The organism is Inquilinus sp. Marseille-Q2685, assembly GCF_916619195.1.
In the GTDB taxonomy this organism is placed as follows: domain Bacteria; phylum Pseudomonadota; class Alphaproteobacteria; order DSM-16000; family Inquilinaceae; genus Inquilinus.
The window spans coordinates 1-110729 of record NZ_CAKAKL010000011.1; the positions used below are offsets into that span (position 1 = coordinate 1).

Annotated in this window: 107 protein-coding genes (1 of these 107 running past the window's edge); 63 read left to right on the plus strand and 44 right to left on the minus strand. The window is 71.0% G+C overall.

Features of this window, described 5'->3' with window-relative positions; all coding sequences use genetic code 11:
- Positions 1–404: 404 nt before the first annotated feature.
- Positions 405–2447, minus strand: coding sequence for a calcium-binding protein (locus tag LG391_RS30870; protein ID WP_225772337.1), 2043 nt, complete (start codon positions 2445–2447; stop codon positions 405–407).
- A 604-nt stretch (positions 2448–3051) separates the two neighbouring features.
- A complete protein-coding gene (locus LG391_RS30875; protein WP_304608581.1) occupies positions 3052–4050 on the minus strand; it encodes a GDP-L-fucose synthase in 999 nt (332 codons plus the stop codon).
- A gap of 475 nt (positions 4051–4525) precedes the next feature.
- Between LG391_RS30875 and LG391_RS30880 the strand changes: the two genes are divergently transcribed.
- The 7 genes from LG391_RS30880 (at position 4526) to LG391_RS30910 (ending at position 13554) form a co-directional block, all read left to right on the plus strand.
- Positions 4526–5944, plus strand: coding sequence for a PAS domain S-box protein (locus LG391_RS30880; RefSeq protein ID WP_225772338.1), 1419 nt, complete (start codon positions 4526–4528; stop codon positions 5942–5944).
- 260 nt (positions 5945–6204) lie between these two features.
- Positions 6205–7623 carry a PBSX family phage terminase large subunit gene (locus LG391_RS30885; protein WP_225772340.1) on the plus strand — a complete coding sequence of 473 codons (1419 nt, stop codon included), beginning with the start codon at positions 6205–6207 and terminating at the stop codon, positions 7621–7623.
- 491 nt (positions 7624–8114) lie between these two features.
- Positions 8115–8831, plus strand: a complete 717-nt coding sequence (gene msrA / locus LG391_RS30890) for a peptide-methionine (S)-S-oxide reductase MsrA (RefSeq protein ID WP_225772342.1) — start codon at positions 8115–8117, stop codon at positions 8829–8831.
- Positions 8832–8957: 126 nt separating this feature from the next.
- Positions 8958–10334, plus strand: a complete 1377-nt coding sequence (locus LG391_RS30895; protein WP_225772344.1) for a cytochrome c — start codon at positions 8958–8960, stop codon at positions 10332–10334.
- A 9-nt stretch (positions 10335–10343) separates the two neighbouring features.
- A complete protein-coding gene (locus LG391_RS30900) occupies positions 10344–10850 on the plus strand; it encodes a (2Fe-2S)-binding protein (protein WP_225772346.1) in 507 nt (168 codons plus the stop codon).
- Positions 10847–13084 carry a molybdopterin cofactor-binding domain-containing protein gene (locus tag LG391_RS30905; RefSeq protein ID WP_225772348.1) on the plus strand — a complete coding sequence of 746 codons (2238 nt, stop codon included), beginning with the start codon at positions 10847–10849 and terminating at the stop codon, positions 13082–13084. Before LG391_RS30900 ends, LG391_RS30905 begins: the two co-directional genes overlap by 4 nt.
- Before the next feature lie 245 nt (positions 13085–13329).
- On the plus strand, positions 13330–13554 hold the full coding sequence (locus LG391_RS30910; protein WP_026870849.1) for a hypothetical protein: 225 nt from the start codon (positions 13330–13332) through the stop codon (positions 13552–13554).
- Between the two features lie 84 nt (positions 13555–13638).
- On the opposite strand, the gene LG391_RS30915 is transcribed toward LG391_RS30910, so the two are convergent.
- From LG391_RS30915 to msrB, 4 genes are all read right to left on the minus strand, one after another.
- Positions 13639–13836, minus strand: coding sequence for a hypothetical protein (locus LG391_RS30915; protein ID WP_225772350.1), 198 nt, complete (start codon positions 13834–13836; stop codon positions 13639–13641).
- A 248-nt stretch (positions 13837–14084) separates the two neighbouring features.
- Positions 14085–14267, minus strand: coding sequence for a hypothetical protein (locus LG391_RS30920; protein ID WP_225772352.1), 183 nt, complete (start codon positions 14265–14267; stop codon positions 14085–14087).
- A 25-nt stretch (positions 14268–14292) separates the two neighbouring features.
- Positions 14293–14670 carry a PRC-barrel domain-containing protein gene (locus LG391_RS30925; RefSeq protein WP_225772354.1) on the minus strand — a complete coding sequence of 126 codons (378 nt, stop codon included), beginning with the start codon at positions 14668–14670 and terminating at the stop codon, positions 14293–14295.
- Positions 14671–14791: 121 nt separating this feature from the next.
- Positions 14792–15190 (minus strand): peptide-methionine (R)-S-oxide reductase MsrB, encoded by a 399-nt coding sequence (msrB, locus tag LG391_RS30930; protein WP_225772356.1) that lies wholly within the window; start codon positions 15188–15190, stop codon positions 14792–14794.
- A 90-nt stretch (positions 15191–15280) separates the two neighbouring features.
- On the opposite strand from msrB, the gene LG391_RS30935 reads away from it, so the two are divergent.
- Entirely contained in the window at positions 15281–16015 is a 735-nt protein-coding gene (locus tag LG391_RS30935; RefSeq protein ID WP_225772358.1) for an SDR family oxidoreductase, read from the plus strand.
- A 4-nt stretch (positions 16016–16019) separates the two neighbouring features.
- On the opposite strand, the gene LG391_RS30940 is transcribed toward LG391_RS30935, so the two are convergent.
- Together LG391_RS30940 and LG391_RS30945 are read right to left on the minus strand one after the other, a co-directional pair.
- Positions 16020–16388 carry a VOC family protein gene (locus tag LG391_RS30940; RefSeq protein WP_225772360.1) on the minus strand — a complete coding sequence of 123 codons (369 nt, stop codon included), beginning with the start codon at positions 16386–16388 and terminating at the stop codon, positions 16020–16022.
- A gap of 59 nt (positions 16389–16447) precedes the next feature.
- On the minus strand, positions 16448–17200 hold the full coding sequence (locus LG391_RS30945; RefSeq protein WP_225772362.1) for a 3-oxoacyl-ACP reductase family protein: 753 nt from the start codon (positions 17198–17200) through the stop codon (positions 16448–16450).
- 108 nt (positions 17201–17308) lie between these two features.
- Here LG391_RS30945 and LG391_RS30950 point away from each other — a divergent pair, with 108 nt between their 5' ends.
- Positions 17309–18238: a LysR family transcriptional regulator gene (locus LG391_RS30950; RefSeq protein WP_225772364.1), complete on the plus strand. Its 930-nt coding sequence runs from the start codon at positions 17309–17311 to the stop codon at positions 18236–18238.
- Positions 18239–18244: 6 nt separating this feature from the next.
- Here LG391_RS30950 and LG391_RS30955 read toward each other — a convergent pair whose 3' ends face one another.
- From LG391_RS30955 to deoC, 3 genes are all read right to left on the minus strand, one after another.
- Positions 18245–18973 carry a 4'-phosphopantetheinyl transferase superfamily protein gene (locus LG391_RS30955; protein ID WP_225772366.1) on the minus strand — a complete coding sequence of 243 codons (729 nt, stop codon included), beginning with the start codon at positions 18971–18973 and terminating at the stop codon, positions 18245–18247.
- 122 nt (positions 18974–19095) lie between these two features.
- Positions 19096–21489: an aldehyde dehydrogenase family protein gene (locus LG391_RS30960; protein WP_225772368.1), complete on the minus strand. Its 2394-nt coding sequence runs from the start codon at positions 21487–21489 to the stop codon at positions 19096–19098.
- A gap of 12 nt (positions 21490–21501) precedes the next feature.
- Entirely contained in the window at positions 21502–22512 is a 1011-nt protein-coding gene (gene deoC, locus LG391_RS30965; RefSeq protein WP_225772369.1) for a deoxyribose-phosphate aldolase, read from the minus strand.
- 105 nt (positions 22513–22617) lie between these two features.
- Here deoC and LG391_RS30970 point away from each other — a divergent pair, with 105 nt between their 5' ends.
- Positions 22618–23040: a GFA family protein gene (locus LG391_RS30970; RefSeq protein ID WP_225772371.1), complete on the plus strand. Its 423-nt coding sequence runs from the start codon at positions 22618–22620 to the stop codon at positions 23038–23040.
- 118 nt (positions 23041–23158) lie between these two features.
- Here the strand turns inward: LG391_RS30970 and LG391_RS30975 are convergent, their stop codons facing one another.
- Both LG391_RS30975 and LG391_RS30980 read right to left on the minus strand, forming a co-directional pair.
- The gene (locus LG391_RS30975; RefSeq protein ID WP_225772373.1) at positions 23159–24049 is read right to left on the minus strand and encodes an NAD(P)H-binding protein; all 891 of its coding nucleotides are present in this window, start codon (positions 24047–24049) and stop codon (positions 23159–23161) included.
- Positions 24050–24310: 261 nt separating this feature from the next.
- The gene (locus tag LG391_RS30980; protein WP_225772375.1) at positions 24311–25171 is read right to left on the minus strand and encodes a helix-turn-helix transcriptional regulator; all 861 of its coding nucleotides are present in this window, start codon (positions 25169–25171) and stop codon (positions 24311–24313) included.
- Between the two features lie 237 nt (positions 25172–25408).
- On the opposite strand from LG391_RS30980, the gene LG391_RS30985 reads away from it, so the two are divergent.
- On the plus strand, positions 25409–26053 hold the full coding sequence (locus LG391_RS30985; protein WP_225772377.1) for a TerC family protein: 645 nt from the start codon (positions 25409–25411) through the stop codon (positions 26051–26053).
- Between the two features lie 221 nt (positions 26054–26274).
- Here the strand turns inward: LG391_RS30985 and LG391_RS30990 are convergent, their stop codons facing one another.
- The 4 genes from LG391_RS30990 to puuE all read right to left on the minus strand — a co-directional run bounded on the left by LG391_RS30990 (position 26275) and on the right by puuE (position 30393).
- Positions 26275–27504: an ArgE/DapE family deacylase gene (locus LG391_RS30990; protein WP_225772379.1), complete on the minus strand. Its 1230-nt coding sequence runs from the start codon at positions 27502–27504 to the stop codon at positions 26275–26277.
- 16 nt (positions 27505–27520) lie between these two features.
- Entirely contained in the window at positions 27521–28756 is a 1236-nt protein-coding gene (locus LG391_RS30995) for an allantoate amidohydrolase (protein ID WP_225772381.1), read from the minus strand.
- A 17-nt stretch (positions 28757–28773) separates the two neighbouring features.
- Entirely contained in the window at positions 28774–29286 is a 513-nt protein-coding gene (gene uraD / locus LG391_RS31000; protein ID WP_225772383.1) for a 2-oxo-4-hydroxy-4-carboxy-5-ureidoimidazoline decarboxylase, read from the minus strand.
- Between the two features lie 198 nt (positions 29287–29484).
- A complete protein-coding gene (gene puuE, locus LG391_RS31005) occupies positions 29485–30393 on the minus strand; it encodes an allantoinase PuuE (protein ID WP_225772385.1) in 909 nt (302 codons plus the stop codon).
- Positions 30394–30624: 231 nt separating this feature from the next.
- Between puuE and uraH the strand changes: the two genes are divergently transcribed.
- The 9 genes from uraH (at position 30625) to LG391_RS31050 (ending at position 41729) form a co-directional block, all read left to right on the plus strand.
- Positions 30625–31002: a hydroxyisourate hydrolase gene (uraH, locus tag LG391_RS31010; RefSeq protein ID WP_225772387.1), complete on the plus strand. Its 378-nt coding sequence runs from the start codon at positions 30625–30627 to the stop codon at positions 31000–31002.
- A 3-nt stretch (positions 31003–31005) separates the two neighbouring features.
- Entirely contained in the window at positions 31006–32478 is a 1473-nt protein-coding gene (gene xdhA, locus LG391_RS31015; RefSeq protein WP_225772389.1) for a xanthine dehydrogenase small subunit, read from the plus strand.
- Positions 32471–34816: a xanthine dehydrogenase molybdopterin binding subunit gene (gene xdhB / locus LG391_RS31020; protein WP_225772390.1), complete on the plus strand. Its 2346-nt coding sequence runs from the start codon at positions 32471–32473 to the stop codon at positions 34814–34816. Before xdhA ends, xdhB begins: the two co-directional genes overlap by 8 nt.
- Entirely contained in the window at positions 34813–35772 is a 960-nt protein-coding gene (xdhC, locus tag LG391_RS31025; protein WP_225772392.1) for a xanthine dehydrogenase accessory protein XdhC, read from the plus strand. Before xdhB ends, xdhC begins: the two co-directional genes overlap by 4 nt.
- The gene (locus LG391_RS31030; protein WP_225772394.1) at positions 35682–37253 is read left to right on the plus strand and encodes an ABC transporter ATP-binding protein; all 1572 of its coding nucleotides are present in this window, start codon (positions 35682–35684) and stop codon (positions 37251–37253) included. The genes xdhC and LG391_RS31030 overlap by 91 nt, the downstream gene beginning before the upstream one ends.
- Positions 37243–38334 (plus strand): ABC transporter permease, encoded by a 1092-nt coding sequence (locus LG391_RS31035; protein WP_225772396.1) that lies wholly within the window; start codon positions 37243–37245, stop codon positions 38332–38334. Before LG391_RS31030 ends, LG391_RS31035 begins: the two co-directional genes overlap by 11 nt.
- Positions 38334–39257 carry an ABC transporter permease gene (locus LG391_RS31040; RefSeq protein WP_225772397.1) on the plus strand — a complete coding sequence of 308 codons (924 nt, stop codon included), beginning with the start codon at positions 38334–38336 and terminating at the stop codon, positions 39255–39257. Before LG391_RS31035 ends, LG391_RS31040 begins: the two co-directional genes overlap by 1 nt.
- Positions 39258–39308: 51 nt before the next feature.
- Positions 39309–40382, plus strand: coding sequence for a BMP family ABC transporter substrate-binding protein (locus LG391_RS31045; protein ID WP_225772639.1), 1074 nt, complete (start codon positions 39309–39311; stop codon positions 40380–40382).
- A gap of 213 nt (positions 40383–40595) precedes the next feature.
- The gene (locus LG391_RS31050; protein WP_225772399.1) at positions 40596–41729 is read left to right on the plus strand and encodes a cysteine desulfurase family protein; all 1134 of its coding nucleotides are present in this window, start codon (positions 40596–40598) and stop codon (positions 41727–41729) included.
- Here the strand turns inward: LG391_RS31050 and LG391_RS31055 are convergent.
- The gene (locus tag LG391_RS31055) at positions 41707–42618 is read right to left on the minus strand and encodes a LysR family transcriptional regulator (protein ID WP_225772401.1); all 912 of its coding nucleotides are present in this window, start codon (positions 42616–42618) and stop codon (positions 41707–41709) included. The genes LG391_RS31050 and LG391_RS31055 overlap by 23 nt on opposite strands.
- Positions 42619–42780: 162 nt before the next feature.
- Between LG391_RS31055 and LG391_RS31060 the strand changes: the two genes are divergently transcribed.
- The 11 genes from LG391_RS31060 to LG391_RS31110 all read left to right on the plus strand — a co-directional run bounded on the left by LG391_RS31060 (position 42781) and on the right by LG391_RS31110 (position 55095).
- Complete coding sequence (locus LG391_RS31060) at positions 42781–44058, plus strand: urate hydroxylase PuuD (protein ID WP_225772403.1); 1278 nt, start codon at positions 42781–42783, stop codon at positions 44056–44058.
- A gap of 14 nt (positions 44059–44072) precedes the next feature.
- Complete coding sequence (gene guaD, locus LG391_RS31065) at positions 44073–45416, plus strand: guanine deaminase (protein ID WP_225772406.1); 1344 nt, start codon at positions 44073–44075, stop codon at positions 45414–45416.
- Between the two features lie 19 nt (positions 45417–45435).
- Positions 45436–46233: an IclR family transcriptional regulator gene (locus tag LG391_RS31070; RefSeq protein ID WP_225772408.1), complete on the plus strand. Its 798-nt coding sequence runs from the start codon at positions 45436–45438 to the stop codon at positions 46231–46233.
- Between the two features lie 261 nt (positions 46234–46494).
- Positions 46495–48255, plus strand: coding sequence for a glyoxylate carboligase (gene gcl, locus LG391_RS31075; protein WP_225772409.1), 1761 nt, complete (start codon positions 46495–46497; stop codon positions 48253–48255).
- A 208-nt stretch (positions 48256–48463) separates the two neighbouring features.
- Positions 48464–49261: a hydroxypyruvate isomerase gene (gene hyi, locus LG391_RS31080; protein ID WP_225772411.1), complete on the plus strand. Its 798-nt coding sequence runs from the start codon at positions 48464–48466 to the stop codon at positions 49259–49261.
- A gap of 171 nt (positions 49262–49432) precedes the next feature.
- The gene (locus LG391_RS31085) at positions 49433–50335 is read left to right on the plus strand and encodes a 2-hydroxy-3-oxopropionate reductase (RefSeq protein ID WP_225772413.1); all 903 of its coding nucleotides are present in this window, start codon (positions 49433–49435) and stop codon (positions 50333–50335) included.
- A gap of 268 nt (positions 50336–50603) precedes the next feature.
- Positions 50604–51944, plus strand: coding sequence for an 8-oxoguanine deaminase (locus tag LG391_RS31090; RefSeq protein ID WP_225772415.1), 1341 nt, complete (start codon positions 50604–50606; stop codon positions 51942–51944).
- Positions 51945–52025: 81 nt separating this feature from the next.
- On the plus strand, positions 52026–53801 hold the full coding sequence (locus tag LG391_RS31095; protein ID WP_225772417.1) for an SRPBCC family protein: 1776 nt from the start codon (positions 52026–52028) through the stop codon (positions 53799–53801).
- Positions 53802–53877: 76 nt separating this feature from the next.
- Positions 53878–54228 carry a helix-turn-helix transcriptional regulator gene (locus LG391_RS31100; RefSeq protein ID WP_225772419.1) on the plus strand — a complete coding sequence of 117 codons (351 nt, stop codon included), beginning with the start codon at positions 53878–53880 and terminating at the stop codon, positions 54226–54228.
- The gene (locus LG391_RS31105) at positions 54209–54661 is read left to right on the plus strand and encodes an SRPBCC domain-containing protein (RefSeq protein WP_225772421.1); all 453 of its coding nucleotides are present in this window, start codon (positions 54209–54211) and stop codon (positions 54659–54661) included. The genes LG391_RS31100 and LG391_RS31105 overlap by 20 nt, the downstream gene beginning before the upstream one ends.
- Positions 54662–54681: 20 nt before the next feature.
- Positions 54682–55095: a GFA family protein gene (locus tag LG391_RS31110; RefSeq protein WP_225772423.1), complete on the plus strand. Its 414-nt coding sequence runs from the start codon at positions 54682–54684 to the stop codon at positions 55093–55095.
- Between the two features lie 172 nt (positions 55096–55267).
- Here the strand turns inward: LG391_RS31110 and LG391_RS31115 are convergent, their stop codons facing one another.
- The 8 genes from LG391_RS31115 to betI form a co-directional block, all read right to left on the minus strand.
- Positions 55268–55438: a hypothetical protein gene (locus LG391_RS31115; RefSeq protein WP_225772425.1), complete on the minus strand. Its 171-nt coding sequence runs from the start codon at positions 55436–55438 to the stop codon at positions 55268–55270.
- Positions 55439–55644: 206 nt separating this feature from the next.
- Entirely contained in the window at positions 55645–55860 is a 216-nt protein-coding gene (locus tag LG391_RS31120; RefSeq protein WP_225772427.1) for a hypothetical protein, read from the minus strand.
- A gap of 117 nt (positions 55861–55977) precedes the next feature.
- Positions 55978–56823: an ABC transporter permease subunit gene (locus LG391_RS31125; RefSeq protein WP_225772428.1), complete on the minus strand. Its 846-nt coding sequence runs from the start codon at positions 56821–56823 to the stop codon at positions 55978–55980.
- A 154-nt stretch (positions 56824–56977) separates the two neighbouring features.
- On the minus strand, positions 56978–57895 hold the full coding sequence (locus LG391_RS31130) for an ABC transporter permease subunit (RefSeq protein ID WP_225772430.1): 918 nt from the start codon (positions 57893–57895) through the stop codon (positions 56978–56980).
- On the minus strand, positions 57892–59040 hold the full coding sequence (locus LG391_RS31135; protein ID WP_225772433.1) for an ABC transporter ATP-binding protein: 1149 nt from the start codon (positions 59038–59040) through the stop codon (positions 57892–57894). The genes LG391_RS31130 and LG391_RS31135 overlap by 4 nt, the downstream gene beginning before the upstream one ends.
- A gap of 16 nt (positions 59041–59056) precedes the next feature.
- Complete coding sequence (locus LG391_RS31140; protein ID WP_225772435.1) at positions 59057–60160, minus strand: polyamine ABC transporter substrate-binding protein; 1104 nt, start codon at positions 60158–60160, stop codon at positions 59057–59059.
- A 120-nt stretch (positions 60161–60280) separates the two neighbouring features.
- A complete protein-coding gene (locus tag LG391_RS31145; protein ID WP_225772437.1) occupies positions 60281–61444 on the minus strand; it encodes an acyl-CoA dehydrogenase family protein in 1164 nt (387 codons plus the stop codon).
- A gap of 145 nt (positions 61445–61589) precedes the next feature.
- Positions 61590–62258: a transcriptional regulator BetI gene (betI, locus tag LG391_RS31150; protein ID WP_225772439.1), complete on the minus strand. Its 669-nt coding sequence runs from the start codon at positions 62256–62258 to the stop codon at positions 61590–61592.
- Between the two features lie 193 nt (positions 62259–62451).
- Here betI and LG391_RS31155 point away from each other — a divergent pair, with 193 nt between their 5' ends.
- The 5 genes from LG391_RS31155 (at position 62452) to LG391_RS31175 (ending at position 70490) form a co-directional block, all read left to right on the plus strand.
- Positions 62452–63795, plus strand: a complete 1344-nt coding sequence (locus LG391_RS31155; RefSeq protein ID WP_225772441.1) for an aspartate aminotransferase family protein — start codon at positions 62452–62454, stop codon at positions 63793–63795.
- A gap of 253 nt (positions 63796–64048) precedes the next feature.
- Entirely contained in the window at positions 64049–65668 is a 1620-nt protein-coding gene (locus LG391_RS31160; RefSeq protein WP_225772442.1) for an NAD(P)/FAD-dependent oxidoreductase, read from the plus strand.
- On the plus strand, positions 65655–67214 hold the full coding sequence (locus LG391_RS31165; protein ID WP_225772444.1) for an NAD(P)/FAD-dependent oxidoreductase: 1560 nt from the start codon (positions 65655–65657) through the stop codon (positions 67212–67214). Before LG391_RS31160 ends, LG391_RS31165 begins: the two co-directional genes overlap by 14 nt.
- Position 67215: 1 nt before the next feature.
- Positions 67216–68424 (plus strand): aminomethyltransferase family protein, encoded by a 1209-nt coding sequence (locus LG391_RS31170; RefSeq protein WP_225772446.1) that lies wholly within the window; start codon positions 67216–67218, stop codon positions 68422–68424.
- A gap of 2 nt (positions 68425–68426) precedes the next feature.
- The gene (locus tag LG391_RS31175) at positions 68427–70490 is read left to right on the plus strand and encodes an acetate--CoA ligase family protein (protein ID WP_225772448.1); all 2064 of its coding nucleotides are present in this window, start codon (positions 68427–68429) and stop codon (positions 70488–70490) included.
- Positions 70491–70511: 21 nt separating this feature from the next.
- On the opposite strand, the gene LG391_RS31180 is transcribed toward LG391_RS31175, so the two are convergent.
- Entirely contained in the window at positions 70512–70892 is a 381-nt protein-coding gene (locus LG391_RS31180) for a hypothetical protein (RefSeq protein ID WP_225772449.1), read from the minus strand.
- Positions 70893–71115: 223 nt separating this feature from the next.
- Here LG391_RS31180 and LG391_RS31185 point away from each other — a divergent pair, with 223 nt between their 5' ends.
- The 7 genes from LG391_RS31185 to LG391_RS31215 all read left to right on the plus strand — a co-directional run bounded on the left by LG391_RS31185 (position 71116) and on the right by LG391_RS31215 (position 78517).
- Complete coding sequence (locus LG391_RS31185; protein ID WP_225772451.1) at positions 71116–72375, plus strand: sarcosine oxidase subunit beta family protein; 1260 nt, start codon at positions 71116–71118, stop codon at positions 72373–72375.
- A 12-nt stretch (positions 72376–72387) separates the two neighbouring features.
- The gene (locus tag LG391_RS31190) at positions 72388–72663 is read left to right on the plus strand and encodes a sarcosine oxidase subunit delta (RefSeq protein ID WP_225772452.1); all 276 of its coding nucleotides are present in this window, start codon (positions 72388–72390) and stop codon (positions 72661–72663) included.
- Positions 72660–75671, plus strand: coding sequence for a sarcosine oxidase subunit alpha family protein (locus LG391_RS31195; protein ID WP_225772454.1), 3012 nt, complete (start codon positions 72660–72662; stop codon positions 75669–75671). Before LG391_RS31190 ends, LG391_RS31195 begins: the two co-directional genes overlap by 4 nt.
- The gene (locus tag LG391_RS31200; RefSeq protein WP_225772456.1) at positions 75664–76278 is read left to right on the plus strand and encodes a sarcosine oxidase subunit gamma family protein; all 615 of its coding nucleotides are present in this window, start codon (positions 75664–75666) and stop codon (positions 76276–76278) included. The genes LG391_RS31195 and LG391_RS31200 overlap by 8 nt, the downstream gene beginning before the upstream one ends.
- Before the next feature lie 136 nt (positions 76279–76414).
- Positions 76415–76906, plus strand: coding sequence for a hypothetical protein (locus LG391_RS31205; protein ID WP_225772458.1), 492 nt, complete (start codon positions 76415–76417; stop codon positions 76904–76906).
- 62 nt (positions 76907–76968) lie between these two features.
- Entirely contained in the window at positions 76969–77355 is a 387-nt protein-coding gene (locus LG391_RS31210) for an SgcJ/EcaC family oxidoreductase (protein ID WP_225772460.1), read from the plus strand.
- 94 nt (positions 77356–77449) lie between these two features.
- Positions 77450–78517, plus strand: a complete 1068-nt coding sequence (locus LG391_RS31215; protein WP_225772462.1) for an alpha/beta fold hydrolase — start codon at positions 77450–77452, stop codon at positions 78515–78517.
- Here LG391_RS31215 and LG391_RS31220 read toward each other — a convergent pair.
- From LG391_RS31220 to LG391_RS31230, 3 genes are read right to left on the minus strand one after another with little or no spacing between them, the layout of a single operon-like run.
- A complete protein-coding gene (locus LG391_RS31220; RefSeq protein ID WP_225772464.1) occupies positions 78514–79023 on the minus strand; it encodes a DUF1697 domain-containing protein in 510 nt (169 codons plus the stop codon). The two genes, LG391_RS31215 and LG391_RS31220, sit on opposite strands and share 4 nt — an antisense overlap.
- Before the next feature lie 13 nt (positions 79024–79036).
- Positions 79037–79675, minus strand: a complete 639-nt coding sequence (locus tag LG391_RS31225) for a glutathione S-transferase family protein (RefSeq protein ID WP_225772466.1) — start codon at positions 79673–79675, stop codon at positions 79037–79039.
- Positions 79669–80289 carry a TetR/AcrR family transcriptional regulator gene (locus tag LG391_RS31230; RefSeq protein WP_225772468.1) on the minus strand — a complete coding sequence of 207 codons (621 nt, stop codon included), beginning with the start codon at positions 80287–80289 and terminating at the stop codon, positions 79669–79671. The genes LG391_RS31225 and LG391_RS31230 overlap by 7 nt, the downstream gene beginning before the upstream one ends.
- 132 nt (positions 80290–80421) lie before the next feature.
- Here LG391_RS31230 and LG391_RS31235 point away from each other — a divergent pair, with 132 nt between their 5' ends.
- From LG391_RS31235 to LG391_RS31245, 3 genes are all read left to right on the plus strand, one after another.
- Positions 80422–82029, plus strand: coding sequence for an FAD-dependent oxidoreductase (locus LG391_RS31235; RefSeq protein WP_225772469.1), 1608 nt, complete (start codon positions 80422–80424; stop codon positions 82027–82029).
- A 15-nt stretch (positions 82030–82044) separates the two neighbouring features.
- On the plus strand, positions 82045–83202 hold the full coding sequence (locus tag LG391_RS31240) for an FAD-binding oxidoreductase (RefSeq protein ID WP_225772471.1): 1158 nt from the start codon (positions 82045–82047) through the stop codon (positions 83200–83202).
- 174 nt (positions 83203–83376) lie between these two features.
- The gene (locus tag LG391_RS31245) at positions 83377–83757 is read left to right on the plus strand and encodes a DUF427 domain-containing protein (RefSeq protein ID WP_225772473.1); all 381 of its coding nucleotides are present in this window, start codon (positions 83377–83379) and stop codon (positions 83755–83757) included.
- 109 nt (positions 83758–83866) lie between these two features.
- On the opposite strand, the gene LG391_RS31250 is transcribed toward LG391_RS31245, so the two are convergent.
- Positions 83867–84277 (minus strand): VOC family protein, encoded by a 411-nt coding sequence (locus LG391_RS31250; RefSeq protein ID WP_225772475.1) that lies wholly within the window; start codon positions 84275–84277, stop codon positions 83867–83869.
- Between the two features lie 233 nt (positions 84278–84510).
- On the opposite strand from LG391_RS31250, the gene LG391_RS31255 reads away from it, so the two are divergent.
- Positions 84511–84795 carry a hypothetical protein gene (locus LG391_RS31255; protein ID WP_225772477.1) on the plus strand — a complete coding sequence of 95 codons (285 nt, stop codon included), beginning with the start codon at positions 84511–84513 and terminating at the stop codon, positions 84793–84795.
- A 173-nt stretch (positions 84796–84968) separates the two neighbouring features.
- Here the strand turns inward: LG391_RS31255 and LG391_RS31260 are convergent, their stop codons facing one another.
- The 3 genes from LG391_RS31260 to LG391_RS31270 are packed head-to-tail and all read right to left on the minus strand — an operon-like array spanning position 84969 to position 87524.
- A complete protein-coding gene (locus LG391_RS31260) occupies positions 84969–85754 on the minus strand; it encodes an ABC transporter ATP-binding protein (RefSeq protein ID WP_225772478.1) in 786 nt (261 codons plus the stop codon).
- On the minus strand, positions 85751–86554 hold the full coding sequence (locus LG391_RS31265) for an ABC transporter permease (protein WP_225772480.1): 804 nt from the start codon (positions 86552–86554) through the stop codon (positions 85751–85753). The genes LG391_RS31260 and LG391_RS31265 overlap by 4 nt, the downstream gene beginning before the upstream one ends.
- 10 nt (positions 86555–86564) lie before the next feature.
- A complete protein-coding gene (locus LG391_RS31270) occupies positions 86565–87524 on the minus strand; it encodes an ABC transporter substrate-binding protein (RefSeq protein ID WP_225772483.1) in 960 nt (319 codons plus the stop codon).
- Positions 87525–87710: 186 nt separating this feature from the next.
- On the opposite strand from LG391_RS31270, the gene hisD reads away from it, so the two are divergent.
- Positions 87711–89039 (plus strand): histidinol dehydrogenase, encoded by a 1329-nt coding sequence (gene hisD, locus LG391_RS31275; RefSeq protein WP_225772485.1) that lies wholly within the window; start codon positions 87711–87713, stop codon positions 89037–89039.
- A 2-nt stretch (positions 89040–89041) separates the two neighbouring features.
- The gene (locus LG391_RS31280) at positions 89042–89398 is read left to right on the plus strand and encodes a hypothetical protein (protein ID WP_225772487.1); all 357 of its coding nucleotides are present in this window, start codon (positions 89042–89044) and stop codon (positions 89396–89398) included.
- 220 nt (positions 89399–89618) lie between these two features.
- Here LG391_RS31280 and LG391_RS31285 read toward each other — a convergent pair whose 3' ends face one another.
- From LG391_RS31285 to LG391_RS31300, 4 genes are all read right to left on the minus strand, one after another.
- Positions 89619–90107 carry a GNAT family N-acetyltransferase gene (locus LG391_RS31285; RefSeq protein WP_308013079.1) on the minus strand — a complete coding sequence of 163 codons (489 nt, stop codon included), beginning with the start codon at positions 90105–90107 and terminating at the stop codon, positions 89619–89621.
- Entirely contained in the window at positions 90107–90397 is a 291-nt protein-coding gene (locus tag LG391_RS31290) for a DUF1778 domain-containing protein (RefSeq protein WP_225772491.1), read from the minus strand. Before LG391_RS31290 ends, LG391_RS31285 begins: the two co-directional genes overlap by 1 nt.
- Positions 90398–90515: 118 nt before the next feature.
- Positions 90516–90761, minus strand: coding sequence for a type II toxin-antitoxin system VapB family antitoxin (gene vapB, locus LG391_RS31295; protein ID WP_225772493.1), 246 nt, complete (start codon positions 90759–90761; stop codon positions 90516–90518).
- 121 nt (positions 90762–90882) lie between these two features.
- Positions 90883–91653 (minus strand): SDR family NAD(P)-dependent oxidoreductase, encoded by a 771-nt coding sequence (locus LG391_RS31300; RefSeq protein WP_225772496.1) that lies wholly within the window; start codon positions 91651–91653, stop codon positions 90883–90885.
- A gap of 208 nt (positions 91654–91861) precedes the next feature.
- On the opposite strand from LG391_RS31300, the gene LG391_RS31305 reads away from it, so the two are divergent.
- Together LG391_RS31305 and LG391_RS31310 are read left to right on the plus strand one after the other, a co-directional pair.
- Complete coding sequence (locus LG391_RS31305) at positions 91862–92146, plus strand: hypothetical protein (protein ID WP_225772498.1); 285 nt, start codon at positions 91862–91864, stop codon at positions 92144–92146.
- Positions 92147–92294: 148 nt separating this feature from the next.
- Entirely contained in the window at positions 92295–93047 is a 753-nt protein-coding gene (locus tag LG391_RS31310) for an SDR family oxidoreductase (RefSeq protein WP_225772499.1), read from the plus strand.
- A gap of 214 nt (positions 93048–93261) precedes the next feature.
- Here LG391_RS31310 and LG391_RS31315 read toward each other — a convergent pair whose 3' ends face one another.
- Positions 93262–94050 (minus strand): GNAT family N-acetyltransferase, encoded by a 789-nt coding sequence (locus LG391_RS31315; protein ID WP_225772501.1) that lies wholly within the window; start codon positions 94048–94050, stop codon positions 93262–93264.
- Between the two features lie 98 nt (positions 94051–94148).
- Between LG391_RS31315 and LG391_RS31320 the strand changes: the two genes are divergently transcribed.
- Positions 94149–94787: a LysE family translocator gene (locus LG391_RS31320; protein ID WP_225772502.1), complete on the plus strand. Its 639-nt coding sequence runs from the start codon at positions 94149–94151 to the stop codon at positions 94785–94787.
- An 8-nt stretch (positions 94788–94795) separates the two neighbouring features.
- Positions 94796–95515, plus strand: a complete 720-nt coding sequence (locus LG391_RS31325) for an HAD family hydrolase (protein ID WP_225772504.1) — start codon at positions 94796–94798, stop codon at positions 95513–95515.
- 142 nt (positions 95516–95657) lie between these two features.
- On the opposite strand, the gene LG391_RS31330 is transcribed toward LG391_RS31325, so the two are convergent.
- Positions 95658–96137 (minus strand): MaoC family dehydratase, encoded by a 480-nt coding sequence (locus LG391_RS31330; protein WP_225772506.1) that lies wholly within the window; start codon positions 96135–96137, stop codon positions 95658–95660.
- A gap of 60 nt (positions 96138–96197) precedes the next feature.
- On the opposite strand from LG391_RS31330, the gene LG391_RS31335 reads away from it, so the two are divergent.
- From LG391_RS31335 to purH, 8 genes are all read left to right on the plus strand, one after another.
- Positions 96198–97535 (plus strand): transcription antitermination factor NusB, encoded by a 1338-nt coding sequence (locus LG391_RS31335; protein WP_308013080.1) that lies wholly within the window; start codon positions 96198–96200, stop codon positions 97533–97535.
- Between the two features lie 117 nt (positions 97536–97652).
- Positions 97653–98393 carry an ATP-binding cassette domain-containing protein gene (locus LG391_RS31340; RefSeq protein ID WP_225772508.1) on the plus strand — a complete coding sequence of 247 codons (741 nt, stop codon included), beginning with the start codon at positions 97653–97655 and terminating at the stop codon, positions 98391–98393.
- Positions 98393–99433: an ABC transporter permease gene (locus tag LG391_RS31345; protein WP_225772510.1), complete on the plus strand. Its 1041-nt coding sequence runs from the start codon at positions 98393–98395 to the stop codon at positions 99431–99433. The genes LG391_RS31340 and LG391_RS31345 overlap by 1 nt, the downstream gene beginning before the upstream one ends.
- 35 nt (positions 99434–99468) lie before the next feature.
- A complete protein-coding gene (locus LG391_RS31350) occupies positions 99469–100416 on the plus strand; it encodes a sugar-binding protein (RefSeq protein WP_225772512.1) in 948 nt (315 codons plus the stop codon).
- A gap of 108 nt (positions 100417–100524) precedes the next feature.
- Entirely contained in the window at positions 100525–101190 is a 666-nt protein-coding gene (rpe, locus tag LG391_RS31355) for a ribulose-phosphate 3-epimerase (protein WP_225772514.1), read from the plus strand.
- 3 nt (positions 101191–101193) lie between these two features.
- Positions 101194–102858: a heparinase II/III family protein gene (locus LG391_RS31360; protein ID WP_225772516.1), complete on the plus strand. Its 1665-nt coding sequence runs from the start codon at positions 101194–101196 to the stop codon at positions 102856–102858.
- A complete protein-coding gene (gene aac(3) / locus LG391_RS31365; RefSeq protein ID WP_225772518.1) occupies positions 102858–103673 on the plus strand; it encodes an aminoglycoside 3-N-acetyltransferase in 816 nt (271 codons plus the stop codon). Before LG391_RS31360 ends, aac(3) begins: the two co-directional genes overlap by 1 nt.
- Before the next feature lie 83 nt (positions 103674–103756).
- Positions 103757–105340 carry a bifunctional phosphoribosylaminoimidazolecarboxamide formyltransferase/IMP cyclohydrolase gene (gene purH, locus LG391_RS31370; RefSeq protein WP_374200820.1) on the plus strand — a complete coding sequence of 528 codons (1584 nt, stop codon included), beginning with the start codon at positions 103757–103759 and terminating at the stop codon, positions 105338–105340.
- A gap of 140 nt (positions 105341–105480) precedes the next feature.
- Here purH and LG391_RS31375 read toward each other — a convergent pair whose 3' ends face one another.
- The 4 genes from LG391_RS31375 to htpX all read right to left on the minus strand — a co-directional run bounded on the left by LG391_RS31375 (position 105481) and on the right by htpX (position 109958).
- A complete protein-coding gene (locus LG391_RS31375) occupies positions 105481–106437 on the minus strand; it encodes a M48 family metallopeptidase (RefSeq protein WP_225772520.1) in 957 nt (318 codons plus the stop codon).
- Between the two features lie 86 nt (positions 106438–106523).
- Positions 106524–107570 (minus strand): DUF898 family protein, encoded by a 1047-nt coding sequence (locus tag LG391_RS31380; protein ID WP_255646953.1) that lies wholly within the window; start codon positions 107568–107570, stop codon positions 106524–106526.
- Positions 107571–107675: 105 nt separating this feature from the next.
- Positions 107676–108965, minus strand: coding sequence for an MFS transporter (locus LG391_RS31385; RefSeq protein WP_225772523.1), 1290 nt, complete (start codon positions 108963–108965; stop codon positions 107676–107678).
- Positions 108966–109088: 123 nt separating this feature from the next.
- The gene (gene htpX / locus LG391_RS31390) at positions 109089–109958 is read right to left on the minus strand and encodes a zinc metalloprotease HtpX (RefSeq protein ID WP_225772524.1); all 870 of its coding nucleotides are present in this window, start codon (positions 109956–109958) and stop codon (positions 109089–109091) included.
- Between the two features lie 93 nt (positions 109959–110051).
- On the opposite strand from htpX, the gene LG391_RS31395 reads away from it, so the two are divergent.
- Positions 110052–110240, plus strand: coding sequence for a DUF1674 domain-containing protein (locus LG391_RS31395; RefSeq protein ID WP_225772526.1), 189 nt, complete (start codon positions 110052–110054; stop codon positions 110238–110240).
- Between the two features lie 149 nt (positions 110241–110389).
- Positions 110390–110729: the beginning of a glucan biosynthesis protein gene (locus tag LG391_RS31400; RefSeq protein ID WP_225772528.1), read on the plus strand. Its footprint extends 1253 nt past the window's final position; 340 of the gene's 1593 nt are visible here — the first part of the coding sequence; its start codon is at positions 110390–110392; the stop codon falls past the right edge of the window.

A 110729-nucleotide genomic window follows, 5' to 3' on the forward strand; every position in this document is an offset into this window, starting at 1 on the left:
GCCTCGGTGCGGGTGGCTTCGGCGATCTCCATGCCCATCTCGACCAGCCGGTCGAGCACGCGCAGATCCGCCGTCCGCTCCCCTGCGGGAGCGGCCGCCGGGTCCAGGTCCTGGTCGGTCTGCGTCGTGTCCATGGAACATAGCATGAACACAGACGGCCGATAATACTACTGCGATCATACTCCTGCCGCGACGGCGGGATGGGCGGTCCCCGCGGCGGCCGGATCAGGGCTGGATCATCGCAGCCGGGCGCCGCCTCTTGGATATTGGGACACCGGTTCCGGACAGCGCATCAGCATCAGCGGTTGGCATTTCGCCCAAACTCGTGCCGCTGGTGTTCGAATGCCACAGAGCATCGCGGAGCGAAGAGGCTCGGGCGCACGAGGCACCCGAGCCGGTAACCGTCACAGCACGAAATCGCCCGCGACCAGCGAGACCGAGCCGACCAGGCGGATCTGCCCATCGGCATATCCGTCGCCGTTCGCGTCGATGTAGACGTTGGTCTCCGAGGCTCCCGCCACGAAGCGGACCTCGCCGGCGGTGCCGCTGAACGCCGCCGAGCCGATGAAGCTGCCGGAGCCGCCGGTGATCCCCGACACATCGATCCGGTCGCCCCCGTCATGCGAGAAGTCGGTGATCAGGTCGAACGCGCCCTTGGCCCGGGAGTCGCTGACAGCGGCGAAGACGAAGGTGTCCGCGCCGGCGCCGCCGACCAGGCGGTCCGCACCGCCCCCGCCGCGGAGCGTGTCGTCGCCGCCCCAGCCCATCAGGTAGTTGGCGGCGGCGTCGCCGGTCAGGCTGTCGTCGAAGGCGCTGCCGAAGAGGCTCTCGATGCCGCTATAGGTGTCCCCGGCGGCGTCCCCGGTGTTGACGGGAGCGTCGGCCAGGCTCGCGGTCACGCCGGCGGCCGCATTGTCGTACTGGGCGGTATCGGAGCCGGCACCGCCGGTCAGGACGTCGGCCCCTGCCCCCCCGATCAGCACATCATTGCCGGCGCCGCCGTTGAGCGTGTCGGTACCGGCCAGGCCGGAGAGACGATTGGCGCCGTCGTCGCCGGTCAGGATGTCGTTGAAGGCCGCCCCGCGCAGATTCTCTATGCCGATCAGAGTGTCGCCCGTGGCGTAGCCGCCATTGGCCGTGCCGGCACCGAGGTTGACCACCACCCTGGCGATCGAGGTGATGTAGTCCGCCATGTCCACGCCGTCGCCGCCGACCAGGGTGTCGACTCCCGCCGAGCCGCCCAGACCGTCGTCGCCCGCCCCGCCGTCCAGGACGTTGGCCCCCGCAGCGCCGGCGAGATAGTCGTTGAACGCCGAGCCGCTGACATTCTCGATGCCGCTGAGGGTGTCCCCCTCGGCGTCGCCGCTGCTGCCGGTGCCGGCCAGGAGATCCACGACCACACGGGCGGTCGAGGCCGTATAGGTCGCCCGATCGATTCCGTCCCCGCCGACGAGCCGGTCCGCACCGCCGAAGCCGCCGAGGATGTCGTTTCCGGCGCCGCCCTCCAGCACGTTGTCGGTACCGTCGCCGATCACAGTGTCGTTGCCGGCCCCCATGCGGACGTTCTCGATCCCGGAGATGGCCTCGAACTGCCCCGAGCTGTCGAACGTCGCCTGGCCGGTGGAGAGGTTCACGCCGACATCGGCGCCATAGAAGGTGTAGTCGGCGGTGTCGACGCCGTCGCCGCCGTTCAAGGTGTCCCAGCCGTAGCCGCCGCTCAGGACGTCATTGCCGGCGCCGCCACTGAGCGAGTCGTCGCCGTCCCCGCCGTCAAGCACATCATTGCCGTCGCGGCCTTCCAGCACGTTCGCGAGCGAGTCGCCGATGAGGGTGTCGTCGAAGGCAGAGCCGCCGACGAACTCGATGCCTTCCATGGTGTCGCCTTCGGCATCACCGCCGCTGCCGGTCCCGGTCGCGAGGTTGACGGACACGCCGGCGGACGAGGCGGAATACCCCAGGCGGTCATATCCGGCGCCGCCGATGATGTGGTCCGCGCCGAGGCCGCTTTGGAGACCGTCGTCACCGTCCCCGCCGTCCAGGGTGTCGTTGCCTTCGCCGCCGATCAGCTCGTCGTTGCCGTTTCCACCGGCGAGAGCGTCGTTGCCCCCATGGCCGTAGATGACGTCATTGCCGTCCAGGCCCTGGAGGTAATTATCCGCAGCATTGCCGGCAAGAACGTCATTAAAGAAAGATCCGGTTAAATTCTCAACGTTGATCAATACATCTCCGGCAGCGTCGCCTCCGTTTCCAACGCCGGAAGAAAGATCAACATTGATCGCATCTGGCGAGCTCCAATAATTGACCAAATCAGAACCGTCCCCGCCATCGATCACATCGGCGCCCCCAAGGCCATCCAGGACATCGTCGCCAGCCAGGCCATTGATTGTGTCAGCATCGTCTGTGCCGACGAGATTATCAGCGCCTTCAGTTCCGTTGATAACGGCCATCGTCTTTTCCCCTTCTCATCTTGATGGCACCGCCAGTGCCGGTGCGTTGATCACAAAACGGATCACAGCCGCCGCAATAGGGCTGGCTTCATATTTAGATACTAATATTGCTATGCCAGGATCACACAGCGTCCTACGAGGACGGCGCCACGATCCGTCGCGCTCGACGTGTCCACGGGAGACAGCCGCTCGGCGTCAATGACCCAACTGTCTGTATTGTGACCGACATGCGAGTGGCCCCAATTCTCGTCAGCGCCGGCTCTCTATGAACGAAGTCCTGTCAGCTGGCAATAGGGAACCGCAGCAATTTACGTAATTTTCAATAAACGATCCGGGTATTTTGATGCGGCCGAAGGCGCCCGGCATAGACTGTTATGAACGACGGTTTCAATGTCGGCCCCATTCGGCACCCGCGGGCCGCCCCCACCCGGCTGGAGAAGCGGCGCCCCGCGGCGAATCCCGCTGCGGTCCAGCCCCGGCAGGCGCCCAACAGCCCCCGCCAGAATGGAAGCATCAAATCCCGTCAGGCCGGATCTGGTCCGGACCTGTCCGCTACCGCCTGGACCTGGCGCCGCGGCGCGATTCGGGGCGCATCGATATGCGGTCAGACCGCATCGCGAACGACGCCGGGCGCGACCGGCGGCGAACCGCCGCCCGTCGCGAGCCAATGCTGGTAAGTCGCCCGGATGCCTTCGGGCAGGCCGATTTCCGGCGCCCAGCCCAGCGACGCGATCTTGCTGACGTCGAGGAGCTTCCGGGGCGTGCCGTCGGGCCGGCTGGTGTCGAAGCTGAAGCTCCCCCGGTAACCGACGACCGCCGCAACCAAGGCGGCCAGATCGGCGATCGCAATGTCGGACCCGGCGCCGATATTGATCGGGGTCGGCTGATCATAGCGCCGCATCACCACCACGCACGCATCGGCGAGGTCATCGACATGCAGGAACTCGCGCCGGGGCCGGCCCGAGCCCCACAGCACGACCGTGGGCTGGCCCCGGACCTTCGCCTCGTGGATCCGCCGGATGAGCCCCGGCAGCACGTGGGATGTCTCCGGATCGAACTTGTCGTTCGGGCCGTAGAGATTGGTCGGCATCGCCGAGACGAAGCGGCAGCCATATTGGCGGGCATAGGTCTCGACCAGCTTCACCCCGGCAATCTTCGCGATCGCATAGGCCTCGTTGGTCTTCTCCAGCGGGCCGGTCAGCAGCTGGTCCTCGCGCATCGGCTGGGCGGCGTCGCGCGGATAGATGCTGCTCGACCCGAGATACAGCAGCTTCTCGACCCCGGTGCGGTACGCGCCGTGAAGCACGTTCGCCGTGATCATCAGGTTCTGATACAGGAAGTCGGCGGGATAGGTCGTGTTCGCGACGATGCCGCCGACCCGTGCCGCCGCGGCGAACACGATCTCCGGCCGTTCCCGCTCCATCCAGGCTTCGGTGGCGGCCTGGCAGGTCAGGTCGACCGCGGACCGGTCGGCCACCAGCAAGGTGCAGTTCTCCCGGGCGAGCCGCCGCACAAGCGCCGAACCGACCATGCCGTTGTGGCCGGTCACCCAGACCCGTTTGCCTTGCAGTTCCAGCGGCCGGCCGGCAGATCCGTTCGACATTCCTGGCCTCTCCGTCCAAGCCTTTTCATTCCGATGTCTCATTGACTTATATTTCTTTTGTCTGATTTAATTTAAGTTCTACTTAGGCGCCCTTAATCGACCTGAGCACTTCGACAACAGAGATAGCGCGAATACGGCCGGCGACCAGCATCGTCTTCTGCCGAGGGCGCAGCCCCCTTGCGCCGGCATCGCCGCTCCTGCCGCTTTCGCCCGCCATCCCAGGACGTCCCGGATGCGGCCCCTATTCCGCCGGGACGCCGAGAGCGGCGCCCGCATCGTTGCCGCCGCGGCACTTCGATGCCCCGGACAGACGCGGGAGTCCGGGCCACCCTGCCATGGCGGCCTGCGCGGAGTCGCCGAAGGTGCCGACGCCGGCCCGCCTCGTTGCTTTCCGTCATCCCGGGGATACGCTTGAGACCAGCGCTGCCTCCCTGGGAATTGCAGGGTGCGGCGCTCTCCGATCGAGGAAGGCCGGATGACAGGTCCGCATGGGTCGACCGATCCCGTGTCTCGGGCGACACCGTTCAAGCTCGGCCGGCTCGCGACCGAGCTGCAGTGGCAGTCTCTGCTGCGGACCCTTCCCGTCGCCGTCTACATGACCGACCCGGAGGGCTGGATCACCTTCCACAACGACGCCGCGGTCCGGCTCTGGGGCGTCCGGCCCGAGATCGGCAAGGCCAGATACAACGGCGCCTGGAAGCTGTTCCGGCCGGACGGGACGCCCCTGCCGCACAGCCAGACGGCCTTGGCGCAGACGCTTCGCGCGAAACGTCCGGTGCTCGGCCTCGACACCATCGCCGAGCGCCCGGACGGCAGCCGGGTGCATTTCATCCCCTACCCGGCGCCGCTGTTCAGCGCCGCCGGCGAGCTGACCGGGGCCGTCAACATCCTGATCGACATCACCGAGCGGCACCGGGCGGAGCTGACGGCGCAGCGCCTCGCGGCCATCGTGGAATCCTCCGACGACGCCATCCTGGCGAAGGACCTCGAAGGCACGATCACGAGCTGGAACGGCGGCGCGCAGCGCCTTTTCGGCTATGCCGCCGAGGAGATGATCGGCAAGCCGATCCTGATCCTGGTTCCCCTCGACCGCCGCGACGAGGAAGCCCTCATCCTCGCGCGCCTGAGGGCGGGCGAACGCATCGACCATCTCGAGACGGTGCGGCGTCGCCGGGACGGCAGCCTGGTCGAGGTCTCGCTGTCGGTGTCGCCCGTGAGGGATGCCAATGGCCGCATCGTCGGGGCCTCGACGATCGTGCGGGACATCACCGAGCAGCGCCGGGCGCAGGAGCGGCAGGAGATGCTGCTCCGCGAGATGAACCACCGGGTGAAGAACCTGTTCGCGCTGACCGGCGCCGTGGTCAATCTGAGTGGGCGGTCCAGCAGCACCGTCGAGCAGCTGGTCGAGGCCGTCCAGGGGCGCCTCGGCGCCCTGTCCCGGGCGCATGAGCTCACCCTCGCAGACCTCGATCGCAGGAAAGCCTCCACGCCGACCACGCTGCATGCGCTGATCCGGACGATCGTATCGCCCTATGAGGATCTTGCGGGGCAGCGGGTTTCGGTCTCAGGACCGGATGTCCCGATCGAGGGTCATGCCGTCACCGGCCTTGCGCTGGTCTTCCACGAGCTGGCGACCAACGCCGCGAAATACGGCGCCCTGTCGGTTCCGGGCGGACAGGTCGAGATCAACTCGGCCACGAATGCGGACCGGCTCGATCTCAGCTGGGTCGAGCGCGGCGGCCCGCCGGTCGCGTCGGCGCCAAAGACGGCCGGCTTCGGAACGCGGCTCCTGGACAGCACGATCAAGGGGCAACTGCAAGGCAGCCTCACGCGGCGCTGGCGCCGCAGCGGGCTGGGCATTCGTATCACGCTCCCCCTCTCAGCCCCGAGATAGGCCACCTGGATCGCGCACCCGCCCAACTTGTGTTCCCCATTTGTTCTTGACATGATGCCGCATCGCGCGGCATAGTTCTGGCACAGTCAGACAGTTGCGCCCGCCCGGCCCCGCCGCGGCGGGCTTTTTCATGCGAGGCCGACATGCGGAAGGGTATGACGAGGCGCAATCCGGGCTGGGCCGGCTTCGCCGGGCAGCTTCGGGGCAGCGCCACGGCGGGCTTCGCCCGCCGGCGCCGCGGCAGCGCCGGGAGACGGGCCATGCCGACAAGGCCGCGGGTCCTGATCCTGTGCCTGGCGGCGGTGGCCGGGCGGCGGCGACGGGGCGAGCGCCTGCCGGAGCGGATCCGCCGGCTGACCGGCGCGGCCGAGGCCCGGCTGGCCCCCGGCGCCGGCCAGGACGCGGCCGAGCTGCGGCGGCTGGAGCAGGCTTATCAGCACTTCCGCCGGGAGCTGGACAAAGACGGAGAAGAAGACGCGCCCCCCGCCCTGCCCCTGCTCGAGCTGGCGCCCGCGTTCCGGCCGCTGCAGCGCCGGTGCCGCTACAAGGGCGCCTATGGCGGGCGTGGCTCCGGCAAGTCGCATGTCTTCGCCGAGCTGCTGGTGCGGCGCTGCGTCGAGGGGGCGCCGGTGCGGGCGGTGTGCATCCGCGGGGTGCAGCGGTCGCTCGACCAGTCGGTCAAGCGGCTGATCGAGGACAAGATCCAGGCGCTCGGCCTGGGGTCCGCCTTCCGGGTGCAGGCCGACCGCATCCTCGGGCCCGGCGGCGGCCGGATCATCTTCCAGGGCATGCAGAACCACACGGCCGAGAGCATCAAGTCGCTGGAGGGCTACGACATCGCCTGGGTGGAGGAGGCGCAGGCCCTGTCGATCCGCAGCCTGGACCTGTTGCGCCCGACGATCCGCAAGCCGGGGTCGGAGCTGTGGTTCTCCTGGAACCCGGTGCGGCCGGACGACCCGGTCGACGCGCTGTTCCGCGGCGGCCCGCTGCCGCCCGATTGCGAACTGGTGCCGGTGAACTGGTCCGACAACCCGCATTTCCCGGAGGTGCTGAAGGCCGAGATGGAATGGGACCGGCAGCGCGACCCGGAGAAGCACCAGCATGTCTGGCTGGGCGGGTATCGCCGGGTCAGCGAGGCGCGGGTGTTCACCAACTGGAAGGTGGAGGCGTTCGAGACGCCGGCCGGCGCCCGCTTCCTGTTCGGCGCCGACTGGGGCTTCGCCCGCGACCCGACCGTGCTGGTGCGCTGCTTCGTGCAGGGGCGGACGCTGTTCGTCGACCACGAGGCGTACCAGGTCGGCTGCGAGATCGACCGCACCCCGGCCCTGTTCGACACCGTGCCGGGGGCGCGGCGCGGCCCGATCATCGCCGACAGCGCCCGGCCGGAGACGATCAGCTACATGCAGCGCCAGGGCTTCGGCGCCATCAAGGGATCGGCCAAGGGGCCGGGGTCGGTCGAGGAGGGCGTCGAGTTCCTGAAGGCGCACGACATCCTGGTGCATCCGCGCTGCCGCCACCTGATCGATGAGCTGGCGCTGTACAGCTACCGCACCGACCCGAAGACCGGCGTGATCCTGTCCGAGCTGGAGGACCGCGGGAACCACGCCGTCGACGCCCTGCGCTATGCCGTCGAAGGGCAGAGGCGCAGCACCTACGACACCTCGATGAAATGGGTGTGACAGGCATCGCCACCGACATCGGCACGTTCGGAAAATCCGGGTGGAACTGGCTTGTTGGGCATTCAGCCTCCGATCGGCCATGTCATCCTATTCTCGTATCTCACCAGCGGGGTCCACTCCAACCTATCTGGCCACCAGCCAATTTGTGCACTGTCACCGAAATTCCGTTGTCGCACTAGCCGAGCCGGCGCGATCGAGTTCCATGATGACTATCATGCCCGGGCTTGACCCACGGCTGTCCGGTTGAGGTTCAGCAGCAACCAAAGGCAGAACTTCAGATCATGATCTTCAATTTATAGCTGTCATGCCCAGGCTTGACCCGGGCATCCAGGAATGTCGATGCCGCTCTGGGCGGCCCCTGGATCGCCGGGTCAAGCCCGGCGATGACAATAAAGTTGAGATTCACCCCTCTTCCGCCTCCGTAACCCGGCGGCCGGCTTCGGCGAACCGGGTGTCGAGGCCCCTGCGGGCCCGAACGGGAGATCCGGATCGTGACGTCCAAGCGCTTCCCTTCCCTGCCTGCCCTCGCCGGCGCCCTGTCGCTGCTCGCGGTCGCCGCCGGGCTGTCGGTGACCGGATCCTCCGCCGAGGAGGCGCGGCTGGTGCCGCCGCCGGCGGTCGACGAAGCCCCCGGCGCCGAATCGGAGACCGCGGTGCTGGCCGGCGGCTGCTTCTGGGGCGTGCAGGGCGTGTTCCAGCACGTCAGGGGCGTGACCAGCGCCGTGTCCGGCTATGCCGGCGGCGACGCGGCGACGGCGCGGTACGAGACGGTCGGCGGCGGCGGCACCGGCCATGCGGAATCGGTGAAGATCACCTACGATCCGCGCCGGATCAGCTATGGCCGCATCCTGCAGATCTATTTCTCGGTGGCGCACGACCCGACCCAGCGGAACCGCCAGGGGCCGGATGTCGGCCCCCAGTACCGCTCGGCGATCTTCCCGACGGATGCGGAGCAGGCGCGAATCGCCAAGGCCTATATCGAGCAGCTGGGCCGGGCCGGGGTGTTCGACGCGGAGATCGCCACCAGGATCGAGGCCGGCCATGCCTTCTATCCGGCCGAGGAGTATCACCAGGACTACCTGACCCTGCACCCGACCAGCCCCTATATCGCGATCAACGACCTGCCGAAGGTCGAGGCCCTGCAGCGCCTGTTCCCGGAGGACTACCGGGCCGACCCGGTTCTGGTGGCGGGCCAGCCGACCAACTGAGGGCAGCGGAGCGGCGACAAATCGCCCCTGGCCAGGACGGCCGTCTTGTCCGACCCTCGCATAACCAGGAATGCACCGGCCGAAATCCCGCGAGAGGACCGGCCGGCGGGCAAGGGACGGGTCGCCATGGGGCTGCTGAAGGCTGGCGGCATAGCGCTTGGGGTCGGGCTGCTGCTGATCGTGGGCGGCGCGGCGGGGCTTGCCGCCTATGCCTGGCGGCCGCCGATCGACCCGGTCGACCCGCCGGCGGCGGCCGGCTTCGACCCGGCGCTGGTCGAGAAGGGCGCCGAGCTGGCCTCGATCGGCAATTGCGGCACCTGCCACACCGCGCCGGGCGGCAGGCCCTTCGCCGGCGGACTGAGGCTGCCGACGCCGTTCGGCACCATCGTCAGCACCAACATCACCCCCGACCCCGGGACCGGCATCGGCCGCTGGTCGGAGGCGGCGTTCGGCCGGGCGATGCGCGAGGGCGTCGACCGCGAGGGCCGGCACCTGTACCCGGCCTTCCCCTACGACCACTTCACCCTGGTGAGCGACGAGGACAACCGGGCGCTCTACGCCTTCCTGATGACGCGCCGGCCGGTCGAGGCGCGGGCGCCGGCCAACGACCTGCCCTTCCCGCTGAACCAGCGCTTCGTGCTGGCCGGCTGGAAGCTGCTGTTCCTGCAGCCCGGCCCCTACAGGCCCGACCCGGCAAGGAACGCCCAGTGGAACCGCGGCGCCTATCTGGCCGAGGGGCTGGCGCATTGCGGCGCCTGCCACACGCCGCGCAACCTGTTCGGCGCGGAGGAGACCGACCGGCGCTTCGCCGGCGGCGACGCCGAGGGCTGGCACGCCGTGCCGATCGGCCGCGGGTCGCCGGCGCCGGTGCCCTGGACCGAGGAGTCGCTGTTCCAGTATCTGCGCGCCGGCTGGCACGGGCTGCACGGCACGGCGCAGGGGCCGATGGCGCCGGTGGCCGACAGCCTGGCCACGGTGCCGGAGGACGACGTGCGGGCGATCGCCGCCTATGTCGCCTCGGTGATCGGCTCCCCGGATGCGGAGGCCCGGAAGCGCGGCGACACCCTGGCGGAAGCCGCCGCGGTCCCGGCCGGCCCCGGCACCCGCCCGCAATCGGCGGGCAGCCAGACCGTCGCCGCGATTCCCGAGACGGAGAACATCGGGGTCAAGATCTATGCCAGCGCCTGCGCCGCATGCCACGAGAGCGGCCGCCCCGCCCCCTTCGGCGGCATCGACCTGCGGCTCAGCTCCGCCATCACGGCCGACAGCCCGGCCAACCTGATCCGCATCATCCGCGGCGGCGTCCCGCCGAGGAACGGCGCCCCCGCCCCGATCATGCCGGGCTTCGCCGCCGCCCTGTCGGACCGGCAGCTCGTGGCCCTGGCCGACCACCTGCGCGCCCGTTTCGGCGGCGGCCGGCCGGGCTGGGCCCGGTCGGAGCTGGAGGCCACGGTCCGGGCCGCCGGGGACGGCGAGGCCGCCGCCGCAGCCGCAAGCCATTAGGGAGAGGTCATGATCGAGCTCAAGGTCAACGGCCGCCGGCAGACCATCGCCGCCGATCCCGACACGCCGCTGCTGTACGTCCTGCGCGGGGAGCTGCAGCTGAACGCCGCCAAATACGGCTGCGGCCTGGGGCAGTGCGGCTCCTGCGCCGTGCTGGTCGACGGCGAGGTGGCGTTCTCCTGCGTCGTCCCGGTGCTGCTGGCGGAGAACAAGGAGGTGACGACGCTGGAGGGGCTGGGCACCGAGGACGAGCCCGGCCCGCTGCAGCGCGCCTTCATCGCCGAGCAGGCGGCGCAGTGCGGCTACTGCATCCCCGGCATGATGATGCGGGCCCATGCCCTGCTGCGGAAGACCCTGACCCCTTCGGACGCCGAGATCCGCCGCCAGCTGCAGGGGCATCTGTGCCGCTGCGGCACCCATATGCGGATCCTGCGCGCGATCCGCCGCGCCGCGGAGGAGATGCGGAGCGCCGACGTCACGCCGCGACGATCGGCGCCGCGGGAGACGGCGCTGTGAGCGCCGGCCCCGCGCTGTCCCGCCGCGGCGTGCTGCAGGGCGCCGGGAGCCTCGTCGTCAGCTTCGCCCTGGCCCCCGCCGGCCTGGCGCAGCAGGCGGCCGAGACGCCGGAGCTGAGCGGCGCCCTGCCCGGCAGCCTGGAGGACGCCCCCTTCCTGGATTCCTGGATCCGGGTCGATGCCAAGGGCGCGGTCACCGTCTTCACCGGCAAGGCCGAGCTGGGCCAGGGTATCGCCACCGCCCTGCAGCAGATCGCGGCGGAGGAGCTGGGCCTGTCCTTCGCGACGCCGACCGTCATCACCGCCGACACCGGGCGGACCGCCAATGAAGGCTACACCGCCGGCAGCCATTCGATGCAGGACAGCGGCACCGCCATCCGCCACGCCGCGGCCCAGGTCCGGGAGATCCTGCTGGGCGGGGCCGCGCGGCAGATGGGGGCCCCTGTCGACCGGCTGCGGATCGGGGGCGGCAACGTGGTGGCGCCGAACGGCAACCGCCGCTCCTACGGCACCCTGGCCGCCGCCCTGTCGCTGCACGTCCAGGCCAGGCCGGACTCGAAGCTGACCGACCCCGCCGCCTTCCGGGTCATGGGCCGGCCGCTGCCGCGGATCGACATCCCGGCCAAGGTGGCCGGCGGCGAGGCCTATGTGCAGGATCTGCGCCTGCCCGGGATGCTGCACGGCCGGATCGTGCGGCCGCCCGGCACCGGCGCCCGGCTGGCGGCGCTGGACAGCGGCGCGGTCGAAGCCCTGCCCGGCGTGGTCAAGGTGGTGCGCGACGGCAATTTCCTGGCGGTGGTGGCGGAGCAGGAGTTCCAGGCGATCAAGGCGATGCGGCTGCTGGCCGCCGCGGCGCAATGGGAAGAGGACGCCAAGCTGCCGGACCAGGCCCGGCTGACGGAGGCGCTGCTGGCGCTGCCGGCGCAGGACTTCCCGATCCTGGACCGGCGCGCCGCCGTCGTGCCGTCCGGCCGGACGCTGGAGGCCCGCTATTCCCGGCCCTATCTGCTGCACGGGTCGATCGGCCCGTCCTGCGCCGTGGCGCGGCAGGATCCGGACGGGCTGCTGACCGTCTGGACCCACACCCAGGGCGTCTATCCCGACCGCAAGGCGATCGCCGAGATGCTGGGACGGCCGCCCGAGCAGGTGCGCTGCATCCATGTCCAGGGGTCCGGCTGCTACGGCCATAACGGCGCCGACGACGCTGCGGCCGACGCCGCCCTGCTGGCCGCGGCCCTGCCCGGCCGCCCGGTGCGGGTGCAGTGGATGCGCGAGCAGGAGCATGCCTGGGAGCCCTACGGCCCGGCGATGGTGGCCCAGGCCCGGGCGACGCTGGACGAGACCGGCCGCATCGCCGACTGGGACTACGGGGTGTGGAGCAACACCCATTCGATGCGTCCCGGCCCGGCCGGCAGCCTGCTGGCCGCCCGGCACCTGGCCAGGCCCTTCCCGGTGCCCGCCCCCCGCCCGCTGCCGCAGCCGGAGGGCGGCGGCGACCGCAACGCCATCCCGCTCTACACCCTGGAGAGCGCCCGGGTGGTGCACCACTTCCTGCCGGACATGCCGCTGCGCATCTCGGCCCTGCGCTCGCTCGGCGCGCAGATGAACGTGTTCGCGATCGAGAGCTTCATGGACGAGCTGGCGCTGGCCGCCGGCGCCGATCCGGTCGAGTTCCGCCTGAAGCACCTGGACGATCCGCGCGCCCGGGACGTGATTGCCGCCGCGGCCGAGACCTTCGGCTGGAGCCGGGGCAAGCCGGCCGCGCCGGGGCACGGCCGCGGCTTCGCCTTCGCCCGCTACAAGAACCTGGCCGCCTATTGCGCCGTGGCGGTCGAGGTCGCGGTCGAGCGCGAGACCGGAGAGGTGCGCGTGCCGCGCGTGGTCGCCGCGGTCGACACCGGCCAGGTGGTCAACCCGGACGGCGTGCGCAACCAGATCGAGGGCGCGGTGCTGCAGTCGATGAGCTGGACGCTGTACGAAAGCGTCGGCTTCGACCGGGGCCGGATCACCTCGGTCGACTGGTCGACCTATCCGATCCTGCGCTTCGACGCGGTGCCGGACAGCGTCGAGGTCCGCATCATCGACCGGCCGGGCGCGCCCTTCCTGGGCTGCGGCGAGACCGGCCAGGGCCCGGCCAGCGCCGCCCTGGCCAACGGCATCGCCGACGCCGCCGGCCAAAGGCTGCGCGACCTGCCGCTGACCGCGGCCAGGATCAAGGCCGTGATCGGGGTGTGAGAGACCGTTTGGAATGCACCTGGCGAGGCCGTCTGACGGCGGACTCGAAGCTTCCGGTGCTCACGCACCCAATGTGCGCTGCGCTCCGGTTCTCGAAACCACCGCCAGCCGACTCACGCCAGCGCATTCCAAACGGTCTCTGAGGCATTCATGCCACACTTCTTCCCGTCGCCGCCGCGGATGGGAACGATCTCGCGACCCGCATCGTTTCCAAGTCTGAAATGGTTACAGGCACGGAGATGAGGATGCTGAAGCCCGCTATGCTTATCCTGGCGGCGGCGCTGTCCCTGGCGGCGTGCGGCCGCGACCCCGGCACCCGGGCGCTTTCGGGTGGCGCGATCGGCGCGGGGCTTGGCGCCGGCACCGCCGCGGTCACCGGCGGCAATGTCGGGACCGGCGCGATCATCGGCGGTGTCGGCGGCGCTGCCGTCGGCGGCCTGACGAACTGCCACGCCGTCGGACGCTGCTGATCCGGAGATCGGCGCATGAACGGATCGGGCCTGCGGAGAGCCATCTCCGCAGGCCCGATCCTGTTTTGACCATAGGGCAGTCCGTCAGCGCGTGCCGAGCAGCTGGCGCGCGGCCTCGACCTTCGCCATGCAGCCGGCCTCGTCGCCGTTCTGCGCCAGCTGGCGGGCGTCCTGCAGATGGGCGGCGAACTGTTCCTGCGGGGACTGCTGACCGGCGCCTTTGAGCGCCTCCCGCTGATGCTCGCTGGACGCGGCATCGGGCGCGCTTCCGGTGCTGGGCATGGCGCCGGCGGCCCCCTCCTGGCTGCCCTGCATCGTCTGGCTTTGATGAGGGGTGGCCGCGGGCTGCCCGCTCTGCGCCTCCGCCTACTTGAACTGCATCTCGACATGGTCGATGTCCTGGCGGCAATCGGCCAGGGCCGCGGGGCTCAGCGCCAGGGCCCCCGCCGCCGAGACGATCAAGGCCCACTTCATGGTGGTTCCTCCTGTCACATTCATGATTGCCGGATCGACGGGGCCCGGCCGCGACGCTAGGACCGGACCTTCGCCGTCAATTCGGCGAGCCGATCAGCGGGAACCGCGGCGTCGAACGCCGCCATCCGCAGGGCTTCGGACTCATACGCCTCATCCGGCGCATCGCCGGCCAGGATGACGGTGTAGCTCGTCACCACGACGCCGTTCCCGTCGCAGAGATCGACGACCCGCTCCGGCATGGCGGCCTCCCGGCGCCGGCTTCCGTCAGCGCGGCAACGGTCCCGTCCAGTACGGGCTGATGCCGTAATAGTCGTGGATGTCCTGCTCGTATTCGCGGTTCCAGCGCGGCGGGGCATCGTCGGCATAGACCGGCGCCCCTTCCAGCTGCTCGCGCGACAGGTTCACGACATAGCCGCCCTGATTGGTGTCGTACTCCAGCGCCGACCACGGCAGCGGATGATACTTCTCGCCGATGCCGAGGAAGCCGCCGAAGGACATCACGGCATAGGCGACGCGCCCGGACACCTTGTCGAGCATCACATCGTGGATCTCGCCCAGATGGTCGCCCGCGGTGTTGTAGACCGCCGTCCCGGCCACCTTGTCGCCGGAGATCAGCGTGGTCGTCTCCTCACGATGCTCCATGACCGTCTCCTCTCGTCCCGAATACACGTATAACGGGAGGAGACGGCTGCCTGGTTCCTTTCCAGATTGTGCGATTCCGGGGGCCTGCGGGGCTGTTTTCGAATGTAGCCCCGGCCCCGGCTCACTCCGGCTTGAAGTCCAGCGCCACGCCGTTGATGCAATAGCGCAGCCCGCTGGGCGGCGGCCCGTCCTCGAAGACATGGCCGAGATGGCTGCCGCAGGTGGCGCAATGGACCTCGATCCGGGTCATGCCGAAGCTGCGGTCGACCGTGGTCTCGACCGAATCCGGCACCGGGTCGTTGAAGCTGGGCCAGCCGGTGCCGCTCTCGAACTTCCACTTCGATTCGAACAGTTTGCTGCCGCAGCCGGCGCAGCAGAAGGCGCCGGGCCGGTGCTCGCTCAGCAGGCCGCAGCTGCCCGGCCGCTCGGTGCCGTGCTGCCGCATCACCCGGTACTGGTCCGGCGTCAGGATGCGGCGCCATTCCTCGTCGCTGCGGGTCACGGGATAGGGTTCGGGCATCATCGATCTCCTGGGCCGGCCCCGGGGGAGGCGGCGGCGTCCCGACCCTGATATAGGGTGGCGACGGCACAGATGGATAGGGAGGACGATGTGGACAGGCAGGATTTCGCCGGGCGGCGGGTGCTGGTGACCGGCGCCGGCAAGGGCATCGGCCGGGCCACGGCGGTGCTGCTGCACCGGCGCGGCGCCGAGGTGATCGCCGCCACCCGCAGCCCCGAGGACCTGGCGAGCCTGGAACAGGAGACCGGCTGCCGCGGCATCGCGGTCGATCTGGCCGATGCCGAGGCGACGTGCCGGGCGGCGACCGAGGCGCTGCCGGTCGATGCCCTGGTCAACTGCGCCGGCACGACGACGCTGGAATCCTTCCTCGACACCTCGGTCGAGACTTTCGACCGGATCATGGCGGTGAACGCCCGGGCGCCGATGATCGCGGCCCCGGTGGTGGCGCGCGACCTGATCCGGCGCGGGCAGAAAGGCGCCATCGTCAACGTGTCGAGCGTGTCCTCGATGATCGGCCTGCCGGACCACACCGCCTATTGCGCGTCGAAGGGGGCGCTGGACGAGATCACCCGGGTGATGGCGGTGGAGCTGGGGCCGCACGGCATCCGCACCAACAGCGTCAACCCGGTGGTGACGCTGACGCCGATGGCGGTGAAGGCGTGGAGCGACCCGGCCAAGTCCGGCCCGATGCTGGGCCGCATCCCGCTGGGCCGCTTCGCCCAGCCGGAGGAGGTGGCGGAGGTGATCCTCTACCTGCTCGGCGACGCCTCGGCGATGATGAACGGCGCCATCGTGCCGGTCGACGGCGGCTTCCTCGCCACCTGACCGGTCAGGACGCCTCGCGGCACACCGCCTCGACATTGTGGCCGTCGGGGTCGAGCAGGAAGGCGCCGTAATAGTCCGGATGGTAGTGCGGCCGCAGCCCGGGCGCGCCGTGGTCGCAGCCGCCGGCCACGAGGCCCGCCGCATGGAAGCGGTCGACGGTCGCCCGGTCCGGCGCGGCGAAGGCGACATGGGTGCCGGTGACGGGACCGTCGTGCAGGCCGATCCAGAAGAAGGCCCGGCGGCCCACGCCATAGCCGGCGAAGGTCTCGCCGTCAGCATAGAGGCGGGCGATGCCGAGCGGCGCCAGCAGCGCGTCGTAGAAGGCCTTCGACCGCTCGAGATCGCCGACCCGGATGGTGACATGGTCCAGCATTCGCCCCTCCCCTGCCGTCGCCCGATCATCGCCGATCAGGCGTCCGGCGAGTAGCCCGCTCAGGAGGTGAAGCCGCCGTCGACGATCAGCTCGGCGCCGGTGACGAAGGCGGCCTCCGGGCCGGCGAGATAGGCGACGGCGCCGGCGATCTCCTCGGCCCGGCCGTAGCGGCCGACGGCGATGCCGGGGCCGACGACCTTCGACACCGGGCCGCCATCCGGATTCATGTCCGTGTCGGTCGGGCCCGGAAGCACGGTGTTGACGGTGATGCCGCGCGGCCCCAGGTCGCGCACCAGGCTGCGGTTGAAACCGGCCACCGCCGCCTTGGTCAGGCTGTAGACGGAGGCGCCGCCGAATCCCGCATAGCGCGACATCGAGCTGCCGATATGGATGACGCGGCCGCCCGCCGTCATGTGCCGCACCGCCTCCTGCGTCGCCACGAACACGCCGGTGACGTTGACCGCGATCATGCGCTGGTAGTCGGCGAAGGACACCTCGTCGATCGGGCCGACCAGCGCGATGCCGGCGTTGTTGACCAGGATGTCGAGGCCGCCGAGGGCTTCGGCGGTGCGGGCCACGGCGGCGCGCACCGCCTCGGGGTCGCCGGCATCGGCCTGGATCGCCACCGCCCGCCCCCCGGCCGCCTGGATGGCGCGGACGACGCCCTCGGCCTTGTCCGGCGAGGCGCTGTAGGTGATGGCGACGGCGGCGCCGTCCGCCGCCAGCCGCCTGGCGATGGCGGCGCCGATCGAGCGCGAGCCGCCGGTGACAAGGGCGACCTTGCCGGAGAGCGGGGAATGGGTGGCAGGCATCTGAGGACACTCCAATGATTGATGGAGTGGATGTCGCATCGGCATTGCCGCATGATTAGCGAGGAATGACTGGAATCAGTCACAAGCATCCATTGAAGATGTGACGCCATGGAGACCCTCGCCAACCTGGAATCCTTCGCCCGCAGCGCCGAGACCGGCAGCTTCTCCGCCGCGGCGCGCCGGCTGGCGCTGACCCCGGCCGCAGTCAGCCGCAATGTGGCGATGCTGGAGCGGAACCTGGGCGTCCGGCTGTTCCACCGCAGCACCCGGAAGCTCACCCTGACCGAAGCCGGCGAGGGCTTCCTGGCGGCGATCGGGAGCAGCCTGGACAGCCTGCAGGCGGCGATCGCCGCGGTGTCGGCCGACCGCGGCGAGCCCGCGGGCGTGCTGAAGGTCAGCATGGCCGTGACCGTCGGCGTCGACCACATCCTGCCGCTGCTGCCCGCCTTCCTGGAGCGGTATCCCCGCATCCGCCCGGACTGGCGGTTCGAGAACCGGCAGGTCGACCTTGTGGCCGAGGGCTTCGACGCGGCGATCGGCGCCGGCTTCGAGCTGACGCCGGGCATGGTGTCCCGCATCCTGGCCCCGGCGCATGTGGTCGCGGTGGCGGCGCCGTCCTGGCTGCAGGGCCGGACGCCGCCGGCCGATCCCGCGGGGCTGGTCAGGCTGGACGGCATCGTCATGCGCTCGCCCCTCACCGGGCGGGTGAGGCACTGGATGATGCGCAACGCCGCCGGGCTGGAGATGGCGGCGACGCCGGCCGAGACCGTGGTGCTGAACGATCCCGCGGCGATGTGCCGGGCAGCGGTTCTGGGCCTCGGCGTCGCCCTGGTGACGGTGATGGACGCGTCAGCGCATCTGGACCGCGGCGCCCTGGTCCGCCTGCTGCCCGATTGGCACGCCGATGCCGGGCCGATCTCGATCTACTACGCCAGCCGCACCCTGCTGCCGGCCAAGACCCGCGCCTTCGTCGACTTCGTCACCGAGGCCTTCCGCCGCGAGCGCCTGGCCGAGCGCTTCGCCGGCGACCGGGGATAGCGCCGGCTACAGCCCCCACAGCCCCGGCTCGAAGCGCCAGGCGGCGATGCCGATTCCAGCGGTCGGGACGGCGACGGCCGCCGCCGCGTCCTCGAGCGGCGGCAGGTCGTGCAGGTGCCAGTCGGCGCCGGCGAGGTCCGGCGGCAGCACCGGGCGGCTGGTCCGCTCGGCCGGATCGGCGCTGACGGTGAAGCCGGTGAAGTCGAAGGAGAAGCCGCGGCCGATGCCCTTGGACAGCGCCTCCTTGCGGGTCCAGACCGCGAAGAAGGCGGCGGTCAGGGCCTCGCCGGACAGGCCAGCCAGGGCCGCCCGCTCCGCCGCCGAATAGGCGATGCCCGCGACCTCCATCGGCGGCGGGTGCCGCGCCACCTCGACATCGACCCCGACCTCAATGCCGCGGGCCAGCGCCACCACGGCCCAGGAGCCGCTGTGCGAGAGGTTGAAGCGCAGGTCGCCCTCCGCCAGCTCGGGCTTGCCCCAGGAATTCTGGCGGAAGCGCAGACGGTCCGCCGGTGCGTCGAGCACGCGGCCGAGCAGCAGCCGCAGCGCCGCATGGGCGGCGACGTAGCGGGCGCGCAGCAGGCCGGTGCGGAACCGGTCGGCGCGCTGCCGCTCCTCCGCCGACAGCAGGGCGAGGGCGGCCGCCGGGTCGCGGTCGGTCCGGAGGCGCCAGACATGCACCTGTCCCGGCGGCAGGTCGGGGACGCCCGACGGCAGGACCCAGGTGTCCGACATCACCCCTCCTCGCCCGCCCCCTGCTGTCATGCCCAGGCTTGCCCTGGGTATCCAGAAGGTCTCGATGTTCTCTGGATTGCCGGGTCAAGTCCGGCAATGACAATAAGAAAGAGTGGCCGGCCCTACTCCCCGTAAGGCAGCCAGATGTTCTTCACCTGGGTGGCCCGGCGCAGATATTCCCGGCCCTGCCCTTCGGCGTCGGACAGCCAGTCGCGGCGGCGGCCCTGGTTGGTCCAGGTCGCCTTGAGGTTGCCGGCGCTGGCCTTCTCCACCGCCGCGCCGCCTTCGGCCGGGCCGACATACCAGAGGGCGGCGACGTCGTCGTGCTCGGCCAGGGTCTTCGCCAGCGCATCGCGCTCGCCGGTGACGATGTTGACCACCCCGTCCGGCACGTCGGAGGTGTCGAGCACCTGGTAGAGGTCGGTCGCGGCCAGCGGGTGGCGCGGCGAGGGCACGGCGACGACGCGGTTGCCCATGGCGATCGCCGGCGCCACCAGCGAGACGAAGCCGAGCAGCGGCGCCTCGTCCGGGCACAGGATGCCCATCACGCCCCAGGGCTCGTTCATCGCTAGCGTCACCTGGCGGGCGCGGGCATCGTGCACCTGGCCGTCATATTTGTCGGCGAAGCCGGCATAGAAGAAGATCCGCCGCACCGCGGCCTCGACCTCCGCCGCCGCGGCCTTGGCCGAGGCGTTGGTCATGGCGGCGATCCGGCGGGCGAACTCCTCGGACCGCGCCGCCAGGTTCTCGGCCAGGTAGTACAGCACCTGGGCGCGATTGTGCCCGGCCAGGCCGCTCCAGCCGCTGGCCTTGTGCGCCGCCTCGACCGCGTTGCGGATGTCCTTGCGGTTGCCGAGCCCCACATGACCCAGCGACCGCCCCTTCGGGTCCAGCACGCTGTAGCTGTAGCCGCCGTCCGGCCGCGCCTGCTTGCCGCCGACATAGAGCTTGGCGGTGCGGTCGATCGAGGGCAGGTCGCGGTCGCCGCCCAGCGGCACCGCCGCCAGCGGCGCCGTGGCCACGGGCTTCAGCGCCGGCGCGTCCTTCTCCCAGCCCGGCACCAGGTATTCGAACAGGCCCTCGCGCCCGCCTTCGCGGCCGAAACCGCTTTCGCGATAGCCGCCGAAGCCTACCGCGGCGTCGAAGCTGTTGGCGCAGTTGATCCAGACCACGCCGGCCTTCAGCCGGGCCGCGACGTGCAGCGCCTGGTTCACCGTCTCCGACCACACTGAGGCGGCCAAGCCATAGCGCGAGTTGTTGGCCAGGGCCACCGCCTCGTCCGGGGTGCGGAAGGTCGAAGCCGACAGCACCGGGCCGAAGATCTCCTCCTGCGCGATGGTCGAGGCCGGCTCCGCCCCGGTGAACAGGGTCGGCGGGAAGTACAGGCCGCCCTTGGGCAGCGACGCCGAATCCTGCCAGCAGGCGGCACCCTCCTTCTTGCCCAGTTCGACGTAATGCTTGATCCGGTCGAGCTGCACCTGGGCCACGATCGGGCCCATGTCGGTCGACTTGTCGAGCGGGTCGCCGACCCGGAGCGTCGCCATCCGGCGCTTCAGCTTGTCGTACATCCGGTCGGCCACGCTCTCCTGCACCAGCAGGCGCGAGCCGGCGCAGCAGACCTGGCCCTGGTTGAACCAGATCGAATCCACCACGCCCTCGACCGCGGCGTCGAGGTCGGCGTCGTCGAAGACGATGAAGGGCGACTTGCCGCCCAGCTCCAGCGACAGCTTCTTGCCGCTGCCGGCGGTCGCCTCGCGGATCTTCCGCCCGACCTCGGTCGAGCCGGTGAAGGCGATCTTGTCGACATCGGCATGCTCGACGATCAGGGCGCCGGTGGCGCCGTCGCCGGTGACGATGTTCAGGACCCCCGGCGGCAGCCCGGCCTCCTGCGCGATCTCGGCGAAGAGCAGCGCGGTCAGCGGCGTGAACTCGGCCGGCTTCAGCACCACCGTATTCCCGGCCGCCAGCGCCGGCGCCACCTTCCAGGCCAGCATCAGCAGCGGGAAGTTCCACGGGATGATCTGGCCGCAGACCCCGACCGGGCGATAGCCGGGGAACTCGGTCTCGACCAGAGAGGCCCAGCCGGCGTGGTGGTAGAAGTGCCGGGCGACCAGCGGGATGTCGATGTCCCGGCTCTCGCGGATCGGCTTGCCGTTGTCCATGGTCTCGACCACGGAGAGCAGCCGCTCGCGGCGCTGGACGTGGCGGGCCAGGGCGTAGAGGTGGCGGGCGCGCTCAGGACCCGGCAGCGCCGCCCAGCCCTTCTGCGCCCGGCGCGCGGCCTTGACCGCGGCGTCGATATCCTTCGCGGTGCCCTGCGCCACCTGCGCCAGCGGCTTGCCGGTGGCCGGGTTCAGCACCTCGAAGCGGCCGCCCTCGGCCGGGGCGACGAACTTTCCGTCGATGAAATGGCCGAAGCCCGCCTCGTGCCGCGCCAGCCAGTCGCGGGCGATGCCGCTGTCCTCGGGCGCCGGGCCGTACTCCATGGTGTCGAGAATCTCCGCGATCCGGGGCATGGCTGAGGCTCCTCAGGCGGAAGCGTGGCGGAAGCCGGCCGAGTAGCGGCCGGTGACGAAATGCTCGATCTGGCGCTCGACATCGGCGAGCAGCGAGGAGGCGCCGATGCGGAACAGCTCCGGCTCCAGCCAGGGCCGGCCCAGCTCCTCCTTCATCAGGATCAGCCAGGCGATCGCGTCCTTGGCGGTGCGCAGCCCCCCGGCCGGCTTGAAGCCGACCCGCTCGCCGGTGCGGGCCTGGTAGTCGCGGATGGCGCGGACCATCACCAGGCTGACCGGCAGGGTGGCGTTGACATCCTCCTTGCCGGTCGAGGTCTTGATGAAGTCGGCGCCGGCCATCATGCAGACCAGGCTGGCGGCCTCGACATTGCGCAGGGTCCTGAGGTCGCCGGTGGCCAGGATGGTCTTCAGATGCGCGTCGCCGCAGGCTTCGCGCATCGCCCGGACCTCGTCATAGAGGGCGGACCATTCGCGGTTCAGCACCTGGGCGCGGTGGATGACGATGTCGATCTCGGCCGCTCCCTCCTCCACCGCATAGCGGATCTCGGCCAGGCGCTGCGGCAGCGGCGTCAGCCCCGCCGGGAAGCCGGTGGCGACCGAGGCGACCGGGATGCCGCTGCCGGCCAGCGCCTTCACCGCGGCGCCGACCATGGTCGGGTAGACGCAGACGGCGCCGACGGTCGGCGGCCGGTCGGTGAGGCCCAGCGCCTCGACCAGGTCGTCGCGCAGCGGGTGGCGGGCCTTGGCGCAGAGGCGCTGCACCCGGCCCGGCGTGTCGTCGCCGGCGAGCGTGGTCAGATCCATGCAGGTGATCGCCTTCACCAGCCAGGCGGCCTGCCACTCCTTCTTCACCGTGCGGCGGGCGGTCAGGGTGGCGGCCCGGCGCTCGGCAGCGCTGAGATTGACCCGCGCGGCCTCGACCCAGTCCAGCTCCAGCGCCATGCCCGGGTTGCGGTGGGTGTTGGCGGCCGGCACGATGCGGGCCACCGCCTCACCGGTGCCGTCTCGACGATGGTCGGGCATGGACGTCTCCCTCGAAATCTGCCGGAACAGAGCGCCGCCGGCACCGGGCTGTCAAGGCGCAGCGCGGAGCGGTACGCTGGCCGAAACAATGTCGGAGGGAGCCCTATGACCGAGAGCGCGCGCATGCTGACCGGCCGATGCTATTGCGGCGCCGTCCACTACGAGGTGGCGGACCAGTTCCTCTACGCCGCCAACTGCCACTGCTCGAACTGCCGGAGGACAACGGGGTCGGCGTTCAAGCCCTTCGCCGGGATCGAGCGCGCCAAGCTGGCGGTGACCCAGGGCCAGGACGGGCTGATGATCTATGGCGGGGAGGACCTCAACAACACGCATTGCCGGGCCTGCGGGTCGCTGCTGTTCTCGGTCGTCCGCGACGGCGCCTATGTCCATGTCGCCATGGGCACGCTGGTCGACGACCCGACCATCCGGCCGACCGAGCACATCTTCGTCGGCTCCAAGGCGCCCTGGTACACCATCACCGACGACCTGCCGCAGCATGAGGAATTTGCAGGCCAAGGAGATGCTTAAGAATAAGCGCTCCAAATAACCCCTCTATTTGTCATTGCCGGGCTTGACCCGGCAATCCAGAGGGTCTCGACAGCTTCTGGATGCCCGGGTCAAGCCCGGGCATGACAATATTGTTGATTCAGTTATTGTTCGAAATGCCCGAAGAGGCCATCCGGCGCACCAGCGCCGCCAGCACCTCGGCCAGGGGCGTGGTGCCGCGCCGGACCTCGCCGCCCTCGGCCTCGATCCGCCCGGCATTGTGGGCGTCGTAGAGCTCGGTGATCAGCCGGACATAGCCTTCGCTCAGCCCGCCGGCCGCCAGCGCCTGGTCCCACTGGCCGCGCGGCAGGGCGACCGCCTGGACCGGCCGGCCGAGCGGCCCGGCCAGGGCGGCGGCGACGTCCAGCGCGGTGTAGCGCTGCGGTCCCTCGGCATGGAGGATAGGCGGCGGCGCCTCGGCCGACTCCAGGAGATCGGCCGCGATCAGCCCGATATCGGGGGCGGAGACGGTGGGGAAGCGCTTGTCCAGCGGGTGGTGCAGGCTGGCCAGGACGCCGGTGGCCATGACGGTACGCAGCGACCGCGCCCAGTTCTCCATATGCTCGGCCGAGCGCAGGAAGGCGATGCCCGGCAGGCCGCCGAGCCGCTGCTCCAGCTGGTGGAACAGCAGGGTGATGCCGGTGCCGGCCGCATGCTGGGCGCCGTAGTCCGAGATCGCGACGGTGCGCGGCGGCCGCGCCGCCTGCAGCGACCGGGCCAGGCTGCCGACCAGGCCGCGGACCTCGGCCGCGGCGTCGCCGCGCGACGGGGGCAGCGGCACGATCGCCAGCACGCCCTCGGCGCCGCGCAGCGCCGCCGTCAGCGCCGGCGCGTCGGCGATGTCGGCGACGGCGACCTCACAGCCGGCCTCGGCCAGCGCGCCGGCCCGGCCGGGGTCGCGGACCACGGCCCGCACCGCCCTGCCCCGCCGCCGCAGCTCCCGCGCCGCGGCCCCGCCGACCCGGCCCGTGGCCCCGATGATGGCGAACATGGTCTCTCTCCCGGTATGCGAGACCTTTTCAAAACCCCCATTCCTCACCGTCATTGCGAGGAGGCGAAGCCGACGAAGCAATCCAGGGGCCACGGCGAGCGGCCCTGGATTGCTTCGCTGCGCTCGCAATGACGGCGTTGGGAGATTCTAAAAAGTGTCGCTACGCCCCTGAGCGGGGCCAAGTCGGGGCGGACTCTGCCGCGCTAGCCGGGCCGGGTCGCGCCGGAACGGACGGGCGGGAGCAGGTTCGGACGGCGGCGTTCAGCCCCGCTCGCGCCGCAGCGCGCCGGGGGTGATGCCGAGGACCCGGCGCATCGCCCGGGCCATGTGGCTCTGATGCGCGAAGCCGGCGTCGAGCGCCACCTGGGCCATCGGCAGGCTTCCGTCCAGCAGCAGCGCCCGTGCCCGCTCGACCCGGCGGCGGATCACGAACTGGTGCGGCGCCAGCCCGGTCGAGGCCTTGAACAGCGGCTTGAAATGCGACGGGCTGAGCCCGGCGGCGGCCGCCAGCTCGGCCAGGGCCAGGCGCTGGTCCAGCCGCGACTCGATCAGCTCCAGCACCCGGGCCAGCTGCCGCCGCGACAGCGCCTGGCCCGCCGCGGCCGCCGGCACCGGCGCCGCGTAGCGCCGCAGCAGATGGGCCGCCAGCGCCAGGCCGATGCTGTCGGCATAGAGCGGATCCGATTCCGCCCCCGCCTCCAGCTCGGCCTTCAGGGCCCAGCCGAGATGCTCGATCCGTGGGTCGCGCAGCTGCAGCCGCGGCGCGATCTCCAGCCGGCCGGAGGCCAGCCCCAGCCCCTCCGCCGCGCTGCGCATCAGCGCCGGGGCCAGGCGCAGCAGCAGGAAGCGGGCCGGCCCCTCATCCTCCCAGGCGCCCGACGCGCCGGCCGGCAGCAGGTCGATGTCGCCCTCGCGCTGCAGCCGATCCTGCACCAGCCCCTCGGCCCGGCAATGGGCCATGACCGGCGGCCCGACATGCAGGCTGAGCCGCAGGTCGGCCGAGGGCACGGCCTCGACCGCATGGCCGGTGGCGGCGAACAGCCCGGCGGCGAGGCCGGACCATTGCCCGGCCTTCTCCGGCACGATCGCGCCGGACCGGATCACCGGTTCATGTGTATCCATTTCGCCACACCTCCGGGCCGACCTGCGGCGTCCGCGCCGCAGTCTACGACCCGGCGCTTGAGCCGGCGAGGCCTCCCCGCTATATGGGCGGCGACCAGGCCGGGCCCCTCTGGCAGATCCTCCGGGATCTGCGATGTCGGACTGGAGACTCCATCGAGTGGCCCGCCTGCCGACCCTGACACGCTCCCCCGGGATGGCATGCAGGCCGCTCCTCGCGACGAAGAGGACGGTTTTCGCATGGAACATCTGCTGACAGGCGAAGCGCTGGCGGCCCTGGCCCAGGTCATCATGATCGACCTGGTTCTGGCCGGCGACAACGCCATCGTCATCGGCCTGGCCGCGGCCGGGCTGCCCAAGGAACAGCGCGGCAAGGCGATCCTGATCGGCATCGGCGCCGCCACCCTGCTGCGCATCGGCTTCGCCCTGATCACGACGCAGCTGCTGGCCATCGTCGGCCTGCTGCTGGCCGGCGGCGTGCTGCTGCTGTGGGTGTGCTGGAAGATGTGGCGCGAGCTGCGCCATACCGCCAAGGAGGAGCACCAGGCCGAGGAGGCGCTGGAAGGTCACGAGGTGAACGGCAACGGCGCGCCGCGCAAGACCTTCGCCCAGGCCGCCTGGCAGATCGTGATCGCCGACGTGTCGATGTCGCTCGACAACGTGCTGGCCGTGGCCGGTGCTGCGCGCGAGCACCCGGTGATCCTGATCTTCGGCCTGGCGCTGTCGATCGCGCTGATGGGCTTCGCCGCCTCCTTCATCGCCAAGCTGCTGAACCGCCACCGCTGGATCGCCTATGTCGGCCTGGCCGTGATCCTCTACGTGTCGATCGACATGATCTGGCGCGGCGCCATCGAGGTCTGGCCGCATCTCCAGGGCATGATGTAAGGCACAAGGGCCGGGCGATTGCCCGGCCCTTTCGTTTCGTAGGTTGGGTTCGCGCATGCGAACCCAACAGTTGTTCCGTCGGCACGATGTTGGGTTCGCCAGAGCGAACCCAACCTTGTATTGGCGCGATGGGTTAGATTGGCCTCGTTCCGTGAGGAATGGCCCGGCCGGGTGGCCACCCGGTCGAGCCGCCGATCGTCGGATCGTAACCCAACCCAGCGCTACGCCAGAAGGTCCCGCACCGCCAAAGCGACGATCTCGGTCGCCTTGTAAAGGTCGTCCAGCTTCAGCCGCTCGTCGGCGCGGTGGGCGTTGGCGTCCTCGATGGTGCGGGGGCCGGCGCCGTAGAGGGCGATCGGCACCCCGGCGGCGGCATAGTGCCGGGCGTCGGTGTAGAGCGGCACGCCCTTGACCGGGATCTCCTCGCCCAGCACCGGCGCGGCGCGGCGGCGGATCGCCTCGGCCAGCCGGTCGGTGCCCGGCAGCGGCGACAGCGGCTCGGCCAGCAGGATGCGGCGGACCGTGACGGTCGCCTTCGGGAAGGCCTTGGCCGCGTCCTCGATCACGCCGCGCAGCTCAGCCTCCACCGCCGCGCCGTTCTCCTCCGGGATCAGGCGGCGGTCGAGGCGGAAGGCCACCCGGTCGGGCACGACGTTGGTGTTGATGCCGCCCTCGATCAGCCCGATGGTCAGCTGCGGCGAGCCGATGCCGGTCACCTTCGACACCGTGGTCGGATACAGGCGCCGGTGCTCGTACAGCCGCGCCAGGATCGGCGTCGCCGCCTCCAGCGCGTCGATGCCGGTCGAAGGCAGCGCGGCATGGGCCGACTTGCCGCGCACTTCGACCTCGAGATGCAGGCAGCCATTATGCGCCGTCACCACCGCATAGCTGAAGGCGGCAGCGATGGCGAAGTCCGGCTTCGACAGCCCCTGCTCCAGGATCAGCTTCGGCCCGATCTCGCCGCCCGATTCCTCGTCATAGGTCACGTGCAGCTCGACCGTGCCGCGGGTCAGCTGCCCCGCCTGCTCCAGCGCCTTCAGGGCGAAGGCGTAGGTGGCGATGTCGGATTTCGAGACGGCGGCGCCGCGGCCATACATCCAGCCATCGACCACCTCGGCGCCGTAGGGATCGTGGGTCCAGCCCTCGCCCGGCGCGACCACGTCGCCATGCGCGTTCAGCGCGATCACCGGCCCGTCGCCGAAGCGGCGGCGGACGATCAGGTTGCTGGCGCTGATCATGCCATGCGCCTTCGCCAGCTCCGCCGGCACCGGATGGACCTCGACCTCGAAGCCCAGCTCGCGCAGCAGCTCCGTCGTCCGCCTGGCATGCGGCTCGCAGTCGCCCGGCGGGTTGTCGGACGGGACCTTGACCAGCTCCGCCAGGAACCGGGCCTGCTGCTCGCGCGCGCCGTGGAGCCAGGCGCGGATGGCGGTGTCGATGCTGTCGGTCATCAGGAGAGCTTTCGTCTTAGGCAGGGTCGTACTGGCGGAGGAGGTCGAGCAGGACGCGGACGGCGAGGTCCGCATCCTCCACGGTGATGGATTCGGCCGGGTTGTGGCTGATGCCGCCGCGGCAGCGCAGGAACAGCATGCCGACCGGGGTCAGCGCCGCCATCGCCATGGCGTCGTGGCCGGCGCCGCTGGGCAGGCGCCGCGCCGGCAGGCCGTGGCGGCGGATCGCTGTCTCCAAACGCTCCATCAGCGCCGGGTCGCAGCGCACCGCGCCGCCGTCATGGTAGCGGTCGAGCGTCAGCTCGACGCCGCGGCCGCGGGCGATGCCCTCCAGCGCCGCGGTCAGCTCGGCCATCGCGGCCAGGCGGTCGGCGTCGTCCGGCGCGCGGATGTCGATGGTGAAGCGCACGGCTCCGGGGATGACGTTGACGGCGCCGGGCTGCACGTCGAGCTGCCCGACCGTCGCCACCACGTCGCGCCGGGCCTGGGCGCAGCGCTCGACCGCCAGGACCATCGAGGCGGCGGCGGCCAGCGCATCATGGCGCAGATCCATCGGCACGGTGCCGGCGTGGCCGGCCATGCCGCGGACCGTGGCATTGTAGCGCGCAGCGCCGTTGATCGCCGTGACCACGCCGAGCGGCAGGTCCTCGGCCTCCAGCACCGGTCCCTGCTCGATATGCAGCTCGACATAGCCGAGCACGTCCTCGCGCCGCCGGGCTTCGGCCTGCAGCCCGTCCGGGTCGCCGCCGAACTCGCGCAGCAGGTCGCCCAGGCGCAGGCCGCTGTCGTCCCGCGCGTCGGCCACCGCCGGGTCGACCGTGCCGGCGACGGTCTGGCTGCCGGTCAGGGTGACCGGGAAGCGCACGCCCTCCTCGTCGCCGAAGGCCAGGACCTCGACGGCGAAGGGCAGCCGCTCGCCGCGCCGGTGCAGCTCCGCCACCACGGCGATGGCGGCCAGAACGCCGAGATTGCCGTCATATTTTCCGGCGTCGCGCACCGTGTCGATGTGGGAGCCGAGCAGCAGAGCGGGCAGGCCCGGCCGGTCGCCCTCGTAGCGGCCGACGACGTTGCCGGCGGCGTCGGTCCGCGCCGACATGCCGGCCTCGCGCATCCAGGCCAGCACCTGGTCGGCCGCTTGGCGGTGCGCCGGCGACAGGAAGGTGCGGGTCAGCCGGTCGGGGTCCTCGCTGAAGCGGGCCAGTTCGTCCAGCCGCTGCATCAGCGCCGGGCCGTAGGCGAGGGTGTTCTGCATGGGCGCGGTCCCGAGGCTCACGGCAGCAAATCCTTCAGTCGCAGGAGGGCGATCTTTTCCACCTCGGCCAGGGCCGTGGCGAATTCGGCGTCGCGCGGGTTGTCGACCCGGCGCTCGAAGGCGGCCAGGATCTCGGCCCGGCTGCGGCCCTTCACCGCCATGATGAAGGGGAAGCCGAAGCGCTCGACATAGGCGGCATTGAGCTCCTGGAACCGGGCGAACTCCTCCGGCGTGCAACGGTCGAGCCCGGCGCTGGCCTGCTCGGCGCTGGAGCTGGCGGTCAGCTCCCCCGCCACCGCCAGCCGGCCGGCCAGGTCGGGATGGGCGCAGAGCACGGCGAGCTGGCGGTCATGGTCGGCGGCGCGGAACACGGCGCAGAGCGCGGCGTGCAGCCCCTCGGCCGTATCCTGCTCATGGCCCAGCCCGGCCTCCCAGGCCGCCTCGGCGATCCAGGGCGAATGCTCGAACACGCCGCCGAAGCGGACGACGAACAGGTCGCGGTCCATGGTGCTGGGATGCGGGAGGGTCATCGGATGGCTCCAGTCGACTCGCATGGGAGGGGCCGGAGCCACCCCCTCACCCGAAATCGCTGCGCGATTTCGACCTCTCCCCAAGGAGAGGTAAGGGAGCGCGGCTCTTGCTCCCCTCTCCTTGGGGAGAGGGAGGGGCCCGTCGCGTTGGCGACGGGAGGGTGAGGGGGTTCGCGCCGCCAGATCGGTCCCTGCATCTCAGCCCCCATACGGATGCTTCTCGCGCCAGTGGCGGGCGATCTCGATGCGGCGGCAGAACCAGACGCCGTCATGCTGCTTCGCGTAGTCCAGGAACCGCTCCAGCGCCATGATCCGGCCGGGGCGGCCGACGATGCGGCAATGCAGCCCGATCGACATCATCCGCGGCGTCTCCGCCCCCTCCTGGTACAGCGCGTCGAAGCTGTCCTTGAGATAGGCGTAGAACTGGTCGCCGGAGTTGAAGCCCTGGACCGCGGCGAAGCGCATGTCGTTGGCGTCCAGCGTGTAGGGCACGATCAGCTGCGGCTTGCCCTCGACCAGCTCCCAGTAGGGCAGGTCGTCGTCATAGGCGTCGGCGTCGTAGAGGAAGCCGCCATGCTCCGCCACCAGCCGCCGCGTGTTCGGGCTGGTGCGGCCGGTGTACCAGCCGAGCGGCTTCTGGCCCGACACCTGCTCCAGGATCTCGACCGCCTTGCGGATATGCTCGCGCTCGGTGTCCTCGCCGACATATTGGTAGTTGATCCAGCGATAGCCGTGGCTGGCGATCTCGTGCCCGGCCTCGACCATGGCGCGGATCACCTGCGGGTGCCGCTCCGCCGCCATGGCGACGGCGTAGATGGTCAGCGGGATCTGCTTGCGCTCGAACAGCCGAAGGATCCGCCAGACGCCGACCCGGGCGCCGTAGTCGTAGAGGGATTCCATCGAGATGTGGCGCACGCCCGGCAGCGGCTGGGCGCTGACGATCTCGGACAGGAAGCTCTCGGACGCCGCGTCGCCGTGCAGGATCGAGTTCTCGCCGCCCTCCTCGTAGTTGAGGACGAACTGCAGCGCCAGCCGGGCGGCGCCCGGCCAGTCGGCCTTCGGCGGGTTCGGGCCGTAGCCGACCAGGTTTCTCGGATAGACGGACACTGGCCCTCCCTGCGCACGCGTGATCCCGGACATAGGATAACGGGCTCGCCCGCATCCACTTTTGCGATTGCGTTGAAAGTCTTTCCGCCGAACAGCCGTTGAGCAACGGGCAGGCGGGGTGAAACATGACAAGCGCAAGAAAACAACAAGCGCGCCACCACCGGAACAGGGCGATAATGCCCGGTGGCGCACCGGACCGCCAGCGACCGGCGGCAGACACGGAGAGGCAGGATGGCCGAGACACAGGCATCCCACCGGGGGCGACTGACCACCCATGTGCTGGACACCGCGCATGGCCGGCCGGGCATGGGCATCGCCGTGGCGCTGTACCGCCTCGACGGCGACCGTCACACCCTGATCGCCGAGACCCGGACCAATGCCGACGGCCGCTGCGACGCGCCGCTCTTGGCCGGCGACGACTTCCGCCCCGGCAGCTACGAGCTGGTCTTCGCCGTCGGCGCCTATTTCCGCACCGCCGGCGTGGCGTTGGCCGACCCGCCCTTCCTGGACCAGGTGCCGATCCGCTTCGGCATCGCCCATGCCGACCAGCACTACCATGTGCCGCTGCTGATCTCGCCCTGGTCCTACTCCACCTATCGCGGCAGCTGAACCATGCGAGACACCGTCCGTTTCCTCCTGGGCGACGAGCTGCGCGAGATCCGCACGGTCGATCCGACCCTGACCGTGCTGGACTGGCTGCGGATCGAGGAGCGCAGGACCGGCACCAAGGAAGGCTGCGCCGAGGGCGATTGCGGCGCCTGCACCGTGGTGGTCGGCCGGCGCGACGGCGACCGGGTGCGCTACGAGCCCGTGAACGCCTGCATCCGCTTCCTGGCGACGCTGGACGGCTGCCAGCTGCTGACGGTCGAGCACCTGAAGGCGGCCAACGGTTCGCTGCACCCGGTACAGCAGGCGATGGTCGATTGCCACGGGTCGCAATGCGGCTTCTGCACCCCCGGCTTCGTCATGGCGCTGTTCGCGCTGTACCGCAACGACGCGGCGCCAGGCGAAGGCCGGATCGACGACGCCCTGGCCGGCAATCTGTGCCGCTGCACCGGCTATGCCCCGATCGTCGCCGCCGGCCGGAAGATGTACGAGCTGGGCGCGCCGGAGGCCGACCGCTTCGCCGCGGCCGAGGCGGAGACGGTGAAGCGGCTCGAGGCACTGGAGGACGGGGAGACGGTCGCGGTCGGCGATGGCGCCCGGCGCTTCTATGCCCCGGCCACAGCCGACGCGATGGCGGCGCTGCTGCTGGAGCATCCGGACGCCACCATCGTCTCCGGCGCCACCGATGTCGGGCTGTGGGTCACCAAGCAGATGCGGGTGCTACCCGCGGTGATCTATACCGGCCGGGTGCGCGACCTGTGCGGCATCCGCGAGACCGCGGACGGCTTCGAGATCGGCGCCGCCACCACCTATGCCGAGGCGATCGGACCGCTGGGCCGGGCCTATCCCGACCTGGGCGAACTGATCCGCCGCATCGGGGCGGAACAGGTGCGCGCCGTCGGCACCATCGGCGGCAACATCGCCAACGGGTCGCCGATCGGCGACACGCCGCCTGCCCTGATCGCCGCCGGCGCGACGCTGGTTCTGCGCCGCGGGGATGAGCGCCGGTCGCTGCCGCTGGAGGATTTCTTCATCGCCTATGGCCAGCAGGACCGGCGGCCCGGCGAGTTCGTCGAGAGCGTCTTCCTGCCGAAGCTGCGGCCCGGCGACCGCTTCCGCGCCTACAAGATCAGCAAGCGCTTCGACCAGGACATCTCCGCCGTCTGCGCCGCCTTCCGGCTGCGGGTCGAGGACGGCCGCGTCGCCGAGATCCGCATCGCCTATGGCGGCATGGCCGGCACGCCAAAGCGGGCGGCTGCGACCGAGGCGGCGCTGCTGGGGCGGCCCTGGACCGAGGACGTCGTCCGCGCCGCCCTGCCCGCTCTGGCCCGGGATTTCACGCCGCTGACCGACTGGCGCGCCAGCGCCGGCTATCGCGCCCGGGTCGCCGCCAACCTGCTGCTGAAGCTGCACGCCGAAACCGCCGATCCCGCCGCCGAGACGCGGCTGGTCGGCGAGCGGAGCCTGGCCCATGCCTGACACCACCCTCTCCCAGGCCAAAGCCGACCGCATCGACGGCGCGGTGCACGACCCGCGCCGGCACGACAGCGCCCACAAGCATGTCAGCGGCGAGGCCGTCTATATCGACGACATCCCGGAGCCGGCGGGGCTGCTGCATGTCTGCCTGGGGCTGAGCGAGAGGGCGCATGCCCGGATCCGGTCGATCGACCTGGACAAAGTGCGCGCTGCGCCGGGTGTCGTGCGCGTCTTCACCGCCGCGGATGTGCCCGGTGAGAACGACATCGGCTGCAACCATCTGGGCGACGAGCCGCTGTTCGCCGCCGAGCTGGTGCAGCATGTCGGCCAGCCGGTCTTCGCCGTGGCCGCCGAGACCCGCGACCAGGCCCGCCGCGCCGCCCGCCTGGCCGTGATCGACTATGAGGAGCTGACGCCGGTCCTGGACTACGACGCGGCGAAGGCCGCCGGCACGCTGGTGACCAAGCCGATGACGCTGAAGCGCGGCGACGCCAAGGCGGCGATCGCGGCCGCGCCGCGCAGGGTCGAGGGCCGGATGCGGATCGGCGGGCAGGAGCATTTCTATCTGGAGAGCCAGGTGGCCCTGGCCCTGCCGGGCGAGGACGGCGACGTCACCGTCCACTCCTCGACCCAGCACCCGAGCGAGGTGCAGCACATCGTGGCATCCGTACTGGGCGTGCCGGACGGGGCGGTGACGGTCGAGATCCGGCGCATGGGCGGCGGCTTCGGCGGCAAGGAGACCCAGGCCAACCTGTTCGCCGCCGCGGCCGCGCTGGTGGCCAAGGCGACCGGCCGCGCCGCCAAGCTGCGGCCGGACCGCGACGACGACATGGCGATCACCGGCAAGCGCCACGATTTCGAGGTCGACTATGCGGTCGGCTTCGACGAGGAGGGCCGGATCGAGGGCGTGGAGATGCTGCTGGCCGCGCGCTGCGGCTGGTCGGCCGACCTGTCCGGCCCGGTCACCGACCGCGCCCTGTTCCACGCCGACAACGCCTATTTCTACCCGGCGGTGCACCTGTCCTCCCTGCCGCTGAAGACCAACACCCAGTCGGCCACCGCCTTCCGCGGCTTCGGCGGGCCGCAGGGGCTGGTGGCGGGAGAGCGGCTGATCGAGGAGATCGCCTTCGCGGTCGGCCGCGACCCGCTCGAGATCCGCAAGCTGAACTTCTACGGCACCGCCGACCGCAACGTGACGCCCTACCACCAGACGGTGGAGGACAACATCGCGCCGCAGCTGGTGGCGGAGCTGGAGCGCGACAGCGACTACTGGGCCCGGCGCGCCGAGATCCGCGCCTGGAACCGGACCAGCCGCTTCCTCAAGCGCGGCCTGGCGCTGACGCCGGTGAAGTTCGGCATCTCCTTCACCATGACCGCCTACAACCAGGCCGGCGCTCTGGTGCATGTCTACAAGGACGGGTCGATCCACCTGAACCACGGCGGCACCGAGATGGGCCAGGGCCTGTACACCAAGGTCGCCCAGGTCGTGGCCGAGGAGTTCCAGGTCGATATCGGCCGCGTCCACATCACCGCCACCACCACCGGCAAGGTGCCGAACACCTCGGCCACCGCCGCCTCCTCCGGCGCCGACCTGAACGGCATGGCGGCCCGGGCCGGGGCGCGGATGATCAAGGACCGGCTGATCGCCTTCGCCGCCGAGCGCTGGCAGGTGAAGCCCGACCAGGTGGTGTTCCGCCGCAATACGGTGCAGGTCGGCGACCAGGAGGTGCCGTTCGCGGAGCTGGTGCGCGCCGCCTATTTCGGCCGGGTGCAGCTGTCCGCCGCCGGCTTCTACAAGACGCCGAAGATCCACTGGGACCGCGCCGCCGGCCGCGGCCGCCCCTTCTACTACTTCGCCTATGGCGCCGCGGTCAGCGAGGTCACGGTCGACACCCTGACCGGCGAGTACCGGCTGGACCGGACCGACATCCTGCATGATGCCGGCCGTTCCCTGAACCCCGCGATTGACCGCGGCCAGGTCGAGGGCGGCTTCGTCCAGGGCGCCGGCTGGCTGACCATGGAGGAGCTGTGGTGGGACGCCAAGGGCCGGCTGCGGACCCATGCGCCCTCCACCTACAAGATCCCGGTGGCCAGCGACCGGCCGAAGATCTTCAACGTCCGGCTGGCCGACACGCGGAACCATGAGGAGACGATCTACCGCTCCAAGGCGGTGGGCGAGCCGCCCTTCATGCTCGGCGTCTCGGTGCTGCACGCGATCTCGGACGCCGTCGCCAGCGTCGCCGACCACAAGATCTGCCCCCGCCTCGACCCGCCGGCGACGCCGGAGAAGGTGCTGGACGCGGTGGAACGGCTGCGGGCAGCGGCGGGAGAGGCGGAATGACCCCCCTCGCCCCCACCCTGCGGCTGTGGCTCGGCGACGGCGAGCCGACGGTGCTGGTGACGCTAGCGGAGGCCCGCGGCTCGACCCCACGGGAGGCCGGGGTGCACATGCTGGTCACCGGCAGCACCAGCCGCGGCACCATCGGCGGCGGGCGGATGGAGTGGGACGCGATCGCCGCCGCCCGCGGCCTGATCGCGGCCAAGGAGCGGTCGCAGCGGGTCGAGATCCCGCTGGGCCCCGCCATCGGCCAGTGCTGCGGCGGCTATGTCGTGATCGAGCTGGAGCTGGCCGACGGCGCCACCCTGGCCCGGATCGAGGCCGAGGAGGCGGACGAGGCCGCGACCCGCCCCAGCGTCCTGGTGTTCGGCGCCGGCCATGTCGGCAAGGCGCTGGCCCGCGCCCTGGCGCCGCTGCCCGTCAAGATCCAGTGGGTCGATGGCCGCGCCGACGAGTTCCCGGCCGAGATCCCGGAGGGCATCACCCGGCGGCTGACGCCGACCCCGACCGACGTGATCGCCGAGGCGCCGCCCGGCGCCGCCTACCTGGTCATGACCCACAGCCACGCCATGGATTTCGAGGTCACCGAGGCGGCGCTGCGCCGCGGCGACGCCGCCTATGTCGGACTGATCGGATCGGCCACCAAGCGCGAGCGCTTCGAGCGCTGGTTCCGGGCCCGGGGCAACGACCCGCGGCGCGCCGGAGACCTGACCTGCCCGATCGGGGCGGGCCTCGGGCGCGACAAGCGCCCGTCCGTCATCGCCGCCATGGTCGCGGCGGAATTGCTCATCGCCTTCGCCAAGGCTAAGGACGTGTCCGCCACCGCCGACAAACCGGCGGCGGGGGCGGCTCCAGAACAGGAGGCTGCATGGACCGCAACCCGGGGGCCGGCCCCGCGCGGATCGAACTCCGCGGCATCACCAAGAGCTTCGCGAGCCTCGTCGCGAACGACGGCGTAAGCTTTTCCGTCCAGCCCGGCGAGATCCACGCGCTGCTCGGCGAGAACGGCGCCGGCAAGTCGACGCTGGTCAAATCCATCTACGGGCTGCTGCAGCCCGATGCCGGCGAGATCCTGTGGAACGGACAGCCGGTCCGTCCCTCCAGCCCGCACGAGGCCCGCCGCCTCGGCATCGGCATGGTGTTCCAGCACTTCTCGCTGTTCGAGGCCCTGACCGTGGCCGAGAACATCGCGCTAGGCCTGGAGAGCCCGCCCGACCGGCGCGTCCTGGCCAAGCGCATCCGCGAGGTGTCCGAGGCCTACGGCCTGCCGCTGGACCCGCATCGCGAGATCCACACCCTGTCGGTCGGCGAGCGCCAGCGGGTCGAGATCGTGCGCTGCCTGCTGCAGGATCCGAAGCTGCTGATCATGGACGAGCCGACCTCGGTCCTGACCCCGCAGGAGGTGGAGCGGCTGTTCGAGACGCTGCGCCGCCTGGCGTCGGAAGGCTGCTCGATCCTCTACATCAGCCACAAGCTGCACGAGATCAAGGCGCTGTGCGGCCGGGCCACGATCATGCGCGCCGGCAAGGTCGTCGGCTCCTGCGACCCGGCGGTCGAGACCGCGCGCAGCATGGCGCAGATGATGATCGGGGCCGAGCTGCGAACCTTGTCCCGCCGCGGCGCCCGTGGCGCGTCCGACCCGAAGCTGGTGGTGGAGGGCCTGAGCCTGCCCGCCGACGGGCCCTTTGGCACCGCGCTGAAGGAGATCGGCTTCACCGTCGGCGCCGGCGAGATCCTGGGCATCGCCGGCATCGCCGGCAACGGCCAGAACGAGCTGCTGCAGGCGCTGTCGGGCGAGCGGCGGGTGCGGCCCGCCGGCGCCATCCGCATCGCCGGCAAGCCGGCCGGGCAGATGAGCGCGGAGCAGCGCCGCCTGCTGGGCCTGTGCAGCGTGCCGGAGGAGCGCAACGGCCACGCCGCGGTGCCGGAGATGAGCCTGGCGGCCAACACGCTGCTGAGCGCCCGCAACCGCATGAAGCTGGCGCCCGGCGGGCTGATCCGCGCCGGCCTGGCCCGCCGCTATGCCGAGCGGGTGATCCACGAATTCGGCGTCAAGGCCCGCGGCGCCGAGGCGGCGGCCGGCAGCCTGTCCGGCGGCAACCTGCAGAAATACGTGGTCGGGCGCGAGGTGCTGCAGACACCCGAGGTCTTCATCGTGTCGCAGCCGACCTGGGGCGTCGACGCCGGCGCCGCCACCGCGATCCACCAGGCGCTGATGACCCTGGCCCAGAACGGCGCCGCGGTGGTGGTGATCTCGCAGGATCTCGACGAGCTGCTGCAGATCACCGACCGCCTTGCGGTGATCAATCTCGGCCGCCTGTCCGAGGCGCGGCCGACCGCCGAGATCTCGGTCGCCGAGATCGGCCTGCTGATGGGCGGGCTGCACGGGACCGAGCCGGCCGCGGCCGACCAGAAGGAGCCTGCCGTCCATGTCGCTTAGGATCGAACCGCGCCGCGAGCCGTCGCGCGCCATGGTGTGGCTGACGCCGCTGATCGCCATCGCCCTGACCATCGCCAGCGGCTGGCTGCTGTTCCTGGCGCTGGGCCTGGACCCGGCCGAGACGCTGTACCAGTTTCTGATCGCGCCGGTCGAGACCTTCTACGGCTGGACCGAGCTGGGGGTGAAGGCAGCGCCGCTGATCCTGATCGCCACCGGCCTGGCCATCGGCTTCCGCGCCAATGTCTGGAACATCGGCGCCGAGGGCCAGCTGGTGATAGGCGCCATCGCCGCCGCCGCCGTGGCGCTGGGCTTCTGGGGCGAGGAGGGCTGGTGGATCCTGCCCGCCATGTGCATCGCCGGCGCCCTGGGCGGCATGGCCTATGCCGCGATCCCGGCCTTCCTGAAGACCCGCTTCGACGTCAGCGAGATCCTGACCAGCCTGATGCTGACCTATGTCGCCTCGCTGGTGCTGGGCATCCTGGTGTTCGGTCCGTGGAAGGACCCGGACGGCTACAACTTCCCGCAGACCCGGATGTTCACCGACGCCGCCGTGCTGCCGATCCTGGTCGAAGGCACCCGGCTGCATCTCGGCGTGCTGGTGGCGGGGCTGGTCGCGGTCGGCGCCTGGTTCCTGATGGGCCGCACCGTGTTCGGCTTCCAGATCCAGGTGGTGGGCCAGGCCCCGGCCGCCGCCCGCTTCGCCGGCTTCAGCCGCAAGCGCGTGACCTGGTTCGCCCTGCTGCTGTCCGGCGCCCTGGCCGGGCTTGCCGGCACCTTCGAGGCGGCGGGCCCGATCGGCCAGCTGATCCCGCAGCTGACGCCGGGCTATGGCTTCACCGCCATCATCGTCGCCTTCCTGGGCCGGCTGCACCCGATCGGCATCGTCGCCGCCGGGCTGGTCATGGCCCTGTCCTATATCGGCGGCGAGAACGCCCAGGTCTCCGCCGGGCTGCCGACCGCAGCGACCGGCGTGTTCCAGGGCATGCTGCTGTTCTACCTGCTGGCCGCCGACGTGCTGGTCCGCTACCGCCTGCGCTGGGCCTCGGCCAAGCCCGTGCCCGAACCCATGACGGTGTCGTGATGGATATCCTGGTTCTGATCGCCGCGACGGTGATCACCGCGGCCACCCCTCTGCTCCTCGCCGCACTGGGCGAGCTGGTGGTCGAGCGCTCCGGCGTCCTCAACCTCGGCGTCGAGGGCATGATGCTGATCGGCGCGGTCACCGGCTTCGCCGTGACCTTCACCACCGGCCAGCCGGCGCTGGGCATCCTGGCCGCGGCCCTGGCCGGCACGGCGATGGCGCTGATCTTCGCCGTGCTGACCCTGACGCTGATGGCCAACCAGGTCGCCACCGGCCTGGCCCTGACCATCTTCGGCGTGGGCTTGAGCGCCCTGCTCGGCGCCGGCTTCGTCGGGCACCCGATCGCGCCGCTGCCGAAGCTGTCGCTGCCGGTGCTGACCGACCTTCCGGTCGTCGGGCCGCTGCTGTTCGGCCAGGACGCGCTGGTCTACCTGTCGGTCGCGATGACCATCGGCGTGGCCTGGTTCCTGAAGCGCAGCCGCGCCGGGCTGGTGCTGCGTGCGGTCGGGGAATCGGCGGAATCGGCGCATTCGATTGGCCATCCGGTGCTGCTGGTGCGATACCTGGCCTGCCTGTTCGGCGGCGCCATGGCCGGGCTGGCCGGGGCCTTCCTGTCGCTGTCCTACACGCCGCTGTGGATCGAGGGCATGACCGCCGGCCGCGGCTGGATCGCGCTGGCGCTGGTGGTGTTCGGGTCCTGGCGGCCCTGGCGCGTGCTGCTGGGCGCCTATCTGTTCGGCGGCGTCACCATCCTGCAGCTGCACGCCCAGGGCATCGGCGGCATCGAGGTGCCGCCGCAGGTCTTCACCATGCTGCCCTATCTCGCCACCATCGCGGTGCTGGTGATCATCGCCGCGGGCCCATGGCGCGGCCGGCTGCAGGCGCCGGCGGCGCTGGGCAAGCCGTTCCGCCCTTCCGTCTGAGCGGCGGATCGCTATCATCGGATGAATCACAACAAGGAGGTCTTCATGTCGATGCGCTTCTCCCGCCGGTCGGTTCTGGCGGGCTCCGCGGCCACCCTGGCGACGACGATCCTGCCCGGCCGGGTCTGGTCGGCCGAGCCGCTGAAGGTCGGCTTCATCTATATCGGGCCGATCGGCGACTATGGCTGGACCCACGGGCACGACCTCGCCCGCCGCGAGATCGAGGCGCATTTCGGCGACAAGGTGAAGACCAGCTATGTCGAGAGCGTGCCGGAAGGCCCGGACGCCGAGCGCGTGCTGCGCCAGCTGGCCCAGGCCGGCAACGAGCTGATCTTCACCACCTCCTTCGGCTACATGAACCCGACGATCCGGGCGGCCAAGCAGTTCCCGAAGGTGAAGTTCGAGCACGCCACCGGCTATCAGACCGCGCCGAATGTCAGCACCTACAACGCCCGCTTCCACGAGGGGCGCGCGGTGTGCGGCACCATCGCCGGCCACATGACCAAGTCCGGCATCACCGGCTATATCGGCTCGGTCCCCATCCCCGAGGTGGTGATGGGCATCAACGCCTACACCCTGGCGGCCCGGAAGATCCGCCCGGACATGAAGGTGAAGGTGATCTGGGTCAACAGCTGGTACGACCCGGGCAAGGAGAGCGACGGCGCCAAGGCGCTGATCGACGGCGGCGCCGACATCCTGTGCCAGCACACCGACAGCCCGGCCGCGATCCAGGTGGCGGAGGCGCGCGGCGTCCACGGCTTCGGCCAGGCGTCGGACATGCGCAACTTCGCGCCCAAGGCGCAGCTGACCGCGATCATCGACGAATGGGGGCCGTACTATATCGAGCGGGTGCAGGCCGTGCTCGACGGCACCTGGAAGTCCTCCAGCGTCTGGTGGGGCTTCAAGCACGGCATGGTCAAGCTGGCGCCGTACAACGAGGCGATCCCGGCCGAGGTCGTGGCCGCGGCGGAGAAGACCAAGGCCGACATCATCGCCGGGACGCTCAACCCCTTCGCCGGCCCGATCAAGAACCAGAAGGGCGAGCTGGTCGTGCCCGAGGGCAAGGCCCTGAGCGACGACGAGATCGCCAAGATGGACTGGTATGTCGAGGGAGTCGAAGCGTAACGCGCAGATCGGATGCTGATGCTCGCGATCGCCATCCCTCATATCCTCCCCCTCCCCTTGCGGGAGGGGCAGGGGGAGGGGGTTGTCGGTGGCGGGCTCAGACATCTTTCTTCGCTGACAGTTCTGGCGGTGCCAGCCCCTCCCCCTGCCCCCCTCCCGCAAGGGGAGGGGGAGAGTTTCTTTTCTTGCCGAATGCGCTCCGGCGGCTTCGTCATGACCGCCCCCCTCTATCTCGATCACCTCGCCTCCACCCCGCTGGATCCGGAGGTGCTGGACGCGATGCGGCCGTGGCTGGACCCGGCCGCGGTCGGCAATCCGCATGCGGCGCGGCACCGGCCGGGCTGGCGGGCGGCGGAGGCGATCGATGCCGCGCGGGCCGAGGTGGCGGCGCTGATAGGCGCCCGGCCGGGCGAGATCCTGTTCACCGGCGGCGCCACCGAGGCCAACAACCTGGCCCTGCTGGGCGGCACGCCCGAAGGCTGGCCCGTGATCGCCTCGGCGATCGAGCATCCCAGCGTCCTGGCCTGCCTGCCGGAGCTGGCGGCCCGCGGCCATCGCACCGCCACCCTGCCGATCGGGCCGGACGGCACTGCCGACCTCGACGCGCTGAAGTCGCTGCTGGGCGGGCGCCCGGCCCTGGTCTCGCTGATGGCGGCGAACAACGAGATCGGCACGGTCCAGCCGCTGGCGGAGGCGGCCCGGATCTGCGCCGAGACCGGCGCGCTGCTGCACACGGATGCGGTGCAGATCCTGTCGACCGGCGCCATCGACGTCCGCGTCCTCGACCTCGCCTTCCTCAGCCTGTCCGGGCACAAGCTGTACGGTCCGATGGGGATCGGCGCCCTGTTCGTGCGCGAGGGCACGGCGCTGCGCCCCCTCCTCCATGGCGGCGGCCAGCAGGAGGGGCGCCGGGCCGGCACCCTGCCGACCGCGCTCTGCGTCGGGCTCGGCACTGCCTGCCGCATCGCCCGGCAGCGCCGGACGGCCGATGCGCGGCGCCTGACCGCGCTGCGCGAGCGGCTGTTCGGGGCGGAGCAACAAGCCCTGCCCGGCCTGCGCCGCAACGGCTCCAAGGATCACGGCTTGCCCCGCTGCCTGAATGTCAGCCTGGCCGGCCCGGACGCGGCCGACCTGCTGCTCGACCTGCCCGACCCGGCGCTGTCCACCGGCTCCGCCTGCTCCACCGGCAGCCCGGAGCCGTCGCATGTGCTGCGCGCCATCGGCCTGTCGCCGGAGGAGGCTTACGGCAGCCTGCGCTTCGGCCTCGGCCGTGGCACCAGCGAGGCCGATGTCGACCGGGCGGCGGCGCGGCTGGCAGAGGCGGTCAGAGCGCGAGGTCGGGGCTGAGCCGCGCCCGCGTGTGCTCCACCAGATAGTCCGAGAACACCCGCACCTTGGCCGGCAGGAAGCTGCGATGCGGGTACAGCCCCGCCAGCACCACCGGCTCCGGCGGATGGTCGGGCAGCACCACCTGCAGCGCGCCGCTGCGCAGATGCGCCGCCACCTCCCACACCGGCTTCATGACGATGCCGCGGCCGGCCAGCGCCCATTCCGTCAGCACGTCGCCGTCATCGGCGTCGAAGCTGCCGCGCACCGGCACCTTGGACGGGCCGCCCTTCCCCTCCAGCGTCCACTGGTACTGCCGCGATCCCGGGAAGCGCAGCAGCAGGCAGTTGTGGCCCACCAGCTCCTCGGGCGTCTTCGGATTACCCTGGGCCTCGAGATAGGACGGCGCCGCGCACAGCACCCGCCGACAATCGGCGATCTTGCGCAGCACGAAGCTGGAATCCCGCAGCTCCGCCATGCGGATCGCCAGGTCGACCGCCTCGCCCAGCAGGTCGAGCAGGTGGTCGGACAGGCGCAGCCGGACCTCGACCCGGGGATAGAGCTCGTGGAACTGCGGCACAAGCGGCGCCAGGATGCGGCGGCCGAAGCCGAGCGGCGCGGTCACCCGCAGGCTGCCCGAGGGCACGCCGCTGGTGGTGGCGACGCTGGTCTCCGCCCGCTCCACCGCGTCCAGCACCACCAGGCAGTGGCGGTAGAAGGTCTGGCCGTGCTCGGTGGTCTGCACCTGGCGCGTGGTGCGGTTCAGCAGGCGGACGCCGAGATGCTGCTCCAGCTGCTGGATGCGGTGGCTGACCACGGCCGGCGACATGCGCACCTGCCGGCCGGCCGCCGACAGGCTGCCGAGCTCGACCACGCGCACGAAGACCCGCATGTTCTCCAGCAGCGCCAATCCGTGCTCCCTGTTCCTCGAGGCGATTCTGGGCGCATCCGCCGGATGGGATTATAGCCTTTCTTTTGAAAGTGCTGTGGTCCGCCCGCGCTTCCCCCGCCACGGCGATGGCCATTAGGCTGGCTGGAACGGATAATCAGCCAGGACGGCGGAGGCGGCGGCATGGAGCCGATCATCTGGGAATGGATCAACTTCGTGGCCCGCTGGGTGCACGTGATCACCGCCATCGCCTGGATCGGCTCGTCCTTCTACTTCGTCGCCCTCGACCTCAGCCTGAAGAAGCGCGAGGACCTGCCGGCCGGTGCCGGCGGCGAGGCCTGGCAGATCCATGGCGGCGGCTTCTACAACATGGTCAAGTACCTGGTGGCGCCGGACCGGCTGCCGAAGGAGCTGACCTGGTTCAAATGGGAGGCCTACTCCACCTGGATCAGCGGCTTCTTCCTGCTCTGCGTCCTGTACTACCGCGGCGCCGATCTGTTCCTGATCGACCCGCAGGTGTCGCTGGTCTCGCCGAAGGAGGCGATCGCGATCAGCGTGGTCAGCCTGGCCCTGGGCTGGCTGGCCTATGACCTGTTATGCAAGTCGCCGCTGGGCGAGAGCGACGTCAAGCTGGCGGCCGCCGGCTTCGTGGTGCTGGTCGCGGCGGCCTACGGCTTTTCCCAGGTGTTCAGCGGCCGCGGCGCCATGCTGCAGATGGGCGCGCTGATCGGCACCATGATGGTGGCCAACGTCTTCTTCCTGATCATCCCGAACCAGCGCAAGGTGGTGGATGCCCTGCTGGCCGGCCAGTCGCCGGACCCGAAGCTGGGCCGGCAGGCCAAGCAGCGCTCGCTGCACAACAACTACCTGACCCTGCCGGTGCTGTTCCTGATGCTGAGCAACCACTACCCGCTGGCCTTCGGGTCGCACTACGCCTGGGTGATGACGGCGCTGGTGCTGGTGATGGGCGGCGTGATCCGGCACTTCTTCAACTCGCGCCACGCCGGCAAGGCGACGCCGTGGTGGACCTGGGGCGCGGCCGCGGCCTGCATGGCGGCGATCGTCTGGCTGTCCACCCTGCCGCCGCCGCGCGAGCACGAGGTGGCGACCGCGACCAAACCCTGGATCGCGACGCAGCCCGCGGCGCCCGCGCAGGCCGCTGCGGCGGCGGACCCGAAGCTGGTGTCCTTCACCCCCGTCTCCTTCGCCCAGGTCACCGACATCGTCGTCTCCCGCTGCAGCATGTGCCATTCCACCATGCCCGGCTGGGAGGGCATCCACGAGGCGCCGCGCGGCGTGCTGCTGGACTCGCCGGAGGAGATCCGGCGCCATGCCGGCCTGATCCGCTTGCAGGCGGTGCTGACCCATGCCATGCCGCCGGCCAATGTCAGCCAGATCACCCCGGAGGAGCGCGAGCTCCTGGGGCGCTGGACGGCCGATCCCGACATGGCCGTGCAGTAGCAAGGATTGATGCGATGATCCCACCCGCCCTCGCCGCCATCCGTGGCCGGATCCTGAGCTTCCTCGCCACCCCGAAGGGCGCCGGCGACGCCGCCAGCTATCGCTACATCCCGGACGGGGTGGTGGTCGTCGAGGCCGGCAGGATCGCCCGGGTCGGCCCGGCCGCCGAGATGCTGCCGACGCTGCCGCCCGGCACCGCGGTGGACCATTATCCGGACGAGCTGATCCTGCCCGGCTTCATCGACGCGCATCTGCACTTCCCGCAGACCCAGGTGATCGCCTCCTACGGCGCGCAGCTGCTGGACTGGCTGCAGAAATACACCTTCGTGGCCGAGCAGCGTTACGCCGACCAGGCCTATGCCGAGCGCCAGGCGGAATGGTTCCTGCACGAGCTGCTGGCCAACGGCACCACCACCGCCGCGGTGTACGGGTCGGTCCACCCGGAATCGGCGGAAGCGATCTTCTCCGCATCGGAGATGCTGGGCACCGGCATGATCGCCGGCAAGGTGATGATGGACCGCAACGCCCCGCCCGGCCTGCTGGACACCGCCCAGTCCTCCTATGACGACAGCAAACGGCTGCTGAAGACCTGGCACGGCAACGACCGCCAGCGCTATGCCATCACCCCGCGTTTCGCCATCACCTCGACCGAGGCGCAGCTGGAGGCGGCGGGTGCCTTGGCCCGCGAGTTCCCGGACGCCTATGTCCAGACCCACATCGCCGAGAACCTGAAGGAGATCGAGGCGGTGAAGCAGCTGTTCCCGGACAGCCGCGACTATCTCGACGTCTACGACCGCTACGGCCTGTTAGGCCCCAGGACCCTGTTCGGCCATTGCATCCATCTCAAGGAGCGCGAGCGGGCGCGCATGGCCGAGACCGGCTCGGTCGCCGTGTTCTGCCCGACCTCGAACCTGTTCATCGGCAGCGGCCTGTTCCCGATGCGGGAGCTGGCGCGGCGCGACCCGCCGGTGCGGATCGCGGCCGCCACCGATGTCGGCGGCGGCACCAGCTATTCGATGCTGCGCACGCTGGGCGAGAGCTACAAGGTGCAGCAGCTGCAGGGCACCAACCTGTCGGCGCTGGAGGCCTTCCACCTGGTTACCGCCGGCAACGCCGAGGCTTTGGGCCTGCAGGACGAGATCGGCACTGTCGCCCCCGGCCGCTTTGCCGACCTGGTGGTGCTGGACGCCCGCGCCACCGCCGCCATGGCGCACCGGATGGAGGCGGTCGAGGCCGATCTCGAGGAAGAACTGTTCATCCTCATGACTTTGGGGGATGATCGGTCGGTGAAGGCGACCTATGTCCAGGGCCGCCGCGTGCACGAACGGGAGGGAACGCGCAGCCGGTCACCGGCCTGAGCGTCCAGTCAGGAGCGCCATGGCCGAGATCGATCGCGACGAGTCCTCCATCGACGAGCCGAAGACCGGGCAGGTCCGGTCCCTGCTCCGCGCCCTGCGGCTGCTCGACACCGTGGCCGCCCGGGCCGAGGGCATGAGCCTGACCGAGCTGGCCCGCGCCACCGACCTCTCCGCCCCCACCGTCCACCGGCTGCTGACCACGCTGGAGGAGGCGCATTACGTGCGCTTCGACCCGGCGACGCGGCGCTGGATGGTCGGGGTCCAGGCCTTCCTCTCCGGCCTCGCCTATGCCGACGGCAGGGGGCTGCGCCGGCTGGCCGACCCGCCGATGCGCACCCTGTTCGGCCTGTGCCACGAGACCGTGAACCTGGCGGTGGAGGAGCGCGGCACCATCCTCTACCTGCACCAGCTGGGCGACCCGGGCGCCAGCCTGCCGGGATCGATGCCGCTGCCGGTGCACGGCTCCGGCGTCGGCAAGGCGCTGCTCGCGGCCAAGCCGGACCCGGTGCTGTCGCGCACCCTGCCCGCCTTGGCCCTGACCCGGCTGACCGAGAAGACGGTGGCCGATCTGCCGAGCCTGCGCGACCAGATCACCCGCGCCCGCCGCTCCGGCTACGCCATCGACGACGAGGAGCACCTGTCCGGCGTGCGCTGCGTCGCCGCCCCGATCCTCGACCGCGGCGGCCGCCCGGTGGCGGCGCTGTCGATCTCCGCCCCGCGCGAGCGCATGGGCGACGACCGCATCACCCAGATCGGCATGCTGGTGCGCCAGGCCGCGGAGAAGGTCACGCTGCAGCTCGGCGGCCGGCCGCACTGAGAGGTCTTTGAGGCCTCCCCTCCCTTGTCATTGCCGGGCTTGACCCGGCAATCCAGAAGGTGTCGACGCTCTCTGGATGCCCGGGTCACGCCCGGGCATGACGGAAAAGGGATGGGCACAACCTGCTCCAAACCTTCCACCAGGTGAAAAAAGTCGCCCCGCCCCGCCGATTTTCGCGCCCCGAAATGTTTCGGGCCTGCGCTGGCCCGTCCCGCCCCGCCCGCCACCATCCTCCCGAGAACCTTCGAACGGGAGGGCATGATGCCCAAGATGACGGCGATGGAAGCGGCGGTGCATGTGCTGCGCAGCGAGGGGGTGGAGGTGGCGTTCGGCGTGCCGGGCGCGGCGATCCTGCCCTTCTACGAGGCGCTGAAGGACAGCGGCATCCGCCATGTGCTGGTGCGGCACGAGGAGGGCGGCACCCATGCCGCCGAGGGCTACACCCGCGCCCGCGCCGGGGCGATCGGCGTCTGCATCGGCACCTCCGGCCCGGCCGGCACCAACATGATCACCGGCCTGTACTCCGCCATCGCGGATTCGATCCCGATCCTGTGCATCACCGGCCAGGCGCCGCGCGCCAAGCTGCACAAGGAGGATTTCCAGGCCGTCGACATCGCCGCCATCGCCCGGCCGGTGACCAAATGGTCGGTCACGGTGATGGAGGGCGCCCAGGTGCCCTGGGTGTTCCGCCGCGCCTTCCAGATCATGCGCTCCGACCGGCCCGGCCCGGTGCATATCGACCTGCCGATCGACGTGCAGAAGGAGATCATCGACTACGACCCCGAGGCGGACGCGCCGCTGCCGGTGTCGCGGCCGGCGCCGAGCCCGGCCGCCATCGCCCGCGCCGTCGACATGCTGCTGGCGGCGGAGAGGCCGCTGATCGTCGCCGGCGGCGGCATCATCAACGCCGAGGCCTCCGACCTGCTGGTCGAGTTCGCCGAGCTGGTGAACGTGCCGGTGGTGCCGACGCTGATGGGCTGGGGCACGATCCCGGACGACCACCCGCTGAACGCCGGCATGGTCGGGCTGCAGACCCAGCACCGCTACGGCAACGCCACCTTCCTGCAGAGCGATCTGGTGCTGGGCATCGGCAATCGCTGGGCCAACCGTCACACCGGGTCGACCGACGTCTACACCAAGGGCCGCAGGTTCATCCATGTCGATATCGAGCCGACCCAGATCGGCCGGGTGTTCTGCCCGGATCTCGGCATCGTGTCCGACGCCCGGCTGGCCCTGCAGGCGCTGATCGCCGAGGCCCGCGGCCGCCGCCTGCCGAAGCGTGAGGCCTGGGTCGCCGCGATGCAGGAGCGCAAGCGCACCATGCTGCGCCGGACCGATTTCGACAACACCCCGATCAAGCCGCAGCGCGCCTTCCAGGAGATCAACGCCGCCTTCGGCCGCGACACCCGCTTCGTCACCGCCATCGGCCTGTACCAGATCGCCTCCGGCCAGTTCCAGAAGGTGTACAAGCCGCGCAACTACATCGTCTGCGGCCAGGCCGGGCCGCTGGGCTGGGAGGTTTCGGCCTGCACCGGCGCCAAGCTGGCCGACCCGTCGGCCGAGGTGGTCGGCATCGTCGGCGACTATTCCCTGCAGTTCCTGATCGAGGAGCTGGCGGTGGCGGCGCAGTACCGCATCCCCTTCGTGCTGGTGGTGCTGAACAACGCCTATCTCGGCCTGATCCGCCAGGCCGAGCGCGGCTACAATATGGATTACGAGGTCCAGCTCTCGTTCCAGAACATCAACGCGCCGGAGATCGGCGATTACGGCGTCGACCACATCAAGGCGGCGGAGGCCTTCGGCTGCATCGCCCGCCGGGTGTTCGACCCGGAGGAGATCGGCCCGGCGCTGCAATGGGCCCGCACCCGCGCCACCCAGGCCAGCCTGCCGGTGCTGGTCGAGATCATCACCGAGCGGGTGACCAACATCGCCATGGGGCCGGAGATCGACAAGGTCACCGAGTTCGAGGAGATCATCGACCTCGCCCCCGCCGCCGCGGCCCGCGAGCCGGAGACGGTGTAGCGACAGCGCCGCGCCCATCGCAGACAAAACGGCCGGGCCGGTGCCACCCCCTCACCCGGAACCGCTGGCGCGGTTCCGACCTCTCCCCTGGGGGGAGGTGAACAAACCCTCTCCTTGGGGAGAGGGAGGGGCCCGGCCCGCTTGGGTCGGGAGGGTGAGGGGGCGGCCGGGAACGGTCGATCCATCAACGGGAACCTGTGAGATCGCCATGCCGCGCTTCGCCGCCAACCTCACCATGCTGTTCAACGAGCATCCGTTCCTCGACCGTTTCGGCCGCGCCGCCGAGGCCGGCTTCGCCGAGGTCGAATACCTGTTCCCCTACCCCTATCCGAAGGAGGAGCTGGCCGAGCGGCTGCAGCGCCATGGCCTGACCCAGGTGCTGCACAACCTGCCGGCCGGCGACTGGGCCAAGGGCGAGCGCGGCATCGCCTGCCTGCCCGACCGCAAGGGCGAGTTCCAGGACGGCGTCGGCCTGGCCATCGACTACGCCGCCGCCCTGGGCTGCCGGCAGGTCAACTGCCTCGTCGGCAAGCGGCCGCCGGGCGTGGCCGAGACCGTGCTGGGCGACACGCTGGTGGACAATCTGCGCTTCGCCGCCAAGGCGCTGGGCGAGGTCGGCATCGACCTGCTGGTCGAGCCGATCAACACCCGCGACATCCCGGGCTTCTTCCTCAGCGGATCGCAGCAGACGCTCGACCTGCTCGACGCGGTCGAGGCGCCGAACACCCGGCTGCAATACGACATCTACCACATGCAGATCATGGAAGGAGACCTGGGGCCGACGCTGCAGGCGCTGATGTCCCGCATCGGCCACATCCAGGTCGCCGACAATCCCGGCCGGCACGAGCCGGGCACCGGCGAGATCCACTACCCCTTCCTGTTCCGCCTGCTCGACGCGCTCGGCTATGCCGGCTGGGTCGGCGCCGAATACGTGCCGCAGGCCGGCACCGAGGCCGGCCTCGGGTGGTTCGCGCCGTACCGGGCCCGGGCCACCGTCGCGGCCTGAGCCGTTCCCCCTCACCCTCCCGCCGCCAACGCGGCGGGCCCCTCCCTCTCCCCGAGGAGAGGGGAACAGGAGCCTCGGCCCCTTCACCTCTCCTTGGGGAGAGGTCGAAATCGCGCAGCGATTTCGGGTGAGGGGGCGAGAGCTGCCCTCCGTCTTCCACAGGAGTTCGTCATGAACGTCGCCTTCATCGGCCTCGGCATCATGGGCCGCCCCATGGCCGGCCATCTGATTGCCGCCGGGCACAGCCTGTTTCTCCACGACATCACCGGCGTGCCGGAGGAGCTGGCGGCCAAGGCCACGGCCGTGTCCTCCGCCGTCGAGGCCGCCCACCGGGCCGAGATCGTCATCACCATGGTGCCCGACACGCCGCATGTGGAGGCGGCGCTGTTCGGCCCCGGCGGCGTCGCCGAGGGGCTGTCGCCGGGCAAGGTCGTGGTCGATATGAGCTCGATCTCGCCGATCGCCACCAAGGGCTTCGCCGGGAAGGTCAACGCGCTGGGCTGCGACTATCTCGACGCCCCGGTCTCGGGCGGGGAGGTCGGAGCCAAGGCCGCCAGCCTGACCATCATGGTCGGCGGGCCGCAGGCCGCCTTCGACCGCGTCAAGCCCCTGTTCGAGGCGATGGGCAGGAACGTCACCCTGGTCGGCGGCAATGGCGACGGCCAGACCACCAAGGTCGCCAACCAGATCATCGTCGCCCTGACCATCGAGGCGGTGGCCGAGGCCCTGCTGTTCGCCGCCAAGGCTGGCGCCGACCCGGCGCGGGTGCGCCAGGCGCTGATGGGCGGCTTCGCGGCGTCGCGCATCCTCGAGGTGCATGGCGAGCGCATGATCCAGCGCAACTTCGCCCCCGGCTTCCGCATCGCCCTGCACCAGAAGGACCTGGCCCTGGCGCTGGACGGCGCCCGGTCGCTGGGCGTGCCGCTGCCGAACACGGCGGCGACGCAGCAGCTGCTGCACGCCGCGATCGCCCAGGGCGGCGCCGCCTGGGACCATTCCGCCATCCTCAAGGTGCTGGAACGCCAGGCCGATTTCGAAATCGCCGGCCCGGCGGTGCGGCAGGACGCGGCATGACCAGATGGTCTCCCCCTCCCCTTGCGGGAGGGGGGCAGGGGGAGGGGTCTGCGCGCGTCTGCGCGCGAATGCTCAGGCTTCTTCCGTAGTCCTGCGCCGCCGGTCTCTTCGATCGAGACCCCCTCCCCCTACCCCCTCCCGCAAGGGGAGGGGAGAGTAGAAAGGCCATTCGCCGGAAATCTCGTCTGAAGCACTTTCAAATCGGCCTACCCCTCCCCTCCCGCCCGCTGGCTGCTAGGCTGACCCCGGATGGGACGGGAGGCGCGTGATGCGGCTGTGGATCAAGGACCCGCTGGCGATCCTGGCGGACGGCGCCGAACGCGGCGTGGTGGTCGAGGACGGGCGGATCGCCGAGCTGGTGTCGGCCGGACGGGAACCCGCGGCGCCGGCCGACAGCGTGTTCGACGCCGGCAGCCACGTCGTGCTGCCCGGGCTGATCAACACCCACCACCATTTCTACCAGACCCTCACCCGCGCTTTGCCGGCGGCGCTGGACCGCGAGCTGTTCCCCTGGCTGCAGGCGCTGTACCCGGTCTGGGCCCGGCTGGACCCGGAAGCGCTGCGCAGCGCCGTCACCGTGGCGATGGCGGAGCTGCTGCTGTCCGGCTGCACCGCCACATCGGACCACCACTACGTCTTCCCGGAGGGGCTGGAGCACGCCATCGACATCGAGGTCGAGGTGGCGCGGTCGCTCGGCATCCGCGCCGTGCTGACCCGCGGCTCGATGAACCTGTCGGTGCGCGACGGCGGCCTGCCGCCGGACAGCGTGGTGCAGGACGAGGACGAGATCCTGGCCGACAGCGAGCGTCTGATCGCGGCGCATCACCAGCCCGGCGACGGCGCCATGGTGCAGATCGCCCTGGCCCCTTGCTCGCCCTTCTCGGTCACCGGGTCGCTGATGCGGCGGACGGCGGAGCTGGCCGAGCGGCACGATGTGCGGCTGCACACCCATTTGGCCGAGACCGAGGACGAGAACCGCTTCTGCGTCGAGACCTTCGGCTGCCGGCCGCTGGACTATCTGGAGCAGTGCGGCTGGCTGGGCCCCCGCACCTGGCTGGCGCACGGCATCCATTTCGACCAGGCCGAGATCGGCCGGCTGGCCCGGGCCGGCACGGCGGTGACGCATTGCCCCTGCTCGAACCAGGTGCTGGCCTCCGGCCACTGCCCGGTGCACGGGATGGAGCAGGCGGGGATGAGCGTCGGGCTCGGCGTCGACGGCTCCGCCTCGAATGACGGGTCGAACCTGATGCAGGAGGTGCGCGCAGCCTTCCTGCTGCAGCGGCACCACTACGGCGTCACCCGGATCAGCCACCGCGACGCGCTGCGCTGGGCCACCGCCGGCTCCGCCGCCTGCCTCGGCCGGCCGGATCTCGGCGTGATCGCGCCGGGCAGGCAGGCCGACCTGGCCCTGTTCGCGCTGGACGAGCTGCGCTTCGCCGGCCATGGCGACCCGCTGGCGGCGCTGGTGCTGTGCGGCGCGCACCGGGCCGATTTCGTCATGGTCGGCGGCGCCTGGCGGGTGCGGAACGGCGCCATTCCCGGCCTCGACCTGCCCCGGCTGATCCGCAGCCACCAGGCCCTGTCCGCCAGGATGCAGAACGGCCTTTGAGCCCGAGCCCCTTGCCGAACAGTCGTTCGATTCACTAAAATCTCCATTCGATAGAGTCGAACGGCCGATCGGGAGGTTGGCATGGACGACGGGATGGAGAGCCGGACGCGGGCGCGGCTGCCGCAGGATGCGCGGCGCGAGCAGCTGATCGACGCGGCGATCACCGCAATCGCCGAGCACGGCCTGTCGAACGTGACGCTGAGCAAGGTGGCCAGCCTGGCCGGGCTGACCGCCGGCATGGTCAATTTCCACTTCAAGTCGAAGCAGGACCTGCTGCAGGCCACGCTGGCCCGCATGGCCGAGACCTATCGCGGCCTGTGCGAGAGCGCCGTGGCCGCCGCCGGACGGGCGCCGGAGGAGGCGCTGATGGCGCTGGTCCGCGCCAGCTTCGACCCGCAGGTGGCGAGCCTGGAGCGGCTGGCGGTCTGGTACGCCTTCTGGGGCGAGAGCCGGGCCCGCGACGACTACATGGCGCTGGTCGCCTCCTCCGACCGCGCCTTCTATGAGGCCGTCCACGCGCTGATGGCGGAGCTGGCGGAGCGCGCCGACGCCCGGATCGAGCTGCGCGCCGCGGCGCTGGGCCTGTGCGGCCTGGTCGACGCGCTGTCGCAGGAGGCGCTGGTGCAGCGCGAGGCCTTCGACTGGGACGACGCGGTCGACACCTGCCGCCGCTACCTGGCCAACCTGTTCCCGGCGGCGTTCGCCGCCCCGGCCCGGCTGCGCCTGGTGGCCGAGGCCGAGCCGGACGCGCCGGCCCTGCCGCCGACCCTGCCCGGCTGGACCTATGCCGATCCCGGCATCCACGCCGCCGAGGTCGCGCGCATCCACCGGCCGGCCTGGCACCTGGTGGCGCATGTCTCGGAGCTGCCCAACCCCGGCGACTACGTCACCTTCGAGGCGCTGGGCGAGCGCGCCTTCGTCATTCGTGGCGAAGACGGCGGAATCCGCGCCTTCCACAATGTCTGCCGGCACCGCGCCCATGCCGTGCTGCAGGGCCGCGACGGACACTGCAGCGGGCTGATCCGCTGCCCCTACCACGCCTGGTGCTATGCCTGGGACGGGCGGCTGCGCGCGGTGGCGGCGGCGAAGACCTTCCCGGAGATCGACACCGCGGGCCTGGGCCTGCTGCCGCTGGACTGCGAGGTGTTCGCGGGATTCGTCTTCCTGCGCTTCGAGGGCGGCGGCCCGTCGGTGGCCGAGCGCATGGCCCCCTACGCGGCGGAGCTGGCGGCGCACCGGATCGAGGAGATGGTGCCGCTTACCGATTACTGGATCGGCGAGATCGACGCCGACTGGAAGACCATCTGGGACAACTACCTCGAGGACTATCATTTCCCGACCGGCCATCCCGGCCTGTTCGGGCTGATGTCCGCCGCCTATGACCGCGAGCCGGACGACGACACCCGCACCATCCGCCTGAGCCACGCGCTGCGGCAGGATCCCGGCGGCTGGTCGACCCGCGCCTATGCCCGGCTGCTGCCGGACGTGCCGCACCTGCCCGAGGCGCTGAAGCGGCGCTGGACCTATCTGTTCCTGTATCCGGGCGTGTCGCTGGAGCTGTATCCGGACCTGCTGGACTATTTCCACATCCTTCCGGCCGGGCCCGGCCGATCGATCCTGCGCTGGCGCGCCTATGCCCGGCCGGACGACCGCCGCGCCATGCGGCTGACCCGACGGCTGAACCTGCGGGTGAACAACCGGGTGCATGACGAGGACGCAGCGCTGATCCGCTCGGTCCAGCAGGGCCTGTCCGGCTCCGCCTACCGGGTCGGCGTGCTGGGCGAGAAGGAAGTAAACCTCCGCGCCTTCCAGGGCTGGATCCGGCGCGACGTGCCGGAGGCCGGGCAGCTGCGATAGATCCATCGTCACCTTGACAGCTGCAGGCCAATGGCCGTATTGAACCGTCTGGTTGATCAACTTATCGGTTCAATACGTGTCGACGGATCCCCTCAGCCTCACCCTGGCGGCGCTCGCCGACCCCACCCGCCGGGCCATCCTGGCGCGGCTGGCCCAGGGCGAGGCTTCGGTCACCGAGCTCGGCGCGCCCTTCGCCATGAGCCTCACCGCCGTGTCCAAGCACCTCAAGGTGCTGGAGCGGGCCGGGCTGGTGACTCGCGGCCGCTCGGCCCAGTGGCGGCCCTGCCGGCTGCAGGCCGGGCCGCTGAAGGAGATCGCCGACTGGATCGAGCGCTACCGCCCGTTCTGGGACGCCGGCTTCGACCGGCTGGACGATTATCTGCGCCAACTGCAGGGCAAGGATTCCGATGACGACCGCATCCAATGACAGCCCGGAGACGGAGCTGGTCATCACCCGCGTCTTCGACGCGCCGCGCAGCCTGGTGTTCAAGGCCTGGACCGAGCCCGAGCATCTGGCGCGCTGGCTGGGGCCGAAGGACTTCGGCGCCTCCGCGGTGCGGATCGACCTGCGGCCGGGCGGCGCCTGGAGCGCCGTGATCACCTCGCCCGAGGGCAAGAGCTACGGCATGGCCGGAGTCTATCGCGAGATCGCGCCGCCGGAGCGGCTGGTCTTCACCTTCGCCTGGGACGAGGAGGAGGCGGAGCGGATGCTGATCGCCCTCACCTTCCGCGAGCGCGACGGCAGGACCGAGATGACCTTCCGCCAGACCGGCTTCCGGTCGGTGGAGAGCCGCGACAGCCATCGCGACGGCTGGAGCGAGTGCTTCGACAAGCTGCCGGCCGCTCTGGCGCAGATCTGAAGGATCGGGGAGGGAACGCGATGAAACGCACCTATCGCGGCAGCTGCCATTGCGGCGCCGTGCGCTTCGAATGCGAGGCCGACCTGGCGGCCGGGACCAGCCGCTGCAACTGCTCGATCTGCGGCAAGGGGCGGTTCTGGAAGGCGATCGTGAAAGCGCCGGACTTCCACCTGCTGCAGGGCGAGGAGGCTCTGTCGGACTACCGGTTCGACGGCGCCGCGGGCGGCACCATCCACCACCTGTTCTGCCGCCGCTGCGGCGTCAAGCCGTTCGGCCGCGGCCACATGGACGCGCTGGGCGGCACCTTCTACGCCATCAACATCGCCTGCCTGGACGATTTGACGCCCGAGGAACTGGCCGGGCTGCCGGTCCAGTACGAGGACGGCCGCACCGACCATTGGGAGCGGGCGCCGGCGGAGACGCGCCACCTGTAGAGCCCGTCTGTAAATGCATCTGGCGCGGCCGCCTGGCGGCGGTTTCTGCGCTTCCGGTGCTCACACACCAAACGTGCGCTGCGCTCCGGTTCTCGAAACCACCGCCAGCCGACTCACGCCAGCGCATTTCCAAACGGGCTCTGAGGCCGCGCGCCTTCGCCGCGGCCGGTCGTCAGTAGGACGGCGTCACCACGGTGGTGCGCGGCGGCGGCGTCACCACGGTCGCCGAAGGCTGTGGCTGGGTCACCACGGTGGTGTCCGGCTTGTCCGGCGTGTTGTTCACGGTGCAGGCGGCCAGGAACGGCAGCCCGACCAGCGTGATGGCAAGAATGGTGGAGCGCATGTCCAATCCTCCAGTTCGGTGGAAGCGGCTTGAATCGACACCGCGCTCAGTCAGCAACAGGACGATGCGGCACCCCGTTCCCGGGAGGAGCGGATCGCGGAGGCTCGGGCCGGCACGGCGAGCCCGGGAAGCGAGCGCCCGATCGGGCGCCCCGGCGGCCGAAGCCGCAGGGCTGCCGTGCCGGCGCCGGCCTCAGCGGGCCGGCATCAGTAGGCCGGCGTCACCACCGTCGTGCGCGGCGGCGTGACATAGGTCGTGCTCGGGGTGGTGACCACGGCGGCCGGGGCCGGCTGTGTGACCACGGCAGCCGGCGCCGGCTGGGTCACGACGGTGGTCGGCCGGTCCGGGGTGGTGTTCACCGTGCAGGCCGCCGCCAGCAGCGACAGGCCCGCCAGGGCGAAAGCCGTGGAAATCGAACGCATCTCACGTCCTCCAGTGCAGTGAAGCGACCCGAGTCCAGGCCGCAACGCAAACACCCAACGGGACGAAGCGAGAATGGGTTCCTTTGGCCGGATTTACGCAAAAATCGATGGTGATCTTTATGCCGAACCGCTGTCGGCCGCGGCGCGGCGGCTGTCGCGGGCCCTGCGGGCGTCGCGGCGGTTCAGGATCACGGCGCTGGCGATGACGAAGCAGGCCACCACCAGGATGATGATCGTCGCCAGGGCGTTGATGTCCGGCGTCAGCCCCAGCCGGACCTTGGAGAAGATCAGCATCGGCAGGGTGTTGGCGCCGGGGCCGGAGGTGAAGGTGGCGATCACCAGGTCGTCCAGCGACAGGGTGAAGGACAGGAGCCAGCCCGACACCATGGCCGGCGCCAGAAGCGGCAGGGTGATGTCGATCATCACCTGCCAGGGCCGGCTGCCGAGATCGGCCGCCGCCTCCTCGATCGACGCATCCATGTCGGCCAGGCGCGACTGCACCACCACGGCGACATAGGCCATGCAGAAGGTGACATGGGCGATGGTGATGGTCAGCGCGCCGCGCCCGGACGGCCAGCCGAACGCATCCTCCAGCGCCACGAACAGCAGCAGCAGCGACAGGCCGGTGATCACCTCCGGCATCACCAGCGGCGCCGTGACCATGCCGGCCAGCAGCAGCCGGCCGCGGAACCGGCCGAACCGGGCCAGGGCGATGCCGGCCATGGTGCCGAGCGCGGTGGCGATGGTGGCGGAGACCGCGGCGATCTGCAGGCTGAGCAGCGCCGCGTCCATCACCTGCCGGTTGCCCCACAGCGCCGCGTACCACTTGGTCGAGAAGCCGCCCCAGACCGTCGCCAGCCGCGACTGGTTGAAGGAGAACACGATCATCGAGGCGATCGGCCCGTAGAAGAACACGAAGCCGGCCACCAGCCAGAGGGTGAGGAAGCGGGAGCGGCCTTTCACGGCGCCGACTCCTCGCTTCCTTCACTGTCATCCTCGGGCTTGACCCGAGGATCCAGAGGCTGCCGACGCCAGCGCCGGCGGCCCCTGGATTGCCGGGTCAAGCCCGGCAATGACAATAAGGGGAAAGCGTTGATATCCCGAAGGCAGGGCCCCCTCATGCCTCCCCTCCCCGCGCCTGGCGGTTCTGGAACCACAGGATCGGCAGCACCAGGACCAGCAGCAGCACCACCGCCACGGCCGAGGCCACCGGCCAGTCGCGGTTCGAGTAGAACTCGGCGAACAGCACCTGGCCGATCATCGGGCTGGACGGGTTGCCCAGCAGCGCCGGGATCACGTATTCGCCGGTCGCCGGGATGAACACCAGCAGCGATCCGGCGACGATGCCGGGCAGCGACAGTGGCAGGGTGACGTCGAGGAACACCCGCCAGGGCCGCGAGCCCAGGTCCATCGCCGCCTCGACCAGGCTCTGGTCCAGCTTCTCCAGCGTCACGTAGAGCGGCAGGATCATGAAGGGCAGGTAGGAGTAGACGATGCCGAGATAGACCGCGAACTCGGTGTTCATCATCTCGACCGGCCGGTCGAGGATGCCGCTCCAGACCAGGACGCCGTTGAGGATGCCCTGCTTGTTGAGGATCCCCATCCAGGCATAGATGCGCAGCAGGAACGAGGTCCAGAACGGCAGGATCACGAACAGCAGCAGGATGTTGCGTGCGCCGGGCGAGGACCGGGCGATGCCGTAGGCGATCGGATAGCCGCAGAGCAGGCACAGCGCGGTCGAGATCAGTGCGATCTTGACCGAGTTCAGGTAGCCGGCGAGGTAGAGCCAGTCCTGGGTCAGGAACACGTAGTTGCGCAGCGAGGCGGTGATGGCAGGCCATGAGCCCTCGCCCCATTCCAGCAGCGCCGAATAGGGCGGCCGCCCGACGATGCTCTGGGCCAGGCTGATCTTCAGCACGATCAGGAACGGCACCAGGAAGAACAGCACCAGCCAGGCCGTGGGCACGCCGATGATCAGGCCGCGCCAGGCATCGCCGACCCGGCGCAGGGCCCGGAGCCAGAGCGGCGCGGTCATTCGGTCAGCAGCAGCGAAGCGGCAGGGGACCAGGACAGCCAGACCCGGTCGTCCCAGTCGACCGGCCGGTCCTCCTCCCGCCCGCGGCGCTCGTTCTGCCGACTGACCGAGACCAGCCTTCCGTTGCCGAGCTTCACCCGGAACAGCGAGCGGTCGCCGAAATAGCCGAGGTCGTAGACCATGCCCTGCAGCGTGTTGGCGGCGCCCTGCGGCGGCTCGCGCCCGATCGCGATCTTCTCCGGCCGCACCGCGACCGAGACCGGGGTGCCCGGCGCCACCGCCCCGGCATGGGCGACGACCAGCGGCCCGGCCTGCCCGGTCGCCACCGTCACCCGGCCGTCGGCCGCGCTTTCGACCGTGCCGTCGAACAGGTTGATCGAGCCGATGAAATCCGCGGCGAAGCGGCAGTTCGGATATTCGTAGATGTCGGTCGGCGTGCCCACCTGCACGATCCGGCCGCGATTCATCACCGCGATCCGGGTCGACAGGGCCATCGCCTCCTCCTGGTCGTGGGTGACGACGATGAAGGTGACGCCGACCTGGTATTGGATATTCATCAGCTCGAACTGGGTCTGCTCGCGCAGCTTCTTGTCGAGCGCCGCCAGCGGCTCGTCGAGCAGCAAAAGTTTGGGCTTCTTCGCCAGGGCCCGGGCCAGGGCCACGCGCTGGCGCTGGCCGCCGGACAGCTGGTGCGGCCTGCGTGGGCCGAAGCCCTGCAACTGCACCAGCTCCAGCAGCTCCGCGACCCGGTCGCGCCGCTCCGCCGGGGTCATCGCCTCGTGCTTCAGCCCGTAGCCGATGTTCTTCTCCACGCTCATATGCGGGAACAGGGCGTAGGACTGGAACATCATGTTGACCGGCCGCTCATAGGGCGGCGCCCGGGTGACGTCCTGTCCGTCGATCAGGATGCGGCCGGCGGTCGGCGTCTCGAAGCCGGCGAGCATCCGCAGCAGCGTGGTCTTGCCGCAGCCGGAGCCGCCGAGCAGACAGAACAGCTCCTTGCGGTGGATCTCGAGGTCGACGCCGTCGACCGCGGTGAAATCGGCGAACCGCTTGGTCAGGCCTTCGATCCGCAGGATCGGCTTGGCCTGCGGGTTGAGCCAGGGCCGGTCCTTGGTGTCCGGATAGCGCTCGGCGGTGGCCATCTACGCCGGTGCCGCGCTACTGCCCGGCCTTGATCTGGCTCCAGGCCCGGGTGCGCAGCCGCAGCGCGTCCTGCGGCAGGTCGGCCGGCACGTAGAGCTTCGCCCGCGTCGCCGCGTCCGGGTAGATCGCCGGGTTCTCCAGGACCTCCTTGTTCACGTACTGCGCGGCGGCCTTGTTGGCGTTGGCGTAGTTGGTGAAGTTCGAGGCGGCGGCGATCACCTGGGGCCGCAGCATGTAGTTGATGAAGATCAGCGCGTTCTCGGGATGCGGCGCGTCGGCCGGGATCAGCCAGCCGTCGAACCAGGCCGGGCCGCCGGTGTCCGGCACCGAATAGGCCAGGTCGATCTTCACCCCCGCCTCCTCCGCCCGGCTGGCGGCGGTGGCGTAGTCGCCGGACCAGGAGAAGGCCAGGCACAGCTCCTGGTTCGGCAGCTGGTTCAGGTAGTTGGCGGAATCGACCGCCTTGATGTACTGGCGCACCGGCTTGAACAGCGCCGCCGCGGCCTCGTAATCCTCGGCCTTCTGCGAATTGGGGTCGCGGCCCAGATAGGACAGCGCCATCGGGATCATGTCGGTCGGCGATTCCAGGATCGAGATGCCGCAATCCGCCCATTTCGCCGCCAGATCGGGCTTGAACAGCATGTCGAGCGAGGTGACCGGCGCGTCGGGCATGCGCTGCCTGATCATATCGACATTGTAGGCGAAGCCGACCGTGCCCCACATATAGGGCACGAAGTACTCGTTGCCGGGGTCGTGGCCGGCGACGACCTTCAGGATCTCGGGGTCGAGATTGCCGTAGCCGCTCAGCTTCGACTTGTCGATCTTCCGGAACACCCCGGCCTTGACCAGAGGCGGGATCAGGTGCGAGCCGTGCAGCACCACGTCGTAGCCGGAATGGCCGGCCATCATCTTGGCATCGACGGTCTCGGACGCGTCATAGGTGTCGTAGACCACCTTGATGCCGGTCTCGGCCTCGAAATCCTGGATCGTGGTCTCGCCGATATAGTCGACCCAGTTGTAGACGTTGACGACCTTCTCCTCCTGGGCCTGCGCCGCAGCGGCGCCGAGGAGGATGGCGGCCGCGGCCAGCAGCCGGATGGATCGGGGGGAACGCGTCATCGCCTGGCTCCCTCTGTCGCCTCACCTGCCGGCCGGTTGTCCTGTTCGCCGCGGCCGTCGGCACCTCTTATTCAGAGCCCGGTTCGCCGGGATTCTCCAGCGGATTCTTCACCTGAATTCCTACAGCCCGATCGTGCCCTTCAGCCCGCGCTTCAAGAGGCTGCCGGCGATGATCAGGCGCTGGATCTCACTGGTGCCCTCCCAGATCCGGTCGACCCGCAGCTCGCGGTTGAAGCGCTCGGCCACGTTCTCGCGCATGTAGCCGCGGCCGCCAAAGATCTGCACCGCCCGGTCGGCGACGCGGCCAGCCATCTCTGACGCCAGCAGCTTGGCCACCGAGCAGCGGGCATGCAGCGCCTTGACGTCCAGGCCGCGGTCATGCGCGGCCGCCGCCTCGTAGGTCACCAGCCGCGCGGCGTGCAGCTCGGCCACGCTGTCGGCCAGCATCGCCTGGACCAGTTGGAACCGCGCCATCGGCCCGCCGCCGATTGTCCGCTCCGCCGCGAACTCGGCGGCCGCCTCGATCAGCCGGTCGGCCGCGCCGCAGCAGCGCGCCGCGATCATCAGCCGCTCGCGCCGGAACCAGGCGTGGATGAAGCCCATTCCCTGGCCCTCGGCGCCGATCCGGTTGGAAGCATGCACCCGCACCCCGTCGAAGCGCAGCACCGGGTGGTGGTGGCGGTAGCTGTGGGTGTAGGCCGGGCTGCGAACGGTGCTGAGCCCCGCGGCCGGCATCTCGACGAAGAACAGGGCGTGGCCGCCATCGGTCCTGGCCTGGACGATCACCGTGTCGGCCAGGTTGGCGCTGGTGACGTGCCATTTCTCGCCGTCGATGACGTAGTCGTCGCCGTCCTGCCGCGCCGTGGTGGCGATGTCGTCGACATCGGAGCCGGCGCCCTCCTCCGTCACCGCGGTGCAGACATGCCGCTCGCCCCGCATCAGCGGCAGGACGAAGCGCTCGATCTGGTCCGGCGAGCAGGCCTCGAACATCCAGGACTGCGCCTCGCCGCAGCACCAGGCCAGGGCGTTGGTGACGCGGCCGGTCTGCTCCGCGATCGCCGCCTGGTCGAGCAGCGGCAGCTGCAGCCCGCCATGGCGCTGCGGCGCGTCGATCCGCGACAGGCCGAGCTCGAGCGCCAGCCGCTCGTGCCGGGCCGCGACCTCGGCCGGGATCTCGCCGCCGGCCAGCTCGGCCTCCACCTCCCACGGGATCAGCTCGGCCTCGACGAAGCGGCGGACCCTGTCCTGCCAGCCGCGGGCGCTGTCAGGGAGCGTGAAGCTCATGGCACGGTGCCTCCTCGTCCTCGCAGCGACCCACTCCCTTTCCTGTCATTGCCGGGCTTGACCCGGCAATCCAGGGGCGGCCAGCACCGCTCTCGGTGGCCCCTGGATCCTCGGGTCAAGCCCGAGGATGACAGTGAGGAGAGGATCACCCCCTCTCCTCCTCGCCATCACTCAGGACCGGGCCGTCCCGGGTGAAGTGCCGGGGGAAGACCGAGACCAGCATCTCGACCGCGCAGGCCCGGGCGTCCTCGCGGCCGAACTCCTTCGGCCCCATCATCACATGCAGCCACAGCCCTTCCAGCAGCCCGTTCAGGCTGCGGGCCAGCAGGTCCGGCGACTGCCCCGGCGCCGCCAGCTCGCGGCACAGGGTCAGCAGAGTCAGGTGGTAGTCCTGGTCGTTGGCGCTGCACAAGGCACGGTAATGCGGCCTGGTCTTGGCCTCGCCCCAGAAGGCGCACCAGGCGGCGATCTTGCGCGGGTTGCAGATGCGGCGGTCGAAATCGGCCAGGACCAGCGCCCACAGCTTCTCCGCCGCGGTCGGCCCGGCCTCGTGCAAGGCGCGGCGCCAATGGGCGCGGTACTCGTCGGACATGTAGCGCAGCGTCTCGACGAGCAGCTTCTCCTTGCTCTCGAAATGGAAGTTGACGATGCCGCGCGACAGGCCGGCGCCGTCGGCGACCACGGCCATCGTCGTCTCCTCGTAGCCGCGCCTGGCGATGGCGTCGATCGTCGCCTCGATCAGCTCCTGCCGCCGCAGCTCCTTCGACTGCCGCCGGCCTCCGTTCACCTTCCGCGCGGCCTGGCCTTCGGCCATCGGCACCCCCGTCAAATCGCCACAAAAGCCTAGCATCGGCGGAGGTCTCTGGGAAGATGTTGAATGGACGTCCAGCAAGTTTCTAATTGAACGTTCATTCAACAAGATGGACAGGATGGGCCCTGCCGTGCCATTCTGGGCCTCGACATCGCGGCATCAGAACCGCCGGACCAACGACACAAGGACCGCTGCCATGACCCGCAGCCTGGCGCGCAGCAACGCGCAGTTCCGTCGGGCGTCGACCCGCCTGCCGCTCGGCGTCGCCTCCAACTTCCGCTACTGGGGCGACGACCGGACCATCTATGTGAAGCGCGGCCGCGGCGGCCGGATCTGGGACCTCGACGACAACCCCTATGTCGACTACCGGCTGGGCTACGGCCCGGCGATCCTGGGCTATGCCGACCCGCGGGTGGACGAGGCGGCGCGGCAGGGCATGGAGGTCGGCGGCGTCTTCGCCCTGTCGACCGAGCGCGAATTCACCGTCGCCGAGCGCATCGCCAGGATGATGCCGGCGGCGGAGCTGGTGCGCTTCTCCAACTCCGGCACCGAGGCGGTGATGGCGGCGCTGCGCCTGGCCCGGGCGTATACCGGCAAGGAGTCCTACGTGCTGGTCGAGGGCAGCTATCACGGGCTGTTCGACGCGGCGATGTGGATGGTGGCGCTGGACCAGTGGGACCCGCAGCGCACCGACCAGGATCCGCCGGTCCGCCCCTATTCCCAGGGCGTGCCGGAGGCGGGGCGGCCGCTGGTGCACCTGACCCCGATGAACGACGCCGACCGGCTGGAGGACCTGCTGCGCCGCCGCTCGCACGAGATCGCGGCGATGCTGATCGAGCCGATCATGGGCAATTGCTGCGGCATCACCGCCGACATCGACTTCGTCCGCGCCGTGCGCGAGCTGTGCGACCGCTACGGCGTGCTGCTGATCGTGGACGAGGTGAAGACCGGCTTCCGCGTCGCCCGCGGCGGGGTGCAGGAGCTGATGGGCGTCAAGGCCGACATCACCACCATGGCCAAGGCGATGGCCAACGGCTATCCGATCGCCGCGATCGGCGGGCGCGAGGACATCATGCGCCGCTATGGCCGCGGCGTCGCCCATGGCGGCACCTACACCGCCCATTCCGTGGCGCTGGCCGCGGCCGAGAAGACGCTGCAGATCCTGGACGAGACCCCGGCGCTGGAGACCATCGCGGCCTATGGCCGCCGGCTGCAGACGGGGATCAAGCGGATCCTCGACGCCCGCGGCGTGGTGCATTGCTTCGCCGGCCACCCGTCGATGGGCGGGCTGTTCTTCGCCCCGGCGCCGCCGCGCGACTACCGCGACTGGAAGCGCTCCGACTACAGCTTCTACGACGCTCTGGCCCGCGAGCTGCATGAGGAGGGGGTGCTGTGCGAACCGGATTCGCGCGAGCCCTGGTTCGTCTGCGAGGCGCATGACGACGGCTGCCTGGCCGACACCCTGGCCGGCTTCGAGCGCGCCGTCGATCGCACCCTGGACAAGGGCGGCGACGCGGCAAAGCGAGCCGTGGCACACTGAGCGGCAGACCGGGCGGAGACAAAGCCCATGGGGAAGCGAGCCAGGCAATCCATCCTTGTCCCCCCTCCCCTCGCGGGAGGGGGCTAGGGGGGGGTTGCCGATCGGAGGGCGCAGGCGTTCTGTCGGCAAGGCCCGGCGCATCAGGCCCGATCACCTGATCTTGCGGCGCGAACCCCTCTCCCCCCCTCCCGCAAGGGGAGGGGGGACTCAATAAGAGAAGCCGGTCCTACTCCACCCTCCCCGGCCTCCACCCATGAAGACCTGGGACGTCATCGTCGTCGGGGCCGGGCACAACGGGCTGGTGGCGGCGGGCTACCTGGCCCGGGCCGGGCTCGAGGTGCTGGTCGTGGAGAAGAACGACTGGGTCGGCGGTGCGGCGGTCAGCCGGTCGCTCCATCCCGGCATCCTCTATTCCAACTGCTCCTATGTCTGCAGCCTGCTGCGGCCGGAGATCATGCGCGACCTGGAGCTGCCGCGGCACGGGCTGCAGGTCATCCCCTATGAGGGCGGCGCCGTGTTCACCCGTGACGGCGACGCGCTGGCGACCTACCGCCAGCACGATGCCCACCGGCGCGAGATCCAGCGCTTCTCGCTGCGCGACGCTGAGGCCTATGACCGCTATTCCGCCGACGTCACCCGGCAGTGCCGCTTCATCCGCCCGCTGCTGCTGCGCACCCCGCCGGACCCGGCGTCGCTGCGGCCGCGCGACCTGCAGGAGCTGCTGTATCTCGGCCGCAGGTTCCACGACCTGACCGAGACCGAGATGGCCGACACCATCCGGTTCTGGACCATGAGCATCGCCGAGTTCCTGGACGAGTATTTCGAAAGCGAGGTGGTGAAGGCCAGCTTCGCCCTGTCCGGCATCATCGGCACCGCGCTTGGCCCCTGCTCGCCCGGCTCGGCCTATGTGCTGCTGCACCACTATATGGGCGATGTCGACGGCGCCACCGGGGCCTGGGGCTTCGCCCGCGGCGGCATGGGCGCCATCACCCAGGCCATGGCCGGGTCGCTGCGCGCGGCGAAGGGCGAGATCCGCACCGGCGCCGCGGTCGAGCGCATCCTGGTCGAGAACGGCAAGGCGGCCGGCGTGGTGCTGGCGGGCGGAGAGGAGATCCGCGCCCGGCAGGTCGTCTCCAACCTCGACGTCAAGCGCACCTTCCTGACGCTGGTGGAGGAGCAGGCGCTGCCGGCGCCCTTCGTCAAGCGGGTGCGGAACTTCAAGATCCGCGGCTCCTCCGGCAAGGTGAACATCGCGCTGGACGCCCTGCCCCGCTTCCCGGCGCTGCCCGAGGGCTCCCCCTGCATCCGCGGCGACATGCACTTCACCGACAGCGTCGAGCGGATGGAGCGCGGCTATGACGACTGGAAGGCCGGGCGCTGGTCCGCCGACCCGTTCCTCGACATGATGATCCCGACCACGCTGGACCCGACCATGGCGCCGCCGGGCCAGCACTTCATGAGCTGCTTCGTCCAGTACTGCCCGCCCAAGGTCGAGGGCCGCGACTGGACCGACGCCGACCGCGACGCCTTCGGCAGGACCGTGATCAACCAGATCGCCGAGTATTCGCCTGGGTTCCGCGACCTGATCCTGCACGCCGAGATCCGCACCCCGCGCGAGCTGGAGGCCGAAGTCGGGCTGACCGAAGGCAACATCTTCCAGGGCGAGCTGACCTTCGACCAGATCCTGTTCAACCGGCCGGTGCCCGGCTGGGCCCAGTACCGGTCGCCGGTGGCGGGGCTGTACATGTGCGGGTCCTCCACCCATCCCGGCGGCGGGGTGATGGGCGCGCCGGGCCGCAACGCGGCGGCGGAGATCCTGCGCGACCTGAGGCGCAAGCCCGCGGTGATGAGCGACGCCTATGACGTCCTGTGACGCCATCGTCATCGGCGGCGGCCATAACGGCCTGGTCTGCGCCGCGCTGCTGGCGAAGAAGGGCCGGCGCGTCGTCCTCTGCGAAGCGGCGGAGGAGGGCGGCGGCGCCGCCCGGACGGTGGGGTTCGCGCCGGGCTTCCGCGTCTCCCATGTCGCGCATGTGCTGAACCAGCTGCATCCGGAGGTGATCCGGGCGCTGGACCTGCCGCGATACGGCCTGGCGCTGGCGGCCAGCAACATCCCGACCACGGCACTGTCCGCCGATGGCCGGCATCTCACCCTGCACGGTGCCTTCGGCGAGCGGCTGGCGGGCGACCTGCCGCCCGGCGAGGCCGAGGCCTGGGCGGCGCTGCGGGCCCGGCTGCTGCGCTTCGCCGGCGCGCTGCAGCCCTTCCTGACCCAGACGCCGCCCCGGCTGCGCGGCAGCGGGCGCGGCGACGCCCTGGCGCTGGGCAGGCTCGGCTGGGCGATCCGCCGGCTGGGCCGCGAGGAGATGCGCGAGCTGCTGCGCATGATCCTGATGGATGTCGCCGACGTGCTGGAGGAGGAGCTGACCGATCCGCGCCTGACGGGCGCCGTTGCCTTCGACGCCGTGCTGGGCACCCATCTCGGCCCCCGCTCCCCGACCTCGCTGCTGACGCTGCTGCACCGGCTGGCCGGGCAGGCCGACGGCGTGCCGGCGGCGCTGGCCCTGCCGAAGGGCGGCATGGGCGCGGTCGCCGCCGCCCTCGCCGCCGCGGCCCGGGCCGCCGGGGTCGAGATCCGCACCGGCGCGCCGGTGGCGAAGATCCTGGTCGAGGCCGACCGCGCCGTCGGCGTCGTTCTGGCCGAGGGGGCGGAGATCCGGGCACCCATCATCGTCTCCGGCGCCAATCCGCGCACCACCTTCCTCGACCTGCTCGGGCCCCGGGCGCTGGACGCCGGCTTCGTCCGCCGCATCGGCCATGTCCGGATGCGCGGCAACGCCGCCAAGCTGCATCTAGCGCTGGACGGGCTGCCGGAGGGGCTGGACCCGGCACTTCTGGCCGGCCGGCTGGTGGTCGCGCCGGGCATCGACGCGGTCGAGGCCGCCTTCAACCCGGCGAAATACGGCGAGACCTCGCCCGAGCCGGTGCTGGAGGCGGTGATCCCGTCCCTGACCGACCCGTCCCTGGCCCCGGTTGGCAAGCACGTGATGTGGGTGGTGGCGCAATACGCCCCGGCCGGGCTGCGCGGCGGCTGGTATTCCGGCGGCCCGGAGTTCCGCGACCGCATCCTGGCGGTGCTGGAGCGTCCCCTGCCCGGCCTGTCGGCGCGGGTGACGGCGGCGGAGCTGCTGACCCCTTCCGACCTGGAGGCGCGCTACCGCATGCCCGGCGGCCACTGGCACCATGGCGAGCTGGCGGTGGACCAGCTGATGATGCTGCGCCCGGTGCACGGCGCCGGCCGGTACGCGACGCCGGTGCCGGGCCTGTATCTCTGCGGCGCCGGCAGCCATCCCGGCGGCGGGGTGATGGGCGCCGCCGGCCTGAACGCCGCGCGCCGGATCCTGGCGGAGGTCCGCTGACATGCGCCGCCCCCTGCCCCGCGACCATTTCCGCAGGCCGCTGCTGCAGACGCCGTTCCATCCGCGCCTGGCCGCGCTGATGCAGGCGGAGGATTGGTATAACTGGGGCGGCTATGTCTCCGCCCGCGTCATCCGCGACGCCGAGCAGGAGTACTTCGCCATCCGCAACGCCGCGTCGCTGTTCGACCTGACGCCGATGGTGAAGTACCGCATCGCCGGGCCCGAGGCCGAGGCCTTCCTGGACCGGCTGACCGTGCGCGACGTGTCGAAGCTGCCGGTCGGCCGGGTGCACTACACCTGCTGGTGCGACGACGAAGGCCATGTGCTGGACGACGGCACGCTGTTCCGCCTGGGCCCCGCCGAGTTCCGGCTGTGCTGCCAGGAGCGGCATCTGAACTGGCTCCTGGATTCCGCCATCGGCTTCGAGGTCGAGATCGCCGAGGAGACCGAGCAGGTGGCCGCCCTGGCGTTGCAGGGCCCGACCAGCCGGGCGCTGCTGACCCGCGCCGGCTTCGACGGCATCGAGACGCTGAAGCCGTTCCAGATCCGGGACTTCCACCTGGACGAGGGCCGGGTCACCGTGTCCCGCACCGGCTTCACCGGCGATCTCGGCTACGAGCTGTTCACGGAGCCCGAGGCGGCGCTGGCACTGTGGGACCGGCTGTGGGCGGCAGGCCCCTGGCACGGGCTGCAGGCGATCGGCTTCGCGGCGCTGGACCTGGCGCGGCTGGAGGCCGGCTTCATCATCGCCAACAGCGATTTCGTCACGGCCGAGACCGCGATCCGCGTCGACCGCCGGCGCACGCCCGACGAGATCGGCCTGGGCTGGCTGGTGGACGACAAGAAGGCCGCCTACTGGACCGGCAAGCGCGCCATCCTGGCCCAGCGCCGCGACCGGTCGGCGCGCTGGTGCCTGGTCGGGCTGGACATCGACGGCAATGTCCCGGCCGAGCACGCCATCGTCTACCACAAGGGCAAGGTCGAGGCCGGGCAGATCACCGCCGCCGCCTGGTCGCCCTCGGCCAAGCGCAACATCGCGCTCGCCTCGCTGCGCCGACCCTATGGCGACACGGTCAAGGACGACCTCTGGGTCGAGATCTATGCCCTGCGCGAGCTGGTCTACCACAAGCTGATGGTGCGGGCCCGGGTGGTGGACCGCCCCTTCTATGACCCGCCGCGGCGCCGGGCCACGCCGCCGGGCGAGACCTGACCATGGCGCCCCACAGGCTGGATCCGCTGCTGCGCCCGCGCTCGATCGCGGTGGTCGGCGCCAGCGCCCGGCCCGACTCGGTCGGCGAGGTGATGCTGCGGCAGCTGGTCGAAGGCGGCTTCCCCGGCCCGGTGCATCCGGTCAACCCGAAGGGCGGGATGCTGCAGGGCCTCCCCTGCCTGCCGTCGATCGGCGACCTGCCGGAGCCGGTCGAGCACGCCGCCTTCTGCGTCGGCGATGAGACCATCGCCGAGGCCTTCGCCGCGGCGCTGCGGCACGGGGTGAAGGCTGCGACCATCGTCGCCCCGCTGGCCGATGCCGCCCTGCGCGACCGCATCCGGGCCATGGCGTTGGAAGCCGGGGTGGCGCTGTGCGGCGGCAACGGCATGGGCTTCTACAACTTCACCGACCGGGTGCGGATCTGCGGCTTCGGCACCCGGCCGGACCATGTCCCGGGCGGCGCCGTGCTGCTGACCCATTCCGGGTCGCTGTTCACCGCCCTGGTCGATGCCGAGGCGCGGATCGACTACGCCCTCGCCATCTCCTCCGGCCAGGAGCTGACCACCACCCTGGCCGACTATCTCGATTTCGCCCTGGACCAGCCGGAGACCCGGGTGGTCGGGCTGTTCCTGGAGGCGGCGCGGGATCCCGAACGCTTCGTCGCGGCTCTGGCGAAGGCGCAGGCACGCAACATTCCGGTGGTGGCGCTGAAGGTCGGCCGGACGCAAGCGAGCGCGGCGCTGGCGCTGAGCCATTCCGGCGCCATCGCCGGCGACCACGCCGTCTACGACGCGCTGTTCGAGCGGCACGCTGTCGGCCAAGTGCGGTCGGTCGACGAGCTGGCGGCGGCGATGATGCTGCTGCCCGTCACGGCCAGCGTCGGCCCCGGCGGCCTCGCCAGCACCCATGACAGCGGCGGCGAGCGCGGGCTGATGGTCGACCTCGCGGCGACGTCCGGGGTGCGCTTCGCCGCCCTGTCGCCCGAGACCGTGGCCAGGCTGGAGGCGGCGCTGGATCCCGGCCTGCCGCCGGTCAACCCGCTGGACCATTGGGGCACCGGCCGCAACTACCCGGCCGATTTCGAGGCCTGTGTCCAGGCGCTGATGGCCGACCCGGACACCGCCCTGGGCGCGCTGGCGCTGGACCGCTCGGTCGGCGGCCAGGTGACGCCGCTGTATCTCGAGGTCGCGCGCCGGGCCCGGGCGGCCAGCGGCAAGCCGGTGGCGATCGTCTCGAATCACCAGGGCAGCGGCAGCGACCCGGCGGCCGTGGCCTCGACCCGCGCCGGCGTGCCGGTGCTGGACGGGGTGCCGGCCTTCCTGCGCGCCTGCCGCATCGCCTTCGACCGGCGCGACGCCGCCGCCCGGCCGCCGATGCGCCCGCCGCCGCCCCCGGGGGCGGCGGTCACGCGCTGGCGGGCGCGGCTGGCCGACAGGCATCCCGTCACCGAGGCCGAGGCGCTGCGCCTGCTCGCCGATTTCGGGCTGACGGTGACGCCCTGCGCCATGGCGAAGGACGAGTCCGAGGCGGTCGAAGCGGCCATGCGGATCGGCTTCCCGGTGGCGCTGAAGACCGCCGGCACGGCGCATAAGAGCGATGTCGACGGGGTGCGGCTGGGCCTGGCCGATCCCGTGGCGCTGCACCAGGCCCATCGCGAGATGGCCGCCCGACTGGGCCCGCGCGTGCTGGTGGCGCGGATGGTCCGGGACCGGGGCGTCGAGATGATGCTGGGGCTGCGGCGCGACTCGGATTTCGGGCCGGTGGTGCTGGTGGGCTTCGGCGGCATCCATGCGGAGATCCTGAAGGACGCCGCCTTCGCCCTGCCGCCCTTCGACGCCGCCGAGGCGCGGCGGCTGATCGACCGGCTGCGGCTGCGCCCGCTGCTGGACGGAGCCCGTGGCGCCCCGGCGGCCGACATCGACGCCCTGGCCGAGGCGGCGGCGCGCTTTTCCGCGCTCGCCGCGGCGCTGGGCGACCTGGTCGAGGCGATCGACGTCAACCCGATCCTGGCCCAGCCGCGCGGCGCCGTCGCCGTCGACGCGCTGGTCATCAGGCGGCGCCAGTGAGACGAGGGACCGCCCGCCGGCCTACCAGCGATGGCGCCCCCAGCCGCGATAGCCCCGGCCGCGATAGCCCCAGCCGTCATGGCGCCAGCGGCGGCGGCGCCAGCCGTCGTCATAGTCGTCATTCGCGGCGGCCGCGGCGAGGGCGAGGCCACCCATCGCCAGGACCCCTACGGCCAGCGCCGTGTTGCTGTCCTGCTGCCGCCGTTCGACCTGCGCCTGGATGGACAGCTGGCGGAGCGCATTGCAGGCATAGGGATCGCCGTAGGAGCAGCGCTGCGACGCATAGTTCAGCTGCATCTCCGACGGAGTCGGCCCGCAGGCCACCAGCAGCGCCAGGGCGCCGATCCCGCCGATACGCCGCACACCGGGCTTCAGACCACCGATCGTGATGCCGGCCATCATGTCGTCTCCTGCCGATCTCCCGATCGGCCGGAGGCGACGGTGGCTCCGAATCACGTCAAAATTGTGGTTACCACTATTTTTGTTTGTGCCGACGGACCATCCTCGCCGACATCCCTCTTCCCCAGAACATACAGTGGTGTACTGTACCGGCAGGATCGGGAGGCGCCGGGCGTCCGGCGAAGACGGGGCGGCGAAGACGGGGCGGCGAAGGCGGGGCGGACGGATGCAGCGATATTCCTTCCTGTCGCTGGCGCGGAAGGCGCTGGGCGGCCATCGCGGCTGGGAGCCGGCATGGCGCAAGGCGACGCCGAAGAAGACTTACGACGTCGTCATCGTCGGCGGCGGCGGGCACGGGCTGGCCACCGCCTACTACCTGGCCCGCAACCACGGCATCACCAATGTGGCCCTGGTCGAGCGCGGCTGGATCGGCGGCGGCAATGTCGGCCGCAACACCACCGTGGTGCGCTCGAACTACCTGCTGCCGGACAACCAGCACTTCTACGAATGGTCGCTGAAGCTGTGGCACGGGCTGAGCGAGGACCTGAACTACAACGTCATGTTCTCGGCCCGCGGCTCGATGTTCCTGGCGACCTCGCTGGGCGGGGCCATGGCGCTGCGCCGCCGCGGCAACGGCATGCGCCTGGCCGGCATCGACGCCGAGTGGCTGGAGCCGGACGATCTGCGCCGGATCGCGCCCAATCTCGACTATTCGGACCACGCCCTGTTCCCGCTTTACGGCGCGCTGATCCAGCGCCGCGGCGGCACCGCCCGGCACGACGCCGTGGCCTGGGGCTTCGCCCGCGCCGCCAGCGATCTCGGCGTCGACATCATCGAGGATTGCGAGGTGCTGGATTTCCAGCGCGAGGGCGAGCGTGTCACCGGGGTGATGACGGCCAGGGGCCTGATCAGCGCCGACCGGGTCTGCCTCGCCACCGCCGGCTCCGCCTCGATCCTCGCCGGCAAGGTCGGGCTGAAGCTGCCGATCGAGAGCCACCTGCTGCAGGCCTTCGTCAGCGAGGGGCTGAAGCCGCTGGTCAACCAGGTCCTGTCCTGGGGCGGCAGCGGCCATTTCTACATCAGCCAGTCCGACAAGGGCGGGCTGGTCTTCGGCGGCGACCTGGACGGCTACAACTCCTACGCCCAGCGCGGCAACCTGCCGGTGGTGGAGGACATCGCCACCGCCGCCATCGCGCTGATGCCGAACCTGTCGCGCACCCGCATCCTGCGGCACTGGGCCGGGGTGATGGACATGTCGATGGACGGCAGCCCGATCATCGGCCTGGCGCCGGTCGACGGCCTGTATCTCAACATGGGCTGGTGCTATGGCGGCTTCAAAGCCATCCCCGGCTCCGGCTGGGTCTGCGCCCACACCATCGCCCATGGCGAGCCGCATGAGCTGAACCGGCCCTTCGCGCTCGACCGGTTCGAGCGCGGCCGGATCATCGACGAGAACGGCGTCGGGCCGGTCGCGAACCGGCACTGAGGAGCGGACGACATGCGAATCCCCTGCCCCTGGTGCGGCCCGCGCGACCTGTCCGAGTTCTTCTATGGCGGCGATGCCGGGACGAAGCGCCCGCCGCATGAGGAGACCACGGCCGAGCCCTGGTTCGACCATGTCTATCGCCACGACAACCCGCGCGGCGCGCACAGGGAGTACTGGCAGCACAATTACGGCTGCCGGTCCTGGATCCTGGTCACGCGCGACACGCTGACCCATGAGATCACGGCGGCCGAGCCGCTGCGGCGCCCGGCGGCGGAGGGCGGACGATGACGTCCCATCGCCTGGCCCGGGGCGGGCTGATCGACCGGTCGGCAAGGCTCGGCTTCACCTTCGACGGGCAGCGCTACGAAGGCCATCCCGGCGACACGCTGGCCTCGGCCCTGCTGGCCAACGGAATCCGGCTGGTCGGCCGCAGCTTCAAGTACCACCGGCCGCGCGGCATCCTGTCCGCCGGGTCGGAGGAGCCGAACGCGCTGGTCGAGCTGCGCAGCGGCGGGCGGCACGAGCCCAACACCCGCGCCACCATGGTCGAGCTGTATGAGGGGCTGGTGGCCCAGAGCCAGAACCGCTGGCCGTCCCTGGCCTTCGACGCGCTGGGCGTGGTCAACGGCCTGCTGGCCCCGGTGTTCCCGGCCGGCTTCTACTACAAGACCTTCATGTGGCCGGCCTCGTTCTGGGAGCCGGTCTATGAGCGGATCATCCGCCGCGCCGCCGGCCTGGGCACCGCGGCCAAGGAGGCCGACCCCGACCGCTACGAGCGCCGCCACGCCTTCTGCGACGTGCTGGTGGTGGGCGGCGGCCCGGCGGGCCTGAGCGCCGCGCTGGCCGCGGCCGAGGCCGGCGCCCGGGTCATCCTGTGCGACGAGAACGACCGCTTCGGCGGCGCCCTGCTGGGCGAGGACGAGCCGGTCGAGGGCCGCCCGGCGGTGGACTGGGTGGCGGAGCGGCTGGCGGCGCTGCAGGGCTTCGGCGACCGGGTCACGCTGGTGCCGCGCGGCACCGCCTTCGGGATCTACGACCACGGCACGGTCGGGCTGGTCGAGCGCGTCGCCGACCATCTGGCGGAGCCGCCGCCGCATCGGCCGCGCCAGCGCTTCTGGACCGTCCGGGCCGCGGCGGTGGTGGTCGCGGCCGGGGCGATCGAGCAGCCGCTGGTGTTTTCCGACAACGACCGCCCCGGCGTGATGCTGGCCGGCGCGGCGCATCGCTACGCCCATCGCTTCGCCGTGGCCCCGGGCAGGCGGGTGCTGGTGGCCGGGATCGACGACGGCGCGGCCCGCGCCGCCTTGGCGCTGAAGCGGCACGGGGTCGAGGTCGCCGGGCTGGTCGACAGCCGCGCCGCCCTGCCCGACCCGCTGGCGGAGGAGTTGCGCGCCGCCGGGATCGCGGTCCATGCCGGGTCGGCTTTGCGCGGCGCCAAGGGCCGCCTCGGCGTCGAGGGCGCCCGGATCGGCCCGGCCGACGGCAGCGGCAGGGCTGCCGCCATCGACTGCGACGCCATCGCCATGTCCGGCGGCTGGATGCCGACCACGCATCTCCTGAGCCAGCGCGGCATCCGCCCGAAGCTGGACTGGACCCGCGGCGGCTTCGTGCTGCCGGACCTCGACGGCCCGCTGCTGGCCGCCGGCGCCTGCGCCGGCCGCGCCTCGACCGAGGCCGCGATCGCCGACGGGCTGGCGGTGGGACGGCAGGCGGCAAGGTTTGTGAAGAGCCATGGTGCCAACGTCAGAAAAGTCCCCCCTCCCGCGGGGGGAGAGGGGACTCGGTTGGAGCGCCCCGCCCCTGCCCCGGCGACCGCGCCCGTGGTCGCGGACCCGCAGGTGGGCGGCAAGGCCTTCGTCGATTTCCAGAACGACGTCACCGCCGCCGACATCCGGCTGGCGGCGCGCGAGGGCTTCACCTCGCCCGAGCACATGAAGCGCTACACCACCCAGGGCATGGCGACCGACCAGGGCAAGACCTCGAACGGCCCGGCGATGGACATCCTGGCCGATGCCCGCGGGCTGCGGCGGGGCGACGTGGCGGCGCCGACCTTCCGCCCGCCCTACACCCCGGTCGCCTTCGGCGCCATCGCCGGCCGGTCGGTCGGCTGGCACGCCTATCCGACCCGGCGGCCGCCCTTCCACGAGATCCAGCGGGCCGACGGCGCGGTCTTCATCCGCTCCGGCGGCTGGCTGCGGCCGCATTACTACCCGCGGCCGGGCGAGGGCCTGGGCGAGGCGTCGCTGCGCGAGGCCCGATACGTCCGGTCGAATGTCGGGGTGTTCGACGTCTCGACCCTGGGCAAGATCGACGTCAGCGGCCCCGACGCCGCGGCGTTCCTGGAGCGGCTCTACGTCAACCGGATCGAGACGCTGCCGGTCGGCCGCTCGCGCTACGGCATCATGCTGCGCGACGACGGCATCGTGCTGGACGACGGCACCGTCACCCGGCTGGCCGAGGACCGCTTCTACGTCACCACCACCAGCGCCAAGGCGCATGACGTGGTGCGGATGATGGAGCGGCTGACCGAGGTGGACTGGCCGGAGCTGCGCGTCGCGGTGACCGAGCTGACCGAGGCCCGCGCAGCCCTGGCGCTGACCGGGCCGGACGCGCGCCAGGTCCTGGCCCGGCTGGTCGGCGACGCCGCCGCCGTCTCGAACGACGCCCTGCCCTTCATGGCGGCGCGGGACGTGGTGGTGGACGGGCTGCCGATCCGCATCCTTCGCGTCAGCTTCACCGGCGAGCTCGGCTACGAGCTGCATGTCGAGGCGCAGCACGCCCATGCCCTGTGGCACCGGCTGATCGCGGCCGGCGAGCCGGTCGGGCTGCAGCGCTTCGGGCTAGAGGCGCTGGAGCTGCTGCGGATCGAGAAGGGTTTCCTGACCGGCGCCGAGATCAACGGCCAGGTCACGCTGGCCGACCTGGCGCATGAGCGCTTCGCCAAGCGAGAGGGCAACTATATCGGCAAGCCGCTGGCGCAGCGCGAGGGCCTGGCCGACCCGGACCGGCCGCGGCTGGTCGGGCTGGTGTCGGAGGACGGCGAGCCGCTGGTCGCCGGCGCCCATCTGGTCGAGGGCGGCATGTATCGCCCGAACGAGCCGACCCAGGGCCATGTCACCTCCAGCTGCATCGGCCCGGTCAGCGGGCTGCCGATCGGCCTCGGCTTCCTGGCCCGCAGCCGCGAGCGGATGGGCGGCGCCATCTTCGCCACCGACCCGCTGCGCGGCAGCCACGTCAAGGTGCGGGTGGTCGAGCCCTGCATGTATGACCCGAAGGGGGAGCGCGTCCGTGGCTGAGACCCTGCTGAATCCCGTCGAGGCGCTGTCGACCCTGGACGCCGATGGCCTGAGCTTCCGCCCCTGGCGCCCCGCCGCGATCCTGCAGCTCGCCGCCTGGGGCGAAGACTCCGCCGCCGCCCTCGCCGGCTGGGAGCGCGCTGTTTTCGGCGCCGCCGTCGCCGGGGCCGGCGCGACGCTGACGGCGGGCGGATTGCGGCTGTGGCCGGTCGCCCCCTGGCGCCGGCTGCTGATCGCCGAGGCCGGCACGGCTCTGCCCGGGCTGCCGGCGGAGGTCGCGGCGGTGCCCTGCACCGGCGGCTATGCCGGGCTGCGGCTGGACGGGCCGCGGTCGCGCGACCTGCTGGCCAAGCTGGCAGCGGTCGACCTGCACCCGGACATGCTGGCCGAGGGCGACTTCGCCACCGCCCGGCTGGAGCATGTGCGGGTGCATCTGCAGCGCGCCGGCGCCGACGCCTTCGACCTGCTGCTGCCCTTGTCCTATGCCGAGTTCACCCTCGGCGCCCTGGCCGACGGCGCGCTGGAATTCGGCGCCGCGATCGACCCGGCCCTGCTGCACCGCCCGCCTCCACCCCAGGAAGCGCCGCGGGCGGTGAGCCTCAAATAAGCCGTGCTGCCGTATGTTGGGTTCGCGGTCGCGAACTCAACCTACGCAGCGCCACGCTGGCATCGCAATTTTCTCCAAGCAGCAGCGGCCCGCGGTGGCCTAATCCGGGGCTCCCCGAAGCTTCCGGAGAGCCCCGATGCCCACCTATCCCTCCCTGCAGGCCGCCCTGTTCACCGACGGCCCGGCGCCCGACCGGGCCGAGAAGATGGGCCTCTATGGCTGGCTGATCGGCGACTGGGAGATGGACACCCGCCTGTTCGCCGAGGACGGCACCGCCACGCCCGGAAGGGGCGAGATCCATTTCGGCTGGGCGCTGGGCGGCCGCGCCATCCAGGACGTCTGGATCCTGCCCGGGGCCTTCTTCGGCACCACCCTGCGCATCTACGATCCCGGCCTCGACGCCTGGCACATCCTGTGGAACGACCCGCTGAAGCAGTACTACACGCGGCAGCTCGGCCGGGCCGAGGGGCGCGACATCGTCCAGCTCGGCAAGACCGAGGACGGCGCCACCATCCGCTGGAGTTTCCGCGAGATCACGCCGGACAGCTTCACCTGGCGGGCCGAGCGGTCGCCGGACGGCGAACGCGACTGGCGTCTGCTGGCCGAGTTCCGGGCTCGACGGACCTGAGGACTGGCCGCACGCCCGGTTCCGGCTAGACTGACTCCGTCCCGCAACCGGAGAGGCCTGCGATGACGGATGACGAGCGCTCGATCCGCGACCTGGTCGAGACCTGGATGGAGGCCAGCAAGGCCGGCGACACGGCGACCGTCCTGAGCCTGATGTCGGACGATGTCGTCTTCATGGTCCCCGGCCACGAGCCCTTCGGCAAGGAGGCCTTCGCCGCCGCCTCCGCCGGGCAGTCGGAGTTCCGCATCGACGGAAGGGGCGAGATCCGCGAGCTGCAGGTGCTGGGAGACTGGGCCTGGCTGCGCAGCTATCTCGACGTCACCATGATCCCGCCGGTCGGCCAGCCGGTGCGGCGCACGGGCTGGACTCTGACCATCCTGAAGAAGCAGCCGGACGGGCGCTGGCTGCTGACCCGCGACGCCAACCTGCTGACGGTGCAGCCCGCCTGATATCGGACGGATATCAAAGCGAGCAGAAGCGATATTTGATCGATCGGCCGCGGAGCCCGAAATACGTCCGGAGCCCACTAGCCCGGAGGAAACCGTGTCCGTCCTGCGCGCCTCCAAAGCCTTCCTTCTGGCCGCTGCCTTCGCCGCCGGTCCCGCCGAAGCGGCCCCCGACCTGGTCCGCGAGGAGCTGCGGGCCACGACCGCGGACGGGGTCGGCATCCGTGTCCGCGAGATCCGGCCCCGCGCCGGAGCCGCCGGCGAGCCGATCATCCTGCTCCACGGCGCCCGGGTGCCGGGGATCGCCTCCTTCGACCTCGACATGCCCGGCGGCTCCCTGGCCGCGGATCTGGCCGAGCGGCTGGGCCGCGCCGTCTTCGTCATGGATGCGCGCGGCTATGGCGGCTCCGACCGGCCGGCGGCGATGGACCGTCCGGCGGCGGAGAGCCGGCCGCTGTCCCGCGGCCATGAGGTGGTGCGCGACATCGACGCCGTGGCGCGGCTGGCGGCGGAGCGCACCGGCACCGACACCGTCGCGCTGGTCGGCTGGGCCACCGGCGGGATGTGGTCGGCCTGGTACGCCGCCCTCTGGCCCGAGCGGGTCGGCCATCTGGTGGTGCTGAACGCACTCTATGGCGGCGCCGACCGGCACCCGACGCTGGGCCCCGGCTCGCCCGCCGCCGACCCGGACCGTCCCGACCGGCTGAGCCCCAGGCTCGGCGGCTACAGGCTGACCACCGCTGCCTCGCTGTTTCCCTCCTGGGACGAGTCGATTCCGGCCGAGGACAAGGCCAGATGGCGCGACCCCGCCGTCGCCGAGGCCTATGCCCGGGCGGCGCTGGCCAGCGACCCGGCCGCGGAGGCGCGCGATCCCCCGGCCTTCCGCGCCCCGGCTGGCGCCACCGAGGACAGCTTCCTCCAGGCGGGCGGCCGCCGGCTGTTCGACGCCGGCTCGATCACCGCCCCGGTGCTGCTGGTCCGTTCCGAGCATGATTTCTGGAGCCGGCCGGAGGACATCGCCGCCTTCGCCCGTGACGCGACGCGGTCCGCCGGCGTGCGCAGCATCACCCTGCCCGGCGCCACCCATTACGCGCATCTCGACCGCGCCGAACGCGGCCGCGACGCACTGATCGCGGAGATCGCGGCCTTCCTGGACGGGCGCTAATCCGCGGCCATCTGGGCCAGCCTGGCGACGGTGTTCATGTTGCGGGCGGTGCCGGCCTTCGCCGCCGGGATCGCCAGCTTGGAGCGGGCCATGCCGTCGCCGTAATGGACATAGATCTCGCGTCTGCCCAGCCGCATCTCCTCGCCCTGCAGGCCGGTGGCCTTGTCCAACGCATCGGCCGGCGGCGGGGCGTCGAGGAAGATCGCCACGGTCCGGTTCGGGGGGGCGTCCGGGAACGGGTTCGCCGCCAGCACCTGCGCCATCTCCGCGGCGCTGCGCACCAGCACGCCGACCGGCTTGCCTGCATAGGCCTCGAGCGCGGCTTCCACCGCCGCCTTGACCTGGGCCTCCGTCCTTTCGCTGCGGCAGACGACGTTGCCGCTGGCGATGTAGGTGCGGATGTCGGCGAGGCCGGCTTTCTCGCACAGCGCCTTCAGGTCGCTCATCGGCAGCTTGCCGGTGCCGCCGACATTCACCGCTCGCAGCAGGATGACGAAGCTGGTCACATCCGCCTCCAGCCTAATAGGCCAGCCGCCCATACATGTCGTCGAAGGGCATCATCACATGCTCGCGATAGGCCGGCCGCCCGGCCAGCCGGGCGTACCAGGCGCGAACATGCGGCACCGCGGGCGTCTCCAGCCCCATGCCGAAATAGCGGACCAGCACGGTGCCGGCCGGGATGTCGGCCAGGCCGAAGGCGTCGCCCGCCAGGAAGGGACGGCCGGCCAGGTGTTCGTCCAGCAGCCGGAAATGGGCGGCGCAGGCCTCCTGCTTGCGGGCGATCAGCTCGCGGTTGCGCTCGGCCTCCGGCGTCCGCCAATAGCCCCAGAACAAATCCATGAAATCGCGCTGCAGCATCGCCAGCGACCAGTCCATCCAGCGGTCGGACAGCGACCGTTCGGCCGGGTCCGCCGGCCAGAACCGGCCATGCCGGGCCGCCAGGTAGCGCAGGATGCTGTGCGATTCCCACACCACCGTGCCGCCGTCGTCGATCCCCGGCACCCGGCCATGCGGGTTCCTGGCGCGGAAGGCCGGGTCGTCCAGCCCGCCGAAATCGCCGCCGGCCGGGATGTGCCGATGCGGCAGGCCGAGCTCGCCCACCAGCCACATCACCTTCTGCACGTTGAAGGCGTTGCGCCGGCCCCAGATCGTCAGCATGGCTCCGATTCCCTGAATGGTCGTCCGGTCAAGACGTCGTCATAGATCGTCAGATAGCGCAGCCGCTCCGGCCGCGGCTCGCGGAAGGCCATGGCGTAGTAGCCGATCTGGTGGAAATAGCTGACCCGGGTTCGGATCAGCGCCTCGTCGCCGTCATAGCCCATCTGGTCGAAGGCGCGGCGCAGCAGGCCCATGCGGAAATCGTCGGCGCCCTGCACCGCCCGCGCCACCTCCTTCGAGGCGCGGCCCCAGTCCCGCACCGCCATGTCCAGCGCCGGGCTGAACGGGTCCTCGTCGACCCAGACGTTGCGGAAGGCGCGGAACAACGCCGTCCCCTCGAGGTCGGCCCGACCATCGAGGGCTTCGAACGGCGCGCAGTTGCGGCGGCGCCATTCGTCCAGGAGCGCCGCCAGCAGGTCCTTCAGCCCTTTGAAGTGGAAATAGAAGCTGCCGCGCGTCACCTTCAGCGACCGGGCCAGCCGGTCGACCTTGACGCTGGCGACGCCGCCCTTCTCCAGCACCTTCAGCGCGGCACGGATCCAGTCCTCGCGGCTCAGCGTCCGGCGGCCGTTTCCCGCCTCCGCCGTCGCTTTGCTGTTCTTCGCTGTCGCCAATGCGTCCGTCCTCGATCGGTGCCGGCGGTAGCCTTGCGTCACCAGCCAGATGCCGACCCCACCCTGGATGCCCGCCGCAGGCAAGGCAAGAGGGGAGCCGGCCCGGACGCCGCGTCGGAGACCAAGCCAGCCATGTCCCATCCCCCGATCGACCCGAAATCCGTCGCCGGGAAGACCCCGGAGGTCGAACGCCATGTCCAGCTTCTCGTCATCGGCGCCGGCCCGGCCGGCATCGCCGCGGCGGCCGAGGCGGCGGCGCGCGGGCTGGAGGTGCTGCTGGTCGACGAGAACCCGGTCGACGGTGCCCTGATCGGCATGGACGTGCCGCTGCATTTCGGCGGCCGGGCCACCGCCGCGGTGAACACCCCCGGCCGGCTGCTGGAGACCTTCCTGGAGGCGTCGCCGGAGCTGGCGGAGCTGTTCGACAAGGGTGTCGAGGTTCTGCTGCAGACCACGGTCTGGGGCCTGTTCGCCAACGCCCCCGGGGTGCAGTGGATGCCGGGCCCGGTCGCCGGCCTGGCCGACACCGACCGGTCCTGGCTGGTCGGCTTCGACCGCGTCGTGGTCGCCGCCGGGCGGCGCGACCTGGGCATGTCCTTCCCCGGCTGGGACCTGCCCGGGGTGATGGGCGTGACCGCGGCGCACCGGCTGATCGCCGGCTACGACGCTTTCGCCGGCCGGCGTCTCCTGATCCTCGGCACCGGCGCCGAGGCGCTGGACCTGGCCCTGACGGCGCTGGGCCGCGGGCTGGAGGTGGCAGGGCTGGTCGAAGTGGCGGAGCAGCCGGTCGGCCCCGCCGAGCTGGTCGAGGCGGTGAAGGCCCATGGCGTGCCGGTGCTGACCGGCCATGTGATCAAGGCGGCCTCGGGCGGCGTCGAGGGCGTCACCACCGCCACCCTGGTACGGATCGACGACCAGCTGTCGCCGGTGCCGGGCAGCGAGCGCGACATCGCCTGCGACACGGTCGCTCTCGGCATCGGCACGGTGCCGAACATCGAGCTGCTGGCGGCGCTGGACGCCGCGCTGGTGCACGCCCCCGCCCGCGGCGGCCATGTGCCGGTCATCGACAAGGACGGCCGCCCCGCCCGGCCCTTCGCCTATGCCGTCGGCGACTGCGCCGGCATCCACGCCGCCAAATCGGTCGACCCCGCCGTGGCGCAGCAGGAGGGCCGGGTGGCGGCCATCGCCGCCGCCGCGTCGCTGGGCAAGGCGGCCGAGGGCGACGTCGTGGCGGCCCGGGCCGGGCTGGCCCAGCCGGTCCAGGGCCAGGCCGATCACCGCATGACCTGGCTGAAAGCGCTCTTGAACACCGGCGGGCTCGACGTGCTGGTCTGCCAGTGCGAGGAGGTCAGCCGCGGCGAGCTGCTGGACATCAGCCCGCCCCGCTATCTCGAGCGCAAGTCGAACAAGATGGGCACCCGGTCGTTGACCACCCTCCTCGAGGACGGCCCGGTCAACCAGGACCAGGTCAAGCGCCTGACCCGCGCCGGCATGGGGCTGTGCCAGGGCCGCCGCTGCCGCGAGCAGGTGGCGATGCTGCTGGCCCTGTCGTCCCGCGTCGATGTCGGCCGGGTGCCGCTGGCCAGCTATCGCCCGCCGGTGCGGCCGCTGCCGCTGAAGGTGCTGTGGCCGCAGGACGAGGCCGCGGTGGTGCGGCAGGAATGGGATTCCTGGTTCGGCATCGAGAGCCAGTGGATGCCGTGGTGGGAGATCCCCGCCGGCGAGACGAAGCAGGGCTGAGGCGGAGGGCGGATCATGGCAGGGACGGAGAAGAACGGCGCCTCGGTCGTCATCATCGGCGGCGGCGTCACGGGGCTGAGCGCCGGCTGGTGGCTGGCCCGCAGCGGCGTCGACGTGCTGGTGCTGGAGAAGGGCATCGTCGGCTGGGAGGCGTCGGGCCGCAACGGCGGCGGCTGCACCCATCCGCAGAGCCCGCTCTTCGCCGAGGAGCAGCGGCTGTGGCCGCAGATGGACGAGCTCCTGGGCTATCCGACCGAGCACCAGCCGCGCCGGCTGAAGATCGTGCTGCACGAATCCGACGTCGAGTTCATGCTGGGCTGGGTGCGGATGGGCGAGAAGCAGGGCTTCCATTACGAGACCCTGGACGGCCAGCAGATCCGCGAGCTGGCGCCGCTGGTGGGCGACAATGTCGAGCGCGGCTATCTGCTGAACTATGGCGGCCACGCCAACCCGCAGCGCACCTCCCAGGCCTATGCCTGGGCGCTGCAGGATCTGGGCGGCAGCATCCTGCAGCACTGCACGGTGACCGGCTTCGACACCGAAGGCGGCAAGGTGACGACGGTCCGCACCGACCGCGGCGATTTCGGCTGCGATCATGTGGTGATCGCGGCTGGGCCGCAGACCGGCCTGCTGGCCGGGATGCTGGGCGTCGACCTGCCGGTCGCCTCCGGCCGGGCCGAGATGATCGTCACCGAGCCGCTGCCGCCGATGCCGATGAGCGGGGTCGACGGCAACGGCCTGTACGGACGGCAGACGCTCCGCGGCAACCTGGTCTATGGCGGCGGCCCGCATGAATGGCTGCCGCCGGCCGACCTCTCGACGCCGCCGAAGCCGTCCAGCCCACTCTTGCGCAACATCGGCCGGCGGCTGATGGAGCTGTTCCCGAAGGCCGCGCATGTGCGGATGATCCGCAGCTGGTCGGGCGTGATCGAGAACACGCCGGACGGGCGGGCGGTGATCGACCGGATGCCGGGCTTCGACAACGCCATCGTCGCCACCATGTCGAGCGTCGGCTTCGGCCTGTCGCCGGCCAGCGGCCACGCCATCCGCGACCTGATCCTCGACGGCGCCTGCAGCTTCGCCGACCTCTCGACCATGCGCCTCGACCGCTTCGCCGGCCTGCCCAAGGACTGGCGCGAGGCCCAGGGCTGGCTGCCGCCGGTCGCGGCGTGACGGCGGGGCCGGGGATAGGCGGCCCCCTCATGCCCGGGCCTGACCCGGGCATCCGGAAGGCGGGGCTCGCCATGACGAATCACGATTCCGGCCGTTGACATGAGCGACCGCCCCTTCCCCTGCCGCGGCCCGGACCCCACATCGAAGGTCCAGCATACAGCAGGGCCGAGCGCCATGAGCGAGAAGCCGAGGAAGATCCCCGGACCCGACCACCCGATCACGGTCACGCCGAATCCGGCACGGGTCGTGGTCACGATCGCCGGCCGGGTCGTCGCCGACAGCCGCAACGCGCTGACGCTGCGCGAGGCGAGCTACCCGCCGGTGCAGTACATCCCGCGGAAGGACGTGGACATGGCGGCGCTGCAGCGCACCGACCACGCGACCTACTGCCCCTACAAGGGCGACGCCGCCTATTACAGCATCCCGGCCGGCGGCGATCGCGCGGCGAACGCGGTCTGGACCTACGAGGCGCCCTACGACGCCGTCGCAGGCATCAAGGACCACCTCGCCTTCTACCCGGACCGCGTCGATTCGATCGCCGAGCAGCCGGGCTGAACCGACCCGTCATTGCGAGCGCAGCGAAGCAATCCAGGGCGGCTTCCACCGGCCCCTGGATTGCTTCGTCGGCTTCGCCTCCTCGCAATGACGGAGGGCGGCAGCGATGCTACGGGAACAGTCCCGGCGCGTCCGCCCGATGGCAGACGCAGCATAGCTTGTTGCCGTCCGGGTCCCTGACATAGGCGCCGTAGTAGTGCGGGTGATAGTGCGGCCGGGTGCCGGGCGCGCCCTCGTCGGCGCCGCCCGCCGCCAGCGCCGCCTTGTGGAAGGCGTCGACCTGGCCGCGCTCGCGCACGTTGAAGCCGATGGTGACGCCGTTGCCGAAGGTCGCCTTCTCGCCGTTGATCGGGCGGCAGATCAGGAATTCCGGGCCGCTGTCGGCCTCCGGTACGTAGCACAGCCAGCCGGCGACCCGGTCGTCGAGCTGGCAGCGCAGGCCGATCGCCGCCAGCACCCGGTCGTAGAACTGCTTGGCCCGGTCGATGTCGTTGGTGCCCACCGTGATGTGGCTGAACATGGCCCTCCCCGCGGCGCATGGCCTTCTGTGTTCCGCGCATCGGGCTCGCCAGCCGATGCGACGGAGATGGCCCAGCATAGCGTCCGCCCCACCCGGAAACAAAGCGGCAACATTCCAGGGTTCTGCTGCGGAACCCGGTCCGGATGCCGGAACCGGCGCTGCCCGGCCGCTATTGATGCCCATAGCCAACATCGCACGGCCCCTGCCCCGGAACGCCGCCGAGGAGGAAGAGGATGGACACCGTCGGCTCCCTGACCCAGCAGATCCACAATGATCTTCTCGCCCTGATCGGCGAGCGGTCCGAGGACTATGCCGCCGAGGCCGGCGGCGACCCGCAGGCGGTCAGCGGCGCGCTGATCGGGGCGCTGGCCTTCCTGACCGGCCAGATGATCGCCGCCTCGGTCGAGGCGGAGGGCGTGACGCCGCTGCTCGAGCGGGCCAGCGCCAATATGCGCGTCGGCGCCGAGGTCGGCGTCGCGCCGGTGCAGACCATCGACACCGGTGTCACGCTGCACTGAGACCTATACCGGCGGTTTTTAAGATCGATCTTCGATTCCTTCCCCGTCATGGCGAGGCGCGCAGCGCCGTGGCCATCCAGGGACCGGTGCGAGCCGCCCTGGATGGCCACGCCCCCCAATTGGACTCCGGGGCGGGGCTCGCCATGACGGTCCATTGCTTCGGGCCGCCGGTATCAGCCGTCCGCCTCCGCCATCCGCCTCACCTCCTCGCGGATCGAGCCGAGGATGCGGTGGCGCAGGCGGATGAACTCGTCGGTCTCCGCGATCTCCGGCGCCCGCGGGCGCGGCAGCGGCACCGGCACGATCTCCTTGATCCGGCCCGGCCGGCTGGACATCACCGCCACCCGGTCGGACAGGTAGACCGCCTCGTCGACATCGTGGGTCACGAACAGCACGGCCAGGCGGTGCGCCTCCCAGATGTCGGTCAGAAGCTCCTGCATCTGCTGCCGGGTCAGGGCGTCGAGCGCGCCGAACGGCTCGTCCATCAGCAGGATCTTGGGGCGGTAGCACAGCGCCCGGGCGATGGCGACGCGCTGCTTCATGCCGCCGGAGAGCTGGCTGGGCCAGGCATCGGCGAAGCGGGCGAGGCCGACCAGCGCCAGGTGCTCGCGCGCCGTCTCCCTCACCTGCGCCGCCGGCAGGCCGAGGCCGCGCAGGGCGAATTCGACATTGCCGAGCGCCGTCAGCCAGGGCATCAGCGTGTAGCTCTGGAACACCACGCCGCGGTCGCGGCCCGGCCCCGCGATCGGCCGGCCGTCGACCAGCACCGCGCCTTCGTCGAAGTCCTGCAGCCCCCCGACGATCGACAGCAGGGTGGACTTGCCGCAGCCCGAGGCGCCGACCAGCGACACGAACTCGTTCTCGCCCAGCACCAGGTCGATGCCCTGCAGCACCTGCAGCCGGTCCTGCTTCTGCACGAAGCTCTTGGACAGGGACCGGACCTCCAGCCGCGCCGTCATCGCCGCGCCCGCTCATAGGGGAACAGGCGCTGCGCCAGCGCCTTCATGCCCTGGTCGGTGACCAGGCCGAGCACGCCCAGCACCAGGATGTAGCCGATGATCGTGTCGGTCTGGAAAAACCGCTGCGCCGTGGTGATGCGGTAGCCGAGGCCGGAGGTCGCGGCCACCAGCTCGGCCAGCACCAGCCAGGTCCAGGCCCAGCCGAGGCTGATCCGCATCGAATCCCAGATCCCGGGCAGCGCCGCCGGGATCACGATCGCGGTCAGGATCCGGCGCGGCTTCATCTCCAGCGTGCGGCCGACATCGATGAAGTCCCATGGCACGCGCTTGACGTTGTCCATGATCAGCAGGACCTGCTGGAAGAAGGTGCCGATCCAGATGATCAGGAACTTCTGCAGGTCGCCGGTGCCCGTCCACAGGATGGTCAGCGGCACGAAGGCGACCACCGGCATGTAGCGGACGAAATCCACCACCGGCTCGATCAGCGCCTCCCACACATGGTAGCGGCCGATCAGCACGCCGATCGGCACCGCGAACACGGTGGCCAGCAGAAAGCCGACCAGGATGCGGTAGATGCTGACCGCCGCGTCGTCCCACAGTTGGCCGGACTGCGCCAACGACCACAGTCGGCCCGCCACCTGCACCGGCGAGGGCAGGAACAGCGGCCGCACCAGCCCGGTCAGCGTCACCGCCGCCCACAGCAGCAGCAGGCCGAGGAAGACCAGCGCGGCGATGCCGGCGAAGCGCGCCGGCGTCAGCCTGGTGTCGAGGCGGAAGAGGCGCGGCCGGCCGGCGGTCATTGGCCCAGGGTCACTGAGCGACGGCGGCGACGAAGCGCGGATCGATCAGCCCGGCGGCGTCGACGTCGCCCTGCAGCAGCCCCGCGGCCTGGGCGGCCTTCTTGACGTCGGCGATGACGTGCTGGGTGAAGGCGCCGGTCAGCTGGGCCTTGTTGTCCGCCAGGGTGTAGAAGGTGACGCCGTCGAAGGCGGTCGACAGCTCTTCCGGCGACGCGCCCACCGCCTTGGCGATGATGGCCCGGCCGCCCGCCGTGTCCTTGGCATAGTCGTCATGGGCGGCCTGCCAGGCGCGCAGCAGCGCCGCGATCTGGCCCGGCTTCTCCTTCAGCACCTCCTCGCGCACCACGAAGACGTCGGAGACCAGGCCCGGATCCTCCGCCGCGGTGTACAGCAGCTTGACCGCGGGATCCTGGCTGCGCGCCAGGGTCAGATAGGGCTCGTAGGTCACCGCCACCGGCACGCGCTTGGCGATCAGCGCCGCGCCGGCATCCGAGGCCGGCATCGGCACCGACCGGACGTCGGCCAGCGTCATGCCGTTGGCCGCGAGGGCGTAGTTCAGCAGGATGTGGCTGGTGGTGCCCTCCTCATAGGCCACCTCCTTGCCCTTGAGGTCGGCGATGCCTTTGACGTCCGGCCCGGCCAGGATGGCGTCGGCGGTCATGCTGACGTCGAGCACCGCGACGATCCTGATCGGCAGCCCGGCCGCCGCCATCACCAGCGCGGTGTGGGTGGCGATGTTGGCGCCGTCCAGCTGGCCGCTGGCCAGGGCGGCGTTGACATCCTTGTCCTGGGTGAAGTTGATGATCTCGACATCCGACAGGCCCTGGGCCTGGAACAGCTTCTTCTCGGCCGCGACATGCCAGAGGCCGTAGCCGAGCCAGGGCTCGATGCCCATCTTGAAGCCGCCGGCCTCCGGCTTCGCCGGAACCGATTGCGCCGCAGCCGGGCCGGCCCAGGCCAGACCGATCATAATCGAGGTCGCCAGAACGGCCCCCCGCGCGCCACCATGATGTCCCATCGCCATTCCCCTGTTGAGGCACGGCCGTTGGCCGCCGCGCTGTTTTTGCGGAGCGACAATTCATAAAGTGGCGGCTCGCAGAGTCAATCGACGCCCCCTATAAAGTCCGACGAATTTTCGCCATCGCGGGACAAGGCCATGAGCGACGCCATCCGAATCCACGACCTGTCGACGCTGTCCGCCGCCGGCCGCCATGCCCTGCTGGCCCGGACCGAGGCCGATCTCGGCCCCTTCCTCGACGCCGTACGGCCGATCGTGGCGGCGGTGCAGGCCGAGGGCGACGAGGCCGTGGCCCGCTTCACCCGCGACTTCGACAAGGCGACGGTTTCGGCCGACAGCCTGCGCGTCGGCCAGTCGGCGCTGGACGCGGCGCCGGGCGCGCTGGAGCCCGAGGTGATGGCCGCGATCGACTTCGCCGCCGACAGCATCCGCCGCTTCCACGAGGCGCAGCTGCCGGAGGAGATGTGGTGGAAGGAGGTGCGCCCCGGCGTCTTCGCCGGCGACCGCATCCGGCCGATCCCGTCGGTCGCCTGCTACGTGCCGCGCGGCAAGGGCGCCTTCCCCTCCGTCGCCATGATGACCACGATCCCGGCGCTGGCGGCGAAGGTGCCGAACGTCGTGATCATCACCCCGCCCGGCCCGGACGGGCAGGTCGACACCGCGACGCTGGCCGTGGCGAAGCGGGTCGGCGTCACCCAGGTCTTCGCCGCCGGCGGCGCCCAGGGCGTCGCGGCGGTCGCTTACGGCACCGCGACGATCCCGAAATGCGACAAGATCGTCGGCCCCGGCAGCCCCTATGTCGTCGCCGCCAAGCGCCTCTTGGCCGATGCGATCGACACCGGCACCCCGGCGGGGCCGAGCGAATCCATCATCCTGGCCGACGGCAGCGTCGACGGCGCGCTGGCGGCGCTGGACCTGATCATCGAGTCCGAGCACGGGCCGGACAGCTCGGCCTGGCTCGTCACCGACAGCCGCAAGGTCGCGGAGCAGGCGGCCGCCGCGCTGCCCGGGCACTGGGCGGAAATGGGCGCGGGCCGCGCCGGCTTCTCCCGCGCCGTGCTGACCGGCCCGCGCGGCGGCATCGTGCTGGCGCCGGACTGGGACGCGGCGGTCGGCTTCGTCAACGACTACGCGCCGGAGCATCTGCAGATCCTGTCGCGCGACCCCTTCGCCGACGCGGCGCGGATCGACCATGCCGGCGAGATCCTGCTGGGCCCGCACACGCCGGTGACGATCGGCAATTTCGTGCTGGGCCCGAACGCGGTGCTGCCGACCGGCCGCCACGCCCGCACCGCCTCGCCGCTGTCGGTGTTCGACTTCCTGAAGCGGACCTCAATCGGCTATGTCAGCGCCGCCGGCTATCCGGCCCTGGCCGAGCAGGCGCGGACGCTGGCGACCTATGAAGGCTTCGACGGCCACGCCCGCGCGGTGTCCGAGGTGCGGGACGGGCTGCTGAAACGGGGCTGAGCATGGCCGAGGCCGAGACCGTCACGCTGTGGCGCCCGGTCGGGCCGGAGGAGCTGCGGCTGATCCGGGAGGCCGGCATGCGCGCCTTCCCACCCCGCCTGCCGGAGCAGCCGATCTTCTACCCGGTGCTGTCGGAGGACTATGCCGTCAAGATCGCCCGCGACTGGAACGTGCCGGCCAGCGGCTCCGGCTATGTCACCCGCTTCCAGGTGCGGCGCGACTTACTGGACCGCTACCAGGTCCAGGAGGCCGGCGGCCGCAGCCACCTCGAATGCTGGATCCCAGCCGAGGACCTGCCGGCCTTCAACGCCGCCATCGTCGGCGCGATCGAGGTGACGGCGGAGTTTCATCAGGAATAGTCCCGACGGCCCAAGACATAGACCCGTCATGGCGAGCCCCGAAGGGGCGTGGCCATCCAGGGCGGCTCGCACCGGCCCCTGGATGGCCACGGCGCTCCGCGCCTCGCCATGACGGGAAGAGACCGAATGGTTGATCTTAAAGGCCGTAGGTATAGGCGCGGAGCAAGCCGCGAAAGCGAAGCCGCCCTCCTATGCGTGACACGTCCGCCCTGCCCTTCGGTCACAGGCAGGCCCGAAGGTCGGCCAGCGTGACCATCAGCACCATCGGATCGAGAGGCGACGGCTCGAAGCCGGTCCGCTCGTAGAACGCCCGGGCCTCGGCGGAGAGGGCATGGACGATCATGCCGCGGACACCGATCGCATCCGCCGCCTGGACCACGCGCCGGGCGGCGTCCTGCACCAACGCCCGGCCCAGCCCCTCGCCCTGCCTGGAGCGATCCACCGCCAGCCGGCCGAGAACGACGACCGGGATCGGGTCCGGCATGTTGCGGCGAAAGCGGCCGGATGCCGCCTCGACGGTGACCGCGCTCGCCGCCAGGGCGTAGTACGCCATCACGCGCTGCCCCTCGCAGGCAACGAAGGTTCGGGACGCTCCGGTCGCCTGATTCTTCAGAGCACGGCGTCTGAGCCATTGGTCGAGGCTGTCCACACCCGACGCGAATGGCTTGAGCTCGTGATGCGATGCCAGCGGCTCGGGCGCTGAGACCACTACGCCTTATTCCAGGGCGGCCGCGTCTGCATGGTCTTGCGCAGGCGGTCATTGGGCCGCGGCGGCATGTCGAGCCGGGCGAGGAACGCCTCGTAGGCTTCTGGACTGGCGGCGATGATGGTCTGGTCGAGCAGCGCTTCCTCGGCGGCCGAGCGCGCAGCCTCCAGCACGAACTCCGTGCGGTTCTTCCCGCGGGCCTTGGCGGCGCGGTCGATCAGGCTCCGCAACTCGGGCCTGATCCGGAGATTCAGCGTATCGCGCTTGCTGCGTTCGGCGCCGGAGGTCGGCATGGGAAAGCCTCTTCGGTAACAGGTCTAATGTAACCTTTAGTAATGTCGTTGTCATTACGCAGTTGTAGGTTGGGTTCGCGACCGCGAACCCAACATCCCACCAATCGCGCTGGCCCTGTCAGTGCGGCTCGCGCTCTTCCGCCTTCGGCTGCCATCGCTCCTTCATGAAGTCCTCCGAGGCGCCCGATCCACGCAGGAAGAAATCATCCCAGCGCTTGCCGACCGGCGTGACCAGACGGCTGTCGCTGATCTTGAGGATCTCGACCTCATCCGTGCCCTCCGGGAAGGCGATGGCTTTTGGCAAGCACACCATCTGGCCGTGCCTGCTGGTGAAGAGCTTCGTGCAGATCACACCAAGCCCCATAGGAAGTCTCGCTTCCAACAGTACCGTCATCGCGAGCCGAAGGCGAAGCGATCCAGCAGCCCCCTGGATTGCCACGGCGCTGCGCGCCTCGCGATGACGCCAAGAATGGCAGTCAACTCGCTCAAATCGACGCCAGGTACCCGCCATCGACATACAGCACCTGCCCGGTGACATAGGCGGCGGCGTCGGAGCAAAGGAAGACGGCGGGGCCGACCAGGTCGTCCATCCGGCCGAAGCGGCCCATCGGGATGGCACCGAGCATGCGCTGCTGCCAGGCCTCGTCCTGGTAGAACACCTCGGTCAGGGCGGTGCGGAAATAGCCCGGGCCGATGCCGTTGACCCGGATGCCGTCCTTCGCCCACTCCGTCGCCAGCGCCCGGGTCATGCCGACGAGGCCGGTCTTCGAGGCGCCGTAGGGCACGGCGCCGGGCACCCCGACCTCCGAGGTCAGCGAGCACAGATTGAGGATGGCTCCGCCGCCCCGCGGCTTCATCAGCAGCGCCGCGGCGCGGGCGCAGAAGAAGGCGCCCTTCAGGTTGGTGTCGACGATCCGGTCCCACAGCGCCTCGTCGACCGAAAGCGACGGCCGCACCTCCTCCACCCCGGCGTTGTTGACCAGGATGTCGAGCCCGCCCAGCGCCGTGGCCGCGGCGGCGAAGGCGCGGTCGATGCTGCGGGTATCGGCGACGTCGAGCACCACCGGCACCGCCTGCCGGCCGCGCTCGCGCACCGCCTCGGCCACCCGGTCCAGCGCCGCGCGGTCGCGGCCGGCCAGGGCGATGCCGGCGCCGGCCGCGGCCAGGCCGAGGGCCAGGGCCTCGCCGATGCCGCGGCCGGCCCCCGTCACCAGCGCCCGCCGCCCCGCCAGCGGCCCCGAAGCCGGATCGACCATGCCTTCCTCCTGCCGAATGCAGCGCAGGCTTGCGCGACGCCCGGAGCGGGTCAAGACCTCGACGGTTGCCAATCCGGTCCCGAGCGGTTAACCATGAGTCATGGTCACCACGCGCTCCCTGCGAATTAGCCACTAGGCCCCGGGCCGGCCGCGCCGGCTCCCCCGGGGTCTTCGTCCGTGTGCTGTTCGCATTTCCCGGGAGAAGACGATGACCATGACCCGCGACGACGCGCAGGTCCTTTTTCATGTGGTCGGCACGGCCGACACCAACCTGCTGCCCCGCCTGCTCGAGCATTTCTGCCTGCGCGATGTCGTGCCCGAACGCGTCTCGGCCGAGCGCCAGGGCGACGAGATGCGCGTGACCATCGCGGTCCGCCGCGAGGCCTGCCCGGAATGGGAGATGGTGGCCCGCAAGCTCGGCCAGATCTTCGTGGTCAGGAACGTGCTGGCCTCGGTCGCCGACGACGCGGCGGAGCTGCAGGCCGCGGGCTGAGCATTCCCCGATACCACGGCCCCGCGAGGCGCATGCTTCACCCTGGCCCAATTCGGCAGCATTCCGGCTGACTAAGTCGGACATAACCGCTAGGGTCCGTTCCGACGGGGCGGAGCCGACCCCGAGAACCGATACGGGAGAGACGCAGATGGCAAGCAAGGTGGCGCTGGTGACGGGGGCCGGGTCGGGCGTCGGCCGTGCGGTGACCCTGGCCTTCCTCAAGGACGGGTACAAGGTGGTGCTGGCCGGCCGGCGGCAGGATGCGCTGTCGGAGACCATCCAGCTGTCGGGCGTGCCCGCGGAGCAGGCCCTGGCGGTGCCGACCGACGTCACCGACCCGAAGAGCGTCCGCGCCCTGTTCGACGCCGCCAAGGCCCGCTTCGGCCGGCTGGACGTGCTGTTCAACAATGCCGGCGTCAGCGCCCCCGGCGTGCCGCTGGAGGACCTGACCTTCGAGCAGTGGAAGGCGGTGGTCGACACCAACCTGACCGGCCCGTTCCTGTGCACGCAGGAGGCGTTCCGGATCATGAAGGACCAGGACCCGCAGGGCGGCCGGATCATCAACAACGGGTCGATCTCGGCGCATGTGCCGCGGCCGAACTCCGCCCCCTACACCGCGACCAAGCACGCCATCACCGGCCTGACCCGGTCGACCTCGCTGGACGGGCGCAAATACAACATCGCCTGCGGCCAGGTCGACATCGGCAACGCCGCCACCGACATGGCGTCGAAGATGGCCAAGGGCGTGCCCCAGGCCGACGGCTCGATCAAGCCGGAGCCGCTGATGGACGCGGCCCATGTCGCCAGCACCGTGCTGATGATGGCGTCCCTGCCGCTCGACGCGAATGTCCAGTTCGTCACCGTGATGGCGACGGCCATGCCCTATATCGGGCGGGGTTAGGCTGACCGCGGGGCCTCAAACCGTCCTGACGAGCGTCTTCGTATTGCCTCTCCCGCCGGACGCGGGAGAGGTCGGACGTCCGCAGGACGGCCGGGTGAGGGCTGGCCCAGGCTTCGACGAAATCCCCTCACCCGGAGCCGCTTCGCGTCTCCGACCTCTCCCGTAAACGGGAGAGGCAACATCCCAGCCTCTGGCTACGTCCGGACCGACGCGATCAGGCTCCCGCCTCCCGCACATAGGGCGTGGTCGTGGTCAGCGCCCGGAAGCCGAGCCGTTCCAGGATCGGCCGGCTTTCTGAGGAGGCATCGACGGTGAGGAAGCGGAAGCCTCGCTGCTTCGCCTCGGCGGCGCGCTTTGCCACCAAAGCGCGATAGATGCCGCGGCCGCGCCAGTGCGGGCGGGTGGCGCCGCCCCACAGATCGGCGAAGGCGGTGCCGGGATGGAACCGGATCCAGCCGGCCGAGACGCAATGGCCGTCGGCCATGGCGAGATAGACCGACAGCCGGTCCGGCGCGGCCGCGATCCCCGCCCCCAGCCCCTCCGACCGCCAGTCTTCATCGGCGCCGTAGACCGCGGCCATCAGGTCGTCGATGGCGCCGAAGCGCACCGGGTCGACCACCCGCTCGATCGTGACGCCCTCGGGATCGACCGGCGGCGGCAGCGGGCCGTCGAGATCGAGCGCGAGCAGCGTCTCCGGCTCCTCCGGCACGAAGCCGGCGGCCTGCAGGCGCCGGCCGAGATCGGCTGGCGCGTCATGGCCGTACAGCTTCCATTCGACAGACCGGCCCTCGCTCGCGAAGAACGCGGCTTCCCGCGCGATCGCGGCGTCGGCCGAGGCGGCGTCGAGCCGGCTCCACAGCACGAAGTTGTCATGCACCCCGAGCCCGGGGCCGATGACGCGGGTGACGTCGGGCAGAGGCTCGACCCGGTAGGCCGGATCGGCCTGCACCGGGACCCGCCGCAGCTCGGCGTCGAAGCGCCTCAGGATCTCCGTCGTGTCCATCCCGTCCTCCGCACGATGCGCCGGGCTTGCCCCGGGCGTCCCTTATGGCCGATTTTGGGGCCGGCTGCGACCGCAGCCCCGCCTGTTTCGGAGGAATCGTGAACGGCACCCTGCTTCTGGCTTCCGGCCTCGCCGGCTTCGCCTACGGCATCTCGCCGGGGCCGGCGGTGCTGGCCCTGTTCGGCATCTCCGCCGGCCAGGGGCGAAAGGCTGGCGCCACCTTTCTGTGCGGCCACCTGGTCGGCGACGCGCTGTGGTCAGCGCTGGCGCTGACCGCGATCATCGGCGCCCAGGTGATCGGCCCGGCGGTGTTCGACGCGCTCGGCCTGATCTGCGGCGCCTATCTGCTGTGGCTCGGCTGGTCGGCGCTGACCGTGCGCCGCGGCTCCGACGGCCGCATCGACACCTCGGTGCGGCGGCCGCTGCTGCGGGGCCTGCTGTTCGGCGTCACCAACCCGAAGGGCTATCCGGTGGCCGTCGCCACCTTCACCGCCCTGCTCACCAGCTATGCCGCCAGCCTGACCTGGTCGGAGCTGCCGGCCCTGGTCGGCGCCGCCTGCCTCGGCGCCGTCGCCGCCTATGTCATCCTGGTCGCCGTCGCCGGCGCTTCGGCGGTGCGCGGCTTCTACCGCCGGCACGAGATCTGGTTCGTCCGCGCCTCCGGCGTCCTGTTCCTCGGCTTCGCCCTGCACGCGCTGACCGAGTCGATCACCGGCTTCGCCGCGCGCCGGAGCTGACGGTCCCGATGCCCGCTCCCCTGACGGTCGCCTTCGACGCGGACGACACGCTGTGGCACAGCGAATCCGTTTTCGAGGAGACGCATGCCCGGCTGGTCGCCCTCCTCGCCCCTTGGGCCGACGCCGAGACGCTCGAGCGCACCCTGCTCGACACCGAGGCGCGCAACCTGAAGACCTTCGGCTACGGCGTGAAGGGCTTCACCCTGTCGACGATCGAGACCGCGATCGAGATCACCGGCGGCCGCATCGGCGCCGGCGAGATCCGCACCATCCTCGACCTCGGCAAGGCGATGATGGACCATCCGGTCGAGCTGATCGATGGCGTGGTCGAGACGCTCGACGCGCTGGCGCCGGAGGCCAGGGCCGGGCGGATCCGGCTGATCGTGATCACCAAGGGCGACCTGTTCCACCAGGAGAGCAAGGTCGCCCGCTCCGGCCTCGCCGAGCGCTTCGACAGCGTCGAGATCGTGGCCGAGAAGGACGAGGCGACCTATCGCCGGATCCTGCAGCGCGCCGGCGCGACGCCGGAGCGGTTCCTGATGATCGGCAACTCGATGCGCTCGGACATCCTGCCGGTGCTCGACCTCGGCGGCCAGGCGGTGCACATCCCCTATCGCATCACCTGGGCGCATGAGGCCGTGGCCCGGCCGGAGATCGCGCCGCCCGGCTTCCACACGCTCGATTCGATCCGCGAGGTGCCGGCGCTGGTGGCGCGGCTGCTGGGATAGGACGCTCGACGACGATTCCTTTTATTGTCATTGCCGGGCTTGACCCGGCAATCCAGGGGGGCCGCCCAGAGCGGCATCGACATTCCCTGGATGCCCGGGTCAAGCCCGGGCATGACAGTTGAAGAAGCTCCTGACAGCCCGGCTACGACGACGACGCCGGCCGCTTCGGCACAACCATATTGGCGACCATCACCTGCACCGGCTCGCCCGCCTGGTTCAGGGTGGTGATCCGGGTCTTGACCAGGCCGCGGTCGGGGCGCGACCGGGACGGCCGGATCTCCAGCACCTCGCTCTCCACCCGCAGCACGTCGCCCGGGCGCACCGGGCGCGGCCAGCGCATCTCGTCGGTGCCGCCGCCGATCCGCCCGCCCACCGGCAGGAACTCGCCGCCGACCAGGAGCTTCATGGTCAGGGCCGCGGTGTGCCAGCCGCTGGCCGCGAGCCCGCCGAAGAAGGTCGCCTTCGCCGCCTCCTCGTCAAGATGGAAGGGCTGCGGGTCGAACTGGGCGGCGAAGGCCTTGATCGCCTCGGGCGTGACCGCGACGGTGCCCGAGCCGAAGCGCTGCCCGACCTCGAGATCCTCCAGATACAGGCGGCGGGCGGCGGTGGTGTCCGGCGGCATCGGCGTGTTCTCCCTCTTTGCCCCAGCATGACGCGGCGGGGCCGAACGCGAAAGTGCGCGTTGGCACTGGTCCGCCCGGCGCCGATGGTCTACATCCCGCGCATGACCGACACCGGATTGGCCACGCGCAAGGCCGCCGTCGAGCTGCTGCGGGCCGTTCTGGCGCAGCGGCGCCCGATCGACGAGGCCCTCGATTCCCATCTCGCCCTGCAGGGCATGGAACCGCGCGACCGCGCCTTCACCCGCCTGCTGCTGACCCCCACGCTGCGCCGCCTGGGCCAGATCGACGCGCTGATCGACGGCGCGCTGAACACGCCGCTGCCGCGCGGCGCCGCCACGGTGCGCGATGTGCTGCGGCTCGGCCTGGCCCAGCGCCTGTTCCTGGCGACGCCGTCCCACGCCGCGGTCGACACATCGGTCGAGCTGGCCGGGCTGACCGGCTTCGCCGGCATGAAGGGGCTGGTCAACGCCGTGCTGCGCCGCCTGGCCGAGGACGGCCCGGCCCTGCTGGCCGGGCAGGACGCCGCCCGGCTGAACACGCCGGACTGGCTGTGGTCGCGCCTGGCCGAGGCCTATGGCGCCGCCACCGCCGCCGCCATCGCCGAGGCCCATCTGCACGAGGCGCCGCTGGACCTCTCGGTCAAGGCCGACCCCGATCTCTGGGCCGGGCAGCTCGACGCCCGGCCGCTGCCGACCGGGACGCTGCGGCGCGAGGCCGGCGGCATGGTGCCGGATCTGCCGGGATTCGCCGAGGGCGCCTGGTGGGTGCAGGACGCCGCCGCCGCCCTGCCGGCCCGGCTGTTCGGCCCGATCCCGGGCCGCCGCATCCTCGACCTTTGCGCCGCGCCGGGCGGCAAGACGGCGCAGCTGGCCGCGGCCGGCGCCACGGTGACGGCGCTGGACCGCTCGACCCGGCGGCTGAAGCGAGTGGCCGAGAATCTCGAGCGGCTGGGCCTCTCCGCCGAGCTGCACACCGCCGATGCCGAGACCTTCACCGCCGGCGCCCCCTATGACGGCGTGCTGCTGGACGCGCCCTGCAGCGCCACCGGCACCATCCGCCGCCACCCCGACGTGCCGCGGCTGAAGGGGCCGGAGGACGTGGCCAAGCTGGCCGCGGCCCAGGCGCGGATGCTGCGCCGGGCGGTCGAGCTGGTGCGCCCGGGCGGCATCCTGATCTGGTGCACCTGCTCGCTGCTGCCCGAGGAAGGCGAATCGCAGATCGGCCGGCTGCTGGCCGAGGACGACCGGCTGATGCGCGTGCCGGTGGCGGCGTCGGAGGTCGGCGGGTCGGCCGAGTTCCTGACCCCGGCCGGCGACGTCCGCACCCTGCCCTCGCACTGGCCGGATCTCGGCGGCCTCGACGGCTTCCATATCGCCCGGCTGAAGCGGCGGTCCTGACTCCTTCACTCTTTCGCTAATAATCAGACAAAAACAAATTGCGCTCCGGCGCGCCTTCTTTCACAGTTCCGCCCGAACGAGGCCGGGATCACCGGGGCCAGGGAGGAACGGAGCGGGATGGCGCTTCTGGAGCTGCGGGACATTGCCAAGCATTTCGGGGCGATCCACGCCCTGACCGGCGTCAGCTGGTCGATCGAGCCCGGCGAGGTGGTCGGGCTGATGGGCGACAACGGCGCCGGCAAATCCACCCTGGTCAAGGTCATGGCCGGCAACTTCCCGCCGACCTCCGGCGAGATGCTGCTGGAGGGCAAGCCGGTGCATTTCCACAAGCCGGTCGACGCCCGCGAGGCCGGGATCGAGGTGGTCTACCAGGACCTCGCCCTGGCCGACAACCTGACCGCCGCCGCCAATGTCTTCCTGGGCCGCGAGCTGAAGACCGGGGTCTGGCCGCTGCGCCGCCTGGACCACGGCGCCATGAACCGCAAGGCCCAGGCGCTGTTCGCCGAGCTGAAGTCGGAGACCCGCGCCGGCGACCTGGTGCGGCTGATGTCGGGCGGCCAGCGCCAGGCCGTGGCCATCGCCCGCACCCGCCTGTCCAACGCCAAGCTGATCCTGATGGACGAGCCGACTGCGGCGATCAGCGTGCGCCAGGTGCACGAGGTGCTGGAGCTGATCCGCCGGCTGCGCGACAGCGGCATCGCCGTGATCCTGATCAGCCACCGCATGCCCGACGTGTTCGAGGTCTGCGACCGGGTGATCGTGATGCGCCGCGGCCGCAAGGTCGCCGACAAGCGCATCGCCGACAGCTCGCCCGAGGAGGTGACGGGCCTGATCACCGGCGCGTTGGAGGCGGCGTGATGGCCCAGGCCACCAACTCCGCGACGATGAACTTCGACAACGTCCGGCGGCAGGGGCCGCTGCACCGGATCATGTCGTCCCAGATCACCTATGTGCTGGCGGCGCTGGTGATCCTGATGGTGGTCATGGCCATCGCGTCCGACAAGTTCCTGACCGGGCGCAACCTGCAGAACGTCGCCCAGAACTTCTCCTACATCGCCATCGCGGCGCTGGGGCAGACGCTGGTGATCATCCTGGCCGGCATCGACCTGTCGGTCGGGTCGGTCATGGCGCTCGGCGCCGTCGCCACCAGCCTGGCGATGGGCTGGACCGCCGACTGGCCCCTGTTCGTCGACTGGCCAGGCCTGGCCCTGGCTTTCGGCGTGCTGGCCGGCGTCGGCGTCGGCGGCGTGGTCGGGCTGGTCAACGGCCTCCTGATCGCCCGGCTGGGCCTGTCGCCCTTCGTCACCACGCTCGGCATGCTCAGCGTCTGCCGCAGCCTGGTCTATGTCGTCACCCAGGGCCGCGGCTCGCCCACCGCCGGGCCGGCCAAGGACCTGTTCCGGACGCTGGGCAACGACCCCATCTTCGGCATCCTGCCGCCGTCGCTGATCTACATGGCGGCGCTGGCGGTGATGATCTGGTTCCTGCTGCGGCATATGCAGTGGGGCCGGCACGTCTTCGCCATCGGCGGCAACGAGAAGGCGGCGGCGCTGACCGGCGTTCCGGTCGAGCGGGTGAAGATCTCGGTCTACGTCTTCTGCAGCGCGCTGGCCGGCTTCACCGGCGTGCTGCTCCTGGCCTGGCTCGGCTCCGCCCCCGCCAACACCGCGGTCGGCTACGAGCTGCGGGTGATCGCCGCCTCGGTGATCGGCGGCGCCAACCTGACCGGCGGCCTCGGCGGGCCGCTGGGCGCCGTCACCGGCGCGGCGCTGATCGAGGTCATCCGCAACGGTCTGATCCTGGGCGGGGTGCAGCCCTACTGGCAGGATTTCTTCGTCGGCGTGTTCATCATCCTGGCGGTGCTGCTGGACCGCATCCGGTCCCGGCGCGCGGCCTGAGACGGCAAACGAGTTCAACAAGGGGAGGATCGATTATGAAGAAGCTTCTTCTGGCCGCGGTGGCGCTGGGCGCCGTCATGGCCATGGCCGGCGGGGCGAGCGCGCAGGACAAGCCGCGCTTCGCCCTGGTGCCGAAGGCCATGAACAACCCGTATTTCGACCTGTCGCGCGACGGCTGCATGGACGCGGCCAAGAAGCTGGGCGTCGAATGCGTCTATATCGGCCCGGTGGAGCACGAGCCGGCCAGCGAGGCGCAGATCGTGCAGGACCTGATCACCCAGGGCATCGACGGGCTCGCGATCTCGGTCGCCGATGTCGACGCCATGACCAACGTGATCAACCAGGCGGTCGAGGCCGGCATCCCGACCATCACCTTCGACGCCGACGCGCCGGGGTCGAAGCGCCAGGCCTTCGTCGGCACCGACAACTACGCCATGGGCAAGGCGATCGGCGAGATGGCCGCCAAGCTGAAGCCCAGCGGCGGCACCTTCGCCCTGGTCTCGGGCGGCCCGGCCGCGGCCAACCTGAACGACCGGGTGCGCGGCGTGATCGACGGGCTGGGCAAGGGCTGGACCCAGGTCGAGGGCTCGCCGCTGTACTGCAACGACGACGCCGCGCTGGCGGTGCAGCAGCTGCAGGACACGCTGACCGCCCATCCCGACATCGACGCGCTGCTGCCGGTCGGCGGCTGGCCGCTGTTCGTGCCGGACGCCTTCCGCAACTTCGCCGAGCCGATCAAGGCCAAGCTGGCCTCGAAGGAGGTCGTGCTGGTCTCGGCCGACACGCTGAAGCCGGAGCTGGAGCTGCTGCGCGACGGCTACGCCAACGGCCTGATCGGCCAGCAGCCCTACGAGATGGGCGCGCTGGCAATGGAGATCCTGCAGAAGCTGAAGAAGGGCGAGAAGGTCGAGGAGATCACCTATGTCGGCCTCGACACGGTGACCCCCGACAACGTCAAGGACTTCCTCGCCAAGGCGAAGTAAGCTTTTCGGGCGAAGCCGGCCGGGGCGACCGCCCGCCCCGGCCGATCCTTCGGCGCCGCGGTTTCGTCACGGTTGTGACGCGGCCGGTCCCTTGTTATGAGGACGATCATGGTCAAGCCGGTCCTGATCGCCCCCTCCATCCTCTCCGCCGACTTCGCCCGCCTGGGCGAGGAGGCCCGCGCCATGACCGAGGCCGGGGCCGACTGGCTCCATCTCGACATCATGGACGGGCATTTCGTGCCCAACATCACCTTCGGCCCGACGGTGGTGAAGGCGCTGCGGCCCTGGTCGGCCCTGCCCTTCGACACCCATCTGATGATCGGCCCGGCCGATCCCTATATCCCGGCCTTCGCCGAGGCGGGGGCCGACCGCATCAGCTTCCACCCGGAAGCCGGGCCGCACCCGCACCGCACCGTCCAGTTGATCCGCTCTCTCGGCAAGTCGCCGGGCGTGGTGCTGAGCCCCGGCACGCCGGTCGCCATGGTCGAGGAGCTTCTGGGCGACATCGACCTGGTGCTGGTGATGACGGTCAACCCCGGCTTCGGCGGGCAGAGCTTCATCGAAAGCCAGCTCGACAAGATCGCCCGGCTGCGCGCCATGATCGACAAGAGCGGCCGCGACGTGCGCCTCGAGGTCGATGGCGGCGTCACGCCGGAGACGGCGCCGCGGGTGATCGCCGCCGGCGCCGACACGCTGGTGGCCGGCACCGCGGCCTTCCGCGGCGGCCCGGGCGCCTATGCCGGCAACATCGCCGCGATCCGCGGCAAACGCTGAGCCATGCGGAGCCCGCGCACCCTCACCCGCAACGTCCACGACCAGCTGACGCGGTTCGCCTATTCGAACCCGCTCTACTCCGTGGCGCTGGGGCGCAAGGGGCCGCGCGACCTGCTGATGGTGCCGCCCGACCCCTGGCCGGGCGACGCCGAGCGCGGCGCCGCGCTGATCGCCGGCCTCTACAGGCTGGGCGGCCAGACCTATGAGGCGGCGGCCGCGGCGCCGTGGGAGCCGTTCGGCGCCGCCCCGGAGTTCATCGAGGCGCTGCACGGCTTCGAATGGCTGCGCGACCTGCGCGCCGCCGGCGGCGACCAGGCCCGGCGCGCGGCGCGGCGGCTGATCGACCACTGGATCGAGCGCTACGACCGCTGGCATCCGCTGACCTGGCGGCCGGACATCCTGGGCCAGCGCATCGCCAGCTGGCTCGGCGCGCACGACTTCTTCTGCGCCAGCGCCGACGACGATTTCCGGGCGCGCGTCTTCGCCAGCCTGTCGCGCCAGCTGCGCCACCTGACCCGCGTCGCCGACGGCGACCCGATGGACCCGCGCCAGATCCAGACCGTGCGCGGCCTGGTCTACGGCGCCGTGGCCCTGCCCCAGGGCCGGCCGCGGCTGGACCAGGCCCAGCGCATCCTCGGCAAATGCCTGCCGCGCCAGATCCTGCCGGACGGCGGACACATCCAGCGCAACCCGGCGGTGCACCTGACCGTGCTGCGCCAACTGATCGACATCCGCGCCGCCTTCCGCGCCGCCCAGGCGCATGTGCCGGACGCGCTGCACCTGGCGATCGACCGGATGGCGCCGGCGCTGCGCCTGCTGCGCCACGGCGACGGCGGCTTCGCCCTGTTCAACGATGCGCAGGAGGGCGAACCGGTGCTGATCGACGCCGTGCTGTCCCAGGCCGATTCCAAGGCCCGGGCGCCGAAGAGCGCACGGCACAGCGGCTTCGAGCGGGCGATGGCCGGCCGCACCCTGCTGCTGCTCGACGTCGGCGCGCCGCCGCCGGCCGGCGCCGATGACGGCGCCCATGCCGGCCTCTTGTCTTTCGAGATGTCGGTCGGGCGCGAGCGCATGATCGTCAATTGCGGCGCCTGGCCCGGCCGCGGCAGCGCCGAGGACAGCGCCTGGCACACCGCCCTGCGCGGCACGCCGGCCCATTCCACGCTGAGCGTCGCCGGCCGCGATTCGGCCGAGGTGCTGCGCGACGCCGGCATCGGCAAGCGGCCGCGCCAGATCGAGATCGACCGGCAGGAGACGCCGCAATCGGTGCTGATCGACGCCTGGCATGACGGCTACCGCGAGGCGCTGGGCCTGGTCCACCGCCGCCGGCTGGAGCTGTCGGCCAATGGCGACGAGCTGCGCGGCGAGGACATCCTGTTCGCCGAGACCGACGCGGCCCGCGGCCTGCCCTTCGCCATCCGCTTCCACCTGCACCCGGCGCTGCAGCTGTCGCCGGTGCAGGGCGGCAGCTCGGTGATCATCCGCCTGCCCAGCGGCGACGGCTGGCGCCTGCGCGGCTATGGCGGCCAGGTGGCGCTGGAGGAAGGCATTTATGTCGGCCGCGGCTCCGAGCGCCGCAAGACCACCCAGGTCGTGATCTGGGGCGAGGTCGGCGCCGAGAGCACCGGCGTGCAGTGGATCCTGCGCCGGGAACGGCGACTGGCCTGATGCCTGCCGACATCCACACCCGGCGGACGCTGGCGGCGCAGCTTCGCGCGATCGGCCTCGGCCCGGACGCTTCGGTGATGGTGCATGCCGCGCTGCGCTCGGTCGGCCGCATCCTCGGCGGGCCCGACGCGCTGATCGACGCGCTGCACGACGCGATCGGGCCGGGCGGAACGATCCTGGTCTACACCGACTGGAGCGACGACTACCACGACCTGCTGGACGACGACGGGACCATCCCGGCGGAGCTGCGGGACGACATCCCGCCCTTCGATCCGGCCTCGTCCCGCGCCCGCCGCTTCAACGGCGCCATCGCCGAGCTGGTGCGCACCCGGCCGGGCGCACGGCGCAGCGCCAATCCCGGCGCCTCCTTCGCCGCGGTCGGCGGCCGGGCCGAGTGGTTCACCGCCGACCACGCGCTCGACTACGGCTATGGCGAGCGGTCGCCCTTCGCGAAGCTGGTGCAGGCCCGCGGCAAGGTGCTGATGCTGGGCGCCCCGCTCGACGCCATGAGCCTGCTGCACCATGCCGAGCACCTGGCCCGGATCCCCGGCAAGCGCGTGGTCCGGTACGAGGCGCCGATCCTGGTCGAGGGCCGGACGGTCTGGCGCCGCTTCGAGGAGTTCGACACCTCCGACCCCGTCGTCGACGGGCTGCCGGAGGGCTATTTCGCCACTGTTGTCGAGGATTTCCTCGCCGCCGGCCGTGGCGTGCGCAGCACCGTCGGCGACGCCGCCTCGGTGCTGGTGCCGGCGGCGGAGATGGCGGATTTCGCCGTCCGCTGGCTGGAGCGCCGGTTCGGGCTGCCCGGAGCGTAGCGGCGCCACGCGGCGCTATACGGTCGACACCCCGCCCGTCCAGGTCTAAAGCCGGGCCGATTCCTGCCCCCGGGGCCCCGCCGATGATGACCGAAGCCGCCCTGCCGATCCGCCGCGCGCTGATCTCCGTCTCCGACAAGACCGGCATCGTCGACTTCGCCCGGTTCCTGGCCGAGCGCGGGGTCGAGATCCTGTCGACCGGCGGCTCCTTCAAGGCGCTGGCCGATGCCGGCATCCCGGTCAAGGAGGTGTCGGCCCATACCGGCTTCCCGGAGATCATGGACGGCCGGGTCAAGACCCTGCACCCGAAGATCCATGGCGGCCTGCTGGCCCGGCGCGACAGCGACGAGCATGTCGAGGCGATGACCGATTACGGCATCGCGCCAATCGACCTGCTGGTGTCGAACCTGTACCCGTTCGAGGCGACGATCGCCCGCGGCGCCGGATTCGACGACGCCATCGAGAACATCGACATCGGCGGCCCGGCCATGACCCGCGCCGCGGCCAAGAACCACGCCTTCGTCGCCGTCGTCACCTCGCCGGTCGACTACGAGCCGCTGCGGCTGGAGATCGCGGCCAATGGCGCCCCCCTGGGCGCCACCCGCCGCCGCCTGGCCGCCGCCGCCTTCGCCCGCCCCGCCGCCTATGACGCTGCCATCGCCGGCTGGTTCGCCGAGGTCGAGGGCGAGACCTTCCCGCCGCGCCTGTCGCTGTCCGGCAAGCTGGCCGAGACGCTGCGCTACGGCGAGAACCCGCACCAGGCCGCCGCGCTGTATCTGAGCGGCCCGGCGGTGCCCGGCCCGGCCACGGCCGAGCAGGTGCAGGGCAAGGAGCTGAGCTACAACAACATCCTCGACGCCGACGCGGCCTTCGAGGCGGTGTCGGAGTTCACCGAGCCCGCGGTCGTCATCGTCAAGCACGCCAACCCCTGCGGCGTGGCCGTCGCCGCCACGCTCGGCGAGGCCTATGCCCGTGCGCTGGCCTGCGACCCGATCAGCGCCTTCGGCGGCATCATCGCCGCCAACCGGCCGATCGACGCCGCCACGGCCCAGGCCATCACCGCGCTGTTCGCCGAGGTCGTAATCGCCCCGGATGTCGAGCCGGAGGCCGCCGCGGTGTTCGCCGGCAAGGCCAATCTGCGGGTGTTGAAGACCGGCGGGGTGCAGGACCCGACGCAGCGCCGCCGGGTGCTGCGCAGCGTCGCCGGCGGCTTCCTGACCCAGACCCGCGACGACGCGGCGCCGGAGGCATCGGAGCTGAAGCTGGTCACCCGCAAGGCGCCGACCCCGGCGCAGATCGAGGACCTGCTGTTCGCCACCCAGGTGGCCAAGCATGTCCGATCCAACGCCATCGTCTTCGCCAAGGGCCGCAGCACGGTGGGCATCGGCGCCGGGCAGATGAGCCGGGTGGACAGCGTCAAGATCGCCGTGTCGAAGTCGGCGGAGGCCGCCAAGGCCGCGGGCGAGACCGGCTCGCGCATCGCCGGGTCGGTGGCGGCGTCGGAGGCCTTCTTCCCCTTCGCCGACGGCCTGCTGGCCCTGGTCGAGGCCGGCGCCACGGCGGTGATCCAGCCCGGCGGCTCGATGCGCGACCGGGAAGTGATCGAGGCCGCGGATCAGGCCGGCATCGCCATGGTGTTCACCGGGCGGCGGCACTTCCGGCATTGAGGTAACGGCGCCTATGAGAATTGAACTTCCCCTTTACCGTCATTGCCGGGCTTGACCCGGCAATCCAGAAGATGTCGACAGTCTCTGGATGCCCGGGTCAAGCCCGGGCATGACAATATGGGGTGGGTGGCGGCCTGTCGTCACCCGCACATCGCCTTCACCGCCTGCCACTCGGCCTCGCTCATGGCCGGCGATCCGGCCGTGTCCGGCGTGGCGAGCAGGGCGCGCTCCTCCAGCGGCGGGTGGGTGGCCAGGAAGGCCGGTCCTCCGCCGGCGTCCTTGGCGAGACGATGGAACAGCGTCGAGAGGCCGTCGCGGCGCAGCCCGGCGCCGGCCAGGAGCTTCAGCGCGGCCTCGTCCGCCTCGCGCTCGAAGCCGCGGGAATAGGACAGGGCCCCCAGCTCCGACCCCGCCTGGCCGAGCCGGCTGAGATCCGACCCGCCGGTCAGCAGCGCCAGGATCGACAGCCCCTGCTGGCGGATGATGCCCTGTAGCCCATGCCGGTGCAGCACATGCCCCATCTCATGCGCCAGCACGCCGGCGAACTCGTCCGGCCCTTGCATCCGGTCGATCAGGCCGCGGAACATCAGGATCCGCCCGCCCGGCGCCGCCAGGGCGTTGGGCACCTCGCTGTCCAGCACCTCAACCCGGAAGCGGTAGGGTGATTCCCGGCCGGCCGCGAGGCGCCGCACCAGGGCCTCCACCGCCGCGCGGCCGTCGGCCCCGGTGCAGGCGGCCGGGTGGCGCAGCATCAGCTCGATGCTGTCCGCGACGGAATCGCCGAGCGAGACCTCGTCCTCGACCGGCACCAGCGTGGCGATCGACGCGGACAGGCGCGGCAGCAGGAGCAGCACGGCGGCGAAGACCGCGGCCAGCCCGACCGTCCAGATCAGGATGGTCCGCCCGCTGCCAGCCTCGGGCGGCCGCAGCGGGGCGCCGGCCGCGCGCAGCCCCGCCAGGGCCGCCGGGCCGTCGAGGGCCAGCCGGGCGTCGCCCTGCCCCGATCTCAGCCGGACCGGCGCGGCCGCCTTGCCTGCCAGCTGCAGCGAGGCGAGCGGCCATTCCGCGAGGACGGCGCCGTCCTCGGCCGCGATCACCAGCCGATCTGTCGCCACCGTAACGCGGACGGGCGTGACATGGGCCGTCCTGCCGTCCGAATACCGGCCGGACCAGGGCCCGTGGGTCACAACCCGCCGCCGTCGAGCAGGGCGAACAGCCCCTCGCCGGTGCGCGGGCCGGCATCGGAGGACTGGGCTACCGCCTCCAGATCCAGCGCGCCGCCGATCGCCATGGTCTCGCAGCCCGCCTTCAGCACCGGGTGGCCGAGCACGACGAAGTTGATCGCCGGCGCCAGCGCCACATAGAGCCAGATGCCGATGATCGTCAGCGCCGACGGCGGCGGCGGGGCGTGCGTGCGGGCCGCTTCCATCGCCGCGAACATGGTCGGCACGAGGAGGGCGGCGAAGATGGCGACGGTGATGACGGCGAGCAGGATCGCCGGCCCCAGCACCTGGCCCAGGCGAAGACGCCCCTCGAACTTCAGCCCGGCGATGCTGACCGTGGAGGACCAGTAGCGGAACTCGCGCACCCGGTACCACACCAGCATGATGCCCAGCGTCGGCACCGCCAGCAGCATGGTCAGGACCCAGGGCCAGATCAGCTTCGCCCCTTGCGCCTCCATGCGGAAAGGCACGGTGCCGTAGCGCGCATTGTTGACGATCGTCCGGGTCTGCCATGTCCGCAGCAGCGGCAGGCAGATCCCGAGCGTCACCAGCGTCAGAAGCGAATAGCCGATGGTGCCCATGACGAAGCGGCCCGCCGTGCCGTCGAGGCCGAAGCGGATGCTGCGCCACAGCGTGCGGGACAGCCGGTAGCGGGTGGCGAGGTAGACCGCGGCCACCGCGAGCACCGACACGACCAGGTAGAAGGCGACGACCGCCACCGAAAGGACCGCCCTGAACTGCAGCAGCCTACCCAGGACGTAGCCGATGACGAGCAGCGCCAGGGCGAGACCGATCAGCAGGGCGATCGCCTTGAGGAAGCCGAAGAACAGCTCCTTGCCGGTGCCGGTGTATTCGAAGGGCTCGCCGTCGACGCTGACGGCGCCCCAGATCGCCCGCCGGATCTGCGTCCGGCCCCAGAAATTGTAGATGCCCAGCGTCACCACGGACAGCAGCATCGTTTTCAGGAACAGGCCGCCGATCCCGAACCGGCTGCCGTCGTAACCCACGCGCCCCGTCCGGGGCACCCCATCTGCAATCGACATCTGAAAATCACTCCCCCACCAATGCCGACAATATTCCTGGAGGCGGAGAAATCTGTCAAATTGTATCCATCAGCCTCGCGCCGGTTCCCGCACCGTCGCCACGATCAGCCCGCCGAGCGCGAAGAGGGCGATCACCGTGGCCATGCCGGCGCGCTGGGTGGCGAAGGCGGCGGTGGCCGCCGCGAACAGCCAGGGGCCGAGGAAGCCGGTGGCGCGGCCGGTGAAGCCGTAGAGGCCGTAGGCCTCGCCCTCGCCGCCCGGCGGCGCCAGCCGCCCCATCAGGGTGCGGCTGGCCGCCTGGGCCGGCCCCAGGAACAGGCCCAGCACCAGGGCCAGGCCGATGAACCAGGCCGGGTCGGTCACCAGGATGATCGGCACGCCGAGGGCGACGAGCCCGACGATCGAGACCAGGATCGTCGGCTTCGACCCGATCGCGTCGTCGACCCAGGCGAACAGGATCGCGCCGATGCCGGAGGTGACGTTGAGCCCGATCGCGAACAGCACCAGCTGGCCGAAATCGAGCCCCAGCGCGCCGGCGGCGTAGATGCCGCCGAAGGCGAACAGCATATTGAAGCCTTCGCGGTAGATCGCGCTGCCGACCAGGAACCGCACCAGGTTGCCCTGGCCCGGCAGCGATTTCAGCGTGCGCCACAGATCGGCCAGGCCGCGGCGGATCGCGGCCCCGATCGGCGCGCCGCCCGGCCGCTCGCGCACCAGCAGCAGGAGCGGCAGGGCGAACAGCGCCCACCACAGGGCCACCAGCGGCCCGGTGGCGCGCGGACCGGCGGACTCGACCGCCGGCAGCGGCAGCAGCGGCGCGGCGCCGCCGAAGCCGATCAGCCCGAACAGCGCGATCACCAGGCACGCCAGCCCGCCGAAATAGCCGAGCCCCCAGCCCCAGCCGGAGACGCGGCCGAGCATCCCGGGCGGCGCCACATCGACCAGCAGCGCGTTGTAGAAGACGTAGGACAGCTCGAAGGCGACGGAGGCGAGGCCGACCAGCAGCATCGCCGGGACGATCCAGGACGGGTCCGGCGCCGCGAGCCAGAGCAGCGCCGTCGGCCCCACGGCCGCGGCGACGCAGGCGGCGAGCCAGGCCTTGCGCCGCCCGCCATGATCGGCGACGGCGCCGAGCACCGGGCTGAGCAGCGCCACCGCGACGCCGCCGGCGCCGATGGCGACGCCCCACAGCGCCGCGCCGTGGTCGGCGTCGCCGACGATGCCCTTGGTGAAATAGACCGAGAAGACGAAGGTGCCGATGACCGTGTTGAAGGCGCTCATCGCCCAGTCGTAGAGGCACCAGCCGAAGATCGCGGCCCGCGCGTTCGCGCGGGGAACGGAGGCGGCCGAGGTGGTCATGAGCGAAGGCCTGGCGCGATGCGCGCACTGCCGCCCAATTGAGTCCCCCCTCCCCTTACCTCCCTCCCGCGAGGGGAGGGGGGACTCGGAGGGGTCTGCGAGAGACTCAGGAAGACCGAGGGATCACCCCCACGGTCCCCGGCCCTGGGCCATGCCCGCCATCTGCCGCAGCGCGGCGACGCGGTTGGCGGTCGAGGGGTGTGTCGAGAACAGGCTGTCGACCGCATGGGCGTGGAGCGGATTGATGATGAACATGTGGGCGGTGGCGGGATTCCGCTCCGCCGCACCGTAATCGATCCGCTTGGCGAAGGCTTCGATCTTTTCCAGGGCGGAGGCCAGCCACAGCGGGCGGCCGCAGATCTCGGCCCCGACCCGGTCGGCCTCGTATTCGCGACTGCGGCTGATCGCCATCTGCACCAGCATGGCGGCCAGCGGCGCCAGGATCACGGTCAGGATCACGCCGATGAAGCCGAGCGGGTTGTTGCGGTTGTCGCCGCCGCCGAAGAACAGGCCGAAATTGGCCAGCATCGACAGGGCGCCGGCGATGGTCGCGGTGATCGTCATGATCAGCGTGTCGCGGTTGCGGACATGCGCCAGCTCATGCGCCATCACGCCCGCCACCTCCTCCGCCGACAGCCGGCGCAACAGGCCGGTGGTGGCGGCGACCGCGGCGTTCTGCGGGTTGCGGCCGGTGGCGAAGGCGTTCGGCTGGTCGGTCTCGATCAGATAGACCTTCGGCATCGGCAGCTGCGCCTGCTCGGCCAGCTGGGCGACGAGGTTGTAGAAGTCGGGCGCGGTGCGGGCGTCGACCTCGCGCGCATTGTGCATGCGCAGCACCATCTTGTCGGCGTTCCAGTAGGCGAACAGGTTCATGCCCACCGCCACCAGCAGCGCGATCATCATCCCGCCCTGCCCGCCCAGCAGCCATCCCGCCGCCATGAACAGCGCGGTGAGGGCCGCCAGCAGCATCGCCGTGCGGATGTAGCCCGACATCAGGTCCTCCGTCGTCTCGTCCCGGATGAAATGGCCCCGCCCCGCTTCCGATCAAGCCTGGACAGCACGGCCGCGCCTAGCCATATCCAGGGAATGAGCGAGACCGAGACCCCTGCCGCCAAGCCCCTGTCGCCCCGGGAGCTGGCGGAGCGCATCGACCCGCGCACCGGCGCGCCGGTCGAGATCGTGCCGCAGAAGCCCGGCGAGATCGGCGGCCCCAAGGGGCTGGAGCCGACCCGCTACGGCGACTGGGACGTGAACGGCCGCTGCTCGGACTTCTGACGCCGGCAGCACCGGCCCCAAACACGCCGTTGCGACCGTTGCGGCGAGAGGCGGCGCCGACCTTCGCTGCGGTCGAAGCCTGTCCGTGCCGCCGGCCGGGCATAGGTTAAGCTGGACCTCCGCTCGGGAGGCATCGGCCGGGAGGACGCATGACCATCCATCGCCGCGCCCTGCTCCGCGCCGCCGGGTCGGCCGCGCTGCTGGCCGGGCTGCCGGCCGCCGCCCGTTCCGCCGCGGCGCAGCAGCAGGGGCTGGCCCTCGGCCCGGCCGCGCCCTTCTCCTACGAGGCGCTGGTCGCCCGGGCCCAGGCGATGGCGGCGCAGCCCTACCGGCCGCCCTATCGGCCCGCGCCCGAGGTCGTGCAGGCGATCGACTACGGCGCCCACGGCAAGATCAGGTTCAAGACCGACCTCGCGCCTTTCGCCGACGACAGCGGCGCCTATCCGGTGACCTTCTTCCATCTCGGCCGCTATTTCGGCGATTCGGTGC

What these genes read in the sequence shown, in the direction of transcription:
- LG391_RS30870 (WP_225772337.1), bottom strand. Translation starts at nt 2,447, where the DNA reads ATGGCCGTTATCAACGGAACTGAAGGCGCTGATAATCTCGTCGGCACA.
- LG391_RS30875 (WP_304608581.1), bottom strand. Translation starts at nt 4,050, where the DNA reads ATGTCGAACGGATCTGCCGGCCGGCCGCTGGAACTGCAAGGCAAACGG.
- LG391_RS30880 (WP_225772338.1), top strand. Translation starts at nt 4,526, where the DNA reads ATGACAGGTCCGCATGGGTCGACCGATCCCGTGTCTCGGGCGACACCG.
- LG391_RS30885 (WP_225772340.1), top strand. Translation starts at nt 6,205, where the DNA reads ATGCCGACAAGGCCGCGGGTCCTGATCCTGTGCCTGGCGGCGGTGGCC.
- LG391_RS30895 (WP_225772344.1), top strand. Translation starts at nt 8,958, where the DNA reads ATGGGGCTGCTGAAGGCTGGCGGCATAGCGCTTGGGGTCGGGCTGCTG.
- LG391_RS30900 (WP_225772346.1), top strand. Translation starts at nt 10,344, where the DNA reads ATGATCGAGCTCAAGGTCAACGGCCGCCGGCAGACCATCGCCGCCGAT.
- LG391_RS30910 (WP_026870849.1), top strand. Translation starts at nt 13,330, where the DNA reads ATGCTGAAGCCCGCTATGCTTATCCTGGCGGCGGCGCTGTCCCTGGCG.
- LG391_RS30915 (WP_225772350.1), bottom strand. Translation starts at nt 13,836, where the DNA reads ATGCCCAGCACCGGAAGCGCGCCCGATGCCGCGTCCAGCGAGCATCAG.
- LG391_RS30920 (WP_225772352.1), bottom strand. Translation starts at nt 14,267, where the DNA reads ATGCCGGAGCGGGTCGTCGATCTCTGCGACGGGAACGGCGTCGTGGTG.
- LG391_RS30925 (WP_225772354.1), bottom strand. Translation starts at nt 14,670, where the DNA reads ATGGAGCATCGTGAGGAGACGACCACGCTGATCTCCGGCGACAAGGTG.
- msrB (WP_225772356.1), bottom strand. Translation starts at nt 15,190, where the DNA reads ATGCCCGAACCCTATCCCGTGACCCGCAGCGACGAGGAATGGCGCCGC.
- LG391_RS30940 (WP_225772360.1), bottom strand. Translation starts at nt 16,388, where the DNA reads ATGCTGGACCATGTCACCATCCGGGTCGGCGATCTCGAGCGGTCGAAG.
- LG391_RS30945 (WP_225772362.1), bottom strand. Translation starts at nt 17,200, where the DNA reads ATGCCTGCCACCCATTCCCCGCTCTCCGGCAAGGTCGCCCTTGTCACC.
- LG391_RS30950 (WP_225772364.1), top strand. Translation starts at nt 17,309, where the DNA reads ATGGAGACCCTCGCCAACCTGGAATCCTTCGCCCGCAGCGCCGAGACC.
- LG391_RS30955 (WP_225772366.1), bottom strand. Translation starts at nt 18,973, where the DNA reads ATGTCGGACACCTGGGTCCTGCCGTCGGGCGTCCCCGACCTGCCGCCG.
- LG391_RS30960 (WP_225772368.1), bottom strand. Translation starts at nt 21,489, where the DNA reads ATGCCCCGGATCGCGGAGATTCTCGACACCATGGAGTACGGCCCGGCG.
- deoC (WP_225772369.1), bottom strand. Translation starts at nt 22,512, where the DNA reads ATGCCCGACCATCGTCGAGACGGCACCGGTGAGGCGGTGGCCCGCATC.
- LG391_RS30970 (WP_225772371.1), top strand. Translation starts at nt 22,618, where the DNA reads ATGACCGAGAGCGCGCGCATGCTGACCGGCCGATGCTATTGCGGCGCC.
- LG391_RS30975 (WP_225772373.1), bottom strand. Translation starts at nt 24,049, where the DNA reads ATGTTCGCCATCATCGGGGCCACGGGCCGGGTCGGCGGGGCCGCGGCG.
- LG391_RS30980 (WP_225772375.1), bottom strand. Translation starts at nt 25,171, where the DNA reads ATGGATACACATGAACCGGTGATCCGGTCCGGCGCGATCGTGCCGGAG.
- LG391_RS30985 (WP_225772377.1), top strand. Translation starts at nt 25,409, where the DNA reads ATGGAACATCTGCTGACAGGCGAAGCGCTGGCGGCCCTGGCCCAGGTC.
- LG391_RS30990 (WP_225772379.1), bottom strand. Translation starts at nt 27,504, where the DNA reads ATGACCGACAGCATCGACACCGCCATCCGCGCCTGGCTCCACGGCGCG.
- LG391_RS30995 (WP_225772381.1), bottom strand. Translation starts at nt 28,756, where the DNA reads ATGCAGAACACCCTCGCCTACGGCCCGGCGCTGATGCAGCGGCTGGAC.
- uraD (WP_225772383.1), bottom strand. Translation starts at nt 29,286, where the DNA reads ATGACCCTCCCGCATCCCAGCACCATGGACCGCGACCTGTTCGTCGTC.
- uraH (WP_225772387.1), top strand. Translation starts at nt 30,625, where the DNA reads ATGGCCGAGACACAGGCATCCCACCGGGGGCGACTGACCACCCATGTG.
- xdhA (WP_225772389.1), top strand. Translation starts at nt 31,006, where the DNA reads ATGCGAGACACCGTCCGTTTCCTCCTGGGCGACGAGCTGCGCGAGATC.
- xdhB (WP_225772390.1), top strand. Translation starts at nt 32,471, where the DNA reads ATGCCTGACACCACCCTCTCCCAGGCCAAAGCCGACCGCATCGACGGC.
- xdhC (WP_225772392.1), top strand. Translation starts at nt 34,813, where the DNA reads ATGACCCCCCTCGCCCCCACCCTGCGGCTGTGGCTCGGCGACGGCGAG.
- LG391_RS31030 (WP_225772394.1), top strand. Translation starts at nt 35,682, where the DNA reads ATGGACCGCAACCCGGGGGCCGGCCCCGCGCGGATCGAACTCCGCGGC.
- LG391_RS31035 (WP_225772396.1), top strand. Translation starts at nt 37,243, where the DNA reads ATGTCGCTTAGGATCGAACCGCGCCGCGAGCCGTCGCGCGCCATGGTG.
- LG391_RS31040 (WP_225772397.1), top strand. Translation starts at nt 38,334, where the DNA reads ATGGATATCCTGGTTCTGATCGCCGCGACGGTGATCACCGCGGCCACC.
- LG391_RS31045 (WP_225772639.1), top strand. Translation starts at nt 39,309, where the DNA reads ATGCGCTTCTCCCGCCGGTCGGTTCTGGCGGGCTCCGCGGCCACCCTG.
- LG391_RS31050 (WP_225772399.1), top strand. Translation starts at nt 40,596, where the DNA reads ATGACCGCCCCCCTCTATCTCGATCACCTCGCCTCCACCCCGCTGGAT.
- LG391_RS31060 (WP_225772403.1), top strand. Translation starts at nt 42,781, where the DNA reads ATGGAGCCGATCATCTGGGAATGGATCAACTTCGTGGCCCGCTGGGTG.
- guaD (WP_225772406.1), top strand. Translation starts at nt 44,073, where the DNA reads ATGATCCCACCCGCCCTCGCCGCCATCCGTGGCCGGATCCTGAGCTTC.
- LG391_RS31070 (WP_225772408.1), top strand. Translation starts at nt 45,436, where the DNA reads ATGGCCGAGATCGATCGCGACGAGTCCTCCATCGACGAGCCGAAGACC.
- gcl (WP_225772409.1), top strand. Translation starts at nt 46,495, where the DNA reads ATGCCCAAGATGACGGCGATGGAAGCGGCGGTGCATGTGCTGCGCAGC.
- hyi (WP_225772411.1), top strand. Translation starts at nt 48,464, where the DNA reads ATGCCGCGCTTCGCCGCCAACCTCACCATGCTGTTCAACGAGCATCCG.
- LG391_RS31085 (WP_225772413.1), top strand. Translation starts at nt 49,433, where the DNA reads ATGAACGTCGCCTTCATCGGCCTCGGCATCATGGGCCGCCCCATGGCC.
- LG391_RS31090 (WP_225772415.1), top strand. Translation starts at nt 50,604, where the DNA reads ATGCGGCTGTGGATCAAGGACCCGCTGGCGATCCTGGCGGACGGCGCC.
- LG391_RS31095 (WP_225772417.1), top strand. Translation starts at nt 52,026, where the DNA reads ATGGACGACGGGATGGAGAGCCGGACGCGGGCGCGGCTGCCGCAGGAT.
- LG391_RS31105 (WP_225772421.1), top strand. Translation starts at nt 54,209, where the DNA reads ATGACGACCGCATCCAATGACAGCCCGGAGACGGAGCTGGTCATCACC.
- LG391_RS31110 (WP_225772423.1), top strand. Translation starts at nt 54,682, where the DNA reads ATGAAACGCACCTATCGCGGCAGCTGCCATTGCGGCGCCGTGCGCTTC.
- LG391_RS31115 (WP_225772425.1), bottom strand. Translation starts at nt 55,438, where the DNA reads ATGCGCTCCACCATTCTTGCCATCACGCTGGTCGGGCTGCCGTTCCTG.
- LG391_RS31120 (WP_225772427.1), bottom strand. Translation starts at nt 55,860, where the DNA reads ATGCGTTCGATTTCCACGGCTTTCGCCCTGGCGGGCCTGTCGCTGCTG.
- LG391_RS31130 (WP_225772430.1), bottom strand. Translation starts at nt 57,895, where the DNA reads ATGACCGCGCCGCTCTGGCTCCGGGCCCTGCGCCGGGTCGGCGATGCC.
- LG391_RS31135 (WP_225772433.1), bottom strand. Translation starts at nt 59,040, where the DNA reads ATGGCCACCGCCGAGCGCTATCCGGACACCAAGGACCGGCCCTGGCTC.
- LG391_RS31140 (WP_225772435.1), bottom strand. Translation starts at nt 60,160, where the DNA reads ATGACGCGTTCCCCCCGATCCATCCGGCTGCTGGCCGCGGCCGCCATC.
- LG391_RS31145 (WP_225772437.1), bottom strand. Translation starts at nt 61,444, where the DNA reads ATGAGCTTCACGCTCCCTGACAGCGCCCGCGGCTGGCAGGACAGGGTC.
- betI (WP_225772439.1), bottom strand. Translation starts at nt 62,258, where the DNA reads ATGGCCGAAGGCCAGGCCGCGCGGAAGGTGAACGGAGGCCGGCGGCAG.
- LG391_RS31155 (WP_225772441.1), top strand. Translation starts at nt 62,452, where the DNA reads ATGACCCGCAGCCTGGCGCGCAGCAACGCGCAGTTCCGTCGGGCGTCG.
- LG391_RS31160 (WP_225772442.1), top strand. Translation starts at nt 64,049, where the DNA reads ATGAAGACCTGGGACGTCATCGTCGTCGGGGCCGGGCACAACGGGCTG.
- LG391_RS31165 (WP_225772444.1), top strand. Translation starts at nt 65,655, where the DNA reads ATGACGTCCTGTGACGCCATCGTCATCGGCGGCGGCCATAACGGCCTG.
- LG391_RS31170 (WP_225772446.1), top strand. Translation starts at nt 67,216, where the DNA reads ATGCGCCGCCCCCTGCCCCGCGACCATTTCCGCAGGCCGCTGCTGCAG.
- LG391_RS31175 (WP_225772448.1), top strand. Translation starts at nt 68,427, where the DNA reads ATGGCGCCCCACAGGCTGGATCCGCTGCTGCGCCCGCGCTCGATCGCG.
- LG391_RS31180 (WP_225772449.1), bottom strand. Translation starts at nt 70,892, where the DNA reads ATGATGGCCGGCATCACGATCGGTGGTCTGAAGCCCGGTGTGCGGCGT.
- LG391_RS31185 (WP_225772451.1), top strand. Translation starts at nt 71,116, where the DNA reads ATGCAGCGATATTCCTTCCTGTCGCTGGCGCGGAAGGCGCTGGGCGGC.
- LG391_RS31190 (WP_225772452.1), top strand. Translation starts at nt 72,388, where the DNA reads ATGCGAATCCCCTGCCCCTGGTGCGGCCCGCGCGACCTGTCCGAGTTC.
- LG391_RS31195 (WP_225772454.1), top strand. Translation starts at nt 72,660, where the DNA reads ATGACGTCCCATCGCCTGGCCCGGGGCGGGCTGATCGACCGGTCGGCA.
- LG391_RS31205 (WP_225772458.1), top strand. Translation starts at nt 76,415, where the DNA reads ATGCCCACCTATCCCTCCCTGCAGGCCGCCCTGTTCACCGACGGCCCG.
- LG391_RS31210 (WP_225772460.1), top strand. Translation starts at nt 76,969, where the DNA reads ATGACGGATGACGAGCGCTCGATCCGCGACCTGGTCGAGACCTGGATG.
- LG391_RS31225 (WP_225772466.1), bottom strand. Translation starts at nt 79,675, where the DNA reads ATGCTGACGATCTGGGGCCGGCGCAACGCCTTCAACGTGCAGAAGGTG.
- LG391_RS31235 (WP_225772469.1), top strand. Translation starts at nt 80,422, where the DNA reads ATGTCCCATCCCCCGATCGACCCGAAATCCGTCGCCGGGAAGACCCCG.
- LG391_RS31240 (WP_225772471.1), top strand. Translation starts at nt 82,045, where the DNA reads ATGGCAGGGACGGAGAAGAACGGCGCCTCGGTCGTCATCATCGGCGGC.
- LG391_RS31245 (WP_225772473.1), top strand. Translation starts at nt 83,377, where the DNA reads ATGAGCGAGAAGCCGAGGAAGATCCCCGGACCCGACCACCCGATCACG.
- LG391_RS31250 (WP_225772475.1), bottom strand. Translation starts at nt 84,277, where the DNA reads ATGTTCAGCCACATCACGGTGGGCACCAACGACATCGACCGGGCCAAG.
- LG391_RS31255 (WP_225772477.1), top strand. Translation starts at nt 84,511, where the DNA reads ATGGACACCGTCGGCTCCCTGACCCAGCAGATCCACAATGATCTTCTC.
- LG391_RS31260 (WP_225772478.1), bottom strand. Translation starts at nt 85,754, where the DNA reads ATGACGGCGCGGCTGGAGGTCCGGTCCCTGTCCAAGAGCTTCGTGCAG.
- LG391_RS31265 (WP_225772480.1), bottom strand. Translation starts at nt 86,554, where the DNA reads ATGACCGCCGGCCGGCCGCGCCTCTTCCGCCTCGACACCAGGCTGACG.
- LG391_RS31270 (WP_225772483.1), bottom strand. Translation starts at nt 87,524, where the DNA reads ATGATCGGTCTGGCCTGGGCCGGCCCGGCTGCGGCGCAATCGGTTCCG.
- hisD (WP_225772485.1), top strand. Translation starts at nt 87,711, where the DNA reads ATGAGCGACGCCATCCGAATCCACGACCTGTCGACGCTGTCCGCCGCC.
- LG391_RS31280 (WP_225772487.1), top strand. Translation starts at nt 89,042, where the DNA reads ATGGCCGAGGCCGAGACCGTCACGCTGTGGCGCCCGGTCGGGCCGGAG.
- LG391_RS31290 (WP_225772491.1), bottom strand. Translation starts at nt 90,397, where the DNA reads ATGCCGACCTCCGGCGCCGAACGCAGCAAGCGCGATACGCTGAATCTC.
- vapB (WP_225772493.1), bottom strand. Translation starts at nt 90,761, where the DNA reads ATGGGGCTTGGTGTGATCTGCACGAAGCTCTTCACCAGCAGGCACGGC.
- LG391_RS31300 (WP_225772496.1), bottom strand. Translation starts at nt 91,653, where the DNA reads ATGGTCGATCCGGCTTCGGGGCCGCTGGCGGGGCGGCGGGCGCTGGTG.
- LG391_RS31305 (WP_225772498.1), top strand. Translation starts at nt 91,862, where the DNA reads ATGACCATGACCCGCGACGACGCGCAGGTCCTTTTTCATGTGGTCGGC.
- LG391_RS31310 (WP_225772499.1), top strand. Translation starts at nt 92,295, where the DNA reads ATGGCAAGCAAGGTGGCGCTGGTGACGGGGGCCGGGTCGGGCGTCGGC.
- LG391_RS31315 (WP_225772501.1), bottom strand. Translation starts at nt 94,050, where the DNA reads ATGGACACGACGGAGATCCTGAGGCGCTTCGACGCCGAGCTGCGGCGG.
- LG391_RS31325 (WP_225772504.1), top strand. Translation starts at nt 94,796, where the DNA reads ATGCCCGCTCCCCTGACGGTCGCCTTCGACGCGGACGACACGCTGTGG.
- LG391_RS31330 (WP_225772506.1), bottom strand. Translation starts at nt 96,137, where the DNA reads ATGCCGCCGGACACCACCGCCGCCCGCCGCCTGTATCTGGAGGATCTC.
- LG391_RS31340 (WP_225772508.1), top strand. Translation starts at nt 97,653, where the DNA reads ATGGCGCTTCTGGAGCTGCGGGACATTGCCAAGCATTTCGGGGCGATC.
- LG391_RS31345 (WP_225772510.1), top strand. Translation starts at nt 98,393, where the DNA reads ATGGCCCAGGCCACCAACTCCGCGACGATGAACTTCGACAACGTCCGG.
- LG391_RS31350 (WP_225772512.1), top strand. Translation starts at nt 99,469, where the DNA reads ATGAAGAAGCTTCTTCTGGCCGCGGTGGCGCTGGGCGCCGTCATGGCC.
- rpe (WP_225772514.1), top strand. Translation starts at nt 100,525, where the DNA reads ATGGTCAAGCCGGTCCTGATCGCCCCCTCCATCCTCTCCGCCGACTTC.
- LG391_RS31360 (WP_225772516.1), top strand. Translation starts at nt 101,194, where the DNA reads ATGCGGAGCCCGCGCACCCTCACCCGCAACGTCCACGACCAGCTGACG.
- purH (WP_374200820.1), top strand. Translation starts at nt 103,757, where the DNA reads ATGATGACCGAAGCCGCCCTGCCGATCCGCCGCGCGCTGATCTCCGTC.
- LG391_RS31385 (WP_225772523.1), bottom strand. Translation starts at nt 108,965, where the DNA reads ATGACCACCTCGGCCGCCTCCGTTCCCCGCGCGAACGCGCGGGCCGCG.
- htpX (WP_225772524.1), bottom strand. Translation starts at nt 109,958, where the DNA reads ATGTCGGGCTACATCCGCACGGCGATGCTGCTGGCGGCCCTCACCGCG.
- LG391_RS31395 (WP_225772526.1), top strand. Translation starts at nt 110,052, where the DNA reads ATGAGCGAGACCGAGACCCCTGCCGCCAAGCCCCTGTCGCCCCGGGAG.